General features: G+C 71.8%; 90 protein-coding genes and 1 pseudogene. 34 read left to right on the forward strand and 57 right to left on the reverse strand.

All coding sequences use genetic code 11. The annotated features are described in order from the left end of the window. Positions 1-231: 231 nt before the first annotated feature. Positions 232-1,917: a ribonuclease J gene (locus tag PV682_RS32435; RefSeq protein ID WP_319735335.1), complete on the reverse strand. Its 1,686-nt coding sequence runs from the start codon at positions 1,915-1,917 to the stop codon at positions 232-234. A gap of 149 nt (positions 1,918-2,066) precedes the next feature. Continuing rightward, entirely contained in the window at positions 2,067-2,966 is a 900-nt protein-coding gene (gene dapA / locus PV682_RS32440) for a 4-hydroxy-tetrahydrodipicolinate synthase (protein ID WP_319735336.1), read from the reverse strand. 274 nt (positions 2,967-3,240) lie between these two features. Between dapA and PV682_RS32445 the strand changes: the two genes are divergently transcribed. Continuing rightward, positions 3,241-3,780 carry a hypothetical protein gene (locus PV682_RS32445; protein ID WP_319735337.1) on the forward strand — a complete coding sequence of 180 codons (540 nt, stop codon included), beginning with the start codon at positions 3,241-3,243 and terminating at the stop codon, positions 3,778-3,780. 2 nt (positions 3,781-3,782) lie between these two features. Here PV682_RS32445 and PV682_RS32450 read toward each other — a convergent pair whose 3' ends face one another. The 5 genes from PV682_RS32450 to rpsO all read right to left on the reverse strand — a co-directional run bounded on the left by PV682_RS32450 (position 3,783) and on the right by rpsO (position 9,185). Further along, positions 3,783-4,223 (reverse strand): tetratricopeptide repeat protein, encoded by a 441-nt coding sequence (locus PV682_RS32450; RefSeq protein ID WP_319735338.1) that lies wholly within the window; start codon positions 4,221-4,223, stop codon positions 3,783-3,785. A 1-nt stretch (position 4,224) separates the two neighbouring features. Beyond that, a complete protein-coding gene (gene dapB, locus PV682_RS32455; protein ID WP_319735339.1) occupies positions 4,225-4,977 on the reverse strand; it encodes a 4-hydroxy-tetrahydrodipicolinate reductase in 753 nt (250 codons plus the stop codon). 26 nt (positions 4,978-5,003) lie between these two features. Next, a complete protein-coding gene (locus tag PV682_RS32460; protein WP_319735340.1) occupies positions 5,004-6,383 on the reverse strand; it encodes a M16 family metallopeptidase in 1,380 nt (459 codons plus the stop codon). After that, complete coding sequence (locus tag PV682_RS32465) at positions 6,380-8,596, reverse strand: polyribonucleotide nucleotidyltransferase (RefSeq protein WP_319735341.1); 2,217 nt, start codon at positions 8,594-8,596, stop codon at positions 6,380-6,382. The genes PV682_RS32460 and PV682_RS32465 overlap by 4 nt, the downstream gene beginning before the upstream one ends. 298 nt (positions 8,597-8,894) lie before the next feature. After that, the gene (gene rpsO, locus PV682_RS32470) at positions 8,895-9,185 is read right to left on the reverse strand and encodes a 30S ribosomal protein S15 (protein WP_187746869.1); all 291 of its coding nucleotides are present in this window, start codon (positions 9,183-9,185) and stop codon (positions 8,895-8,897) included. A 269-nt stretch (positions 9,186-9,454) separates the two neighbouring features. Between rpsO and PV682_RS32475 the strand changes: the two genes are divergently transcribed. After that, positions 9,455-9,754, forward strand: coding sequence for a DUF397 domain-containing protein (locus tag PV682_RS32475; protein ID WP_010358600.1), 300 nt, complete (start codon positions 9,455-9,457; stop codon positions 9,752-9,754). Between the two features lie 57 nt (positions 9,755-9,811). Here PV682_RS32475 and eccD read toward each other — a convergent pair whose 3' ends face one another. After that, positions 9,812-11,299, reverse strand: a complete 1,488-nt coding sequence (eccD, locus tag PV682_RS32480) for a type VII secretion integral membrane protein EccD (RefSeq protein ID WP_319735342.1) — start codon at positions 11,297-11,299, stop codon at positions 9,812-9,814. A gap of 273 nt (positions 11,300-11,572) precedes the next feature. Between eccD and eccCa the strand changes: the two genes are divergently transcribed. Then, positions 11,573-15,544, forward strand: coding sequence for a type VII secretion protein EccCa (gene eccCa / locus PV682_RS32485; RefSeq protein WP_319735343.1), 3,972 nt, complete (start codon positions 11,573-11,575; stop codon positions 15,542-15,544). Between the two features lie 185 nt (positions 15,545-15,729). Here eccCa and PV682_RS32490 read toward each other — a convergent pair whose 3' ends face one another. From PV682_RS32490 to eccB, 9 genes are all read right to left on the reverse strand, one after another. Further along, positions 15,730-16,029, reverse strand: coding sequence for a WXG100 family type VII secretion target (locus PV682_RS32490; RefSeq protein WP_319735344.1), 300 nt, complete (start codon positions 16,027-16,029; stop codon positions 15,730-15,732). 35 nt (positions 16,030-16,064) lie between these two features. Then, complete coding sequence (locus PV682_RS32495) at positions 16,065-16,403, reverse strand: WXG100 family type VII secretion target (RefSeq protein ID WP_055725095.1); 339 nt, start codon at positions 16,401-16,403, stop codon at positions 16,065-16,067. 228 nt (positions 16,404-16,631) lie between these two features. Then, a complete protein-coding gene (locus tag PV682_RS32500) occupies positions 16,632-17,162 on the reverse strand; it encodes a hypothetical protein (RefSeq protein WP_319735345.1) in 531 nt (176 codons plus the stop codon). After that, positions 17,159-17,623: a hypothetical protein gene (locus PV682_RS32505; RefSeq protein WP_319735346.1), complete on the reverse strand. Its 465-nt coding sequence runs from the start codon at positions 17,621-17,623 to the stop codon at positions 17,159-17,161. The genes PV682_RS32500 and PV682_RS32505 overlap by 4 nt, the downstream gene beginning before the upstream one ends. A 58-nt stretch (positions 17,624-17,681) precedes the next feature. After that, positions 17,682-18,977 (reverse strand): WXG100 family type VII secretion target, encoded by a 1,296-nt coding sequence (locus tag PV682_RS32510; RefSeq protein WP_319735347.1) that lies wholly within the window; start codon positions 18,975-18,977, stop codon positions 17,682-17,684. Then, positions 18,977-19,273 carry a DUF6317 family protein gene (locus PV682_RS32515; RefSeq protein WP_319735348.1) on the reverse strand — a complete coding sequence of 99 codons (297 nt, stop codon included), beginning with the start codon at positions 19,271-19,273 and terminating at the stop codon, positions 18,977-18,979. Before PV682_RS32515 ends, PV682_RS32510 begins: the two co-directional genes overlap by 1 nt. Next, on the reverse strand, positions 19,273-19,701 hold the full coding sequence (locus PV682_RS32520) for an SAV_915 family protein (protein WP_319735349.1): 429 nt from the start codon (positions 19,699-19,701) through the stop codon (positions 19,273-19,275). The genes PV682_RS32515 and PV682_RS32520 overlap by 1 nt, the downstream gene beginning before the upstream one ends. A 167-nt stretch (positions 19,702-19,868) precedes the next feature. Next, the gene (mycP, locus tag PV682_RS32525; RefSeq protein WP_319735350.1) at positions 19,869-21,101 is read right to left on the reverse strand and encodes a type VII secretion-associated serine protease mycosin; all 1,233 of its coding nucleotides are present in this window, start codon (positions 21,099-21,101) and stop codon (positions 19,869-19,871) included. Positions 21,102-21,106: 5 nt separating this feature from the next. Next, positions 21,107-22,624, reverse strand: a complete 1,518-nt coding sequence (gene eccB, locus PV682_RS32530; protein WP_319735351.1) for a type VII secretion protein EccB — start codon at positions 22,622-22,624, stop codon at positions 21,107-21,109. 215 nt (positions 22,625-22,839) lie between these two features. Here eccB and eccE point away from each other — a divergent pair, with 215 nt between their 5' ends. From eccE to PV682_RS32545, 4 genes and pseudogenes are all read left to right on the forward strand, one after another. Then, positions 22,840-24,102: a type VII secretion protein EccE gene (gene eccE / locus PV682_RS32535; protein WP_319735352.1), complete on the forward strand. Its 1,263-nt coding sequence runs from the start codon at positions 22,840-22,842 to the stop codon at positions 24,100-24,102. Beyond that, positions 24,099-24,833, forward strand: coding sequence for a hypothetical protein (locus PV682_RS32540; RefSeq protein WP_109364546.1), 735 nt, complete (start codon positions 24,099-24,101; stop codon positions 24,831-24,833). Before eccE ends, PV682_RS32540 begins: the two co-directional genes overlap by 4 nt. Before the next feature lie 474 nt (positions 24,834-25,307). After that, positions 25,308-25,388 (forward strand): annotated as a pseudogene (locus tag PV682_RS44420) (hypothetical protein); the annotation flags it as partial. 1,266 nt (positions 25,389-26,654) lie between these two features. Continuing rightward, on the forward strand, positions 26,655-29,117 hold the full coding sequence (locus tag PV682_RS32545; RefSeq protein WP_319735353.1) for an AAA family ATPase: 2,463 nt from the start codon (positions 26,655-26,657) through the stop codon (positions 29,115-29,117). 51 nt (positions 29,118-29,168) lie between these two features. Here PV682_RS32545 and PV682_RS32550 read toward each other — a convergent pair whose 3' ends face one another. From PV682_RS32550 to rimP, 9 genes are all read right to left on the reverse strand, one after another. Continuing rightward, complete coding sequence (locus PV682_RS32550) at positions 29,169-30,122, reverse strand: bifunctional riboflavin kinase/FAD synthetase (protein WP_319735354.1); 954 nt, start codon at positions 30,120-30,122, stop codon at positions 29,169-29,171. Positions 30,123-30,240: 118 nt separating this feature from the next. Next, the gene (locus tag PV682_RS32555; protein ID WP_319735355.1) at positions 30,241-34,914 is read right to left on the reverse strand and encodes a hypothetical protein; all 4,674 of its coding nucleotides are present in this window, start codon (positions 34,912-34,914) and stop codon (positions 30,241-30,243) included. A gap of 258 nt (positions 34,915-35,172) precedes the next feature. Beyond that, complete coding sequence (truB, locus tag PV682_RS32560) at positions 35,173-36,078, reverse strand: tRNA pseudouridine(55) synthase TruB (RefSeq protein ID WP_319735356.1); 906 nt, start codon at positions 36,076-36,078, stop codon at positions 35,173-35,175. Next, entirely contained in the window at positions 36,075-36,521 is a 447-nt protein-coding gene (gene rbfA, locus PV682_RS32565) for a 30S ribosome-binding factor RbfA (protein WP_319735357.1), read from the reverse strand. The genes truB and rbfA overlap by 4 nt, the downstream gene beginning before the upstream one ends. 38 nt (positions 36,522-36,559) lie before the next feature. Continuing rightward, positions 36,560-36,853: a DUF503 domain-containing protein gene (locus PV682_RS32570; RefSeq protein WP_055719360.1), complete on the reverse strand. Its 294-nt coding sequence runs from the start codon at positions 36,851-36,853 to the stop codon at positions 36,560-36,562. Positions 36,854-36,985: 132 nt separating this feature from the next. After that, positions 36,986-40,093 (reverse strand): translation initiation factor IF-2, encoded by a 3,108-nt coding sequence (gene infB / locus PV682_RS32575; protein WP_319735358.1) that lies wholly within the window; start codon positions 40,091-40,093, stop codon positions 36,986-36,988. 147 nt (positions 40,094-40,240) lie between these two features. Beyond that, on the reverse strand, positions 40,241-40,537 hold the full coding sequence (locus PV682_RS32580) for a YlxR family protein (RefSeq protein WP_319735359.1): 297 nt from the start codon (positions 40,535-40,537) through the stop codon (positions 40,241-40,243). A gap of 100 nt (positions 40,538-40,637) precedes the next feature. Beyond that, the gene (gene nusA, locus PV682_RS32585) at positions 40,638-41,636 is read right to left on the reverse strand and encodes a transcription termination factor NusA (protein WP_055724484.1); all 999 of its coding nucleotides are present in this window, start codon (positions 41,634-41,636) and stop codon (positions 40,638-40,640) included. Between the two features lie 2 nt (positions 41,637-41,638). After that, positions 41,639-42,157 carry a ribosome maturation factor RimP gene (gene rimP, locus PV682_RS32590; protein WP_319735360.1) on the reverse strand — a complete coding sequence of 173 codons (519 nt, stop codon included), beginning with the start codon at positions 42,155-42,157 and terminating at the stop codon, positions 41,639-41,641. A 214-nt stretch (positions 42,158-42,371) separates the two neighbouring features. On the opposite strand from rimP, the gene PV682_RS32595 reads away from it, so the two are divergent. From PV682_RS32595 to PV682_RS32605, 3 genes are read left to right on the forward strand one after another with little or no spacing between them, the layout of a single operon-like run. Then, the gene (locus PV682_RS32595; RefSeq protein WP_319735361.1) at positions 42,372-42,896 is read left to right on the forward strand and encodes a hypothetical protein; all 525 of its coding nucleotides are present in this window, start codon (positions 42,372-42,374) and stop codon (positions 42,894-42,896) included. Beyond that, positions 42,893-43,396 carry a DUF4439 domain-containing protein gene (locus tag PV682_RS32600; protein WP_319735362.1) on the forward strand — a complete coding sequence of 168 codons (504 nt, stop codon included), beginning with the start codon at positions 42,893-42,895 and terminating at the stop codon, positions 43,394-43,396. Before PV682_RS32595 ends, PV682_RS32600 begins: the two co-directional genes overlap by 4 nt. A gap of 54 nt (positions 43,397-43,450) precedes the next feature. Beyond that, positions 43,451-44,347 (forward strand): aminoglycoside phosphotransferase family protein, encoded by an 897-nt coding sequence (locus PV682_RS32605; RefSeq protein ID WP_319735363.1) that lies wholly within the window; start codon positions 43,451-43,453, stop codon positions 44,345-44,347. 81 nt (positions 44,348-44,428) lie between these two features. Here PV682_RS32605 and PV682_RS32610 read toward each other — a convergent pair whose 3' ends face one another. The 6 genes from PV682_RS32610 to dxr all read right to left on the reverse strand — a co-directional run bounded on the left by PV682_RS32610 (position 44,429) and on the right by dxr (position 52,020). Continuing rightward, positions 44,429-46,129, reverse strand: coding sequence for a proline--tRNA ligase (locus PV682_RS32610; protein ID WP_319735364.1), 1,701 nt, complete (start codon positions 46,127-46,129; stop codon positions 44,429-44,431). Between the two features lie 41 nt (positions 46,130-46,170). After that, positions 46,171-46,737, reverse strand: a complete 567-nt coding sequence (locus PV682_RS32615) for a GNAT family N-acetyltransferase (RefSeq protein WP_109364597.1) — start codon at positions 46,735-46,737, stop codon at positions 46,171-46,173. A 60-nt stretch (positions 46,738-46,797) separates the two neighbouring features. Further along, positions 46,798-47,646 (reverse strand): GNAT family N-acetyltransferase, encoded by an 849-nt coding sequence (locus PV682_RS32620; RefSeq protein WP_319735365.1) that lies wholly within the window; start codon positions 47,644-47,646, stop codon positions 46,798-46,800. 488 nt (positions 47,647-48,134) lie between these two features. Further along, the gene (ispG, locus tag PV682_RS32625) at positions 48,135-49,292 is read right to left on the reverse strand and encodes a flavodoxin-dependent (E)-4-hydroxy-3-methylbut-2-enyl-diphosphate synthase (protein WP_319735366.1); all 1,158 of its coding nucleotides are present in this window, start codon (positions 49,290-49,292) and stop codon (positions 48,135-48,137) included. Between the two features lie 170 nt (positions 49,293-49,462). Continuing rightward, a complete protein-coding gene (locus PV682_RS32630; RefSeq protein ID WP_319735367.1) occupies positions 49,463-50,767 on the reverse strand; it encodes a M50 family metallopeptidase in 1,305 nt (434 codons plus the stop codon). Further along, entirely contained in the window at positions 50,764-52,020 is a 1,257-nt protein-coding gene (dxr, locus tag PV682_RS32635) for a 1-deoxy-D-xylulose-5-phosphate reductoisomerase (protein ID WP_319735368.1), read from the reverse strand. Before dxr ends, PV682_RS32630 begins: the two co-directional genes overlap by 4 nt. Positions 52,021-52,160: 140 nt before the next feature. On the opposite strand from dxr, the gene PV682_RS32640 reads away from it, so the two are divergent. Continuing rightward, on the forward strand, positions 52,161-52,613 hold the full coding sequence (locus tag PV682_RS32640) for a lamin tail domain-containing protein (protein WP_319735369.1): 453 nt from the start codon (positions 52,161-52,163) through the stop codon (positions 52,611-52,613). A 65-nt stretch (positions 52,614-52,678) separates the two neighbouring features. Here the strand turns inward: PV682_RS32640 and PV682_RS32645 are convergent, their stop codons facing one another. Next, entirely contained in the window at positions 52,679-54,631 is a 1,953-nt protein-coding gene (locus tag PV682_RS32645; RefSeq protein ID WP_319735370.1) for an acyl-CoA dehydrogenase family protein, read from the reverse strand. A gap of 252 nt (positions 54,632-54,883) precedes the next feature. Between PV682_RS32645 and PV682_RS32650 the strand changes: the two genes are divergently transcribed. Further along, a complete protein-coding gene (locus tag PV682_RS32650; protein WP_319735371.1) occupies positions 54,884-55,891 on the forward strand; it encodes a LacI family DNA-binding transcriptional regulator in 1,008 nt (335 codons plus the stop codon). Between the two features lie 99 nt (positions 55,892-55,990). After that, the gene (locus tag PV682_RS32655; protein WP_319735372.1) at positions 55,991-58,036 is read left to right on the forward strand and encodes a glycoside hydrolase family 31 protein; all 2,046 of its coding nucleotides are present in this window, start codon (positions 55,991-55,993) and stop codon (positions 58,034-58,036) included. 59 nt (positions 58,037-58,095) lie between these two features. Here the strand turns inward: PV682_RS32655 and PV682_RS32660 are convergent, their stop codons facing one another. The 8 genes from PV682_RS32660 to PV682_RS32695 form a co-directional block, all read right to left on the reverse strand. Continuing rightward, positions 58,096-58,725 (reverse strand): chorismate mutase, encoded by a 630-nt coding sequence (locus PV682_RS32660; protein ID WP_319735373.1) that lies wholly within the window; start codon positions 58,723-58,725, stop codon positions 58,096-58,098. Positions 58,726-58,759: 34 nt separating this feature from the next. Then, positions 58,760-59,473, reverse strand: coding sequence for a glycoside hydrolase family 12 protein (locus PV682_RS32665; protein ID WP_319735374.1), 714 nt, complete (start codon positions 59,471-59,473; stop codon positions 58,760-58,762). A 47-nt stretch (positions 59,474-59,520) separates the two neighbouring features. Then, a complete protein-coding gene (locus PV682_RS32670; protein ID WP_319735375.1) occupies positions 59,521-61,755 on the reverse strand; it encodes a glycosyl hydrolase family 95 catalytic domain-containing protein in 2,235 nt (744 codons plus the stop codon). Further along, the gene (locus PV682_RS32675) at positions 61,746-63,746 is read right to left on the reverse strand and encodes a beta-galactosidase (protein ID WP_319735376.1); all 2,001 of its coding nucleotides are present in this window, start codon (positions 63,744-63,746) and stop codon (positions 61,746-61,748) included. The genes PV682_RS32670 and PV682_RS32675 overlap by 10 nt, the downstream gene beginning before the upstream one ends. Beyond that, on the reverse strand, positions 63,743-65,923 hold the full coding sequence (locus tag PV682_RS32680) for a WD40/YVTN/BNR-like repeat-containing protein (protein WP_319735377.1): 2,181 nt from the start codon (positions 65,921-65,923) through the stop codon (positions 63,743-63,745). Before PV682_RS32680 ends, PV682_RS32675 begins: the two co-directional genes overlap by 4 nt. A gap of 352 nt (positions 65,924-66,275) precedes the next feature. Continuing rightward, positions 66,276-67,211 (reverse strand): carbohydrate ABC transporter permease, encoded by a 936-nt coding sequence (locus tag PV682_RS32685; protein WP_319735378.1) that lies wholly within the window; start codon positions 67,209-67,211, stop codon positions 66,276-66,278. Next, positions 67,208-68,263, reverse strand: coding sequence for an ABC transporter permease (locus tag PV682_RS32690; RefSeq protein WP_319735379.1), 1,056 nt, complete (start codon positions 68,261-68,263; stop codon positions 67,208-67,210). Before PV682_RS32690 ends, PV682_RS32685 begins: the two co-directional genes overlap by 4 nt. Before the next feature lie 21 nt (positions 68,264-68,284). Next, entirely contained in the window at positions 68,285-69,976 is a 1,692-nt protein-coding gene (locus PV682_RS32695; protein ID WP_319735380.1) for an extracellular solute-binding protein, read from the reverse strand. A 336-nt stretch (positions 69,977-70,312) separates the two neighbouring features. On the opposite strand from PV682_RS32695, the gene PV682_RS32700 reads away from it, so the two are divergent. Next, positions 70,313-73,180 carry a glycoside hydrolase family 3 C-terminal domain-containing protein gene (locus PV682_RS32700; protein ID WP_319735381.1) on the forward strand — a complete coding sequence of 956 codons (2,868 nt, stop codon included), beginning with the start codon at positions 70,313-70,315 and terminating at the stop codon, positions 73,178-73,180. On the opposite strand, the gene PV682_RS32705 is transcribed toward PV682_RS32700, so the two are convergent. From PV682_RS32705 to PV682_RS32720, 4 genes are all read right to left on the reverse strand, one after another. Continuing rightward, entirely contained in the window at positions 73,148-73,726 is a 579-nt protein-coding gene (locus PV682_RS32705; RefSeq protein WP_319735382.1) for a hypothetical protein, read from the reverse strand. The two genes, PV682_RS32700 and PV682_RS32705, sit on opposite strands and share 33 nt — an antisense overlap. A gap of 11 nt (positions 73,727-73,737) precedes the next feature. Next, positions 73,738-75,369, reverse strand: coding sequence for a transposase (locus PV682_RS32710; RefSeq protein ID WP_319735383.1), 1,632 nt, complete (start codon positions 75,367-75,369; stop codon positions 73,738-73,740). A gap of 261 nt (positions 75,370-75,630) precedes the next feature. Further along, on the reverse strand, positions 75,631-76,173 hold the full coding sequence (locus PV682_RS32715; RefSeq protein WP_319735384.1) for a GNAT family N-acetyltransferase: 543 nt from the start codon (positions 76,171-76,173) through the stop codon (positions 75,631-75,633). Continuing rightward, positions 76,174-77,166: a tetratricopeptide repeat protein gene (locus PV682_RS32720; RefSeq protein ID WP_319735385.1), complete on the reverse strand. Its 993-nt coding sequence runs from the start codon at positions 77,164-77,166 to the stop codon at positions 76,174-76,176. Between the two features lie 462 nt (positions 77,167-77,628). Between PV682_RS32720 and PV682_RS32725 the strand changes: the two genes are divergently transcribed. Genes PV682_RS32725 through PV682_RS32735 form a run of 3 tightly spaced genes read left to right on the forward strand, consistent with a single transcriptional unit; the run spans position 77,629 to position 81,088 of the window. Further along, a complete protein-coding gene (locus PV682_RS32725; protein WP_319735386.1) occupies positions 77,629-77,901 on the forward strand; it encodes a hypothetical protein in 273 nt (90 codons plus the stop codon). Continuing rightward, positions 77,898-79,079 carry a phosphotransferase family protein gene (locus PV682_RS32730; protein ID WP_319735387.1) on the forward strand — a complete coding sequence of 394 codons (1,182 nt, stop codon included), beginning with the start codon at positions 77,898-77,900 and terminating at the stop codon, positions 79,077-79,079. The genes PV682_RS32725 and PV682_RS32730 overlap by 4 nt, the downstream gene beginning before the upstream one ends. After that, the gene (locus tag PV682_RS32735) at positions 79,076-81,088 is read left to right on the forward strand and encodes a lactate/malate family dehydrogenase (protein WP_319735388.1); all 2,013 of its coding nucleotides are present in this window, start codon (positions 79,076-79,078) and stop codon (positions 81,086-81,088) included. The genes PV682_RS32730 and PV682_RS32735 overlap by 4 nt, the downstream gene beginning before the upstream one ends. Positions 81,089-81,222: 134 nt before the next feature. On the opposite strand, the gene PV682_RS32740 is transcribed toward PV682_RS32735, so the two are convergent. The 4 genes from PV682_RS32740 to gabT form a co-directional block, all read right to left on the reverse strand. Further along, positions 81,223-82,668 carry an aldehyde dehydrogenase family protein gene (locus tag PV682_RS32740; protein ID WP_319735389.1) on the reverse strand — a complete coding sequence of 482 codons (1,446 nt, stop codon included), beginning with the start codon at positions 82,666-82,668 and terminating at the stop codon, positions 81,223-81,225. A 72-nt stretch (positions 82,669-82,740) separates the two neighbouring features. Further along, the gene (locus PV682_RS32745) at positions 82,741-83,385 is read right to left on the reverse strand and encodes a phosphatase PAP2 family protein (RefSeq protein ID WP_319735390.1); all 645 of its coding nucleotides are present in this window, start codon (positions 83,383-83,385) and stop codon (positions 82,741-82,743) included. 80 nt (positions 83,386-83,465) lie between these two features. Next, positions 83,466-84,329: an alpha/beta fold hydrolase gene (locus PV682_RS32750; protein WP_319735391.1), complete on the reverse strand. Its 864-nt coding sequence runs from the start codon at positions 84,327-84,329 to the stop codon at positions 83,466-83,468. Positions 84,330-84,748: 419 nt separating this feature from the next. Further along, a complete protein-coding gene (gene gabT / locus PV682_RS32755; RefSeq protein WP_319735393.1) occupies positions 84,749-86,083 on the reverse strand; it encodes a 4-aminobutyrate--2-oxoglutarate transaminase in 1,335 nt (444 codons plus the stop codon). A 277-nt stretch (positions 86,084-86,360) separates the two neighbouring features. On the opposite strand from gabT, the gene PV682_RS32760 reads away from it, so the two are divergent. From PV682_RS32760 to PV682_RS32805, 10 genes are all read left to right on the forward strand, one after another. Beyond that, complete coding sequence (locus tag PV682_RS32760; protein WP_319735394.1) at positions 86,361-88,919, forward strand: type IV secretory system conjugative DNA transfer family protein; 2,559 nt, start codon at positions 86,361-86,363, stop codon at positions 88,917-88,919. A gap of 71 nt (positions 88,920-88,990) precedes the next feature. After that, positions 88,991-89,839: an alpha/beta fold hydrolase gene (locus PV682_RS32765; RefSeq protein WP_319735395.1), complete on the forward strand. Its 849-nt coding sequence runs from the start codon at positions 88,991-88,993 to the stop codon at positions 89,837-89,839. Position 89,840: 1 nt separating this feature from the next. Beyond that, entirely contained in the window at positions 89,841-91,088 is a 1,248-nt protein-coding gene (locus PV682_RS32770) for a cytochrome P450 family protein (protein ID WP_319735396.1), read from the forward strand. Between the two features lie 53 nt (positions 91,089-91,141). Further along, complete coding sequence (locus tag PV682_RS32775; RefSeq protein ID WP_319735397.1) at positions 91,142-91,792, forward strand: hypothetical protein; 651 nt, start codon at positions 91,142-91,144, stop codon at positions 91,790-91,792. 102 nt (positions 91,793-91,894) lie between these two features. Further along, positions 91,895-92,341: a ferritin family protein gene (locus PV682_RS32780; protein WP_319735398.1), complete on the forward strand. Its 447-nt coding sequence runs from the start codon at positions 91,895-91,897 to the stop codon at positions 92,339-92,341. A 29-nt stretch (positions 92,342-92,370) separates the two neighbouring features. Further along, a complete protein-coding gene (locus tag PV682_RS32785; RefSeq protein ID WP_109364355.1) occupies positions 92,371-92,640 on the forward strand; it encodes an acyl carrier protein in 270 nt (89 codons plus the stop codon). Beyond that, entirely contained in the window at positions 92,637-94,268 is a 1,632-nt protein-coding gene (locus tag PV682_RS32790) for an AMP-binding protein (RefSeq protein ID WP_319735399.1), read from the forward strand. Before PV682_RS32785 ends, PV682_RS32790 begins: the two co-directional genes overlap by 4 nt. Then, positions 94,265-95,125: an SAM-dependent methyltransferase gene (locus PV682_RS32795; protein ID WP_319735400.1), complete on the forward strand. Its 861-nt coding sequence runs from the start codon at positions 94,265-94,267 to the stop codon at positions 95,123-95,125. Before PV682_RS32790 ends, PV682_RS32795 begins: the two co-directional genes overlap by 4 nt. 13 nt (positions 95,126-95,138) lie before the next feature. Then, the gene (locus tag PV682_RS32800; RefSeq protein WP_319735402.1) at positions 95,139-96,227 is read left to right on the forward strand and encodes a cytochrome P450 family protein; all 1,089 of its coding nucleotides are present in this window, start codon (positions 95,139-95,141) and stop codon (positions 96,225-96,227) included. Between the two features lie 80 nt (positions 96,228-96,307). Further along, on the forward strand, positions 96,308-97,903 hold the full coding sequence (locus PV682_RS32805; RefSeq protein ID WP_319735403.1) for a PucR family transcriptional regulator: 1,596 nt from the start codon (positions 96,308-96,310) through the stop codon (positions 97,901-97,903). 126 nt (positions 97,904-98,029) lie between these two features. Here the strand turns inward: PV682_RS32805 and PV682_RS32810 are convergent, their stop codons facing one another. From PV682_RS32810 to PV682_RS32835, 6 genes are all read right to left on the reverse strand, one after another. Beyond that, complete coding sequence (locus tag PV682_RS32810) at positions 98,030-98,482, reverse strand: bifunctional DNA primase/polymerase (protein ID WP_050369349.1); 453 nt, start codon at positions 98,480-98,482, stop codon at positions 98,030-98,032. A gap of 301 nt (positions 98,483-98,783) precedes the next feature. Beyond that, entirely contained in the window at positions 98,784-99,575 is a 792-nt protein-coding gene (locus tag PV682_RS32815; RefSeq protein ID WP_319735404.1) for an ABC transporter permease, read from the reverse strand. Next, entirely contained in the window at positions 99,576-100,508 is a 933-nt protein-coding gene (locus PV682_RS32820) for an ABC transporter permease (protein WP_319735405.1), read from the reverse strand. Next, the gene (locus tag PV682_RS32825) at positions 100,508-101,668 is read right to left on the reverse strand and encodes an ABC transporter ATP-binding protein (protein WP_319735421.1); all 1,161 of its coding nucleotides are present in this window, start codon (positions 101,666-101,668) and stop codon (positions 100,508-100,510) included. The genes PV682_RS32820 and PV682_RS32825 overlap by 1 nt, the downstream gene beginning before the upstream one ends. A 5-nt stretch (positions 101,669-101,673) precedes the next feature. Then, the gene (locus PV682_RS32830) at positions 101,674-102,924 is read right to left on the reverse strand and encodes a polyamine ABC transporter substrate-binding protein (protein WP_319735406.1); all 1,251 of its coding nucleotides are present in this window, start codon (positions 102,922-102,924) and stop codon (positions 101,674-101,676) included. 36 nt (positions 102,925-102,960) lie between these two features. Then, the gene (locus PV682_RS32835; protein ID WP_319735407.1) at positions 102,961-104,481 is read right to left on the reverse strand and encodes a gamma-aminobutyraldehyde dehydrogenase; all 1,521 of its coding nucleotides are present in this window, start codon (positions 104,479-104,481) and stop codon (positions 102,961-102,963) included. 241 nt (positions 104,482-104,722) lie between these two features. Between PV682_RS32835 and PV682_RS32840 the strand changes: the two genes are divergently transcribed. Next, the gene (locus PV682_RS32840) at positions 104,723-105,280 is read left to right on the forward strand and encodes an NADAR family protein (protein ID WP_319735408.1); all 558 of its coding nucleotides are present in this window, start codon (positions 104,723-104,725) and stop codon (positions 105,278-105,280) included. A gap of 632 nt (positions 105,281-105,912) precedes the next feature. On the opposite strand, the gene PV682_RS32845 is transcribed toward PV682_RS32840, so the two are convergent. Continuing rightward, positions 105,913-107,343, reverse strand: a complete 1,431-nt coding sequence (locus PV682_RS32845) for a DUF4190 domain-containing protein (protein WP_319735409.1) — start codon at positions 107,341-107,343, stop codon at positions 105,913-105,915. A 302-nt stretch (positions 107,344-107,645) separates the two neighbouring features. Here PV682_RS32845 and PV682_RS32850 point away from each other — a divergent pair, with 302 nt between their 5' ends. Further along, on the forward strand, positions 107,646-108,698 hold the full coding sequence (locus PV682_RS32850) for an adenosine deaminase (protein WP_319735410.1): 1,053 nt from the start codon (positions 107,646-107,648) through the stop codon (positions 108,696-108,698). Between the two features lie 304 nt (positions 108,699-109,002). Further along, positions 109,003-109,689 carry a glycerophosphodiester phosphodiesterase gene (locus PV682_RS32855; RefSeq protein ID WP_319735411.1) on the forward strand — a complete coding sequence of 229 codons (687 nt, stop codon included), beginning with the start codon at positions 109,003-109,005 and terminating at the stop codon, positions 109,687-109,689. Between the two features lie 36 nt (positions 109,690-109,725). Here PV682_RS32855 and PV682_RS32860 read toward each other — a convergent pair whose 3' ends face one another. Continuing rightward, on the reverse strand, positions 109,726-111,399 hold the full coding sequence (locus PV682_RS32860) for an RNA polymerase sigma factor (protein ID WP_319735422.1): 1,674 nt from the start codon (positions 111,397-111,399) through the stop codon (positions 109,726-109,728). A gap of 386 nt (positions 111,400-111,785) precedes the next feature. Between PV682_RS32860 and PV682_RS32865 the strand changes: the two genes are divergently transcribed. From PV682_RS32865 to PV682_RS32880, 4 genes are all read left to right on the forward strand, one after another. Continuing rightward, positions 111,786-112,727, forward strand: coding sequence for a hypothetical protein (locus PV682_RS32865; protein WP_319735412.1), 942 nt, complete (start codon positions 111,786-111,788; stop codon positions 112,725-112,727). Positions 112,728-112,901: 174 nt separating this feature from the next. After that, positions 112,902-113,600 (forward strand): LAETG motif-containing sortase-dependent surface protein, encoded by a 699-nt coding sequence (locus PV682_RS32870; protein WP_319735413.1) that lies wholly within the window; start codon positions 112,902-112,904, stop codon positions 113,598-113,600. Positions 113,601-114,058: 458 nt separating this feature from the next. Beyond that, the gene (locus PV682_RS32875; RefSeq protein WP_319735414.1) at positions 114,059-114,238 is read left to right on the forward strand and encodes a hypothetical protein; all 180 of its coding nucleotides are present in this window, start codon (positions 114,059-114,061) and stop codon (positions 114,236-114,238) included. 1 nt (position 114,239) lies between these two features. Continuing rightward, positions 114,240-115,184: a macro domain-containing protein gene (locus PV682_RS32880; RefSeq protein ID WP_319735415.1), complete on the forward strand. Its 945-nt coding sequence runs from the start codon at positions 114,240-114,242 to the stop codon at positions 115,182-115,184. Positions 115,185-115,343: the final 159 nt, after the last annotated feature.

A 115,343-nucleotide genomic window follows, 5' to 3' on the forward strand; every position in this document is an offset into this window, starting at 1 on the left:
GACTCTATCAGATCCTTTTCCCGATCCGATTTCCTCGGTGCTTTCCAGTTCCCCGCTTTTGTTTCGCGGTTTCCTTTCCGGCGGCTCCGACTTTATCAGAAGTTCTGAGCCGGATTTCCCACCCCCTCGGGACCCAGTCGGGTTCCCTGCGAGGCGGAGTCGTAAACGTACTGGAGCGGGGCGCCTCGATGCAAATCGAGGCGCCCCGCTCCCAGTTGGCTCTGCCGGAGGTCAGACCTCGACCACGACCGGCAGGATCATCGGCCTGCGCCGATACGTGTCGGAGACCCACTTGCCCAGCGTCCGCCGGATGAGCTGCTGGAGCTGGTGGGGTTCGACGACGCCGTCCTGGGCCGACCGCTCCAGGACCTCGTTGATCTTCGGGAGCACCCCGTCGAACGCCGAGTCGTCGATACCGGAGCCACGGGCCTGGATGTGCGGGCCCGCGGTGATCTTGCCGGTGGAGGAGTCGACGACCACGAAGACCGAGATGATGCCCTCGTCGCCGAGGATCTTGCGGTCCTTCAGCGCCGGTTCGCCCACTCCGCCGACGGAGAGGCCGTCGACGTACACGTATCCCGCCTGGACCTTGCCGGAGATCTTGGCCTTGCCCTCGATGAGGTCGACGGCGACGCCGTCCTCGGCGATGACGATGCGGTCGTGGGGGACGCCGGTCATGGCGCCCAGTTCCGCGTTGGCGCGCAGGTGGCGCCATTCGCCGTGGACCGGCATCAGGTTCTTCGGGCGGCAGATGTTGTAGAAGTACAGCAGCTCGCCGGCCGAGGCGTGGCCCGAGACGTGGACCTTGGCGTTGCCCTTGTGGACGACGTTGGCGCCCCAGCGGGTGAGGCCGTTGATCACGCGGTAGACCGCGTTCTCGTTGCCGGGGATGAGGGACGAGGCCAGGATGACCGTGTCGCCGTCGACGATGCGGATCTGGTGGTCGCGGTTGGCCATCCGGGAGAGGGCGGCCATGGGTTCGCCCTGGGAGCCCGTGCAGACCAGGACCACCTGGTGGTCCGGCAGGTCGTCGAGGGTCTTGACGTCGACGACCAGGCCCGGCGGGACCTTCAGGTAGCCGAGGTCGCGGGCGATGCCCATGTTGCGGACCATCGAGCGGCCGACGAAGGCGACCCGGCGGCCGTACTCGTGGGCCGCGTCCAGGATCTGCTGGATGCGGTGGACGTGGCTGGCGAAGCTCGCCACGATGATCCGCTTGCTCGCGTTCGCGAAGACCTGCCGCAGGACGTTGGAGATGTCCTTCTCGGGCGGGACGAACCCCGGGACCTCGGCGTTCGTCGAGTCGGCGAGGAGCAGGTCGATGCCCTCCTCGCTGAGCCGGGCGAAGGCGTGCAGGTCGGTGAGGCGGCCGTCCAGCGGGAGCTGGTCCATCTTGAAGTCGCCGGTGTGGACGACCATGCCCGCCGGGGTGCGGATGGCGACGGCCAGCGCGTCCGGGATGGAGTGGTTGACGGCGACGAACTCGCAGTCGAAGGGGCCGATGCGTTCGCGGTTCCCCTCGGCCACCTCAAGGGTGTACGGGCGGATGCGGTGCTCCTGGAGCTTGGCCTCGATGAGCGCGAGGGTCAGCTTGGAGCCGATCAGGGGGATGTCCGGCTTCTCCCGCAGGAGGAAGGGGACACCGCCGATGTGGTCCTCGTGGCCATGTGTCAGGACGATGCCCTCGATGTCGTCGAGGCGGTCCCTGATGGACGAGAAGTCCGGCAGGATCAGGTCGATCCCGGGCTGCTCCTCCTCGGGGAAGAGCACTCCGCAGTCGACGATCAGCAGTCGGCCGCCGTACTCGAAGACGGTCATGTTCCGGCCGATCTCGCCGAGACCGCCGAGCGGGGTGACCCGCAGGCCGCCCTTCGCGAGCGGCGGGGGTGAGCCCAGTTCGGGATGCGGATGACTCAAAAGACTCTCCTCACCACGACACGCCACGTGCCAGGGGCACGTGGCGCGTGTGACGTTCGTGCTTACGCAGTTGTCGGTGATGACGGCGGGCTCTCGTGGCCCGTTCCGTTTCCTGTTCGGTTATGGGGATTCAGTTGTGAAGTCTGTTGTCAGAGCTGTACCCCGCCCGCGGCGAGATCGAGCTTGAGCTGCGCGATCTCTTCGGCGGAGCACTCGACCATGGGCGAGCGCAGCGGTCCGGCGGGCAGGCCCTGGAGGGCGAGCGCGGCCTTGGTGGTCATGACGCCCTGGGTGCGGAAGACGCCGGTGAAGACGGGCAGGAGCCGGTGGTGGATCTCGGCCGCCTTCTGTACGTCGCCCGAGGTGTACGCGTCGGCCAGCGCGCGGAGTTCGGGGGTGACGAGGTGGCCGACGACGGAGACGAAGCCGACCGCTCCTACAGAGAGTAGGGGGAGGTTGAGCATGTCGTCGCCGGAGTACCAGGCGAGGCCGGAGCGGGCGATGGCCCAGCTCGCGGCGCCGAGGTCGCCCTTGGCGTCCTTGTTGGCGACGATCCGGGGGTGCTCGGCGAGTCTGACCAGGGTGTCCGTGGTGATCGGGACGCCGCTGCGGCCGGGGATGTCGTAGAGCATGACCGGCAGGCCGGTCGCGTCCGCCACGGTCGTGAAGTGGCGGTACAGGCCCTCCTGCGGGGGCTTGTTGTAGTACGGGGTGACGACGAGGAGGCCGTGGGCGCCGGTCTTCTCGGCGGCCCTGGCCAGTTCCGTGCTGTGGTGGGTGTCGTTGGTGCCGACGCCGGCGATGACGTGGGCGCGGTCTCCGACGGCCTCCAGGACGGCTCGTACCAGGTCCGATTTCTCCGTGTCCGACGTGGTCGGGGACTCGCCGGTGGTGCCGTTGACGACCAGGCCGTCGTTGCCGGCGTCCACCAGGTGGGCGGCGAGTCGCTGAGCGCCGTCGAGGTCGAGCGCGCCGTCAGCCGTGAACGGCGTGACCATGGCGGTGAGGACCCGCCCGAAGGGGGTCTGCGGAGTGGAGGTCGGAGCCATGGGTTACACGCTACTCGGTGTACATCGCGCGGTCTGCCCTCGGTCCGGGGAAAAGTCATGACAAAGGAGGAGCCCGGCACTGCCTGCTCGGGGGTTCAAGCAGTGCCGGGTCCGTTTGATCAGGCTAGATGAACTTCGCTAAATGCCGCAATACGGACACTTCGCTCGGCTGATCCGTACATCTGTGCCCGCGTGCACGCCGACCGCCCCAGGAAGCCCGCGTCGGATAGCCTCACCGGCACAGCCCCCTGTGCACAGCGAGTGAGGACCAGTCGTGCCCCTGCCCTTCCTGACGGCCGAGCGCACCTTCGAGACGGTCGAGGAGGCGTTGCCCTTCGTCGACCGGGAGCGGTGGCGGCGGCCCTACCGTCCAGGGCCCTGGCGGGTCGGGGTGGCGGCGGTGTCGCTACTCGTCGCGTCGTTCGTGCTGTTCGCGGCGGTGCTCATCGCGCTCACCGGGTCCCTGTCCGGGGCCCTCGGGGTGTTCGTCACCGCCGCGGTCGTCATCGCCGGTGCGCTGAGGTTGCTGCGGATGGGGGTGTGGGTGAGCGCGCGGGGGCTTCGGCACGTCGGGTTCTTCGTGACGCGGACCGTCGCGTGGAGTGACGTGAGCGGGGTCCGGACGGTGCAGCAGCCGGTGCGGTGGCTGGGGGTGCCGCGGACGGTGCAGGGGCAGGCGCTGGTGCTGTCGCGGCGCGGGGCCGAGGGCGTGGCTGTGTTGCTGACCAGCCACAACGCGGATTTCCTGGCCCGCGCGCAGGCGTTCGAGCGGGCTGCCGACACGGTGGAGGCGTGGGCCGCGGAGAACCGCTGACCTCACGCCCCGTCGTGCAGCGCTATCGCCCTCTGCATCGCCTTCCGCGCCCTCGGGGTGTCCCTCGCGTCGTGGTAGGCCACCGCCAGGCGGAACCAGCTCCGCCAGTCGTCCGGGGCCGCCTCCGTCTCCGCCTTGCGCTTCTCGAAGACCTCGTCCGCCGAGTCGCGGTCGATACGGCCGGACGGGGTGCGCTTGAGTTCGTCGACCGGGAGGCCGCCCTCCGCCTCCAGCTTCGCGGCCAGCGCGTTGGCCTTGCGGACGAACTGGGTGTTCTTCCACAGGAACCAGAGGCCGATGACCGGGAGGATCAGGACGGCGACGCCGAAGGTGACCGTCAGGAGGGTGCCGGCCTGGATGAGCATGACGCCACGGCTGCCGACCAGCGCGAAGTAGAAGAGCAGGACGGCGGCCGTGACGGTGTACGAGAGTTTGGCGCGCATGTCAGCCGAGGTCCAGGAAGTGCTCCAGGCCGAAGGTGATGCCGGGCGTCGACACCACGCGGCGGGCGCCCAGGAGGATGCCCGGCATGAAGCTGCTGTGGTGGAGGGAGTCGTGGCGGATCGTCAGGGTCTCCCCCTCGCCGCCGAGGAGGACCTCCTGGTGCGCGAGCAGGCCGCGCAGCCGGACCGAGTGGACGGGGACGCCGTCGACGTCGGCGCCGCGCGCGCCGTCCAGGGCCGTCACCGTCGCGTCGGGCGCCGGGGCCGTGCCGGCCTTCGCGCGGGCCTCGGCGATGAGCTGGGCGGTGCGGGCGGCGGTGCCGGAGGGGGCGTCGACCTTGTTCGGGTGGTGGAGTTCGACGACCTCGACCGACTCAAAGTACGGGGCCGCGAGCTGGGCGAACTTCATGGTGAGGACCGCGCCGATGGAGAAGTTCGGGGCGATCAGGACACCGGTCCGCGGGGACTGGTCGAGCCAGGTCTGCAGCTGTGCGAGGCGGTCGTCGGTCCAGCCCGTCGTACCGACGACGGCGTGGATGCCGTGCCGTACGCAGAAGTCGAGGTTGCCCATCACCGAGGCGGGGGTGGTGAGTTCGACGGCGACCTGGGCGCCGGTCTCGGCCAGGGTCTCCAGTCGGTCGCCACGGGCGAGGGTGGCCACCAGCTCCATGTCGTCGGCGGCCTCGACGGCCTTGACGGCCTCGGAGCCGATGCGGCCCTGGGAGCCGAGGACCGCCACGCGCAGCTTGCTCATGTTCTTGTTTCCTTCAGCCAGGAGGGTTATGCGACGGCGTCGTGCAGGCGGGCCGCCTGTTTGTCCTTCAGCGGGCCGATGACCGACAGCGACGGGCGCTGTCCCAGGATGTCGCGGGCGACCGCGCGGACGTCGTCCGGGGTGACCGACGCGATGCGGTTCAGCATGTCGTCGACGGACATCTGGTCGCCCCAGCACAGCTCGCTCTTGCCGATGCGGTTCATCAGCGCGCCGGTGTCCTCCAGACCGAGGACGGTGGAGCCGCGGAGCTGGCCGATGGCGCGGGTGATCTCGTCGTCCGTGAGGCCGTCGCGGGCGACCTGGTCGAGTTCGTCGCGGCAGATCTTCAGGACGTCGTGGACCTGCGAGGGCCGGCAGCCCGCGTACACGCCGAACAGGCCGCAGTCGGCGAACCCGGAGGTGTACGAGTAGACGCTGTACGCCAGCCCCCGCTTCTCGCGGACCTCCTGGAAGAGGCGCGAGGACATGCCGCCGCCGAGGGCCGTGTTGAGGACGCCGAGCGCCCAGCGGCGGTCGTCGGTGCGGGCCAGGCCCGGCATGCCGAGGACGACGTGCGCCTGCTCGGTCTTGCGGCCGGTCAGTTCGACGCGTCCGGCGGTGCGGATCACGCGCTTCCCGTCGCGCGGGTCGATCGGGGTGGCGTCCGGGTTCTTGAGGGCGCCCGCCTTCTCGAAGGCCGCGCGGACCTGGCGTACGACGTCGTCGTGGTCGATGTTGCCTGCCGCGGCGACGACCAGGTGGGTGGGGTCGTAGTGCTTCTTGTAGAAGCGGCGGACGCGGTCGGCGGTGAGGGCGTTGACCGTGTCGACCGTGCCGAGGACGGGGCGGCCGAGGGGGGTGTCGCCGAACATCGTGTGGGCGAAGAGGTCGTGGACGCAGTCGCCGGGGTCGTCCTCGGTCATCGCGATCTCTTCGAGGATGGCGCCGCGTTCGACGTCGACGTCCTCCTCACGGATCAGGGAGCCGGTCAGCATGTCGCAGACGACGTCGATGGCGAGGGGGAGGTCGGTGTCGAGGACGCGCGCGTAGTAGCACGTGTACTCCTTGGCGGTGAACGCGTTCATCTCGCCGCCGACCGCGTCGAGCGCGGCGGAGATGTCGAGCGCGCTGCGCCGGGCCGTCCCCTTGAAGAGGAGGTGCTCCAGGTAGTGCGTGGCGCCGTTCAGGGACGGGGTCTCGTCACGGGAGCCGACGTGCGCCCAGATGCCGAAGGTCGCGGAGCGGACGGAGGGGAGGGTCTCGGTGACGATGCGCAGGCCGCCCGGGAGGGTGGTCTTGCGGACCGTGCCGATGCCGTTCTCCCCGGTGATCAGGGTTTGGGTACGGGCGACGGCCCGCGCCTTCGAGGAGGCGCGGGCCGTCGTCGCTGAACTGCTCGACGTCACTTGTCGGTGTCGTCCTTCTTGTCATCGGCGTCTTCGCCCTCGACCACGGGGATCAGGGAGAGCTTGCCGCGGGAGTCGATCTCGGCGATCTCGACCTGGACCTTGGCGCCGACGCCGAGGACGTCCTCGACGTTCTCCACGCGCTTGCCGCCGGCGAGCTTGCGGATCTGCGAGATGTGCAGCAGGCCGTCCTTGCCGGGGAGCAGGGAGACGAACGCGCCGAAGGTGGTCGTCTTGACGACCGTGCCCAGGTAGCGCTCGCCGACCTCCGGCATGGTCGGGTTGGCGATCGAGTTGATCGTGGTGCGGGCGGCCTCGGCGGCCGGGCCGTCGGCGGCGCCGATGTAGATGGTGCCGTCGTCCTCGATGGTGATCTCGGCGCCGGTGTCCTCCTGGATCTGGTTGATCATCTTGCCCTTCGGGCCGATGACCTCGCCGATCTTGTCCACGGGGATCTTGACGGTGATGATCCGCGGGGCGTTGGGGGACATCTCGTCCGGCGTGTCGATCGCTTCCATCATCACGTCGAGGATGTGGAGGCGGGCGTCACGGGCCTGCTTGAGGGCGGCGGCCAGGACGGAGGCGGGGATGCCGTCGAGCTTCGTGTCGAGCTGGAGGGCCGTCACGAACTCCTTGGTGCCGGCGACCTTGAAGTCCATGTCGCCGAAGGCGTCCTCCGCACCGAGGATGTCGGTGAGGGTGACGTAGTGCGTCTCGCCGTCGATGTCCTGGGAGATGAGGCCCATGGCGATGCCGGCGACCGGGGCCTTGAGGGGCACACCGGCGTTCAGCAGGGACATCGTGGAGGCGCAGACCGAGCCCATGGACGTCGAGCCGTTGGAGCTGAGCGCCTCGGAGACCTGGCGGATCGCGTAGGGGAACTCCTCGCGGGTCGGCAGGACCGGGACGAGGGCGCGCTCGGCGAGGGCGCCGTGGCCGATCTCGCGGCGCTTGGGGGAGCCGACGCGGCCGGTCTCGCCGGTGGAGTACGGCGGGAAGTTGTAGTTGTGCATGTAGCGCTTGCGGGTCACCGGGGAGAGGGTGTCCAGCTGCTGCTCCATGCGGAGCATGTTGAGGGTGGTGACGCCCAGGATCTGGGTCTCGCCACGCTCGAAGACGGCGGAGCCGTGCACGCGCGGGATGGCCTCGACCTCGGCCGCGAGCGTACGGATGTCGGTCAGGCCACGGCCGTCGATGCGCTTCTTGTCCTTGATCACGCGCTCGCGCACGAGCTGCTTGGTCAGGGAGCGGTAGGCGGCGGAGATCTCCTTCTCGCGGCCCTCGAACTGCGGGAGCAGCTTCTCGGCGGCGAGGCCCTTGACGCGGTCCAGCTCGGCCTCGCGCTCCTGCTTGCCGGCGATGGTGAGCGCGGCGGCGAGCTCGGAGCGGACGGCGGCGGAGAGCGCCTCCAGGACGTCGTCCTGGTAGTCCAGGAAGATCGGGAACTCGCCGGTCGGCTTGGCGGCCTTGGCGGCGAGGTCGGCCTGGGCCTTGCACAGGACCTTGATGAACGGCTTCGAGGCTTCGAGGCCGGCCGCGACGACCTCCTCGGTGGGGGCCTCGACACCGCCCTTGACCAGCTGGATGGTCTTCTCGGTGGCCTCGGCCTCGACCATCATGATCGCGACGTCGCCGTCCTCCAGGGTGCGGCCCGCGACGACCATGTCGAAGACGGCGTCCTCGAGCTCGGTGTGCGTCGGGAACGCGACCCACTGGCCGCGGATCAGCGCGACGCGGACGCCGCCGATCGGGCCGGAGAAGGGCAGGCCGGCCAGCTGCGTGGACGCGGAGGCGGCGTTGATCGCCACGACGTCGTACAGGTGGTCGGGGTTGAGGGCCATGATCGTCGCGACGACCTGGATCTCGTTGCGCAGGCCCTTCTTGAAGGAGGGGCGCAGCGGGCGGTCGATGAGGCGGCAGGTGAGGATCGCGTCCTCGGAGGGGCGGCCCTCGCGGCGGAAGAAGCTGCCGGGGATCTTGCCGGCGGCGTACATCCGCTCCTCGACGTCCACCGTGAGGGGGAAGAAGTCGAGCTGGTCCTTGGGGTTCTTGGAGGCGGTGGTGGCCGACAGCACCATCGTGTCGTCGTCCAGGTAGGCCACCGCGGAACCGGCGGCCTGCTTGGCGAGGCGGCCGGTCTCGAAGCGGATGGTGCGGGTGCCGAAGGCGCCGTTGTCGATGACGGCCTCGGCGTAGTGGGTCTCGTTCTCCACTAGCGTTTTCTCCATTTATCTCGTCTGTTTTGCGTCTTTTGTCCCCGGCTGTCCGTGTGACAGGGGGACGGGCGGAGAAGCGCGCCGTGCGGGCCGGTCTTCGATCGAAGCCTCCGGGTCGTGTACCCGGGGGCCACTACCGAGGACCGGCGGCGTCGGAGGTGCGCTTCTCCTCGTATGTGCTGCGTTGTGCTACCACACTACAAAGGGGTGGTGACACTCCGCACGTTTCCGTCTCTACGTACAGCAAAAGGAGCGGCTCCCGATGTTCACGGGAACCGCTCCCCAGTGCGTCGTCCTACTTCGCGCCGCCGGCCGCGCCGCGGCGGATGCCGAGGCGGTCGACCAGCGTACGGAAGCGCTGGATGTCCTTCTTCGCCAGGTACTGGAGAAGGCGGCGGCGCTGACCGACGAGGATCAGCAGGCCGCGGCGGGAGTGGTGGTCGTGCTTGTGGGTCTTGAGGTGCTCCGTCAGGTCGGAGATCCGACGGGAGAGCAGCGCGACCTGGACCTCGGGGGAGCCGGTGTCGCCCTCCTTGGTACCGAACTCGGAGATGATCTGCTTCTTCACTGCGGCGTCGAGCGACACGCTGTACTCCTCATGCTGTGTGGTGCCCGCGAGTGCCCCCGGTCGGAATCTCGGGGGAGCTTCGGTTACTCGCCTGGGCGGGTCCGCCGGGGGCACCCGGTGAGGGTGCGTGCACGCGACGGCCGAGCCAAGGCTACCAGGGTACGGGCCCGGCCCCCGCCGGATTTCCGTCGCGCGCGTGACCAGCGGGAACCTTCTACCAGGGGGATTCACCGCAAGTAGGGTGTCCGTGACGCCCGTTGGCACCGAAGGAAAGGACCCGAGCCGTCATGGCCGAGACCGAAGAGGAACGCAAGGCCCGCAAGGACCGGGAGCGGGACGAGTTGTACGCCCTCGACATCTCCGGCGTCGAGTGGCACAGCGCGCCGGGTACCGAGGAGCACGAGGAGCGCGTGGAGATCGCGTACCTGCCGGACGGCGCCGTCGCGATGCGGTCGTCCCTGGACCACGACACGGTGCTGCGGTACACGGAGGCCGAGTGGACGGCGTTCGTGCTGGGGGCCCGGGACGGGGAGTTCGACCTGGAGCCGACCGAGCGCAACGGCGGGCTGGCGGCGCAGGAGGGCTGACGCCGGACAGGGCGAGGGGGCCGGTGCGGACGTCGCACCGGCCCCCTCGCGTCGGTGTCAGCTCGTGAGGGACCGCACCGTCGCGTACACGTCGAACACCGCCAGCGCCAGCGGGATGAGCGTCAGCAGCACGAACGACTCGGCGATCTCCAGGAAGCGCCCCCAGAACGGGGTGAGGCCGCCCCGGGAGACCATGAGGCCGACCGTGGTGACGAGGGCGATCACGAGGCCGGTCGCGGCGACGAGCCAGATCGTGCGCAGGTCGTATCCGGAGAGGTCGCCGTCGCGGGCCTCCCTGATGATCGACACGGGCGGGTTCAGCGCGAGGCCGAGGCCGAGCAGGACGAGGGAGGCGAGGCCGGCGGCGACGACCGGGGCGACCTGCGCGGTGTAGCGGAAGAGGTGGGCGCGCATCAGCAGGGCGACGCCGGTGGCGAGGGCGAGGAGCTGGGCCCAGACGTTCGAGGAGAAGCCGAGGACGGCGGCGGCGCCGACGGCGACGACCGCGCAGCCGCCGACGAGGCCGACGAGGAGTTCGTGGCCGCGCCGGGCGCGGGCGGCGACGCGCTCGGCGTCGACGGGTTCCGGCGCCGGCGCCTCGGTCTCGTAGCGGCTGCGGGCGGCGCTGCTCGGGGCGTCGAAGCCGATCGGCAGGCGGGCGAAGCGCATGGAGAGGCCGGGCAGGAAGGCGAGGCCGACGACGGCGACGGGCGCGCACAGGGCGCCGATCTCGGCGGGCGTCCAGTCCTTGGCGAGGAGGGCCGCGAAGACGGCGAGCAGGCCGATGGCGGAGGCGAGGACGAAGGCGACGAAGGGGCCGTCGCCGCTGGGCGAGCAGAGGGTGAGGACGACGGCGGCGACCAGGACGGCCGCGCAGGCCAGCAGGAACTGGAGTTTACCGATGCCCTCGCCGCCGGTGAGCGGGAGGAGTCCGGAGCCGGCGACGCCGACGTTGGGCAGGGCGCCGAGGCCGAGCGCGATCGCGGAGGCGCGGTCGTCGTAGACGCGGGCGCGGACGCAGCCGAGGACGAGCAGGAGGAGCCCGGCGACGCCGGCGAGGATGCCGGGCAGGCCGTGCATGTCGTGGCGGGGGTCGCCGCTCCAGGCGACGAAGGCGAGCAGCGCGGACAGGACGCCGGCGCCGGCGAGTCCGGCGGCGCGGGTGAGGTCGCCGTCCCACAGGGTGCGTTCGCTGGTGACGGCGGCGGCGACGGCCTCGGAGACGTCGTCGAACACGGCCGGGGGCAGGGAGTCGGAGAAGGGGCGCAGGGTGAGCAGCTCGCCGTCGAGGAGGCGCTGGGCGGCGAAGGAGCGGGAGCTGTCGAGGACGGTGCCGTCGCGGCGGACGAGGTGGTAGCCGACGGGGGCGCCTTCGGCGGGGCTCTGCTGGGAGAGCCTGAGGACCTCGGGGTAGAGGTCGGCGACGGGGACGTCGTCGGGGAGGGCGACGTCGATGCGGCTGTCGGGGGCGACGATGGTGACGCGGCAGTAGCCGAGCCCCGTGCCCGTGCCGGCTCCTGTCGCGGCGGGTGCCGTGGTGCTCACCTGATGGTCCCCCTCGGTGACGATTGCGCGCCTGTGGTGTGAAGGTTCCGCGCCCTGTTTCGCGCGGTGGTGCGGAATGCGGTCGCACGTGTGCGTTCGCGCGGTCCACGGGGCCGTACGCCGCCCGGATCGCCGGGAACGCCCGGTTCATCCGGCCCGGCTCGTGTGTGCTCACGCGAACATCCGGCACCCTACCGCCCTGGCGTCACGGGCCGGGTCAGTAGGATCGCGCGGCGGCCCTTCGCAGGCCGGCCAGTGAATCTTGGGGGAGCAGTGAGCCACATCGTCGTACGGCGCCCGCCCCGGGTGCTGCCGTCCGAGGTGCCCACGCAGGAGGTCGTGCTTCAGCCGCCGCCGGAGCTGCCGCGCGGGCCGCAGGAGAGCGTGCTGATGCAGTTGCTGCCGACGCTCGGCATGGGCGGTTCGGTGGTCTTCTTCTTCACGAGCGGGCAGCCGTTCATGAGGATCATGGGCATGGTCATGATCGCCTCGACGATCGCGATGTCGGTCGCGATGGTGGTGCGCTTCAGACGCGGCTCGCAGGGGCAGCTCGCGGACCTGCGCCGCGACTACCTGGCCTACCTGGCGCAGACCCGGCGCGCGGCGCAGTCCACCGCGAAGGCGCAGCGGGACGCCCAGTACTTCCTGAACCCCTCCCCCGAGCAGCTGTGGGCGCTGGTCGCCGAGGGCAGCCGGGTGTGGGAGCGCCGCCCCGGTGACGAGGACTTCGCGCAGGTCCGCGTCGGGCTCGGCGCCCAGGGCCTGTCGACCGCGCTGGTCGCGCCCCAGACCGCGCCCGTCGAGCAGCTGGAGCCGCTGACCGCGGGCGCCCTCCAGCGGTTCATCGCCGTGCACAGCACGCTGGAGGACCTGCCGATGGCGGTGTCCCTGCGCGCCTTCTACCACGTGACGGTCAGCGGCGACCCGCGGTGTGTACGGGCCTCCGCGCGCGCGATGACCGGTTCGCTGGCCGCCCTGCACTCCCCCGAGGACCTGGTCCTCGTCGTCGCGGCGGGCCGCGAGGAGCTGGCGTCCTGGGAGTGGGCCAAGTGGCTCCCCCACACGCAGGCGCCCGGCGCGGTCGACGGCGCGGGCAGCCGCCGGCTCATCGGCACGGACGTCACCGAGCTGGAGGACCTGCTCGCCGCCCGCCTCACGGGCCGGCCGCGCTTCCACCCGAACGCGGCACCGCTGCCCGACCTGCCGCACCTGGTCGTCGTCCTCGACGGCGTCTCCCTGCCCCCGAACTCCGTGCTGGCCGGCCCCGAGGGGCTCCAGGGCGTGACGGTCGTCGAGGTCGTCGCCGGGGAGCTGACCGGGACCGGCGGCGAGCTCGACATCGTCGTACGGCCGGACTCGCTGCGGCTGGAGTCCGGGCCCGGCGGGCTGGTCTACGAGGGGACGCCCGACGCGCTGTCGCAGGAGTCGGCCGAGGCGCTCGCCCGGCAGCTCGCGCCGCTGCGGATGGCGTCCGGCGGGGACGACGACGAGCCGCTGCTCGCGAACCTGGAGTTCACCGACCTGCTGAACCTGGGCGACGCGGCGTCCGTCGACACCAAGCGGACCTGGCGGCCCCGCTCGCTCGCCGAGCGGCTGCGGGTGCCGATCGGGGTCGGCGAGGACGGGCGGCCCGTCATGCTCGACCTGAAGGAGGCCGCGCAGGAGGGCATGGGCCCGCACGGGCTGTGCGTCGGCGCCACCGGGTCCGGGAAGTCGGAGCTGCTGCGCACGCTCGTGCTCGGGCTCGCCGTCACGCACTCCTCGGAGACGCTGAACTTCGTCCTCGCCGACTTCAAGGGCGGCGCGACCTTCGCCGGGATGGCGCAGATGCCGCACGTCGCGGCCGTCATCACCAACCTCGCCGACGACCTCACGCTCGTCGACCGCATGCGGGACTCCATCAGCGGCGAGCTGAACCGGCGCCAGGAGATGCTGCGCGACGCGGGCAACTACGCCAACATCCACGACTACGAGAAGGCGCGGGCCGCCGGCGCGGCGCTCCAGCCGATCCCGACGCTCGTGCTGGTGATCGACGAGTTCAGCGAACTGCTCTCCGCGAAGCCGGACTTCATCGAGATGTTCGTGCAGATCGGGCGCATCGGCCGCTCGCTCGGCGTGCACCTGCTGCTGGCCTCGCAGCGCCTGGAGGAAGGGCGGCTGCGCGGGCTCGACACGTACCTGTCGTACCGGATCGGGCTGCGGACGTTCTCCGCCGCCGAGTCGCGGGCCGCGCTCGGGGTGCCCGACGCGTACGAGCTGCCGAACGTGCCCGGCTCCGGGTTCCTGAAGTTCGGCACCGACGAGATGCTGCGCTTCAAGGCCGCGTACGTGTCCGGGGTGTACCGGTCCGGGCCGCAGCGGGCCGCCGTCGCCGGGGGGCCGATGCTCGTGGACCGGCGGCCCGTGCTGTTCACCGCCGCCGAGGTGCCGGTCAGCTATGTGCAGGTGGCGCAGCGGCGGACCAGCGCCGAGCCCGAGGTGGACGACGCGCTCGCCGACACCGTGCTCGACGTGATCGTGCGGCGGCTCGAAGCGCAGGGGCCCGCCGCGCACCAGGTGTGGCTGCCCCCGCTGGACAGCCCGCCGTCGCTGGACTCGCTGCTGCCGGGGCTCACGGCCGTGCAGGGCCGGGGGCTGACCCAGCCGGGGTACGAGGGGGCCGGGCGGCTCGTCGTACCCGTCGGGCTCGTCGACAAACCCTTCGAGCAGCGGCGTGATCCGCTGTGGCTGGACTTCTCCGGGGCCGCCGGGCACATGCAGATCGTGGGCGGGCCGCAGTCCGGGAAGTCGACGCTGCTGCGCGCGATCATCTCCTCCTTCGCGCTCACCCACACCCCGCACGAAGTGCAGTTCTACGGCCTCGACTTCGGTGGCGGCGGCATGTCGGCCGTCGAGGGCCTGCCGCACGTCGGCGGCGTCGCCTCCCGGCTCGATCCCGAGCGGGTACGGCGTACGGTCGCCGAGGTGTACGGCGTGCTGACCCGGCGCGAGGAGTACTTCCGCTCCGCCGGGATCCCCTCCATCGCCGACTTCCGCACCCGGCGGGCGCGCGGGGACATCTCCGTCGCCGACCAGCCGTGGGGGGACGTGTTCCTCGTCATCGACGGGTGGGGGAGCTTCCGTACGGAGTACGAGGCGCTGGACGCCGTCGTGCTGGACATCGCGGCGCGCGGGCTCGGGTACGGCGTCCACGTCATCCTCACGGCGTCGCGGTCCATGGAGGTGCGGTCGTCGCTCAAGGACCACCTCATGAACCGGCTCGAACTGCGGCTCGGCGACACCATGGACTCCGAGCTGGACCGGAAGGTCGCCGCGAACGTGCCCACCGGGGTGCCGGGGCGGGGGCAGACGCCGGGCAAGCTGCACTTCATGGCCGCCGTGCCGCGCATCGACGGGCTCACCTCCGACACGGAACTCTCCGACGCGACACAGGCGCTGGCCACCGAGGTCACCCGGCACTGGGGGGCCTCCCCCGCGCCCGAGGTGCGGCTCCTGCCGCGCGAGTTCCCCGCGAAGGAGCTGCCTGCCGGGGACCGGTTCCCGCAGCGCGGGGTCGCCTTCGCGCTCGACGAGGACAACCTGGAGCCGGTCTTCGTCGACTTCGAGCAGGACCCCTTCTTCCTCGTCTTCGGGGAGAGCGAGTCCGGGAAGTCCAACCTGCTGCGGCTGCTCATCAAGCAGATCACCCAGCGGTACGCCGGGGACGAGTGCAAGCTGTTCGTCGTCGACAACCGGCGCTCCCTCCTCGACGTCACGCCCGCTTCCCACCTCGCCGAGTACATCCCCATGTCCAACAACATGGACCATCACATGGCCGCCCTCGCCGACCTGATGACCCGGCGGACGCCCACCGCGGACGTGACGGCTCAGCAGCTGCGGGACCGCAGCTGGTGGCGAGGGCCCACCGTATACGTCGTCATCGACGACTACGACCTCGTCTCGACGTCCAGCGGCAACCCGCTCGCCGGTCTGACGGAACTGCTGCCGTTCGCCCGTGACGTCGGGGTGCGGTTCATCATCGCCCGCTCCACCGCCGGCGCCGGGCGCGCCGCCTACGAACCCTTCATGCAGCGCATGAAGGAACTCGGCGCCCAGGGCATGGTGCTGGCGGGCGATCCCACGGAAGGCGACCTCCTCGCGGGCGTCCGGCCCCGGCCCATGCCGGCCGGGCGGGGCGTGTTCGTGTCCCGCCGGCGGGGGAAGCCGCTGGCTCAGGTGGGGTGGTTGCCGGAGGGGGCGTACTGAGGGGGTTGCTGGCTCGGGGGGCCCCGGTGTCGGACTCAGTTCGGCGCCGGGGCCGCTTTCTGCGCCGGGGCGCATTCTTGTCGGCGTGGTCGCCGTCGGCAGGGGGTGCCGCCGCTGGACGCACGAAGGGTGGGCACCTCCCGTGTGTGCCCACCCTTGTGTGCCGGAACTGGTCCGGGTGCCGCTTAGAAGTAGCTCGCTGCCTTCAGGTCGCTGCCGCGGTAGTCGCCGCTCGCGTCCGAGACCTTGTGGCCGATGCTCACCAGGGCGGCGTGGATGTTGGCCGCGTTGGTGTCCCACTCCTTCATCTTCTGGCCGAAGGCGTTCGCGGCCTCGCCCTCCCAGCCGGCGGCTGCGCGCAGGACGGCGGACTTGAGGGCGGTGAGGTCCTCCTCCAGCTTGGCCGCCTGGGCGCCCAGCTCGGTGGTGATCGCGTCGAGGCCGCCGTACTTGACCGCCATCTCGCCGTCGTGGACGTTAACCATGCCGGTTCCTCATCTCTCTTTCGGAGGGGGTGTGCTCAGTAGCTGCTGAGGGCGGACTTCGACGCGCCGTACTGGACGTCGATGCTCTGCACGGAGGCGTGGACCGCGTCGTCGGTCTTGCCGGAGAGCTTGCGCGTCTCGTTGATGTTCTCCAGGAACCAGGTGAGCAGGTCGCCGATGTTCTTGACGCCCTCGTTGATCTCGATCTGCTTCTTGTTGAAGGCGTTGGCGCCGATGCCGCGCCAGTTGGCCTCCATGGTGTCCAGGGTGCCCTGGAGACGGCTCAGCTGGCCGCGGATCGACTCGTACCGGTCGACCATTTCCTTCTCGAGCGCGATGACTTGCTGGTCATTGAGCTTCTGCCCAGCCACCATTGGCGGACTTCCCTTCGTGAACTGCCCTGAGGGCCTGGTGTATGACAGGTGCGTGAGAGTCCGAGGGTGTACCCGGGCACGGCGACCTCTCGGCAGGCATGGTGGCCTTCCCTCCCCGTTCCCCGTTCGCGGTCGCACCGGGCGCCGAACGGCATGTGGCCTGTGCGGCACACTCGACGCCCACTGTAGTCTTTGCGGTTTTCCCGGCCAACCGAACTTCGTGTTGCCTCAGTTACGAAGTTGTCGAGATGTGGCGTACGGCTCCGGGTGGCCCGCGTCCGCCATCCAGCGCCTCGCACCGACCTCGCTGGGGTACTCCCGGACCGTGAGCATCGCGACGGTCCAGCCGACGGCCAGTGCCGCGAGGGCCGGCATGACGGGGGCCGCGAGCACGGCGACGAAGCGGCCGAACAGGGCGAGGCCCGTGGCGCGGGTGGTCTCCGAGCGTTTGCGGGTGCGGGACTCCTGCGGGGTCGGCGGGTTCGCGAGGTCCCTGGCGACAGCGCGGCGCTGTACGCGCCAGCCCCACACGGCCGCCGGGACGGCGAGCGGCAGCTGAGCCCAGTCCCACGGCTCGCGGGCGGACGCCGGGAGGATCGTACGGAAACCCCGGTAGAGGCTGAAGGCCGCCAGGCACAGGAGGGCCAGGACGAGGAGGAAGAGGACGGCTGTGCCCAGACGGCGGAGCCAGTAGGGGATGCCCCGGTCGTGCCAGGTGGTGGCGAGGCCGGGGAGGGAAGGGACGGGGGGTGGTGTCATCGAGGGGCTCGGGCCTTGAGTCCGGCCGCTCGTTGTTCCTCCAGCCAGCGCCTTGCGCCGACCTCGCTGGGGTACTCGCGGACCGTGAGCCAGGCCGCGATCCAGCCGTCGTAGTACGCCAAGAAGGCCGGGGCGATCGGGGCGGCGAGGATGATGAGGCCGCCTCGGCCCGAGAGCGCGATGCGAGGGGCCCGGCGGTTGTGTGCACGCTTGACGGCCCAGGTCTCCTCCGGGGTGGGTGGGTCGAGGAGTGCCTCGCGGTGCTCTCGGCGTTGCCGGATCCAGCCCCGGACGAAGGCCACACAGGCGGCGGCGATCTGGACGCAATTGCAGACCAGGCGCGCAACCGGTGGCATCTCTTTGACGAATCCCCGGTAGAGCTCCACGGCGGCGAACGAAAGCATCCCCATGATCAGGAGCTGCCCGAGGGTCGTGCGGGTGCGGGACAACCAGTAGCGCACGCCGCGCCTGTACCAGGAGGTGCCCAGTTTCGGCAGAGCAGGTATGCCGGAGTGGATCTTAAAAGAGGCTTTCGACACCATGCCACACACTCTTTCCGGCCTTCACGGCATCGTCGCTGAGCCTCACGAAGTCGTCTCCCGTCTTCGCCAGGACATGTCCTGTTCCGACCAGGCTGCCGACGACGACACCGTGATCGTGGATGTCCTCGCTCCAGTGCTCGTGGACGGCATGGTCCAGGACGTTTGTCGCGAGGACCGTCGCTCCGACCCCGAGACCCGCCACCGCGACGGCGCCCTCAGCCGGAAGCGCGGCCACCGCCGCCACCCCGGCGGCCAGTCCCCCGAGCGCCACGCCCCCGTCCACGACAGCCGAATGCGCCCACGACCACCCTTCGTCGTGGTCGTCCTTCGCCTCCAGCGCCCCCACCGCCGCCGCGGCGGCGACGTCCAGGACCGGTACCTCCCGCAGGAACTCGGGGAGTTCGGCGATACCCCGGCCGACGCGGAGGGCGTCGGCCGCGTCGCCGAGTTTGAGGTTGAGGACGCGGTCGTAGGGGAGGGCGGTGCTGCCGCGGTCGGCTCGGGCGATGGCTTCTTCGAGGGAGTCGACCTTCATCATGGCGTCGCTGTAGGCGGTCTTCGCGGGGAAGTCCGCGGGGAGGGAGCGGCCCGCTCTCTGGAATGCCTTGCGTTCGGTCCGGAGGGTGTCCTTCGCCGCCTTCGCGTCGGCCTTGGCCTGGTCGATCTCCCCCTTGGCGGCCAGCCCCTTGGCGCGGGCGTCCTCCGCGTCGTAGGCGTACAGGCCGCGCAGGGAGTCGGCGATGGTGAGCTTGTCGGCGGCGCTCACGGGTTTCATGACCTCGGCGCACAGCGCGGTGAGCTGGTCCGCCGCGACCAGGCGGGCGTGTTGCGCGGTGTGTTCGATCTCCGTGCGGGCCGTGTTGTACTCCGACAGGGCGGAGAGAGCCTTCTGGTCGGCGGGGGACGGGGGGTTGGCCGTCACCATCTGCAAAGGGGTGCCCTTGGGGTCGGTTGCGACGCCCTGTTTCGCTGCTGTGTGCTGGGCGTTCTGGAGGGCGGTCTCGCAGGAGGAGAGTTGGTCGGCGAGGGTTTCGAGGATGCCGCCGACCGCTTCGACGAGGCCGCCGAACGCGCCTGCCGTGAGGGCGTCCTCGGACCAGGCGGCGCGGAACTTCTCGGCCGCCTCGCCCTTCCAGCCGGTGTCCTTGACGAGGGCTTCGACCTGGTCGGTCACGGGGGTGATCGCCGCTTCCAGGGACGGCTTCGCCGCTTTGTACGACGTGCCCATCGCCCGCAGGCCGCCGATGTCGCCGCCGATCCAGCTGTCGGACATCAGCTCTCGCCCTTCATGAGGTCCTCGAAGAGGCCGTGTACGTCGATGTCGTGGCGGTGGAAGGAGTCGCGGGCGTAGGCGACCTTGTCGCCGTGGTCGTCCATGCGGTCGGCGAAGAGGGTGTGGAGCGCGGAGATGAGGTGGGCGGCCTCGGAGATGGCGTGGTCGAGGCCGGGGTCGCCGCCGCTGACGACGGCGGGGGTGACCTGGCCGTGCAGGGCGCGGTAGTTGGTGGCCTCGGTGTGGAGGGTGGAGGCCATGGAGGTGAGGTCGCCGAGGACGACGTTGAAGTCCATCAGCGCACCGCCTGCGCGTACGCCGCGAGGTCGGCCGGTGTCCAGTTGCCGGCGCCGGGCGCGACCGTGGGGTCGAGGCGGACCGTCACTCCGTGTTCCCGCATGCCGGTCGCGAGGACCCCGAGGGACGTGGCGACCCAGGGCTGGGCCTCGCCGAGCGCGGCGGCGAGTTTCCGCGGGGTCGTGAAGGCGAGGGCGACCGCGCCGGCGCCGTCGGGGCGGCCGAACAGTTCGTAGACGATGTAGGGCACGTCGTCGGCGTACCGGGGATGCGCGGGGACGAACACGGGGGTGTGGTACGGCGGGAGGGGCGGGGCGGGGAGGTCGTAGTCCTGGAAGCACGAGCGGCGGGGCGCCGGGGGCTCGGGCTCGGGGCCGGCCGGGGCGTCCAGGTAGTCGAGAAGGCGTGACGTGTTCGCTGCCCCCACCACCGTCTCCTTCTGCGTGTGCGGCTGTTACGGCGCACTCACAGTAGCCAGCGGGGGATGGGGCGAATACGGACATGTCAGGTTCGCAGGGGTGAACACATACCCAGCTCATACGGCGGTTTGGGGACACCCCGGTCAGCGCTTGACCACCCCATGACCGGCCCTCCTCACGCCGTCCCCCGCACCCGCTCCCGGCGCCGGCGCGCGTCCCGTAGCGCCACCGCTCCCCCGCTGATCCCGGCGACGAGCACGGCCGCCCCGACGGCGATGTACGTCGCGAGGCGCGCGTCGCGTTCGGCCGGGGTCTCGCCGAGGTGGAACTTCGCCGGGGTCGGCGCCTCGGCCCGCGCGAGCCCCTGGTCGGGGTTGGGGGACTCGATGGGGCGGTCGTCCTCGGTGAGCGCGCGGACGGGGTCGACGACGCCCCAGCCGACGAGGCGGTCGTGCCCGGCGATGGTGCGTTCGGCCGTCTGCTCGATCTGGGCGACGACCTGGCGGGCCGTCCACGTGGGGTGCTTGGCCTTGATGAGCGCGGCGACGCCCGCGACGTACGGCGCGGAGAAGCTGGTGCCGTTGTCGGAGCAGTGGCCGCCCGCCGGGACCGTGGAGATCATGTCGACGCCGGGCGCGGCGACGCCCACGAAGTCGCCGGACTGGGAGAAGGCGGCGCGTTCGTTGTTGCGGTCGGAGGCGGCTACGGCGAGGACGCCGTCGTAGGAGGCGGGGTACGTCTTCTTGACGTTGCCGCCGGTGCCGTCGTTGCCCGCGGAGGCGACGACCACGACGCCGGCGTCGAGAGCCGCGTCGACCGCGCGCCGGAGGTCGTCGGACGGCTTCTTCGCGCCGGTCGTGTCCTGGGAGATGTTGATGACGTCGGCGCCCTTGCCGACGGCGTAGTCGATCGCCTCGGCCAGCGTGTCCGGCGTCCCGTGGCCCTCCGCGTCGTTCTGCTTGAGCGGGATGATCGTCGCCTCGGGGGCGAGGCCGACGAAGCCGGTGCCCTCGATCGGGCGGGCGGCGATGATGCCGGCGACCTTCGTGCCGTGGCCGACCGTGTCGGTGGTGCCGTTGGCGGCGCCCCAGTCGAGGGGTTTGCCGTCGTCGCCCTTCACGGCGGGCTTGAACGTTTGGCCGTCCTTCGCGTCCACAGCCCCCTTGAGCTGCGGGTTCTTCGTGTCCACGCCGGTGTCGATGACGGCGACCTTCACCCCCTTGCCCTTGGACTGGGACCACAGCTCGTCCAGCATGACGCGCTGGAGGGACCAGGGGCGGCCGGGGTACTTGCCGTTGGGGAAGGAGCACTGCTCGGAGTAGGGCGGTTCGGCGGCGGAGGCGGTGGGGGCGGCGAGGGACAGGAGCGTGAGGGCCGCGAGGAGTGCGGCCGGCGACGGCGTACGCATCGGCCTCACGACCCCTGCGGCTGGCGTGCCGCTGCCGTCGACAGGCGGGGCCCCGTCGGCAGGAACTCCGACCACGCGGCCGGGATCGGCGTCGGGTCGACGTCGGCGTACCCGAGGAGCGTCTGCGCCTGCTTGGCCTCCTGCGCCTGCTGTTTCAGCTTCTCCGGGGTGGTGCCGATCCCGGCGTCGTCGGTGGCGCTGTCGGAGTTGGACTGGAGGACGTAGCGCAGGCCGGTGTCGGTGACGAGGAAGACGGGGCCCGCCTTGGTCTCGGTGCCCTGGAACTGGCGGTAGAGCTGGCCGGAACCCGGCGTGACGTACGCGCTGGAGGAGCCGGTGGCGAGGCTCTCGGGGAAGTCGGTGCCCGCCCAGGTGCTGAGGGTGGTCGCGCCGGTGCCGGCGTCCACGGACCGCAGGACGTTGCACACGGTGCTGCGCGAACCGGCGTCGCCGGAGGGGTCGTTGACGGGCTGGGGCAGCTCGGTGGGCCAGGTGTTCTCGGCGCCGAACGGCTTGCCGGGGACGATGTCGCCGGGGCTCATCGGCTTGGCCTCGCCGGTCTGCCCGAGATCCTTCAACTCCTTGCTGAACAGCAGGAGTTGGGCGACGAAGGGCGAGATCGGCGCGACCCTGCCGGGCAGTACGACGTAGTACTGGTCCTTGTTGAGGTCGGCCGCCTTGAGGACCATCCCGACCCGGTTCGTCGCTTCGTCGAGGCCCCCGGGGGCGCCCGCCGGGTCACCGGCTCCGCTGATCGTCGGGAAGGCGATCCTGGTTCCCGTGTGGAGCGTGGTCAGCCACTCCTTGGACACCTTCTGCGCCTGCCGTCCGGAGCCGACGACCGCGCGCAGGAGGAGTTCGTCGGACTTGTCGATCCGGTACGCGCGCCCGCTCGCGTCGACGACGTACTGCTGTCCCTCGGGGTCCTGGACGTACAGGAGCTGGCCGCCGGTGAGCCTGCCCGCGCCCTCGGTGGCCTTCATGTCGCGGGACGCGAGGACGAGCGCCGCCCGCTGGATGGACTCGCCGCCCGCGCTGGGCCGTTCGCAGACCACCCAGCGCTTGGCCTTCTTCGCCTCGCCCTCGGAGGGCAGGCGGTCGGGGGCGTACGGGATGCCGATGGTGACGCCGTGCTTGATCCTGCCGCTGTCGAGGACGGACTCGGAGACGGTGACGAAGTCCTTCTGCCCGGCGTCGAGAAGCAGTTTCGCCGAGGCCATGTTGAGCACCGGGTGCAGCTGCTTCTGGCCGTCGGTCGTCAGGACGACGTACCGGGTGGTCGACTTGTCGGCGACGATCACCTTCGCGCCGGGTGTGTCCCACCCCTTCGGCGCGGTCGGCTTGAACATGCCCCACGCGCCGAACACGGCCATGACGACGACCCCGACGATCACCCCGGGAACCACCCCGCGCAGCGGTTTCGGAGCGCCCTCCTCCGAGCCGGGCGACGACTGCACGAACGCCGCGAGCATGCGGCGCTTCGCAAAGGTGTAGGCATTGAGCTCGTCACGCCGGGATGCCATCGGTGCCTGTCTCCCCCTAGGTCGCACGGAACGCTCCGCCGGGTTCGGCGGCCGTCGGACGGACGGCCGGACCGCGATGTCAGAGCGGCCCCCTACTATGCCTGGTATCCGCTGGGACGTGGGGCGCGGGTAGGTTGTCCGGGCACCTCAAGGGCGCGCAAGGGCCCGTGCGGTGCGGGAGAACCGGCGAGTTGTGAGGAGAACGGGGGGATGGAGTGAGGGCTTCCAGGACGCGGGGCAGCGCGCCCGCGGAGGCGAGCGCGCTGCGCCTCAAGTCGCGTTCGGGACAGGCCGGGGCATTCCGGTTGCAACGACTGGTCCTGCTGGAGACAGCCGCCGCCGCGCTGGTCGTCGGCTGGGCGATCGACCCGGTGGCGCTCGCGGCTGCGGGCGTCCTCGCCGTCTGCCTGGTCCTGGTCGCGTTCGTACGGCGCCGGGGGCGCACGCTGCCCGAGTGGGTGGCCACCGCCTGGGCGCTGCGTACGCGTCAGCGCAGGGCCGCGAGCACCCCGGTGCCGCCGGGTACGGAACCGGGTCTCGCCCCGGCCGTCGAGTGCGACCCGACGCTGCGGACGTACACGTACGCGGGCCGCGACCGCCGTCCCGTCGGCATCGTCGGCGACGGCACGTTCGTCACCGCCGTCCTCCAGGTCGAGGCCGACTCCACGGCCCTGCGCGTGGAGCGCGACCGCCATCCCCTGCCGCTGCGCCTGGTGTACGACGCCCTGGAGGTCGACGGCATCCGGCTGGAGTCCGCGCAGGTGGTCCTGCACACGCAGCCCGCGCCCGCGCTGCACCTGCCCCAGCAGTCGGTGGCCATCGCCAACTACGCGCCGCTCCAGGAGCAGACCGGCGCCCCCGCCGTCCGGATCACCTGGATCGCGCTGAAGCTGGACCCCGAGCTGTGCCCCGAGGCGGTCGCCGCGCGCGGGGGCGGGCTGACCGGCGCGCAGAAGTGCGTGGTCCGCGCCGCCGACCAGCTCGCGAGCCGCCTCACCGGCGCCGGGTTCCGCGCTTCCCTCCTCGACGAGGAGGAGCTGACCTCCGCGATCGCCACGTCCGCGCACGCGAACCCGCTGGTGACGGCGGAGGCGGGCCGTACGGAGACGCGCGAGCGGCGCACCGAGGAGTCCGGGCGCGGCTGGCGCTGCGACAACCGCCGCCATACGACGTACTGGGTACGGCGGTGGCCCGCGCTCGGCGGGAGCCGCGCGCCGTCGCTGCCGCAGCTCATCGCCCTCGTGACGGCCGTCCCGGCGCTCGCGACGACCTTCAGCGTCTGCCTCACGCGCGGGGAGCGGCAGAGTGTGTCGCTCGCCGGGTACCTGCGGGTCACCGGGCGCAGCGACGCGGAACTCGTCGCCGCGCGGCGGGCGTTGCAGGGCGCCGCGCGGCACACCGGGATGGGGCTCGTCCGGCTCGACCGGGAGCAGGTGCCGGGGATGCTTGCCACTATGCCGCTCGGAGGGGTTCGTTGAGCGCGACCGCTGTTTCCGCCGCCCGGGAGTTGCTGCGTACGGGGCTGGGGCTGATCGGGCCCCGGCACGCCCGGCACTCCGTCTCCGTCGAGCAGCTCGACGCGCTGTCGCTGCCCATCGGGGACGACGGGGTCGTCATCGGGGTCGATCCCGAGGGGCGGCCGTCCGTCCTCGGGCTCAATCGGCCCACGCCCTACGACGTGACGCTCATCGGGGGGCTGTGGACCGCGCAGGTCATCGCCCTGCGGGCCGCCGCGACCGGGGCTCGGGTCGCCGTCGAGACGGGGCGGCCCCAGGCGTGGATGCAGATGGTCCACGCGATGGGGGGCGGGCAGAACGGGCTCGCCGTGCACGATGTGGGGCGGGTGCCGCCGCAGGGTACGTCGCCCGGGACGCCGGTCCTCGTCGTGCGGGACTGCGGGATGCAGCCGCCTCGGGGGCGGGTGGCGTCCGGGCCCTGGCAGTCCGTGCTGACGCTGCTGCCGTATCTCAGTCCCGTCGCGCCTCGGCTGATCCGGCAGGCCCGGCTGGTGGGGGTGCAGCGGATCTCGCCGGACGAGGCGGGGGAGTTGAGCCGGGCGATGCCGTTGCCGGAGGCCGATCGGGAGGCGTTGCCCACGTTGCCCGACGGGGTGACGTTGTGGTGCGGGGACCGGGATCGGCAGTACGTGATGACGCAGCCTACGGAGGCGGAGATCGGGTTGTTGGGGATGCCTCGGCGGATGGACTGAGTTACGGATGGGCTGAGCTGAGGGGGCGTGCGGCTCGGGGGCATGCGGCTCGGGAGTGGTTTCGGTTTCGCACGACCTTCACGCCGGGGGTCCGGTCGGGGGCATCTCCCGGTATGGGGCGTTTTGTTCGGAGTGGGTGCGTGCCTGGTTGCCGGTTTCGCGTGGTGTGTGACGTGTCCGGTGGACGCTGAGAGGTGGACGGGCCTGCCGGGGTGGGGCTTGTGGTGATTAGGCTGGTACCGGGCGCTGCGCCGGGACTCGGGACCGGGGACGACAGGGCTCCTGGGGGGAACCGGCGGATGGGGCGGGTCACTGTTCTCGTCCTCGTCCTCGGGCGGCCCTCCGCTGATTCCGATCGGATCCCGGCGTCCCGTCGAACCCGGTCGGCTTCGACCACTTCGGACGACCAGAGACAACACGAAAACGGACGCCCCTGGTGCGGTATCAGGGCGTTCGGCCACCTCAGGAGGAACTGTGAGCAGCGATCGGGACGGGACGCGCGGGGGCTGGGCCACGCCCGGCGATGACCAGCCCGACGCGGATTCCGGGATCGACGTGACCGGTGAGTTCACGATCGACTACGCGCCGCCCGCCTGGTACACGCAGAACGCGGGGGCGGGGAGCGGGGGTTCCAGCGCGGGGGTTCCCGGCATGCCGGTGGCTCCGCCGGTTGCGCCGGTGGCTCCGCCGGTTGCGCCCGGGGTTCCTGGTGGGCCTGAGGGTGCTTACGGGGTTCCCCGTGTGCCGGGAGAGGGTGCTCACGGAGTTCCTGGTGGATCTGGGGAGGGTGCTTACGGGGTTCCTGGTGCGCCCGGGTTCGGGGGGGCCGGTGTGCCGGGGGGTGTGGGGCAGGTCGGGGTGAATCCCGGGCCCGTTGCTCCTGGGGTGCCTGCCGGTGGTGTGCCTCGGTTGCCCGAGGGGGGTGGGTTCGAGCTCCAGCCTCCGGTGGGGGGTGGGAACGGGGACCTGGACAGTCCCGCGACCATGCGGATCTCTTCGGCCGCCTTGAAGAGGGAGATCGCCGAGCGGGGGGAGGCGGCGCAGGCCGGGGACTCTGTGGGGGTTCACGAAGTCGGTGTGTCGGTGGGCGGGGCTGGTGCGGAAGGGGGCGACCCTGAGTCCTCCGCCGGTCAGGTGGCTTCCGGCGAGGGGGATCAGAGCATTCAGGGCCAGCGGGGGGCGCTCGACACCGAGGCCGGGGGCGGGGGTGCCGGGGTCTCGGCAGACGGTGAGGTCCGTGGTGAGGTGAACGGGGGCTCGGCCGGGAGTGCCGGTGACGCGGGCGGGGCCGGAAGCGTCGAGGCGGGTACGGATGGCGGTGCCGGGGGCGGGGACTCCGACTCCGGGTCCGGCGTTGCCGAGGCCGGGGCTCCGGGGGTCGTGACCGAGGCCGGTGCTTCCAGTGGCGGGGCCGGTGCTGGGGCCTCCGGCGCGGTGTCTGGGACTGGGGCTGGTGTCTCGGGTGCCGAGGGTGGTGCGGCTGAGGCCAGGGCTGGCGTCCCGGGGACCGGAGGCGGTACGCCGGGGACCCGGGCCGGTATCGCTGGTGCCGAAGGCAGTGCGGCCGGGGCTAGGGCCAGTGTCCCGGCTGCCGAAAGCAGTACGCCCGGGACCGGTATCGCGAGCACTGAAAGCAGCGCGCCCGGCGCCGGGGCTGGTGTCCCGGGTGCCGAAAGCGGTACGCCCGGTGGTGAAGGCGGTGCCGTCGGTGTCGACGCCCGTGCCGATGTCTCTGGTGCTGAACCCGGCGTCGGTGAGCCAAGTGTCGTACCCGGCGCCGACCTTCCTGGTTCCGCGTCCGGTGCCGGTGACCCAAGTGCCGTGCCTGGCGCTGACGCCCCCGCTGTTCAGACCGGCGCTCAAACCGGTGCCTCCGATGCACAGTCCTCCGGCAACGAGCCTCAGTCCCAGGACCCCGGTTCCGTTCACGGCTCGGAGGCCCTCTCGCCGGGTGCCGATGCCACCGACCCGCGCGCCGGCACCCCCGCGACCGACGCCGCCGAACCCGGCAACGCCGTCGCGGAGAGCACCGGCCCGGAAGACCCCGGTGCCGTCGACACGGACGTACCCGAGTCCGCCTCGGCGCCCACCGCTCCCGAGGCCGCTCCCGGCTCCCCGGACGGTTCCTGGCCGCTTCCGGCTCCGCAGCAGCCTCCCGTACCGCCTCTCCCCCCGTCGTACGAGCCCGCCGCCCCGGCCCCGGCCGCCCAGTGGCCCACCCAGCCACAGCCGCCCGCCGACGCGCAGGCCGCAGCCGCAGCCGCACAACCGCCGCAGCACCCGAAGCCGCCGCAGGCCGCGCCCTCCGCGCAGCCGCCGCAGGCTCCCCAGGGCACACCCCCGGGCTGGCCCCCGTCCCAACCGGGCCACGGCTTCCCGCAGCCCCCCGCGAACCAGGCCACTCCTCCGGCGGGCTACGGCTTCCCCCAGCCCCCGAACACGGCCCCGACCCCCGACGCCCAGCCCGGCCACGGCTTCCCGCAACCCCCTGCCGCCCCGGGCGCCTCCGCGAACCCGCAGCAGCCGATGCCCCCTGCCGGTCACGGCTTCCCGCAACCGCCCGCCGCCCCGGCGAACCCGGCGGCGCCTCCCGCCGGTTACGGCTTCCCGCAGCCCAACCCCGCCCAGCAGGGCACGCCCCCCACCCCGCCCGCGGGCTACGGCTTCCCGCAACCGGGCACTCCGGCGAGCGCGGCCCCGACGCCCCCGGCCCCGCCGGCCGGCTACGGGTTCCCCCAGCCGAACACCTCCGCGGACACAACCCCGACACCTCCCGCCCCGCCGGCCGGCTACGGCTTCCCGCAACCCGGCACTCCGGCGAGCGCCGCCCCGACCGCGCCCGCGGGCTACGGGTTCCCCCAGCCGAACACCCCCGCGGACACAACCCCGACACCTCCCGCCCCGCCGGCCGGCTACGGCTTCCCGCAACCCGGCACCCCCGCGGACGCCACCCCAGCCCCCCGGCCGAGCGCGGCCCCGACACCCCCCACCCCGCCCCCCGGCTACGGCTTCCCCCACCCCGGTGCCCCCGCCGCTCCCCCGCAGCCCCTCCCCCCGGCGCAGCCGGACGGCTCCGTGCCGCCCGCCGGGTACGGAGCCGGGAATCCGCAGACGCCTCCGGTCGACCCCCGTACGGGCATGGCCTGGCCGCAGCCCGTGCAGCATGATCACCGGCAGCCGGTGAATCCCGGTGCCGCGCCGCTCGGTTACACCGCTGCTGTCGAGCTGTCCTCGGACCGGCTGCTGAACAACAAGAAGCAGAAGGCGAAGAGCAGCAGGCCGGGTGCGGGTGGGTCGCGGTTCAAGCTGGGCGGGAAGAAGGAGGAGGCGGAGCGGCAGCGGAAGCTGGAGCTGATCCGTACGCCCGTGTTGTCGTGTTATCGGATCGCCGTCATCAGCCTCAAGGGCGGCGTGGGCAAGACGACCACGACGACCGCGCTGGGCGCGACCCTCGCGACGGAGCGGCAGGACAAGATCCTCGCGATCGACGCGAACCCGGACGCCGGGACGCTGGGCCGCAGGGTCCGGCGGGAGACCGGGGCGACGATCCGGGACCTCGTGCAGGCGATCCCGTACCTCAACTCGTACATGGACATCCGCCGCTTCACGTCGCAGGCGCCTTCGGGTCTGGAGATCATCGCGAACGACGTCGACCCGGCCGTGTCGACGACGTTCAACGACGAGGACTACCGCCGGGCCATAGACGTGCTGGGCAACCAGTACCCGATCATCCTGACCGACTCCGGCACGGGGCTGCTGTACAGCGCCATGCGCGGCGTCCTGGACCTCGCCGATCAGCTGATCATCATCTCGACGCCGTCGGTGGACGGCGCGTCCAGCGCGAGCACCACCCTGGACTGGCTCTCCGCGCACGGGTACGCCGACCTCGTCGCCCGTTCCCTCACGGTCATCTCCGGTGTCCGCGAGACCGGCAAGATGATCAAGGTGGAGGACATCGTCAGCCACTTCGAGACGCGGTGCCGGGGCGTCGTGGTGGTCCCGTTCGACGAACACCTCGCGGCGGGCGCCGAGGTGGACCTGGACATGATGCGTCCGAAGGTCCGCGAGGCGTACTTCCACCTGGCGTCGCTGGTGGCGGAGGACTTCGTACGCCACCAGCAGTCGCACGGTCTGTGGACGAGCGACGGCAACCCGCCCCCGGTGGCGGCACCCCCGATGCCGGGCCAGCAGATGCCGGGGCAGGGAATGCCGGGCCCGTACCCGGGTCAGCCGTACCCCGGCCAGCCCTACCCCCCGCAGCAGGGCTACCCGCCCCAGCAGTGACAGAAGGGCGGCCGGTGTCGGAGAACACCGGCCGCCCTCAGCTTCGTACGACTACTTCTCCTCCGCCGCCGCGACCAGTTCCCGGCACCTCTTCACATCCAGCGCCATCTGCTCCAGCAGCGCCTCAAGCGAGTCGAACTTCGCCTGCCCCCGGACGTACGCGAGGAAGTCGACGGCGACGTGCAGCCCGTACAGGTCGAGCCCCACCCGGTCGATCGCGTACGCCTCGACCGTCCGCGTCGTGCCGTCGAACTGCGGGTTGGTGCCGACGGAGATCGCCGCCGGCATGGCTTCGCCGTCCGCGTGCAGCCACCCCGCGTACACCCCGTCCGCCGGGACGGCGGTGTGCGGGAGCGTCTCGACGTTCGCCGTGGGGAACCCCAACTCCCGCCCCCGGCGCGCCCCGTGGACGACGACGCCCTCGACCCGGTGGGGCCGTCCGAGGATCTCGCCCGCGCCTTCGATGTCCCCCTCGGCGATGAGCCGCCGCGTCAGCGTGGACGAGAACGGCTGACCGCCGCCCGCCTCTCCGGCGACGAACAGATCGACGACCTCGACCTCGAAGTCGTACACGGCACCCTGCTCGACGAGGAACTCCACGTTCCCCGCGGCCTTGTGCCCGAACCGGAAGTTGGGGCCCTCGACGACGGCGCGGGCGTGCAGCTTGTCGACGAGGACCTTGACGACGAACTCGGCCGGCGAGAGCTTCGAGAACTCGGTGGTGAACGGCAGCACCAGCACCGCGTCGACACCGAGCGCGGCCATGAGGTCGGCGCGCCGGTGGTGGGGCGCGAGCAGCGGCGGGTGGCTCCCCGGCCGCACGACCTCACTGGGGTGCGGGTCGAACGTGACGACCACGGCCGGCACCCCCAGCTCCCGCGCCCGCTCCACCGCGTGCCGGACGATCAGCTGGTGGCCGCGGTGGACTCCGTCGTAGGAACCGATGGTGACGACGCTGCGCCCCCAGTCCTGGGGGATGTCCTCCAAGCCACGCCAGCGCTGCACTGTGACCGCTCCTCGAACCCGTGTCCGTACCGACTCATGGAATTACGCAACCCTAAGGGTGCCATGTCCGGCGCCGCCCGCTCTCATCGGCATCGGCGCTGTGACGGGGCGCACGTGGTCATCCGGGGACGCCCGCCCCCGCGAGGTTCTCGATCATGCGGCGCGCGCCGGGGCCGACGACCGTCGCCCACTCCTGCGGGGCCTCGCCGATCCACGCGGCGACCCGCGCGGCGAAGCCCGGCACGTGCCGGCCGAGGTCGACGAGGCCCCGGTCGAAGCGGGTCGCGCCGTCGGGGGTGCGGACGAGGAGGCGGCCCGCGCGGTGGACGAGGTCGCGGGAGCGGTGGTGGGCGGCGGCGTGCAGGAAGGACGTGAGGACGGCCGGGTCCTGCTCGTGGGTGAGGAGGAACTCGCGGAGTTCCGTCCGCAGGGATGAACCGTCCGGCGTCGCGAGGACGCCGGCGAGCGCGGACCTCACCTCCTGCGGGGACGCCGTCAGCAGCGCGGTGACCAGGGGGTGGAGTACGGGTCTGGCGGGCGGGCCCTGTCGCAGTCTCACGTCCACGTACGCGGCGACCGCGCGCGCCGTCTCCGGTCGGCGCTCCACCGTCTCCCGCACCATGATCGCGATGCGTCGGGCGAGGGGCTGGGCGGTGACCTCGGCGAGCGCGCGCAATGTCGTCGTCGGGTCCGTGTCGGGGCGGGCCAGGCGGGTGCGGAAGGCTTTCAGGACCGGTTCCGTGTGGGTCCTCAGCGCCGGGAGCAGGGCGGTGGGCGGGAGTTGGGGGTCGGCCGCCGTGAAGTGGGCCAGGGTCTGCGGGAGATGGGCCGTACGGATTCTCGGGTCCTGGACGAGGAGGCCCAGCGCGCCGCCCTGGAGCGGGAGTTCGGTCAGGAGTTCCTCCGCCGCGTACCTCAGGAGGTCGCGGTCCGCGTCCGTCGTCACGTGCGGGGCCGCTCGCAGGCCGTACGAGACGGCCGCGACCCTGCGGGCCGGGCGCGTGTCCCTCGCCCATCTGTCGACCGCCCGGCACACGGCCGACGGTTCGTCCTCCGCGAGGGCGCCGAGCAGTTCGTCCGCCCTGCGGTGGCCGCAGCCGACGAGGACTTCCGTGAGGTCGTCCAGCGCCCGGTGGCGGTACGCGTACAGCAGTGCCTGCGCCGCCGCCGCGACCGTCGCCTCCGGGGCGCCCGGGAGGGGGCGGTCGTCCTCGAACCACAGGGTGAGGTGGGGTTGCACGGCCCCCGCGTCCGCCGCGAGCAGGGTCGCGACCGCGTCCAGGTAGCGGGGCGCCGCGGTCTCCCCCGGGGGCGGGTCCGCTCGCAGGAGGTGGCGCAGGAGGGTGAAGAGAGGGGCCGGGGGGAGGTTCAGGGACGTCCAGAAGGACGGGAGGAACGTCGTGGGCCGGACCGTTCCACGCGCCACCACGTGGTCCGCCAGCGCGTGCAGGACGTCCAGGTACGGGGTCGCGTCCGGGAGCCTCAGGAGGGTCTCCGTGAGGAGGCGCGCGGGCCACCACGCGTCCGGGGTCTCGTCCAGCGCCCGCGTCAACTTCCGTAGGTGCGACGCCAGTTCCGCCGGGCCCTGTTGCCTCGCCACCAGCAGCAGGGACTGGACGACCGGGCCGATACGGTGGTGGGGCACCGGAACGAGGTGCGTGCCGCGGGGGCGGTGGGCCAGCGATCTCAGCGCCTCCTCCAGGTCCAGGTGCATGCCCTGGATCCAGTCCGCGAGTTCCTCGTGCGCGAAGCGGTAGCCCGTGCCGGCCGGGACGATCAGGCCCTCCGCCAGCACTGCCGAGGCCCACCCCGTCACTCCGCCCGGCCTGCCCGGTGCGTGTCCCCAGGGGAACACCTCCTCGAACGCGGTCCTGTCCAGCTCCCCTTGGCCCGGGCCGAGGCTTCTTCTCGCGGCCTCGTGGACCTGGCCGGAGACCCGTGCGGCCAGCCGCTTCACGGCGGTTCCCCGGAGGGTGTTGCCCGCTGCCAGCCGTACCGCGATACGCAGGCACATCAGGTCCAGGTACGCGGCGAAGACGTCCTCCCGCTCCGCGTTCGCCGGGGGCGGGACGTCGGGGAGGGCCGCGCGGATCTCCGAGAGCAGGCGGATGCTGAGAGGGTGGCGTACGGCGTCGGGGGCGAGGGCGAATGCGGGAACCCTGTAGCGGGCGCGGGCGATCTCGGCTTCACCTGCCGTGAACTCCCCCAACTCGACGCAGTCCGGCAGACCTCCTTCGCCCCCGCCGCCCCTACCCGTCCCATCCCCGGGGGCTACGCCCCCGGCCCCCCGCTCCGGCCCTGAAGGGGCCTTGTCCTCAATCGCCGGACGGGCTGGATGGTGGGGGCCTGTGGAGGGGGGTGGGGGGGTGTTGGGGGTGGGGATGACCGAGGTGGTGGGGATGGCCGAGGTCATGGGGGTGACCGAGGTGACCGAGGTGGTGGGGGTGGCCGAGGTCGTGGGGGGGACCGAGGTTGTCAGGGTGGCCGAGGTCATGAGGGTGGCCGAGGTCGTCGGAGTGGCCGCGGTTGTCGAAGTCTCGGCGGGGTTGGGGGCGCGGGCGTCAGGTGCCGGGTGGGAGGGGACGGTGCCGGGTGGGGTGGTCTCGGATGGTGGGTACGGTTGCCTCGGCTCGGCCGGGGTCGGGCGAGTGGCTTGGGTTTCGTCGGAGCGTTCCTCGGGGGTTGGGCTCGTTTCCGGGTGGGGGGAGCGGGTCGCTTGGACCGCCGGGTCGGGTGAAACAGCCGTCAGGTGTCCGGGGTGCGGGCCGTTCAGTTCACCGCCGGCGGGCACGCCGACTCCGGTGGTCGGGTCGCCGGGGGCCGGGCCGTTCGGTTGGCCGCCGCCAGCCACGCCTACCCCGACAGTCGGGCCCCCGACAGCCGCGCCATCCAGTTGACCGCCACCGGCCACGCCTGCCCCGGCGGTCACGGGTCCAGGGTGCGGGACGTCCCCCGGGTTCACCGCGTCGGCCCCGTGCCTCGTCGGCTCGGGCTCGCCGGTCTGCGGGGCCCCTGGGAGTGGGGCGGTGGCTTCGGGGTGGTGGGCCCGTGTCGGGGTGCCTCGGTCTCGGGGGGTCGGTGTTTCCGTGGTTGTCCTCGTGCCGTGCAGCATGTCCCTCGGGAAGCCCGCGCCCGCTGCCTCCCAGTACTCCGCGCGGCAGGCCACCACGAGGCGGGCGCCGGTTTCGCGGAGCCAGGTCACCGTGCCCGCCGTCCAGGCCGCGAGGCGGTGCGCCAGGACGGGGGGCATTTCCTCGGGGCCGTCCAGGAGGAGGAAGAGGGGGCGGCCGGCGGTGAGGGCGGTACGGGAGAGGTCCGCGGGGGTGACGGTCTCCGGGTCGGGGGGTGCCGTCGGGGCCTGCGAGGTGGTCACGATCCGCGCGGCCCTGCGCAACGCGCGCCCCGCCGCGTCCGCGAGGGACTCGTCCTCGTCCCTCAGGTCCGCTCCCCGCAGCCACAGGGTCGGCGCGGGCTCGGCCGCCCGGTACCGCCGCGCCGCCAACGCCGCGAGTTCTGTCGTACGCCCGCTCCCGGGCGGCCCGACCAACGCGAGCACGGAAGCGGCCCCACCGGTGAACGCGGCGAACTCCCGCACGGTGACCTCCCGTTCGACAGGCAGCACAATCCCGTTCCCCGAACCCCCCACCCACACCCCTGGCCCGCCCCCCCGAGCACCCCCCTCCCCCTCGAACCAACTCCCCCCTCCCCCACCAGCCCCGCCCTCACCGACAGGCCCACACGAACCAGCCTCGGCCGCACCCCCCTCACCGACACTGCCACCCCAGCCAGCCCCAGCCACCTCACCCCCACCAACCCGCCCACGCCAAGCCCCCCTTGCCGTCTCCCCCTCCCCAACCCCCGCCCAGGCGGGCCCAGCCGCCTCACCCCCACCAGGTCCAGCCACCTCACCCCCGTCAACACCCTCACCCCACGCAGCCCGGCCCCCCTCACCCCCGTCGGCACCATCCCCCCGAGCCACCCCCGCTGCCCCGCCCCATCCAGGCTCCTCGCCCTCCACTCCCCGCGAGGCCCCTCCGACGGTCTCCCCCGGCCACCCCCCGACGTACCCCGCCAGCGCCCCCGGAGGCCCGTCCGAGCCCACCGACGTCGCCGTCAGTTCCAGCACGCCGGCCAAGTTGAGGTCCGCCCCGTACGCGGGGACGGTCGCCGCGTTGCGTACCAGGAGGTGCGCCAGGGCGGGGCTGGTGGTCGCCGCTGCCCGGAGGGGGATCGCGAACCCCACGTCCCGGTGGTCGGACTGGAGCGCTGTGCCGAGGACCGCGACGACCGTTCCCGTGGCCGCGTCGAGGACGGGGCCGCCCGCGGCGCCGCCGCCGAGGCGGAGGGCGTCGCGGCCGGTGGTGCCGATCGCGAGTTCCAGGGTGTGGGGCAGGAGGTGGAAGCGGTCGGTGGCGGTGTAGGTCGCGGGGGTGGTGGAGAGGACGCGGGCCTCGCGCCAGCAGCCCGCGGCGAGGCGGACGTACGTACCCGTCGGCACTTCGGCGCGGGTCGTGACCGGCAGGGGGTCCGTGGCGAGGCCCTCCGTGTGGACGAGGGCCAGATCCAGTTCGGGGAGGAGGGTGACCGACTCGGACGTGACGATGCAGGTGCGGTCTCCGGCGCCGTGCAGGACGATCCGGGGGAGCCCGTCGACGGCCTCGTGGGCGGTGATGAGCGTGCCGTGGTGGTCCGCGAGGAAGCCGACCCCGCGGGGGCGCCCGGCGAGGTCCCGGATGCGGACGACGACGTCCGGGAGGGTGAGATCCGTACCGTCCCCGGAGGGAACCCCCATCCGTCTGCCTCCCCGCCGCGCGCCTGCCCTTCCTCGACGGTAGGGCGGCGTTGATCGGCGGGACAGATCGCGAGGCGAACGCGCCCCCTCGCACTCCCCCGGTTCACTCCGAGCGCCCACCCGGACGGGTGAACGGACACGCCGGAATGGACAACCCTGGAGGTGGGGGAACCGAGGGGGGTCCGTGGAGCGGCGCAGCACACCCCGTGCGCGCCGCTCCACAGGAAAGCGGCCGGAAAAACAGCCGGGGGAACCCCGTCAGCCGAAGACCGCCAGGCTCTTCGCCTTCCCCTTCTCCGACTCCACCAGCGCCAGGAACCGGCCCTCGGGGTCGAAGACCGCGACCGCGCCGGCGCCCGCGTACTCGTCGGGCATGTCCAGCCGGACCCCGTTCAGCAGGAGCCGCGCGCGCTTCGTGTCGACGTCCCAGCGGCGGAACGCGGCGGACGCGGCGTCCGCGACCGGCATGACCGTCAGCTCCTGCTGGAGCTGGTCGAGGGTGCGGGCGGAGTCCAGCTTGTAGGGGCCGACCCGGGTGCGCCGCAGCGCGGTGAGGTGGCCGCCGACACCGAGTCCTGCGCCGAGGTCGCGGGCGAGGGCGCGGATGTACGTACCGGAGGAGCAGACGACGGAGACGACGAGGTCGAGGACGGGGGTGCCGTCCTCGGCGACGGCCTCGCGGACGTCGTACACCTGGAAGGAGGAGATCTTCACCGGCCGGGCGGGGATCTCGAAGTCCTCGCCGTCGCGGGCCCGCTTGTACGAGCGGACGCCGTCGATCTTGATGGCGCTGACCTTGGAGGGCACCTGCATGATGTCGCCGGTGAGCTTGGCGACACCCGCGTCGACCTGCTCGCGCGTCACCGCCGACGCGTCGGCGGACGCCGTGATCTCGCCCTCCGCGTCGTCCGTGACCGTGGTCTGGCCGAGCCGGACCGTGCCGAGGTACTCCTTCTCGGTCAGCGCGAGGTGCCCGAGGAGCTTCGTGGCGCGCTCGACGCCGAGGACGAGGACACCCGTGGCCATCGGATCGAGCGTGCCGGCGTGGCCGACGCGGCGGGTGCGGGCGATGCCGCGCATCTTGGCGACCACGTCGTGGGAGGTGAAGCCCGACGGCTTGTCGACGATGACGAGGCCGTCGGGCGGGGTGGGCTTGCTGGTCATTCGGCGCTGTCGTCCGTCTCGTCGCCGGGCTTCTTGTACGGGTCGGCGCCGCCCGCGTAGTCCGCGCCGGCGGAGGCCTCGCGGACCTTCTCGTCGGACAGGCGCGCCTTGTCGAGGAGGTCCTCGATGGTGCGGGCGTTGTCGGGGAGGGCGTCCGCGACGAACGTCAGGGTCGGCGTGAACTTCACGCCGGCCGCGCGGCCCACCTCGGAGCGCAGGATGCCCTTGGCGCTCTCCAGTCCGGCCGCGGCCTCCGCCCGCTCCTCCTCACCGCCGTACACCGTGTAGAAGACGGTCGCCTCCCGCAGGTCGCCGGTGACCCGGGCGTCCGTGATGGTGACGTGCGTACCGAGCCTGGGGTCCTTGACCCCCCGCTGGAGCTTCTGGGCCACCACTTCTCGGATGAGGTCCGCCAGCCTCTTGGCGCGCGCGTTGTCGGCCACTGGTCCGTCTCCTTCGTCACTACTACTTGCAGCTTGCTTCAGTCTTCGTCGCCGTGGAGCCTGCGTCGAACCGAGAGCAGCTCCACCTCGGGCCGCGCGGCGACGAGGCGCTCGCAGCGGTCGAGTACATCGGTCAGGTGTTCCGTGTCCCCGGAGACCACCGCGAGCCCGATCTCGGCCCTGCGGTGGAGGTCCTGGTTGCCCGTCTCGGCCACGCTCACCGCGTACTTGCGCTGGAGCTCGGCCACGATCGGGCGGACGACGGAACGCTTCTCCTTCAGCGAGTGGACGTCGCCGAGGAGGAGGTCGAAGGACAGAGTCCCCACGTACATGTGCGTCCGGATGTCCCGCCGGTTCGGGGTACTGGCGCCGCGTTCGGGCACCGATACGGGAACCGTACACGCAACGGCCGGGGCCGATCGACGGAAATTTCTCTCCGCCGACCGGCCCCGATCGCGTGCAGATCAGACGCGCGGCTTCTCGCGCATCTCGTACGTCGCGATGACGTCGTCGATCTTGATGTCGTTGAAGTTGCCGAGGTTGATACCGCCCTCGAACCCTTCGCGGATCTCGGTGACGTCGTCCTTGAAGCGCCGCAGACCCTCGATGTTGAGGTTCTCCGCGATGACCTTGCCGTCGCGGACGAGGCGGGCCTTCGTGTTGCGCTTGACCTCGCCGGAGCGGATGAGGACACCGGCGATGTTGCCCAGCTTGGACGACTTGAAGACCTCGCGGATCTCCGCCGTACCGAGCTCGACCTCTTCGTACTCCGGCTTCAGCATGCCCTTCAGGGCCGCCTCGATCTCCTCGATCGCCTGGTAGATGACCGAGTAGTACCGGACGTCGACGCCTTCGCGCTCGGCCATCTGCGCCGCGCGGCCGGCCGCGCGGACGTTGAAGCCGATGACGATGGCGTCCGAGCCCATGGCCAGGTCGATGTCGGACTCCGTGACCGCACCGACGCCGCGGTGCAGGACCCGGATGTCGACCTCTTCGCCGACGTCGAGCTGGAGCAGGGAGGACTCCAGGGCCTCGACGGAACCAGAAGCGTCACCCTTGATGATGAGGTTGAGCTGCTGGATCTCGCCGGCCTTGAGCACCTTGTCCAGGTCTTCGAGGGAGACCCGGCGCACCCGCTTGGCGAACGCCGCGTTGCGCTCGCGAGCGGCGCGCTTCTCGGCGATCTGGCGGGCGGTGCGGTCCTCGTCGACGACGAGGAAGTTGTCGCCCGCGCCGGGGACGTTGGTGAGACCGAGCACCTGGACCGGGGTCGAGGGACCGGCTTCCGTCACGTTGTTGCCGTTGTCGTCGAGCATCGCCCGGACGCGGCCGTACGCGTCGCCGACGACCATCGTGTCGCCGACCCGCAGCGTGCCTCGCTGGACGAGGACCGTGGAGACGGCACCGCGACCGCGGTCGAGGCGCGACTCGATGGAGATGCCCTGCGCGTCCTGGTTCGGGTTGGCCCGCAGGTCGAGCGAGGCGTCGGCGGTGAGGACGACGGCCTCCAGCAGGGAGTCGATGTGCAGACCCTGCTTGGCGGAGATGTCGACGAACATGGTGTCGCCGCCGTACTCCTCGGCCACCAGACCGTACTCGGTGAGCTGGCCGCGCACCTTGGTCGGGTCGGCGCCCTCGACGTCGATCTTGTTGACCGCGACGACGATCGGGACGTCGGCCGCCTTGGCGTGGTTGAGCGCCTCGACCGTCTGCGGCATGACGCCGTCGTTGGCCGCGACGACCAGGATCGCGATGTCCGTCGACCGGGCACCACGGGCACGCATGGCGGTGAACGCCTCGTGACCCGGGGTGTCGATGAAGGTGATCGCGCGGTCCTCGCCGTTGACCTCGGTCGCGACCTGGTAGGCACCGATGTGCTGGGTGATGCCGCCGGCCTCGCCCGCAATGACGTTCGTCTTGCGGATCGCGTCGAGAAGACGCGTCTTGCCGTGGTCGACGTGACCCATGACGGTGACGACCGGCGGGCGGACCACCAGGTCCTCCTCGTCGCCCTCGTCCTCGCCGAACTCGATGTCGAACGAGCCGAGGAGCTCGCGGTCCTCCTCCTCCGGGCTGACGATCTGAACCGTGTAGTTCATCTCGCCGGCCAGGAGCTCCAGCGTCTCGTCGGAGACGGACTGGGTGGCGGTGACCATCTCGCCGAGGTTCATCATGACCGCGACGAGGGACGCCGGGTTGGCGTTGATCTTCTCCGCGAAGTCGGTGAGCGACGCGCCACGGGAGAGACGGATCGTCTCGCCGTTGCCGCGCGGCAGCATCACGCCGCCGACGCTCGGGGCCTGCATGGCCTCGTACTCCTGGCGCCGCTGCCGCTTCGACTTGCGGCCACGACGCGCGGGACCGCCGGGACGGCCGAAGGCGCCCTGCGTGCCACCACGGCCACCGGGACCGCCGGGACGGCCACCGAAGCCGGGACGACCGCCGCCGCCACCGCCACCGGGGCCACCGGGACGACCGGCGAAGCCGCCACCGCCACCGGCACCGCCACCGCCGCCGGGACGGGCGAAGCCGCCACCGCCACCGGGACGGCCGGCGAAGCCGCCGCCACCACCGGGACGACCGCCACCGCCACCGGGACGACCGGCGCCACCGGGACCACGGCCACCGGGGCCGCCACCGGGACGCGGGCCGGCAGCCGGACGCTGCGGCATCATGCCGGGGTTGGGACGCGGACCACCGGGACGCGGGCCACCGGCACCGGGACCCTGCGGACGCGGCATGCCGCCGGGCGTCGGACGGGGACCGCCCGGAGCCTGCGGACGGGGACCGCCGCCCTGCTGGGCACCGGGGCCCTGCGGACGGGGACCGGCGCCGGGAGCGCCACCGGGGCCGGGACGCGGACCCGCACCCTGCGGACGCGGGCCCTGCGGACGGGGGGCGCCCATGCCGGCGTTGCCACCGGACGTGAACGGGTTGTTGCCCGGACGGGGACCGGCCGGACGGGCGCCCGGACGAGCGCCGGGAGCGCCACCGGGGCGCGGACCACGGTCACCGGACGGACGCTGGCCGCGCTCGCCCTGGCCCTGCGGGGCCGGACGGGCACCGGGCTTGGGCGCCGGGCCGGGACGCGGACCGCCGGGGCGGGGCGCCTGCGCGGCGGGCGACTGCGGGGCCGGGGCCGACGGCGGAGCGGTGAACTCCGGGACGGCCGGGGCCGGACGCGGCGCGGGCTTGGGGCCCGGACGCGGACCCGCGGAAGGCGCCTGGGCCGCGGGGGCCGGCGCGGAGGGTGCCTGGGCGGCGGGCGCGGGGGTCACCGGCGCGGCCGGAGCCGCGGGTGCCTGCGCCGCCGGGGGCTTGGGGGCCGCCGGCTTCGGCGGACCGGGGCGTGCCGACGTCGCCGGGGAGGGCGCGCCGGGCTTGGGTGCAGCCTTGCGGGGGGCGGGCTTGCCGCCGCCCTGGAAGGCGTCCGTCAGCTTGCGGACGACGGGCGCTTCGATGGTCGAAGACGCCGAACGGACAAATTCACCGAGTTCCTGGAGCTTGGCCATGACGACCTTGCTCTCAACCCCGAACTCCTTGGCGAGTTCGTATACCCGGACCTTAGCCACTTCGCTCCTTTGAGGTCCGGGTTCAGTCCGGACCGTCGCTACTTCATGGGCGTACTCATCGCGTGCTCATCGAGTGCTCATCGCAATCTCGACCTACTTCCAACTCGCGGGGTACCTGGCCACGCGGACGGTCCGCGCGCCACTTCCTTACGGTGTCGCCTCATCGACGACGATCGCCTGCTCGACGTATCGGCGCAACGCCTTTGTGTCGAGCGCTCCCGGGGCTCGCAAGGCCCGTGTGAACGCCCGTCGGCGCACCGCCTGGTCGAGACAGACGGGGACGGGGTGCAGATACGCGCCCCGGCCGGGCAGCGTACCGCGAGGGTCGGGGACGCATTCGCCCCCGGCCGCCACGATGCGCAGCAGGTGTGTCTTGGCCGATCGCTCCCGGCACCCCACACAGGTGCGCTCAGGGCATGTTCGGGCGTGCGTCCGGCCAGACACCGTTAAGTCTACCTCCCCGCGGCGGCCTCACCCCTTTGGGTCAGGAGTCGAACACGTGCCGCGATATAACTGACGTGATCCAGCCGTTGACCGGCGTGATCTATTCCCCTGCCTGCGCGTCCTGCTGCTCGGTGTCCGGCCGGATGTCGATGCGCCAGCCGGTGAGCCGGGCGGCGAGGCGGGCGTTCTGGCCCTCCTTGCCGATCGCCAGCGACAGCTGGTAGTCCGGCACGGTCACCCGGGCGGAGCGGGCGGAGAGGTCGACGACCTCCACCTTCGACACCCGCGCGGGTGACAGGGCGTTGGCGACCATCTCCGCCGGGTCGTCCGACCAGTCGACGATGTCGATCTTCTCGCCGTTCAGCTCACCCATGACGTTGCGCACCCGGCCGCCCATCGGGCCGATGCAGGCGCCCTTGGCGTTCAGGCCGCTGCGGGTGGAGCGGACGGCGATCTTGGTGCGGTGGCCGGCCTCGCGGGCGATGGCGGCGATCTCGACCGAGCCGTCGGCGATCTCCGGGACCTCCAGGGCGAACAGCTTCTTCACCAGGTTGGGGTGGGTACGGGAGAGGGTGACCGAGGGTCCGCGCACGCCCTTGGCGACCCGGACGACGTACGAGCGCAGGCGCAGGCCGTGCGTGTACACCTCGCCGGGCACCTGCTCCTGCACCGGCAGCATGGCCTCCATCTTGCCGATGTCGACCAGCACGTTCTTCGGGTCGCGGCCCTGCTGGACGACACCGGTGACGATGTCGCCCTCGCGGCCGGCGTACTCGCCGAGCGTCGCGTCGTCCTCCGCGTCCCGCAGGCGCTGGAGGATCACCTGCTTCGCGGTGGTGGCGGCGATCCGGCCGAAGTCCGACGGGGTGTCGTCGAACTCGCGCGGCTCCTGACCCTCCTCCAGGTCCTCCGGGTCCTCCTTCGCCCACACGGTCACATGCCCGCTCTCGCGGTCGAGCTTCACGCGCGCGCGGCGGCGGCTTCCCTCGGTGCGGTGGTAGGCGATGAGGAGGGCCGACTCGATCGCCTCGACCAGCAGGTCGAAGGAGATCTCCTTCTCCCGCACCAAGCCCCGCAGGGCACTCATGTCGATGTCCACGGCTACGCCTCCTCTTCCTTCACGTTGTCATCTGCGTCTTTTGCGTCTTTGCGGTTGAACTCGACCTGGACGCGGGCCTTGTCGATCTCGGCGAAGGCGAGCCTGCGGGCGGTGGCCTTGCGGCCCTTCACGCCGGGCACCTCCAGATCGAGGCCCTCCTCGTCCACGGCGAGGATGCGGGCGGTGACCTCGCCGCCCTCGGTGAGCTGGAACCTCACCAGCCGGTCCAGCGCGCGCACGTAGTGCCGGTGCTCCTTCAGGAGCCGCTCGGCGCCGGGGGTGCCGACCTCCAGGTCGTAGGCCGCGTCGCCCATCGCGTTCGTCTCGTCGAGCTTCGCCGAGAGCGCGCGGCTGACGTCGGCGACGGCGTCCAGATCGGCGCCGGATTCCGCGTCCACGACGACCCTCAGCACTCTTTTGCGGCCCACGGTCTCCACCGCGATCTCTTCGAGGTCGAGCCCCTGCGCGGTGACGAGCGGTTCCAGGAGCTCTCGCAGCCTCTCGCTCTGGGTGGTGCTCATCCGGGTGACTCCTCGGCCGCGTGTGCTGTTGTGGGATGGTCGCGTGTCTGGTCAAAGGGTATCCGGTCGCGGAGGGTGTTGCCGTCCACGAGTGCCTCCGGCAGGGGGGCCGGGTGCGGGTGCGTCGCAGTACTTCGCGCCTGCGCGGGTACCGTGATCACCTGCTGTCTTCCCTCCCGTTCCCTGTCGTACGAGTCTGCCGAGGACGTCTGACGTGTCGTACTCCCCGTCGCGCCGAAGAACCCTACTTGCCACCGCGGTCCTCTTCGGCGCCGCCGGCTGCTCCTCCTCCAAGTCCGCCACCGAGGAGACCGCCTCCGGGGCGCCTTCCGCGTCCCAGCGGGTGCGGGCCCGGGCCGTCCAGGACAGCCGGGGGCTCGTGAAGCAGTACGACGCGGTGCTCGCCGCGCGGCCCGCGCTCTCGGGGCTGCTCGCGCCGCTGCGGGCGGAGGTCGTACGGCATGTGGGGGCGTTCGGGGGGACGCCGTCGCCGTCTGCGTCTCCCTCCGCGTCGGCGTCCGGGGCTCCTGCTGAGGCTTCTTCCGGGGGTGACGCCTCGCCCGCGCCTCCGGTCGACGACAAGTCCGCCCTCACCCAACTCGCCGCCACCGAGCGGGCGTTGGCCGATCGACGGGCGGCCGATCTGCTGACCGTGCCCGGAGAGCTGGCGCGGCTGCTCGCGTCCGTGGCTGCTGCCGGGGCCGTGCACGCGTACGTACTGACGGAGGGGGCCCGATGAGCACCGAACTGGACGCCCTCCAGGCCGCGCTGGCCGCCGAGCACGCGGCCGTGTACGGGTACGGGGTCGTCGGGGGCCAGGTCGGAGAGGCCCGGCGGGGTGAGGCGCGCGTCGCGTGGGACGCGCACCGGGCCCGGCGTGACGCGCTCGCGCGGGCCGTACGGGACCTCGGCGGCGAGCCGGTCGCCGCGAACGCCGGGTACGCGCTGCCGTTCCCCGTCGACGGGTCCTCCGCCGCCGTACGGCTCGCCGCGCGGCTGGAGGAGCGGATCGCCGGGGTCTACTCCGACCTGGTGCGGGCCACCTCCGGGGCGCGGCGGGGCGACGCGGCCGGGGCGCTGCGGGAGGCGTCGGTGCGGGCGGTGCGGTGGGGCGGCGGGAGCGTAGCCTTCCCTGGGCTCGCGGAGCGGGGCGGGACGGAGACGGGGCCGGGGGTCTCGGCAGGGGCTGGGGCCTCGGCGGATTCCGGTGCTTCGGCAGGGGTGGTGCCCTCGGGGTGAGTCCGGGCCTGGGTCCGTCGGGAATGTCAGCAGCACGAAGGGAACACCTCACGCATGCCGCACATCGAGCCGCCTCAGCGGTTGGTCCGGGCGCTCTCCGAGAGCGTGCCGGACGCTGCCGCCTGGCTGGAGGGGTTGCCCGGCCTCGTCGAGCGGGCCGTCGCCGCGTGCGGGGTGAGCGTCGAGCGGGTGCAGGTGCCCGGGGGGCGCAGCAGCCTCGTCGTCCTCGTGCGGCTCGCCGACGGCACTCCCGCTGTGCTGAAGGCCGCTCCCGAACGGTTCCGGCCCGCGGCGGAGCTGGCCGCGCTGGAGCACTGGGGCGGGCTCGGGGCCGTCCAGGTGCTGGGCGGCGGGGACGGGGTGCTGCTGCTGGAGCGGCTGCGGACCGACGTATCGGTGCGGACCCTGCCGGAGGCGAAGGCGGCGCTCGAAGCCGCGGGGGCGCTGCGGCGGCTGTGGGTCGAGCCGCCCGAGGGGTTCGCCTTCGAGACCGTCGCCGAGCGGACCGGGCGGCAGGCCGAGGCGATGCGGTCCGCGGGGCGCGGGGACGCCGCCGTGGGGTCGCTGGTGGACGCGGCGCTCGGGGTGCGGGAGGAGCTGGTGGGGTCCGGGGCCGAGGTGCGGTTGCTGCACGGGACGTTCCGGCAGAGCAAGGTGCTCGCCGGTGAGCGGTCGCCCTGGCTGGCGGTGGGGCCCGATCCGGTGGTGGGTGAGTGCGCGTTCGATCTGGCGCGGCTGGTGCGGGACCGGGTGGAGGACCTGGTGGGGTCGCCCTCGGGGGCCGCGGTCGCCCGGCGGCGGGTGAAGAAGCTGGCGGAGGTGCTGGAGGTGGACCAGGAGAGGCTGCGGGGGTGGGTGCTGTTCCGCGCGGTGGAGTCCGGGGTCCGGGCCATGCGGGTGGGGCGGACGGCGGATGCGGAGCTGCTGCTGGAGTTCGCCGGGTGGCTCTGAGGGCTCCGGCCGTGGCGACGTGCTGCTCACGCGCCACGGCCGGGAAACGGGGAAAGGCCCGGGTGAACCCCGCGGGTTTGCTCAGCCGACCAGGCGGGTGATCGCCTCGTCCACCGTCAGTTCCTCGCGCTCGCCGGTCCTGCGGTCCTTCAGCTCCAGGACACCTTCGGCGGCGCGGCGCCCGGCGACGAGGATCTTCGGCACCCCGATCAGCTCGGAGTCGGTGAACTTGACGCCCGGGGAGACGCCCGCGCGGTCGTCGACGAGGACGCGCAGCCCGGCGTCGCGGAGCTTCTCGGAGACCTCCAGGGCCAGTTCGGTCTGGAGGGCCTTGCCCGCGGCGACGACGTGGACGTCGGCCGGGGCGACCTCGGCGGGCCAGCACAGGCCCTTGTCGTCGGCGCTCTGCTCGGCGAGCGCGGCGACGGCGCGGGAGACGCCGATGCCGTACGAGCCCATGGTGACGCGGACCGGCTTGCCGTGCTGGCCGAGGACGTCGAGCTTGAGGGCGTCGGCGTACTTGCGGCCGAGCTGGAAGATGTGGCCGATCTCGATGGCTCGGTCCAGCTTGAGGCCGGTGCCGCAGGCGGGGCAGGGGTCGCCCTCCTGGACGACCACGACGTCGACGTACGCGTCGACCTCGAAGTCACGGCCCGCGACGACGTTCTTCGCGTGCGTCTGGTCCTTGTTGGCGCCGGTGATCCAGGCGGTGCCGGGGGCGACGCGCGGGTCGGCGATGTACGTGAGCTTCTCCTGCCGGCCCTGCGGACCGACGTAGCCGCGCACCAGGTCGGGGCGGCCGGTGAAGTCCTCGGCGGTGACCAGTTCGACCGTGGCCGGCGCGAAGTGGGCCTCGACCTTGCCGAGGTCGACCTCGCGGTCGCCGGGGACGCCGACGGCGACGATCTCGCCGTCCACCTTGACCAGCAGGTTCTTCAGGGTCGCGGAGGCGGGGACGCCGAGGGCGGCGGCCAGGGTCTCGATCGTCGGGGTGTCGGGGGTGGGGATCTCCTCCAGCGCGGGGGCGGTGGCCTCCTGCGGGACGAGGGCGAAGTTCACCGCTTCCGTGTTCGCCGCGAAGTCGCAGTTCGGGCAGTCCGCGAAGGTGTCCTCGCCGGCCTCGGCGGGGGCCAGGAACTCCTCCGACTTCGAGCCGCCCATCGCGCCGGCGGTGGCCGCGCAGATGCGGTAGTCGAGGCCGAGACGCGCGAACACCTTCTGGTACGCCTCGCGGTGCAGGGCGTACGACTTCGCCAGGCCCTCGTCCTCCGTGTCGAACGAGTAGGAGTCCTTCATCAGGAACTCGCGCCCGCGCAGGATGCCGGCCCGGGGGCGGGCCTCGTCACGGTACTTGTGCTGGATCTGGTAGAGGATGACGGGCAGGTCCTTGTACGACGACGCCTGGTCCTTCACCAGCAGGGTGAAGATCTCCTCGTGGGTGGGGCCGAGGAGGTAGTCGCCGCCCTTGCGGTCCTGGAGGCGGAACAGCTCCGCCCCGTACTCGTCCCAACGGCCCGTCGCCTCGTAGGGTTCCCGGGGCAGCAGGGCGGGGAGCAGGACCTCCTGCGCGCCGATCGCGTCCATCTCCTCGCGGACGATCCGCTCGACGTTCGCCAGGACCTTCTTGCCGAGCGGCAGCCAGGACCAGATGCCGGCGGCGGTACGGCGGACGTAGCCCGCGCGGACCAGGAGCTTGTGGCTGAGGACCTCGGCGTCGGCCGGGTCGTCGCGCAGTGTTTTCGCCATCAGCTGGGACATGCGCTGGACCGGTGCGTTCGCCATGGTTCTCGTACTCCTGCCGGATAAAGGTGATGGCTAGGAGATTAACCGTCGGCCCTCTGTGGTCGGAAATCCGTCGGCCGCCGCAGCAGCGGCAGGGGTGCGCCCATCACGGCGTACGGGCGCGGGGCGCTCGGGAAGAGGACCCGGCGGGCCAGGTCGTGGTAGCCGAGCGAGCGGTACAGGGCCCGCGCGGGGCTGTCCATGTCGATCGCCGAGAGGATCGAGCGGGGCTGCGGGACGTCGTCCGTGATCGCCGTGATCAGGGCCCGGCCCGCGCCCCGGTTCTGGTACGCCGGGTGCACGTGCAGTTCCGTGATCACGAACGAGTCGTCCAGCCAGTGCGCGTTGCCGAGCGCCCTCAGGTACGGCTCGACGACCGTGGACCACCAGTGCGACCTGTCGTTCGGCATGCCGTACACGAACCCCGCGAGGCGTCCTTCGGACGTGGTGACGCCGAGGGCGCGGGCGCCCGGGTTCGTCATGTGGCGCAGGACGATCTGCCGTCTGACCGCCACTTCGTCGGGGGCCAGGCCGAATGCGATGGCCTGGACCGACAGTGCCTCGTCCACGCGGGCGGAGAGGTCCAGGGGGCCGATCACCAGGTCCATGCGGGGAGCCTACAGGGGGGTCACCGGTGGGTGCGGGGCGCGGGTTCCGTGCGGAGCGTCCTAGAACAGCACGCTCATGAACGCGCCGACCTCCTGGAAGCCGACTCTTCTGTACGTCCTTCGCGCGGGCGTGTTGTAGTCGTTGACGTACAGGCTCACCACCGGGGCGACGTCCGCGAGGGCGTAGCGCAGGACCGCGGCCATGCCGGGGGCGGCGAGGCCCCGGCCCCGGTACTCCGGGGCCACCCACACGCCCTGGATCTGGCACGCCTCCCGTGTCGCCGCGCCGATCTCCGCCTTGAACACGACCCGGCCCCGGTCGTCGAGCCGCGCGAAGGAGCGGCCCGTGCCGACCAGTTCGGCGACCCTCGCCTGGTAGAGGAGGCCGCCGTCGCCCGCGAGCGGGGAGACGCCGACCTCCTCCGTGAACATCGCCACGCACGCCGGCAGGATCGTTTCCATCTCGTCCTTGCGGATGCGGCGGACGTACGGGTCGGGGGTGATGTCCGCCGGCATACGGTCCGTGACCATCAGGGGCTGCTGGGACCGTACTTCCCGTGCCGGGCCCCAGTGGGGTTCGAGCAGGCGCCACAGGGCCGCGGTCGGCTCCGCCGGTCCGACGATGGAGGAACAGCGCCGGCCCGCCCTTCTGGCCCGGTCCGCGAAGGCCCGTACGGCTCGGGGGGTGGCGCAGATCGGTACGAGGTTGGCGCCCGCGTAGCACAGGGACGTCAGCATCCCGCCCTCGTACCAGCCCCACATCTCGCCGCCCAGCCGCCACGGGTCCAGCCCGGCGACCTGCACCCTCGACGTCACGAACGCGTTCGCGACCGGCTCCTTGCCGAGGATGGCGAGAGCCGCGTTCAGGTCGCTCGGTTCGAGGACCCGGGAGGTGGTGTGGGTCAGCACGGGGTGGGGCCTCACGGTGGGGGTCAGATTTCCGCACTGTACCTGCGGAAGCCGGGCCGCGCCTCTCCCTGCCGGGGGCTGGGCCGATGCTCGGTGTCGCCGGGTTCGTGAATGCGGCCGGGGTCGGGGCCCCCGCCCTGTCCTCAAACGCCGGACGGGCTTGATCGCAGGAGGGGGTGCCACTGTGGGTCGTCCGGCGGGTGCGGGTCGTGGGTGGCTGATCGCGCAGTTCCCCGCGCCCCTGAAGGATGTGGTGGCCGCGCATTGTCAAGTGCGACTGGTAGAGCCCGCGCGGCGTCAGCCGTGCGGGCTCTACCAGCCACAGCGAATCCGCACCTGCCAGCGGGCACCAGCCACCGTCTTTTTAGGGGCGCGGGGAACTGCGCGATCAGCCACATCGGACCCGCACCCGCCCTCCGTCCTGTCGGGGTCCAAGGGGCGGAGCCCCTTGAGGATGGGAAGGGTAGGGGCGGCGGGGGCGAGGAAAGTCAGCCTGCTACCGAGACGGAGGGTTCGCCGGAGGGGATGCCCTCGTCCTGCATTTTTTCCGCGAGCTTCATGGCTTCCTCGATCAGCGTCTCTACGATCTTCGACTCCGGGACGGTCTTGATGACCTCGCCCTTGACGAAGATCTGGCCCTTGCCGTTGCCGGAGGCGACGCCGAGGTCGGCCTCGCGGGCCTCGCCGGGCCCGTTCACGACGCAGCCCATGACGGCGACGCGGAGGGGGACCTCCATGCCGGTGAGGCCGGCGGTGACTTCCTCGGCGAGTTTGTAGACGTCGACCTGGGCGCGCCCGCAGGACGGGCAGGAGACGATCTCCAGGCCGCGCTGCTTGAGGTTGAGGGATTCGAGGATCTGGTTGCCGACCTTGACCTCTTCGACGGGGGGAGCACTCAAGGACACCCGGATCGTGTCGCCGATGCCCTGGGAGAGGAGCGCGCCGAAGGCGACGGCGGACTTGATGGTGCCCTGGAAGGCCGGGCCCGCCTCGGTGACCCCGAGGTGGAGGGGGTACTCGCACTGCGCGGCCAGCTGCCGGTACGCCTCGATCATGACGACGGGGTCGTTGTGCTTGACGGAGATCTTGATGTCCCGGAAGTCGTGCTCCTCGAACAGCGACGCCTCCCAGAGCGCGGACTCGACGAGCGCCTCGGGCGTGGCCTTGCCGTACTTCTGGAGGAGCCGCCGGTCCAGGGAGCCCGCGTTGACGCCGATCCGGATGGGCGTCCCGTGGTCGTTCGCGGCCTTGGCGATCTCCCGCACCTTGTCGTCGAACTGCTTGATGTTGCCGGGGTTGACGCGCACGGCGGCGCACCCGGCCTCGATCGCGGCGAAGACGTACTTGGGCTGGAAGTGGATGTCGGCGATGACGGGGATCTGCGACTTGCGCGCGATGGTGGCGAGCGCGTCCGCGTCGTCCTGCGTCGGGCAGGCGACGCGGACGATCTGGCACCCGGACGCGGTGAGCTCGGCGATCTGCTGGAGCGTGGCCCCGATGTCGGACGTACGCGTCGTGGTCATGGACTGCACGGACACCGGCGCGTCCCCGCCCACCGCGACCGACCCGACCTGGATCTGCCTGCTCTTGCGCCGCTCGGCGACCTTGGTCGGAACGGACGGCATGCCGAGAGAAATCGCAGTCATCTGCTGTGCAACCCCATGTCGTGGATCAAGACCGGTCCCGTGAGCGCGCGGGCCACCGGGGTCCGAGATTACGACACCGGACCCCCGGCGGGCACATTTCCCTTGTCAAACCCGCTGGAGGGAGGACGGCCGGACACCTGGGGTGCCCGGCCGTCGTGAACGGCGGGTGGCTACGAGATTTTCACCGGGTTCACGACGTCCGCGATGAGGACGAGGATCGTGAAGCAGATGAACACCCCGGCGACGACGTAGGCGAGGGGCATGAGCTTGGCGACGTCGAAGGGGCCGGGGTCGGGCCTGCGCAGGAGTTTCGCGAGGCCCCGGCGCAGGGACTCCCAGAGCGCGCCCGCGATGTGCCCGCCGTCGAGGGGCAGCAGCGGGAGCATGTTGAAGAGGAACAGGGAGAGGTTGAAGCCGGCGACCAGCATGAGGGCCATGGCGAGCTGCTGGGACGCGGGGATGTCGAGGGTGAAGATCTCGCCGCCGACCCGGGCCGCGCCGACGACGCCCATCGGGGAGTCGGCTTCGCGCTTGCCCCCGTCGAAGGCGGCGTCCCACAGCGCGGGGATCTTGCCGGGCAGGGCGACGATGGAGTCGGCGGCCTCGCCGACGCGGTCGGTCATCCAGGTGACGGAGTCGCCGAAGTCCTGCTGGACGATGCCGGTGGCGGCGCTGAAGCCGAGGAACCCGGCCTTGACGTACTGGCCGGGGACGATCTGCCCGCTGGAGTCCTTCTTGGCGACCTGGTTCTCGGCGATCTTCGCCTGGAGGGTGACCTCCTTGCCGTCGCGCTGGACGACGATCGGGACGGTCTTGTCGGCGCTGGCGCGGATGAGGTCGGAGAGGGAGTCCCACTTCTCGGTCCTCACGCCGTCGAAGGAGACGATCTTGTCCCCGGCCTTGAGGCCCGCGGCGGCGGCCGGTGAGGGCGCGTCTCCGGTCTTGCAGGTGTCGCGGTTCTCGCTCTGGTTGATGACGCACTGGGAGACGGAGCTGACCGTGGTGGTCTGCTGGGAGATCCCGAAGCCCATGAGGACGGTGAGGAAGAGGACGACGGCGAGGATCAGGTTCTGCACGGGACCCGCGGCCATGATGATGACGCGCTTCCAGGGCTTGCGCGTGTACATCATCCGCGTCTCGTCGCCCGGCTGGATCTCCTCCATGGAGGCCGAGCGGGCGTCCTCGATCATCGTGCGCCACGGGGACGTGGAGCGCGTGGAGATCCTGCCGTCCTCGCCGGGCGGGAACATGCCGATCATGCGGATGTAGCCGCCCATGGGGATGGCCTTGACGCCGTACTCGGTCTCGCCCTTCTTGCGGGAGAAGACGGTGGGCCCGAAGCCGACCATGAACTGCGGCACCCGGATGCCGAAGAGCTTGGCGAACGTGAAGTGCCCCAGCTCGTGCCACGCGATCGAGAAGAGCAGCCCGAGCACGAAGACGACTATGCCGAGGATCATCATCAGAGCGGTCATGCGCGCGCCTCCGCGGTCGCCGTCAGTTCCCGGGCCCGGGCTCGCGCCCAGGCGTCTGCTTCGAGGACGTCCGACACGCTGAGCGAAGTTCCCGCCACGCTGTGTCCACCGTGTTCTTCCACCACACGGGTGACGGTCTCCATGATCCCGTTGAACGGCAGCGCGCCCCGGCGGAACGCCTCCACGCTCTCCTCGTTGGCGGCATTGAACACCGCCGGAGCCGTTCCCGCGAGCTCGCCCACGTGCCGGGCGAGGTTCACCGAGGGGAACGCCTCGTTGTCCAGGGGGAAGAACTCCCAGGTGGAAGCCTTGCTCCAGTCGAAGGCGGGCGCCGCGTCGGGGACGCGGTGCGGCCAGCCGAGCCCGATGGCGATCGGCCCGCGCATGTCGGGGGGCGTTGCCTGGGCCATCGTCGATCCGTCCGTGAACTCAACCATCGAGTGGACATACGACTGGGGATGCACGACCACCTCAATGCGGTCGAAGGGAATGTCGTAGAGGAGGTGCGCCTCGATGACTTCCAGCCCCTTGTTGACCAGGGTCGCCGAGTTGATCGTGATGACCGGGCCCATCGCCCAGGTGGGGTGCGCGAGCGCCTCCTCGACCGTGACGTCCGCGAGCTGCTCCTTCGTACGGCCCCGGAAGGGACCACCGGACGCGGTGACGACGAGCTTGCGGACGTCCGCGCGGGTGCCGGAGGCGAGCGCCTGGAAGAGGGCCGCGTGCTCGGAGTCGACGGGGATGATCTGACCGGGTTTCGCCAGCGCCTTCACCAGGGGGCCACCGACGATCAGCGACTCCTTGTTGGCGAGCGCGAGGGTGCGGCCCGCCTCCAGGGCGGCCAGCGTCGGGGCGAGGCCGATCGCGCCGGTGATGCCGTTCAGGACGGTGTGGCAGGCGGAGGCGGCGACCTGCGTGGCCGCGTCCGGCCCCGCGAGGATCTCCGGGAGCGGCTCGCCGGCGCCGTACACGTGCGCGAGGGCCTCGCGCAGCGCCGGGACGGCGTCCTCGCGGGCGACCGCGACGGTCCTCACCCGCAGCCGGTGCGCCTGCTCGGCGAGCAGGGCGACGCGGGCGCCGTTCGCGGACAGGGCGGTGACCCGGAAGCGGTCCGGGTGGCGCAGGACGAGGTCGATGGCCTGCGTGCCGATCGAGCCGGTGGAGCCGAGGATCACCACGTCCTTGGGCCCGTCGCCCGCGACGGGGGCGAAGACCAGGTGGGGGTCGGCGAGTGGGGCTGGACTGTCGGTCATTCCCCCATTGTTGCCGCATCCACTGTGCGGACGGACCGCCACACCTCCACGGCGTGATTCATATGACCGTTTATGAGTTTCTGGTGAAGATCGTGTGATAGGACTGCTCTCGCATACGACATCCAGGGGGGATCTCTTCCATGCGCGTGAAGCACCTTTGTGCTGCCCTCGGCGGCGCCGCACTGCTCTTCGGCACCGCCCTCTCGACCCCGGCCCAGGCGGCCACCGGCGGCGTCGAGCTCTACCACATCTGGTTCGACAGCCCCGGCAAGGACACCCGCACCAACGCGAGCCTCAACGCGGAGTGGGTCCAGATCAAGAACACCGGCAAGAAGGCCGTCAACGTGAAGGGGTGGGTCCTCAAGGACGCCTCCAACCACAAGTACGTCTTCAAGAACATCACCGTCGGCGCCGGCAGGACCGTCAAGGTCCACACCGGCTCCGGCAGGGACACCGCGACGGACACGTTCCAGAACCGCAAGGCGTACGTCTGGAACAACGACGGCGACACCGCGACCTTGACCAGGGCGAACGGGTCGAAGGTGGACACGTGCTCGTGGACGAGGAAGACGAAGGACCACAAGTGGTGCTGAGGTTCTGAGAATTGGGGCACGGCGGGAACGCCGTGCCCCTTTTCCGGTTTTTCCGGCTTCCGGGGCTAACGGATCGGCCGGTGCACGTTCTCCTTCACCGAGGGGCCCGGTGTCGCGTCGGCGATCCACGGGCCCTCGCCGGAGGGGTCGACGATGCCCGACTCCAGCCACTCGTACGCGCCGCCGAGGACGCCCTTGACCACCTTGCGGTCGACGTCGTCCGTGTTGGACCACAAGCGGGTGAACAGCTCGTCCACGCGCACGCGGGCCTGCCGGCAGAACGCGTCGGCCAACTGGTAGGCCTCGCGGCCGTGTTGGTCCTGGGCACGGAGGTGTTCCGCGCGGACGCACGCCGCGCTCATCGCGAACAGCTCCGCGCCGATGTCGACGATCCGGGCCAGGAAGCCCTGCTTGGTCTCCAGGCGCCCCTGCCAGCGGGACATCGCGTAGAACGTGGAGCGTGCGAGCTTGCGGGAGTGGCGTTCGACGTACCGGAGGTGCCAGGAGAGGTCCATGCCGTTCTTGAAATCGTCGTAGGACGTGGGGAGCTGGCCGGGGCCGACGACGAGTTTCGGGAGCCAGCGGGCGTAGAAGGCACCGGCCTGGGCGCCCGCTTTCGCCTTGTCGCCGAGGGACTTGCCGGGGTCGATGAGGTCGCCCGCGACGGAGAGGTGCGCGTCGACGGCCTCGCGGGCGATGAGGAGGTGCATGATCTCGGTGGAGCCCTCGAAGATGCGGTTGATGCGCAGGTCGCGGACCAACTGCTCGGCGGGGACCGCCCGTTCGCCCCGCGCCTTGAGCGACTCGGCGGTCTCGAACCCGCGCCCGCCCCGGATCTGCACCAGCTCGTCGGCGATGAGGCACCCCATCTCGGAGCCGTACAGCTTCGCGAGGGCCGCCTCGATGCGGATGTCGTTGCGGTCCTCGTCGGCCATCTGCGAGGAGAGGTCGACGACGGCCTCCAGCGCGAAGGTCGTCGCGGCGATGAAGCTGATCTTCGAGCCGACGGCTTCGTGCAACGCGACGGGTTTGCCCCACTGTTCACGCGCCCCGGACCACTCGCGGGCGATCTTCAGCGCCCACTTCCCGGCCCCGACGCACATCGCGGGGAGCGAGAGCCGCCCGGTGTTGAGGGTGGTGAGCGCGATCTTCAGCCCGGCCCCCTCGGGCCCGATCCGGTTCGCGGCCGGCACCCGTACCCGGTGGAAGCGGGTGACGCCGTTCTCCAGGCCCCGCAGCCCCATGAACGCGTTGCGGTGCTCGACGGTGATCCCCTCGGAGTCCGCCTCGACGACGAACGCGGTGATCCCGCCCGGGTGCCCCTCGGACACGGGCACCCGGGCCATGACGACCAGCAGATCGGCGACGACCCCGTTGGTGGTCCACAGCTTGACCCCGTCGAGGACGTAGTCGTCCCCGTCGGGCACGGCGGTGGTCGCGAGCCGGGCGGGATCGGACCCGACGTCCGGCTCGGTGAGCAGGAACGCGCTGATCGCGGTCGTCGCGCAGCGCGGCAGGAACGCGTCCTTCTGCTCCTGCGTGCCGAAGATCTTCAGCGGCTGCGGCACGCCGATCGACTGGTGCGCGGACAGCAGCGCGCCGAGCGCCGGGTTGGCCGAACCGACCAGCGCCAGCGCCTTGTTGTAGTAGACCTGGGTGAGTCCGAGGCCGCCGTAGCGCGTATCGATCTTCATGCCGAGCGCGCCGAGGTCCTTGAGCCCGTTGATCGTCTCGTCGGGGATGCGCGCCTCGCGTTCGATGCGGGCGGAGTCGACCTTGGTCTCGCAGAAGTCGCGCAGCGCCGCGAGGAACTCCTCGCCGCGGCGGGCGTCGGCGTCGGGCGGGACGGGGTGCGGGTGGATCAGGTCGAGGCGGAAGCGGCCGAGGAAGAGTTCCTTGGCGAAGCTGGGTTTGCGCCAGTCCTGCTCACGGGCGGCCTCGGCGACCTGCCGGGCCTCGCGCTCGGAGACGGACGGCTTGCCCTGTGTTCCGGACTGCTCTGCGTGTGGTGCGGACATGAGGATCACCTCGCCGCGGATCGGGGTGTTCGGGACGTCTGGTTACCGATCGGTTCTACTGGATCGTTTACCCGATTACGGCGGCTTGGACCAGCCCTCGCGCACCCGGCCGCCCCGTTCCGGAGTGATTATCGAAGCGCTTCGACAACCTATGGACACCCACCCCCACTGAAGCTACTGTCGAACCACCCACTCACCCGCCCTGTTCGCAACGCGCACTGTCGAAGCGCTTCACAAAGCTTGGAGAGCTGGATGGTCACCCTCGCCGAGGTCGCCCAGCACGCCGGAGTCTCGGCGAGCACGGTGAGCTATGTCCTCAGTGGCAAGCGGTCCATCTCGACGACCACGCGGCAACGGGTCGAGCAGAGCATCCGGGAGCTGGGGTACCACCCGAACGCGGGCGCGCGGGCGCTGGCGAGCAGCCGCTCGAACATCATCGCGCTGATGATTCCGCTGCGCACCGACATGTACATGCCGGTGATGATGGAGATCTCCATCGCGGTGGCGACGGCCGCGCGCGGCTACGGCTACGACATCCTGCTGCTGACCGGCCAGGAGGGGCCGGACGCGGTGCGCAGGGTGACGGGCAGCGGGCTGGCCGACGGGATGATCCTGATGGACGTCGAACTCGACGACGAGCGGCTGCCGTTGCTCCGCTCGACCGACCGCCCCTCGGTGCTGATCGGCCTCCCCGCCGACACGTCCGGACTGACCTGCGTCGACCTCGACTGGAGCGCGACGGGCGCGCTGTGCGTCGAGCACCTCGCGGGTCTCGGGCACCGGGACGTCGCCGTGATCGGCGAGGCGCCGGGGGTGTACGAGCGGCACACCGGGTTCGCGGTCCGCACGCTGGACGGACTGCGGTCGCGCGCACGGGAGTTGGGGGTGCGCGCGCTGCACCGGCCGTGCGAGGGCGGGTACGACGCGCTGGGCGCGACGCTGGCGCGGGTCTTCGACGAGCGCCCGGCGACGACGGGGTTCGTCGTGCAGAACGAGTCCGCGGTGGAGCCGCTGCTCTCGCTGCTGCGCCAGCAGGGGCGGGCGGTGCCCGAGGACGTGTCGGTGGTCGCGATCTGCCCGGACCAGGTGGCGACGCAGGCGCCGGTGCGGCTCACGTCGGTGGCGATCCCGGCGGCCGAGATGGGGCGGCGGGCGATGGAGCAGCTCGTCGCGAAGCTGGAGGGGCAAGGCGGCGCCGAAGTGGCGCTGATCGCCCCCGAGTTGACGGTCCGGGCGAGCACGGGCCCGGGCGGCAACTGACAGACGCAGTACCTGACAGACGGTCACTTCTCTTTGTGGGGCGCCCTGTTGGTCCGGGGCGCCTTCGGTTCCGCACGCCTCCCCTCAGGAGCACGCCTCATGACTCTGCCTGCCGAAACCCCGACCCAGCCCAAGGTCAGTCTGGCCCAGTCCTCCCCCACCGTCGGGACGTTCCGTGAGCGGGGCGGCGCGCTGGAGTGGAGCGGGCGCCAGGAGACCCTCCGTATCGAGCCGTGGGGGCCGGACGCGGTCCGGGTGCGGTCCAGGCTCGGCGGGCCGGTCCTGGCCGACCTGCCGGGCGCGCTGCTCGACACTCCCCCGGCGACCGAGTCGGTCGTCAAACTCGCCGAGGGCGTGGGCCTGTTGACGGTCGGCGCGCTGACCGTCGAGGTGAGCGCCGAGGGCCTGGTCCGGTTCCTGGCGACGGACTCCGGGGAGGAGATCCTCGCCGAGGAGCGCGCCCACTTCTGGTGGCCGGGCTCGCGCCTCTACACGGCCGTGGGCAACGGCTACCACCGGCTGGAGCAGCGGTTCGCGGCCTACGACGACGAGAAGCTGTACGGGCTCGGGCAGCACCAGCACGGGAAGTTCGACCAGAAGGGGCTGGTCCTCGACCTGGTGCAGCGCAACGCCGAGGTCAACATCCCGGTGCTGACGTCGAGCCGGGGCTACACGCTGCTGTGGAACAACCCGGCGATCGGGCGCGTGGAGCTGGCGCACAACGGGACGCGGTGGGTCGCGGACTCGGCGCGGCAGATCGACTACTGGATCACCGCGGGCGGTCCGGCCGACGGCCAGCGCCGCTACAGCGCGGTGACCGGGCGTACGCCGATGCTGCCCGCGTGGGCGGCAGGGTTCTGGCAGTGCAAGCTGCGCTACCGCACGCAGGACGAACTCATGGCCGTGGCGCGGGAGTACAAGCGCCGGGGGCTGCCGCTGGCGGCGATCGTGTGCGACTTCTTCCACTGGACGCACCTCGGCGAGTGGAGGTTCGACCCCGCCGAGTGGCCGGACCCGGCCGGGATGGTGCGTGAACTCGCCGAGATGGGCACCAAGTTGGTGGTGAGCGTGTGGCCGTCGGTGTCGCCGCTCTCGGAGAACCACCAACTCATGGAGCAGCGCGGCTACTTCATCGGCACGCAGTACGGTCCGATGGCGCACGCGGACTGGCCGGACAAGGGCGTCGCCTCGACCGTACAGGTCGCCTTCTACGACGCGACGAACCCCGAGGCGCGGGACTTCGTGTGGTCGCGGATCCGCGACAACTACCTCGCCCCGTACGGGATCACGGCGTTCTGGCTGGACGCCTGCGAGCCGGAGCTGAAGCCGGGGTTCTCGGAGAACCTGCGCTACTGGGCGGGCCCGGGACTTGAGGTCGGCAACCTGTATCCGCTGGAGAACGCGCGGGCGTTCGCGGAGGGGCTCGGCGCGGAGGGCGAGGAGGTCATCACCCTCAACCGCTCGGCGTGGGCCGGGAGTCAGCGGTACGGGGCCGCGCTGTGGTCCGGCGACATCGGCACCGACTTCCCGACCCTGCGCCGCCAGATCGCCGCCGGGCTCAACACGGCGCTGTCCGGCATCCCCTGGTGGAACACGGACATCGGCGGCTTCCACGGCGGCGACCCGGACGACCCGGCGTACCGCGAGGTCATGATCCGCTGGTTCCAGTTCGGGGCGCTGTCGCCGCTGATGCGGCTGCACGGGTTCCGCGACCCGGGGATGCCGCTGGGGCCCGAGATGACCGGCGGGCCCAACGAGGTCTGGTCGTACGGGGATACGGCGGCCACGATCATGGCCGAGTACGTGCGGCTGCGGGAGCGGCTGCGGCCGTACGTCCTGAAGGTCATGCGCGAGGCCCACGAGGAGGGGCTGCCGCCGATGCGTCCGCTGTTCCTGGAGTTCCCCGGGGACCAGGCGAGTTGGGGTGTCGACGACGCGTACCTGTTCGGCCGGGACCTGCTGGTCGCGCCGGTGCTGACGGCCGGGGCGACGGTCCGTACGGCGTATCTGCCGGCGGGCGCGCGGTGGACGGACGCGTGGACCGGGGAGTCGTACGAGGGGGGCGCCACGGTGACCGTCGAGGCGCCGCTGGAGCGGATTCCGCTGTTCCTGCGGGACGGGGCGGAGTTGCCGATCGTCGAGTGAGCGGGTGTGCGTGAGGCCGGTCCCCGGGGTGCGGGGGCCGGCCTCACGGTCGTGTCAGGTCAGCTCTCGCAGACCGACGGCAGTGCGCGGATCAGGGCCTTCGTGTGCAGGCGGTCCAGGTGGCGTTCGTGGCGGACCTGGGCGGCGCCGAAGTACAGCTCCGGGTAGCAGGCGAAGGTGCCGCGGTCGGCGGTGGTCGCGGCGAGGGCCTTGACCAGCTCCGTGTTGATGCGGTTGATCTCGACACGGACGACGCCGAGGTCGGGGCGGCTGGTGGGCGCCTCGTCGGGGTGGTCGGTCCAGCGCTGGAACAGGCCGCGCTGGACGAGCTTGTTCGCCTCGATCTGGTCGCGGAAGACCTTGCGGACGGCGTCGGGGTCGGCGCCGAGCTGCTCGGCCTGCGCGGCGACGGCGTCGAGGACCTGCTGTTCGCGGGCCGGGTCGTCGATGGGGCTGCTGGTGCCGAACTTGGCGGCGGCGACCAGGTCGGCGGTGGCGAGGCGCTGGGCGGCGAGGTCCGCGACGGAGTGCAGCGTGTAGGTGTCGGCGGTGGTGGACGCCGTCGTGGTGGCCGCGTGCGCGGCGGGCGCCTGGGGGGCCGCGACCGCGGTTCCGGTCGCCCCGAGGGCGACGGCCGCGGCCACGGCGAGCGTGGTCAGGGCGCGGCGTGTGGGGGTGGTGTTGTGCATATCCCCATCAAACCCCGCCCGGACCACGGTTTGGTCAACTGCTGCTGACGGTCAGGTTGTTTGTCGTAAAGTTCAGGCCACCGGAGGAGCTGGTGATCTCGTACCCGAACTGCACGTCGCCGATGGTCTCGTTGCCGAACCAGCCCTTGGTGTCCTTGATCCACTTCAGGATCGGGAGGATCTGCACGGACCCGGAGGACGAGTTCGAGGTGCGGATGAACGAGAAGACCTCGTTCGCGCCGTTGGTGCCCTTGTAGACGGTCCAGGTGTGGCCGCCGAGCGTCGCGGTGCCCTGCGAGGTGCCGAGCGGCCCGACCGCCCCGGTCTTGTTGACCCAGAGCATCACTTCGTACGCGTTGTTCTTGAGCCAGATGTCGTACGACGTGTTGTACGCGCCGGACGACGGGACCGAGACGTTGTAGCTGCTGTTCAGCGAACCGAGCGAGGTGATCGTCTTGTTGATCACCTTCTTCTGGTTCGGGTAGGACTTGATGCCGCCGGTGTTGGGGTGGTTGGCGTTGACGCCCCAGTTGGTGCCGGAGTTGGCCCAGATGCACTGGCTTCCGGCGCCCGAACCCCAGATGTTGTTGTACAGCGTGTAGCCGTTGAGGTTCGTGTTGCCCCACTGGTCGCAGGTGTTCCAGACGGCCGCCGAGGCGGGGGCGGAGGCGAGTCCGACGGTGGCGCCGAGCGCCAGTGCGGGGGCGAGCAGGACCTTCACGGTCCTGGCGAGCGTGCGGGTTGCCATGGTGTCCCTTCCATGGGTGGGGGGAAATGCCTGGTGTTGCAGGGGAGTTACCACGTCCCCAGGGTGAGGACGTGGTCTTCTCCGGCGACGAGGCCGAGCGGCCTCGCGCCGGTGGAAGTCCGCAGCTCTACACGGAGCGTGCGTGTGGGGTGGACGACGGCCCTGGCGCCTGCCGCGTCCCAGGCGAGGTCGACGCGCGCGCCGAACCTCGTGCGGATTCCCAGGAGTCGGCCTTGGGCGAGCGCGGGGACCTTCGTGGGGAGGAGGACCAGCCGGTCGGGGGTCGACTGGATCAGCGCCTCGATCAGGACGGCGGGGAGGGTGTGGGCCGCGTCCGCGTTGTAGACGTGGCGGTGGGGGTAGTGGGCGCTCATCAGGGACGCGTGGAAGAAGTCGCCGTCCAGGACGGCGGCCAGGGCCTGTCCGACGCGGGCGCCGTCCCTCAGCCTCGCGGCGATCAGGGCGTGGTGGAGGTGCCCGTGGGCCGAGTCGTTCTCGGCGCCCCGGAGTCGGAGGGCGCGGTGGGCGGCTTCGGCGAGAGCGGGGGTGTCGTAGGGGGTGATCTCGTCGAGGGGCCAGACCGCGTAGAGGTGGCTCAAGTGGCGGTGGTCGTAGGTGTCCTGGAGGCCGGGCCAGGCCCATTCGGCGAGGGCGCCGTCGGAGTTGACGCGGTGGGGTGGGAGGCGGTGGGCGAGGGCGGTCCAGCGGGCAGCTTGTTCTTTTTGGTCGGCGTGGTACTCGGCTGCGGTGAGCAGGGCGTGGCGGGCCGCCGAGAGGTCCATCGCCGCGTTGACCGCTCCCCAACTCGCGTTCGCCGGGCGGTTTTCGGGTGAGTACGAGGGGACGAGGGCGAGTTGGCCCTCCGGGGTTTCGCCGGTCCCGGCTCGCGGGTCCGTCCGGGTCAGGAAGTCCTCGTAGAACTCGGCGAGTTCGGCGAGCAGCGCGGCTGTACGGGGGTCTCGGGCGCCCTCGGTGTCGTCGTGGTCGGTGAGGGGCTTGAGGAGCCAGTCCGCGCCGGACGTCCAGAGGTGGAGGGGGTATGCGCGGCTGAAGTGGAAGGAGTGACCGGACTCGCCGTCGGTGTGGGCGGGGGTGACGATGCCCCGGGCGCCGAAGACGGACCGGGCGTTGGCGCGCCAGTCGTCGAGCTGGGCCTCGATCAACCGGCGCAGTGCCTGGGTGACTTCGGGGAGGGCGGCCGAAGCGGCCGACGAGGTCTGGAGGTTGAGGTTGGCGTCGAGGGTGAAGGCGCCGGACCAGGCGGTGTCCCAGTCGCCGGTCCACAGGCCGGTGAGGCGGGGCGGGAGGAGGCCGGCGGCGGAGAGGAGGTGGTAGCGGCCGGCGGCGAAGAGGCGTTCCAGGAGGGCGGGGCTGTCCGGGGTCTTGAGCAACTCCGAGCCGGGGAGGGCGCGCTGGGCGGGGTCGGCGTGGAGGTCGAGGGTGACGCGCTGGTAGGCGTCGCGGTGGAGGGGGAGGTGGCGGGCGCGGAGGGCGGGGAGGTCGGCTGGGTGCGGCAGGGCGGGGTCGGCGGGGTGCCGCTGCTCGCGGGTGTCGTACCGGTGCACCCGGGTGAGGAGGAGGACGGACTCGGCGTCCTCGACCCGGACGCCGGTCGTGGTGAGGGAGGTCGTGCCGCCGGTGACGACGATCCGGGTGAGGCCGGTGTACGCCTTGGTGCTGTCGGGGTAGCGGGCGCGCAGGGCGAGGAGGGCGCCGTCGGGGGTGAGGGAGACGGTGTGGGAGACGGCCAGGTCGTCCGGGGCGCCCGGGAGTTGATGGTCGAGGGAGATGTCCGCCGTGAGTGCGGGAGCCGTGACGTGCTGGACGATCACGTCGTCGGCGCGGGAGACGAAGACGCGGCTCGTCCAGTCCGCGTCGGCCGCGCTCGCCTCGCCGGTCGTGAAGTCGAGGGCGCGGCGGTAGCGGTGGGTCGGGGTGACCCGGTCCCGCCGGATGCGGGTCTGGAAGGCGGGGTGGAAGGGCTGGACCCACTGGAGGGGGCGGTGGTCGGTGAAGTCCTCGGCCGCCGTGAGGTCTCCGGCGAGCAACCTGTCCTGGATCCCGGCGAGTCGGGAAGCCAGTTCAGGGGCTCGGGCGGCTTCGGAGCCGTTCGGGCGGACGAGGGTGTGATGGGTGACGATCACCCGGTCGTCGCCGGGGTCGCCGTACACGAGGGCGCCGTGGTGGCCGTTGCCGCTGAGGTAGCCGTCCTCCCAGCGGTCGGCCAGGGCGGGTTCCCAGGTGCCGTGGACGGGTCCGGTGACATCGGCTCTCAAGGGCATGGCTTGAGCACCGCCGCTCCGTGCCGGGCGAGGGTGAGTTCGCCCGTCGTGGTGGTGCCGGTCAGCACGTCCTCGTGGTCTGGGGGGACTTGGACGGTGATGGTGTCGCGGTTGTGGTTGAGGAGGAACAGCAGCTCGCCCCGGCGTACCGCCTCGACGCCGTCCGGGAGGCCGTCGAGGACCGGGCGAGCGCCCGCTTCGGCGGCGATACGGGCGAGGAGGGCGCGCAGGGCGGGCGGTTCGGGGAGGGTGGAGACGTACCAGGCGCGGTCGCGGTGCAGGATCGCCGGGAGGCCGTCCAGCTCGCCGCCCTTGTACGGGATGTGGTCGGTGCCGGGCTCGGGTTCCAGCTCCTCCGACCAGAGGGTTCCCCGGAAGCCCTCGCACTCGACGGTCTCGTCCGCGTCGAGGGGCCACCATTCGTGCAGGGTGCGGATGCCGAACAGTTCACGCAGGCGCGCGTCCATTCCGCCGGGGCGGATGCGGTCGTCCTCGTCCGCGGCTCCGGTGAAGAAGCCGCAGACGAGGGTGCCGCCGCCGCGAACGTACGCGAGGAGGTTGTCGATCGCGGCGTCGGTGAGGAGGTAGAGCTGGGGCGCTACCACCAGCTTGTAGGCGGACAGGTCGTGTTCGGGGTGGGCGAAGTCGGTGGTGAGGTGCTCTTCCCAGAGGGCGCGGTGCCAGGCACGCAGGACCTCGGGGAGGTCGACGCGGGCGGAGGGGCGGGCGTCCTGGGCTCCGGCCCACCAGGAGTGCCAGTCGTGCAGGACGGCCACGTCGGCCTGCTGAGGTTCCGTCAGGTGCGGTGCTATGGCCGGGAGTTCAGCGCCGAGCTGCTTGACCTCGGCGAACGTACGGCCCTGCTCCCCCGCGTGGCTGACCATCCCGGAGTGGAACTTCTCGGCGCCCTGGCGGGACTGGCGCCACTGGAAGTAGCAGACCGCGTCGGCGCCCCGGGCCACCGACTGGAGGGACCAGAGGCGGTTGAGGCCACGGGGCTTGGGGTGGTTCACGCCGCGCCAGTTGACCGGGCCCGCCGCCTGTTCCATCAGCATCCAGGGGCCGTTGGCCTGGGAGCGGGTCAAGTCCTGGACGAGGGCGGCCTGTTGGGCGCCGAGGGGGTCGCGCGGGTCCGGGTAGAGGTCGACCGAGACGACGTCCTCCTCCCGCGACCACCGCCACGCGTCCTGGCCGATCCACAGGGGCATGAAGTTCGTCGTCACCGGGATGTGCGGGGTGTGCCGCCGGACGATGTCCCGTTCGGCGAGGTAGCACTCCAGGAGGGCGTCCGAGGTGAAGCGCCTGAAGTCCAGTACCTGGGCGGGGTTCTTGAGGTAGTGCGGGGTGCGCGGGGGGAGGATGCCGTCCCAGGTGTCGTAGCCCTGGCTCCAGAACGCCGTTCCCCAGGCGGAGTTGAGGGCGTCGAGCGTGCCGTACCGGTCGCGGAGCCAGCGCCTGAAGGCGGCGGCTGCCTCGTCGCCATAGTCGAACGTGCAGTACTCGTTGTTGATGTGCCACATCGTCAGCGCCGGGTGGGCCGCGTAGCGGGCGGCCAGGTCCTCGGTGATCGCCGCCGCGTAGTGGCGGTAGGTGGCGCTGGAGTGGGAGAAGTGCTGGCGTCCGCCCCACCATTCGGTGCGGCCGTCCTCCGTGACGGGGAGGGTGTCGGGGTGGAGGCGGCCGAGCCAGGGCGGGGGCGAAGAGGTGGGGGTGGCGAGGACGACGCCGATGCCGTTCTCGTGCATCAGGTCCATCAGGGTGTCCAGCCACGCGAAGTTCCGTTCGCCCGGCTGGGGTTCGAGGGTGGACCAGGAGAAGACGCCCAGGGTCACGGAGTTGACGCCGGCGTCCCGCATGAGGCGGACGTCCTCGTGCCAGGTCTCCTCGGGCCACTGTTCGGGGTTGTAGTCGCCGCCGAAGAGGATGCGGCCACGGGTGGCGTCGGCGAGGGTGGGCCTCGGGGCGGGGGCGGGCCTGCGGGGTGCGGTCATCGGGCCGGCTCCCCGTGCTGGATGCCCCGGCCGTTGGTGCCGAGGTAGACGCGGCCGTACACCCTCGGGTCGCCGGTGATCACCGCGCCGGTCCAGCCCCACTGGTGCCGGTCGTCGTTGACGCGGACCCAGGTCCTGGCCTCGTCGTCCGAGCGGTGGACGGCCGTGCCGGTCCCGACCGAACCGACCAGGTAGATCGCCGGGTAGGAGGCGCCCGGTGCGGCCTTGCCGAAGCCGAGGGTGTGCGAGGCCGAGCAGGTCGCGGTCTTCGTGAAGGTGACGCCCCCGTCGGTCGACCGGAAGAGGCCGCCGGTCTTGGTGCTCAGCCACAGGTCGCCGGACCGGCCCGGGGCCGCGACCAGCTGGAACTGGATGTCGCCGGAGGGCAGACCGGTCGCGCGGGCGGTGAAGGAGAGGCCGCTGTCAGTGCTGGCGAATACGGTTCCGGTAGTGAAGTCGAACGCGTAGAACCGCGTCGGATCGGCCGGGTCGGCGACCGGTCGGGCGCCCTTCGGGAAGGAGGGGATCTCGGACCAGGTCGTGCCGTTGTCCGCCGAGCGGTAGGTGGGGTACGTGGTGCCGTCCCAGTGGACGAAGCTCCACAGCAGCACGCTCCCGTCGGCGCCCGCCGCGATCGGCCCCGGGGCGTCCTTGGCGATCGCGGGCTGAGCGGCGAAGGGGTTCCAACTGCGCCCGCCGTCCAGGGAGTACGCGCCGTTGCCGTGGTCGCCCCAGCCGCTGCGGACCACGTACGCGGGCCTGGCCGCGGCCTGCGACAGCCCGGTCGACGAGCCGAACACGGGGTTCGAGGCCATCCCGCGCGACGGGGACTCCGTCAGCCGCTCGTGGTACATGACGCCGATGTCGCCGAGGCCGCTCAGCAGGTGCGCCTCCCCGACCGGGGGCGAGATCAGCTGGACCACCGCCGTCTCCTCCAGCCCCCTGATCTCCGGGGCCCAGTGCCGCAGGTCCCGGGTGCCGTACAGGGTGGCGCCGGTGCCGTACACCACGTGCCGGGAGTCGTACGGGTCGATCGCCAGCGCCTGGATCCACCAGCCGAACTTCGGTTCCTGGCCGCCCCACTTGAGGAAGGGAGTCTCCGACACGTCGAACTCGGCGGTCTCCTTGAGGGACGTCCAGGTGGTGCCGCCGTCCGTCGTGCGGTACAGGGTGTCCACCGCCGACCAGCGGTTGTTCGTCGAGACGACCACCGTGCCCGGGCGGCGGGCGTCCACGGCGACGCCGCCGTAACCGAACGTGTCCGTCGTGCCGTTCGGCTTCGCCGGGGTGATCTCCGTCCAGGTGTCCGTCGCCGTCGAGAGCTTGTGGACGCTGCCGTCCGACTGGCCGTTCGGGCCGGGGGCGTTCGCGTACGTCACGTACAGGGCGCGGGTGTGAGGGTCGTACGCGGCTCGGATCGGGACCTTGGCGGCGGTGCCGGTCGGCTGGGCCGGGGCCGGGGTCCACTCCGTGCCGTTCCTCGTGCGGTACAGGGTGGGGGTGGTGCCGTCGCCGTCTCCCCACGCCGCGTACACGGTGCGGCCCGCCGCCACGAGGAACGTGATGCCCTGGCCTGTCGGGCTGGGGGTGCGGGGGAAGAGGGCCGGCGTCCAACTCGCGCCCCTGTCCGTCGACTTGAGCAAGCCGTCGTGGCGGGTGCCCAGCCACAGGGTGTCGCTGTCGCGCGGGTCCACCAGGAGGCGTTCGCCCGCGCCTCTGCCGTCCTCGTTCGCGCCGAGCTTCACCGTGAGGTCGGTGCGGGTCCAGGTGGTGCCCCGGTCCTCCGACCTCAGGATCGCGCCGTTGCCCGACCAGGGCTGGGTGTACGTGCCCAGCGCCAGGTAGAGCCTGTTCCTGTGTGCCGGGTCGATCGCTATCGCCTCCACGCCGAGGAGGTTCCAGTCGTCCCAGCCGAGGTGGTCCGTCAGGGGGGTCCAGCGGGCGGTTCTGTCGTCCCAGCGGTAGGCGCCGCCGATGTCCGTCCTGGCGTAGGCGAGGCCCCTGACGGAGGGGTGGAACAGGACGCCGGTGACGAAGCCTGTGCCGCCGATGACGACGTTGCGCCAGCGGTAGGGGGTGGTGGGGCGGGGGGTTGCCTGGGCCTGCGGGAGGGGGAGGGTGGTGAGGGCCGCGGCGGCTGCGGTTCCGGCGAGGAGGGTGCGGCGGGTGGGGTGCATGGGGGTACCTCCGGGGACGGGTGGGTGCGGGTGGGGGGTACCGCTGGGGGTTGGGTGCGGGTCGGTGGGGGCTGGGGTGGGGGCGTTTCGCTCACCCGCGCTGGCGGGGTGCCGCTGCGCCCACCCGTGCCGCCCCTAGCGGCACGACTGCCCGCAGCTGGGTGAGCGGGGTGGGGTGGGTGTGGGTTCGTTGTGGCTGGGCGTGCCCGCGTGGCGGTAGCCGCGTATCGGATGCGGCCCCGCGCTTCTGAGGGACGGACAGTTGTGCGCCCTCTCGCCAACTCCGGTGCTGTTCAGGCGACGTGACCGCGCGACCGGCCACAAGCGACCCGCACCCGGCAGCGCCCCCTGTTCACCCCTTCACCGCCCCCGTCAGCATCCCCTTCTTGAAGTGCTTCTGGACGAAGGGGGAGAGGACGGCGACCGGTAGCAACGCCATGACCATCACGGCCATCTGGACCGCGAGCCCCGACAACTCGCCTGTGCGGATGGCCTGGCTGAGGCCTACCGGGGCCTCTTGTTTCTGGACGAGTTGGATCATGACGTTCTGGAGGGGCATCATGTTCTGGTCGTTGAGGTAGAGGGACGCGTTGAACCAGGCGCTCCAGTAACCCACCGCGTAGAACAGGGTGATGACGGCGAGGACCGCCCGGGACAGCGGGATGACGATCTGCCGCAGGATGCGGAAGTCCCCGGCGCCGTCGATGCGCGCGCTGTCGATCAGCTCCTGCGAGATGCCCATGAAGAACCCGCGCAGGACGAGGATGTTGAAGACGCTGATGGCGCTCGGCAGGATCAGCGCGAGGTAGGTGTCGGTGAGGCCGAGGGACTGGACCAGGAGGTACGTGGGGATGAGCCCGGCGCTGAAGAACATGGTGGCCAGCAGCAGCATCAACATCCACCGGTGGCCGAGGGACCCGGTGCGTGAGAGCCCGTACGCGCACAGGACGGACACGGTCATCGAGAACAACGTACCGACGACGGTGATGAGGACGCTGATGACGGCGGCCCGGGTGACCTGCCCGCCGCTGAGCAGCTCGCGGTACGCGACGAACGTGATCCCCTTGGGGATCATGACGAGCCCGCCGGCCTTGTCGATGGTCTCCCGCGAGGAGAGGCTCGTGACGATGATGATCCACAGCGGGAAGAGGATGGAGAGGCAGGCGAGGGCGAGGACGATCCCCTTCCCCGCGAGCCCCGCCTTCGTGGGCTCCTCCTCCCAGACGGGCCGCGGCGGGGCGGCCCAGGGCCCGGGTTTCTGGACGGACTTGTCGAGCACGGCGCTCATTTCTTGTACACCCCCTGCTCGCCCATGAGATGGGCCACCTTGTTCGCGACGAGGACGAGGCCGAGACTGACGACGCCCTTGATGAGCCCGGCGGCTGCCGCGTACCCGAAGTCCTGGTTGCGGACGCCGTTCCACCAGACGAAGGTGTCGAGGACTTCGGCGGCACCTGGTCCGACGGCATCGCGTTGCAGCAGGATCTGTTCGAACCCGACGGTGAGGGCGTCACCGACGCGCAGGACCAGCAGCAGGGCGATGACGGGCCGTAGCGCGGGCAGCGTGACGTGCCAGATGCGCCGCCACCGCCCGGCCCCGTCCATCGCGGCGGCCTCGTACAGGTCGTGGTTGACGGAGGCGAGGGCCGCGAGGAAGACGATGATGCCCCAGCCGGCGTCCTTCCAGACGCTCTCGGCGGTGACGAGGAACTTGAAGGTGCCGGGGTCGGACATGATGTTGAGCCCGTCGTACCCGTGTTCGCGCAGGAGCTGCGACAACAGCCCGGCGCCGCCGAAGAGTTGCTGGAAGACGGCGATGACGAGGACCCATGAGAAGAAGTGCGGCAGGTAGAGGATCGCCTGCGCGAAGGCCCGGATCCGGGGCCGTACGACGCTGTTGATGAGCAGCGCGAGCAGGATCGGGATCGGGAAGTAGAGGATGAGCTGGAGGAAGAAGAGGACCAGCGTGTTGACGACGGAGTCCCAGAACGCCGAGTCCTCGAAGAGGCGTTGGAAGTTCTCCAGCCCGACCCAGGGGCTGTGCAGGATGGAGACGACGCCGTTGGAGCTGGCGTAGGGGTCGTAGTCCTGGAAGGCGACCACGTTGCCGAGGATCGGTACGTAGTTGAAGAGCAGGACCAGCAGCACGGCCGGCAGGGTCATGAGGATGAGCACGCGGTCGCGCCGGAAGCGCAGCCGTACGCTCAGTTTCCCCGCCTCCCTTTTCCCCTTCGGGCGTTTCTTCCTGGGGGAGTTGGCGGTGTCGCCGGTCGCCGCCGTACTCCGCTTCCCCGTCTCGTCGGCCTCGGTCTCGCTCCGGGGCACCGTGCTGTGGGACACGGCCGTCCTCCTCGCCTCGGGTCAGCTCGCCGCCGTGCCGTTGTCGTCGAGCAGCTTCTGGTACCAGTCGCGCAGCCCGTCGCCGCCCTTCTTGCGCCAGTCGCTGACCCACGCCTGCATGTCGCTGATCTTCTTGCGCCCGCGCACGATGTCGTCCTCCAGCTGCTCCATGTCGTTGGAGAGGTTGGTGAACCGGGCGGGTTCGGTGATCTGGAGCCCGTAGAAGGTCGACTTCTTGGTGAGCGCTCCCATCCGCTGCTGCCATTCGACGGCGGCGCGGCCGATGTCGGGGAAGTCGGGGCGGGCGATGGTCGCGGCGGGGCTCGCGAGCGCGAGGTTGCTGGCGAGGTCGATGTTGCCCTGGTCGGTCCGGACGGGGACGCCGTCCTTGATGGTGAAGTGGGTGCCTTCGACGCCGTACTGGGTGAGCATGTACTCCTTCGTCCCGTACGGCGCGGCGGTCACGTTGGCGACGGCGAGCGCGTCGCGGACGACCGCCTCGGAGGCGCCGCGGTTGATGAAGGCGAAGATGTTGGCGGGCTGGGTGGCCCAGAGCTGCGGGGGGCCGTCGCCGTTGCCGAAGATGTCCATGCCCCAGATCTTGAAGTCGGGGTTGTGGGTCTGCTGGACGGCCTGCTGGCCCCACCAGCTGGACATGTCGTTGTTGTAGATGAGGAACTCGCCGGCCGCGAACTTGGTGCTGGGGTCGACGGCCTGGCTCTTGCCGAGCCGCGCGTCGGGGTGGACGACACCGGCGGCGAACAGCTTCCTCGTCCACTCCAGGGCTTCGAGGTACTCCTCGGTCTCGACGCGGTAGATCAGCTTGCCGTCGACCTGGTTCCAGCCGAGCGCCTTCTCGCCGCCGGAGAGCACCCCGAACGCGTTGAACGCGGTCCACTTCATGTCGCCGCAGGCCCACCGCTTGGCCCTGGCGTTGGTGATCTCCTTCGCCAGCGCCATGAACTCGTCGGCGGAGGTGGGGACTTTGTACCCCTCCTTGTCGAAGATGTCCTTGCGGTAGAAGGGCACGATGTTGCCGACGTACGACGCCGGCATCGGCAGGCCGCGCAGTTTGCCGCCGAAGATGCAGCGCCGCCAGGCGTCGGTGGGGATCGCCGCGAGGTTCGGGAACTCCTTGACCGCGTCGCCGGACAGGTAGGGCCCGAGGTCGGCGAACTTGCCGATGATGGCGCTGGGTATCCGGCCGCCCATGTTCCAGCCGGGGACGACGACCACGTCCGGTACGTCGCTGGAGGCGAGGACCGCGCCGAGCTTCTGGTCGTAGGTGTTGCCGTCCTGGTTCTGCCAGGTGAGGTCGACGCCGATCAGGTCGCTCATGGCCTTGTAGTAGGCGTTGTCGCTCTTGGGCGGGGAGCCCCACAGCGGCGCCATGACGGTGAGCTTGCCGCCCTTGCCGAGCTTCTTCGGCACCGACGTCTTGAGGGCCGCGAGGTCGACCTTGCCGACGAACCCGACCGCGGAGCCGTTCTTCGACGGGATGTCGGGCTTCACCACGTTGCTGGCGACGTAGGCCGGGAGGATCCCCTTGGCGTTCTTGCCCGAGGTGGTGCCGTCGCGCGAGCCGCTGTCGGAGCCGCCGCAGGCGCTCAGCAGGGGCATCCCGCCCGCGACCGCGGCGGTGGCGACCGCCGTGGAGGCGAGGAAGCTTCTCCGGCTGGGACCGGAGGAGGCGGAAGCGGCGTTCGGCGTCATTGCGTCAACCCTTCATGGCGCACCAGGACACCCGGCGGTGGCTCGTCGGCTGCGGTGTCCTCGGTGGAACTGGCTGAGCCGAAGCAGACGTCCGACCAATGCCGTGCGACTCCTGACGGACTCTTAGTCGAAGCGCTTCGATGTTGCTGTGAGGTTAAGTGAAGCCCTGGGGGCGCACAAGGGTCGCTTCCAATATTCCTTTGACAGGAGAGATCGGAGCTTCCCGTATGCGCCACTTGAAATAACCGTGCGGTCCCTTGACACCCGCACCGCCGCCCGCCGAGCATCGAAGCGCTTCGAAAGAGCCGCTCCGGTCCACCGCAAAGGGAACTTCACGTGACCGCTTCCCCGTCCTCCACGCCGCCCTTCCGCGATGCGCGCCTGCCGTTCGCGAAGCGCATCGACGACCTGCTGTCCCGTCTGACGCTCCAGGAGAAGGTGGCGTTCCTGCACCAGTACGTCCCGGCCGTCGAGCGGCTCGGCATCGCCGCGTTCCGCACCGGGCAGGAGGGTCTGCACGGCGTCGCCTGGATGGGTCCGGCGACGGTCTTCCCGCAGGCGGTAGGGCTCGGCGCGACCTGGAACCCGGAGCTGGTGCGCCGGGTGGGCGCTGCGGTCGCCGAGGAGACGCGGGCGATGAGCGCGCGCGACGACCGGGTGGGCCTCAACGTGTGGGCGCCGGTGGTGAATCTGCTGCGCCACCCGCTGTGGGGCCGCAACGAGGAGGGCTACTCGGAGGACCCCCGGCTGACGTCGGCGATCGCCACCGCGTACACGTACGGCCTGCGCGGCGACCACCCCGTGTACTGGCGCACGGCGCCGGTCCTCAAGCACTGGCTGGCCCACAACAACGAGACGCGGCGCGACACTTCGTCGTCCTCGGTCCGCCCGCGCGTGCTGCGCGAGTACGACCTGCCGGCCTTCCGCGCCACGGTCGAGGCGGGCGCTGTGGCCGGGGTGATGCCCGCGTACAACCTGGTCAACGGCCGCCCCAACCACGTATCGCCTTATCTGAACGACCACTTGCGCACCTGGACGGACGCCGAGCTGTTCGTCTGCTCGGACGCCAGCGCGCCTTCCAACCTGGTCGAGCCGGAGCACTACTTCGACACGTACGAGGAGTCGACGGCGGCGGCGGTCCTCGCGGGCGTGGACAGCTTCACCGACCACGGCACGGACCCGTCGAAGACCGTCGAGCGCGTCAACGGGGCGCTGGAGCAGGGCCTGTTGACGGAGAAGGACATCGACGCGGCGGTACGGCGCCAGCTCTCCGTCCGGTTCCGGCTCGGCGAGTTCGACCCGGACCTGGACCCGTACGCCTCCGGCGCCGCCTTCGACACCCCGGAGCACCGGGCGCTCGCGCAGGAGGCCGCCGAGCAGGCGATCGTCCTGCTGCGCAACGACGGCATGCTGCCGCTGGCCCCCGACGCGCGCATCGCGGTCGTCGGGCTGCTCGCCGACGAGTGCAAACTCGACTGGTACAGCGGGACGCTGATCCACCGGTCGACTCCGCTGGAGGGGCTGTACGAGCGGTTCGGGGCGGACCGGGTGCAGTTCGTGGAGGGCGTGGACCGGGTGCTGCTGAAGACGTCGACGGGGTCGTACCTGACCGTCCCCGCGACCGAGTCGGACGACGAAGTGCGGGGCGCGGAGGGGGCGTTGGACCCGGCGCTGCTCAAGGGGCGTACGGACATCCCGCCGTTGACGGTGTCCCCGGACGGCGGCACCGAACTCGCCCTCGCCGACTGGGGGAACGGTGTCCTCACCCTGCGCGCGCCCGACGGGCGGTACCTGTCCGTCGCCGAGGACGGGTATCTGCGGGCGTCCGCCGATCAGCCCGGGGGGTGGGTCGTACAGGAGACGTTCCGCCTCGAACCCTGCGAAACGGGCCACGAAGAGGGCCACGAAAAGGGCCACGGGAAAGGCCACCTCCTCCGTCATCTCGGCACAGGTCTGCTCGTCCGAGTCGCCGCCGACGGGGTGAAGGTTGCCGCCGAGGATCCGGAGATCTTCGAGCTGGTGACGGTGGAGCGCGGCGCGGACGCGGTGGCCCGGGTCTGCGCCGACGCGGATGTCACGCTGGTGATCGCGGGCAACGACCCGCACATCAACGGCCGTGAGACGGAGGACCGTTCGACCCTCGACCTCCCTCCGCACCAGGCCGGCCTGCTCACCGCCGCGCGCACCGCGAACCCGCGTACGATCCTGGTCCTCACCTCGTCCTACCCGTACGCCCTCGAACCCGGCCCGCTCCCCGCGGTGCTCTGGACGGCCCACGGCGGGCAGGCGGCCGGCACGGCCCTCGCCCGGGTCCTCGCCGGCGACGTCTCCCCCGCCGGGCGGCTCCCCCAGACCTGGTACGAATCCGACGCGGACCTCCCCGACCTCCTCGACTACGACGTCATCGGCAGCCGCCAGACGTACCTCTACTTCGAGGGCAGGCCGCTGTACCCCTTCGGGCACGGACTGTCCTACGCGTCCTTCTCCTACGGCGACTTGAAGGTGACGCCGACGGACACGGCCGTCCAGGTGTCCTTCTCGGTCACCAACACCGGCGCCGTCACCGCCGACGAGGTCCCCCAGCTGTACACCCGCGCCATGGACCCGTCGGTCACGCGCCCCCGGCGCGAACTCCTGGCCCACACCCGCATCACCCTCCAGCCGGGGGCCCGCCACTCGGTCTCCTTCGAAGTCCCCCTGTCCGCCTTCGCGTTCTGGGACGTCGCCCGGGGCTCCTGGCGTCTCGACCCCGGCGAGTACGACATCCTCGTCGGCACGTCCAGCGAGGACATCCGCCTGCGTACGCCCCTGACCCTCACCGGCGAGCCCGCCGCCCCCCGCCCCGTCCTCCGACTCGGCCTCTCCGCCGCCGACTTCGACGAGCACAGCGGCGCGGAGATCGTGGACCGCACGAAGCGGGCGGGGGACTCGGTGACGCCGGGCGCCTCGGGGGTGGCCCAACTGGTCTACCGGGCCTGCGACTTCGGTCCAGGTGCGACCCAGGTGACGGCGGAGGTGGCGGGCGAGGGAGAACTGACCCTGGAGGCGGGCGGCGCCCAGACCGTCCTGCGCCTCTCCTCCCCCACCGAATCCCCGTACACCTACACCCTGTTGGACGCTCCCCTCGCCCTCACCGGCGTCCACGACGTCCACGTGAGGCTGCGCGGGCCGCTACGGGTGGCGCATCTGGGGTTCTCCGTCTGAGTACTCGATGTACTCGATGTACTCGGCGAGGTCGTCGAGCCGGCTGTCGTCGGCGCGTTCCCGGACGTCGTTCAGGAGCCAGTCGAGGAGTTCCGGGGTCGCGTGGTACTCGTCGTGGAAGCCCATGTGCAGGTCGGTGACCTGGTACTCGAAGAGGACGTCGTGGACGAAGTCGGCGAGGTGGGCGTCGGCGGCCGGGGTGCGGGTGGCGGTCCAGGCGTCCAGCCAGGGCCGCAGTTCGCCGGTGGCGGCCGTGACGAGCGCGAGGACCTTCCGGGGCCTGGCGGCGCCGGGGTGCGTCGCCAGGGTGGCCCGCCACCAGGCCGCCCACACCTCCCGCACCGCCGCCACCAGCGGCGGGTCCCATCCCGTCCACAACGCCTCCAGCAGCCGGGTCGCGATCAACTCCTCGTCGGTGTGCAGCCGTCCCGTGACAACTCCCCTGAGAATCCTCGGCGTCAGCCGCCGGTAGAGCCGGGGAAAGTCGTCCCAGTGCTCCGGCACCTCCGAGGCCACCGCCGACCTGAGTTCCTGCTGGGGGGACATGGCAACCGTTCCTATTCAGTGAGCAGGAGTGGGTCTTGGACCCAAACTTGATCACTGCGGACATCCCGAACGGTGTTGGGTGTCCTGGTCGCCCGCGTACGTGCCGCGTCCGGGGGCACGCATCGTGTGCGTGGTCCGGGAACGCGGGGGCGGGGTTCCTCGTCGCGCCCGGGAGTCTCCGGTCGGGCCTGGACGGTCCGATGCCCGCGACGATCACTCTGTTCGTCACGGGGCGGTGCCGTCCGACGCCGGACCGGAAATCCCTGGGCGCGTCGCCCGATCGCGATGCTCGCGGCATCGTGACGGGTCGTCCTGCGGGTTTTCGTGGTGAGGGGTTTCTGCCAGTGCTGCGCGCCCCACATCGAGGTGTACGCCGGATCGACAGCGATGATCGCGATGCCGGTCCGGTCGGCCATCGACGTCAGCCGGGCGCGGAGCTTCCCGGTCGGCATACCGGAGACGAGCTGCTTGAAGCGTTTCTTGCGACCGTGCTTCTCGCGGGTCTTCTCCGCCGTGAAGTCGAGGTCTTCGACGGCGATGGCCTTGACGCCGCAGGTCTTCGCCCAGTTCAGCAGCCGGGACAGGGCGTGGCGGACCTGCGCGTCACGATGATCAGCCCACCCGCCGAGGTCGTAGAAGAAACGGCGGGGCTGCCCGACCGGGTTGCCGTGGGGGTCGAGGCGCCAGGCGGCGAGGTGGTCGGCGTTGGTGTCCACCCCGATCACCCCCTCGGCGAGGGCTGCCGCCAGGGGGACGGTGCGGGTGACGGGGAAGGTCCAGGCGGCGGTCAGGTACCAGCGCCCGCGCGTGGTGTCGTGGTGGATGCGGTAGGCGACGGCCCGGTTCGCCTCGACGCGGTCGGCCCACTCGGTCCCCCGGTGCGAGAAGGACACCCGCGCGGCCAGAACGTACCGGCCGTGCCCGCTGTTGGCGTGCGCGGCGAGAGGCGCGGGGAGCTTGATGCTCACCTCGCCGTCCGGGGCGACACGGATCGTCTCGTTGCCATAGCGCTTGCCGGACTCACCATCGGCCTGGAGGAACCAGCGCCCGGCCTCCCACCGTTCTCGCCACTGGGTCTCGGTGAGCCGGGCCTCTTCGAGGTGGTGGCGGGTGGTGAGCAGACGCCTGCCGCCCCGCACCACATGGACGACACCGGCCTCACGGTCGGCACACACAGCGGTCAGCCGGTCTTGCAGGACGTGCAGACGGCGGGCCTTGCGGAACCGCTCCCCTCGCGAGCGATAGCCGCCCGGTGCCCGTTTGGTGCCCTTCTCTCCGAGGGGCAGTGACAGCCGGTGCTTGATCGTACGGATGCCGGCTTCGAGGGACTGGACGTGGGCAGCCTGTCCGCGCCGGGCCAGCGCCCACTGATCATGCGTGGCCTTCGTGATCGACCCCGCCCAGCGGGACGACGACAACGGCGTCAGCTCCCGCTTGCGGACCGCCCACGTCTCGGCCGAATGCCCCAGCCCGTCAGCACACCGCACCTTGAGATCCCGGGACGCGAGCGAGCCCAGATGCGCACCCACCAGCCTCAGCACCTCCTCATCCTCCGGCGTCAGGCCCTTCAGACGGGTACGTACCGCCACACCGGTAGGGCCGGGCACCACGAACGGAGCCGCCACCTCCCGCAACCCACCCATCCCGACCACCCTCCCCTCCGGAACCGAAGACCTTCCCCATCACCCCCAACGACCACCACCGGGAAAGGTCACGCGTTCGATGAAAGAAACTTTGTTCCCTCGCGCGTGAAGCACTCGCCAGGGCTTGGACACACCCCTGTGCGCCAGAACACACTCCCGTGCTGTTACACCGCAGCAGTCCACAACCTCTGAGTGACTCCGTCCGGGTGGCCGGCGAAGATTGCAGGCTGGCAACGGGGCCCGCTTCGGCGCCCGGCGAATTCACGTCTCTTCGCGGACCATGCAGTCGTACAGCGGCGAGCCCTCGAACGGGCGGGACACCCCGGCCTTCCGGTACCCCCATGCCTCGTACGCGGACCTCGCGGGAGCGGCCTCGGGTTCCGGGCGGACCGTGAGGGTGACTCTCTCGGCGTCCAGTTCTCGCAGCAGGCGGTGGTGCAACGCGGTGGCGATGCCTCGGCGCCGCCATGGCCGGCGTACGGCCAACTCGATGATGACAAAGGTGCGTCGGCCGTCCTCGCGGGTGAAGTCCGGTGGCAGGTCCGCGTTTTGGAGGTTCGTCCACCATCGGGTGTCCGGTGCGAGGTGGTAGCCGTAGGTGAAGCCGACGACCTCCGCTTCCTCGCGGGCCAGGACCAGGCGCATGCCGGGGCGCCGGGTCTGGACGTGGTAGTGCTCGGCGAACTCCGTTATGTCGTCCGGGCCTTCGCGGTACGGGGGTTCCTGGTAGATCTCCGTGTAGGCGGGGAGGAAAGCGGTCAGCTGCGCGTCCGCGTCGAGTGCGTCGTACCGCTCGTAGATCACTCAGGCAGCCCCTCTGGACTCGGTGTACTCGGTGAGACGGCCGACGGCGTCGCGGGTGGTGACGGAGTCGACGGTGCGCAGCAGGGTGGTGACTTCCTTGAGGCGTCGGGTGACTCGCCCTGACTCGACCTCCGCGAGGTGGTCCAGGCTCTCGACGGCGTACGCGGCGGCTTCGTCCGCTTGGCCTGCGTGGGCGAGGCTGCGGGCGAGGGTGAGGCGGTAGAGGGCGCGGTTGCGGCCGTATGCGCGGTCCTGGTGGTCCAGGGCTGCCCGCAGGAACTGCGCCGACGCCCGAGGTCTGCCCGCCTCGGCGTAGAACAGGCCGTGGGCGTAGTCGAGTTCGGCGTGCCCGTGAAAGGCGGCCCAGGCCGGGGAAGGGCGACCGCGTTCGCCTCGCTCGACGAGCCTCATCGAGTCGGCCAGTTTCTTCTTCGCGGTGGAGTGATCTCCCATGAGCGAGAGTGCGCGGGCCTCGCGAGACGCGAGAAGGGATTGCAGGACGAGGGCACCTCCCCGCGCAGCGCGGTCTTGGGCGGCACGGGCGAGATTCACTCCGTCGCGGGGGCGGCCCTCGTAGCTGGCCTGCATGCTCAGGGAGGCGAGGACCAGGATCGCCAGGTTGTTGTCACCGAGGACGGTCGCGGTCGTAAGGGCCTCACCCCAGTAACGGCGGGCCCGGCCCTGATCGCCCGCGTCGTAGTACAGCCAGCCGCAGTGTTCGGCGGCCTCCCCGGCGAGGAGTTGGAGCTGTCGGCCGATCGCGTCCGGGTAGTGGGCGGTGTTGATGATCCGCTCGACCCGTCTCAGATGCTTGCGTGCGAGTGATCGGACGTCGTCTCCGCCGTAGGCGTCGTCCAGCTGGTAGAGCGAGCGGAGGCCGTCGCGGAGTTCGACGACGTGGGTCGTACCGATGGTTCCGGGCCGCACGGACGACAGCGCACCGACTGCGGCGACAGCTCCGGCGGAGTCCTGGATGAACGTCCGACGCTTCACGCTCCCCATGCCTTCCTGTGCGAGGAAAGGTGTACCTCCCACAGTCGCACCCGGTGGCGGCCCGGGGAAACCCAGGTCCCTGGGGTCACACGCGAACATCGCGTGCAGCACCCGCCACGCCCGCGCTCGCGGCATCGGCGGACACGGCCCACGCCACCTCCGCGCCTGCCGGTCGGTCAACGTCACCGCTTCGCCCAGCAGATCAGCGGCTTCCTCGAAAGCCCGCAGAAAGTCCGCCGGTCTTCCCCAGCCCGCCGCGATGCAGGCGTGCTCGAAGAGTGTCGGTTCAGCCACGTCGTACCCCCAGCGTCACATCCGCGCACTGACCGTAGCCACATCCACGGCTGTGGAAGGTCCCCTTGCTTCAAAAGTCCGGCGAAAAGTCCGCTCGGAGGTCCGTCTCCCCCTGGGCGCACGGCGGTTGACTCGGTGGTGAGGGAGCCGAAGAGAGGAACCCCGCCCGTGAACAGCACGACCCGCCCGGCCCGCACCGGCATCAGGACTCACGGCAAAAACTTCCCCCGCGTACCGGAATCCGCCCGTGCCGCGCGGCGGTTCGCAAGGACCGCGCTCAACAGCCTCGCGCTCAGCGGCCTTTGCGACTCCGTGACTCTGATCGTCTCGGAACTCGTGGCCAACGCCGTGTGCCACGCGGAGGGTGACTCGATCCGCGTGACCGTCAGCCTCATCGGCGACCGGCGCGTACGGGTCGCCGTCGACCGGGAGGGCCGGTGAAGACGACCACGCTCGCTTCCTCACCGAACCCCCCTGGCATCGCGGACGTGTTCGTGTACGCAGCGACGCACATCCACGAGGCTGCTGGGGCGTTGTGGCCCGGGGAGCGCATCGTCCTGGAAAGCCACGTCCCCAGCGTCACCGGGTACGTACACCGCGTCCGCGTCGACGACCGTGCCCTGTACGCGAAGACGTCCTTCCTCGGCATGTCGCTCGTCTCCCTCCTGTGCGGCGCCGGCGGCCCTTGGCCCGTCGTCCGTCAGGCTCAACAGGCATACCAGGACCGGCCCGGCAGCCTGCCCGCACGCGAGGCGGCGCAACTGAGACTGCTTGCGGCGATGGCCGCCCCCAGGGTGTGCGCTCTCGCGGGCCTCAAGTCGGGTGTCGTCTTCACCGAGCCGGTGTCCGGACCGTCGTCGGGTGACCTGCTGCTCGCCCAACCGGACGACACATCGGGGCTGTTGTCCAGGGTGTTCGCCGAGTTGCACCCGATCCATCAGCCGGACACGGCCGGGCGCCTCGCTCCGGCCTGGGACATCGGAGAGCGCGGGATCGCCAGTACCTTTCTCCGGAAGTTCAACGGGCTGTCCGGGCAGGCGTACATCGCCCTCCTCGGCGCGGAACGCCGCGAGCACGGCGCGCGTGAAGAGGTTGTCGAACTGATCCACCGGTCCGTCGGCAGGCTGAGGCAGCTACACATGGCCCTGCCTCCGGCAACCGGCACGACACTCGTGTACGGCGACCTGAAGCCGGAACACGTGCTCTTCCCCGACGGCCCTGGCGAACGGCCGGTACTCCTCGACCCTGGACTCCTCAGGGCAGACGTCATGGTGGACCTGGCCAAGCTCATCAGCCGTACCGTCCTGTTCCTCGCGACCATCCGCCCCGGCCCTTCTGCCGCTCAGCGCATCGCCACCGGTCTCGACGACTTCGTGCGGCGCCAGGCGAAGGAGCACGCACGGTTACGACACGTCCTGACGCTCTGGCTGATGGACACCGTCAACATCGTCACGACCTACCTTTCGGAGCCGGCCGACCTGCCCCTGCCGTCTCCCGCCCTGGCACTCATCGAACGTGCGGTGCCGGTGTGCTCCTTGGTGGCGGACCTCGCGTCCGAGGCGACGCGGAACGACACATGGGAGCGTGCGTTGACCGGGGTTGTGGCGGTGGCCTCGTGAAGCCCACCGTCGGAGTGATCGGCTGTGGTGCTGTCGGCCAAGCAGTCGGCGCCGCCTTGGTCGTCCTCGGTTTCTGCGACCGGCTCCTCCTCGTCTCGCGCACCGCCGAACAGGCCGTCGCCCTCAGGGACGACCTCGACGACATGCGCGTGGCGTACGGCTCGCCGGTGCAACCGTACGCCGTGGAGATCGACGAGTTACGGCACTGTGCGGCCGTAGTGATCGCCGTCCGTGCCCAGTTCACGAACAGCCACAGCACGGACGTCCGGATGGGTGGCGCGGAGACGAACGCGCTCTTGATCAGTACGCTCGCCGCCCGACTACGCGGCTACACCGGCACCGTGCTGATGGTGACGAACCCCGTCGACCTCATGACCCGCCTGTTCGCCGACGTATCCGGCTGCTCTCGTGTCTTCGGCGTCGGCTCCGCGCTGGACACGGCCCGCTACCGGCTCACCGTCGCACGACTGCTCAGCGTCCCCGTCGGCGCCGTACACGGTCACGTCATCGGTGAGCACGGTGACGCCGCCGTCATCTGCGCCTCGTCGACGACCGTCAACGGAATGCCCGTTCCTGTCCCCCTCCAACAGGTACGTGACGAACTGGCCCGACGCCCGGGCCGGATCAGCGCCGGTATCGGTCGTACGCGGTACGGACCCGCAGGTGCGGTGGTGTCGTCGCTGCGTCTGCTCCTCGGTCTTGAGGACGGTACGACAGGACTCTCCGCTCCCTACGGCGACCTCCACCTCGGAATCCCGTTGCACTGCACCCAGGGGACACCCGTACCGTCCCCACCTCTCCTGGACCCCTCCGAAACACGCCAGTTGGAAGCCGCCCGGTCCAAACTCCGCGCCGCCTACAGCACGTTGTCCACCCCGAAGAAGGACCTCACCGTGACCACTCACTCCGTACGCCTCCAGGCCGCCGGCGCGGCAGTCACCGTCGCCTGTGCCGAACGGGCCGTCACCGACTGGGCAGTTCGCTACTTCGGCCCCTGGTGGGAGGCGGCGGAAGCAGCGGCCGGGACGCGTCCTCTCGTCATGGCCCGCGTGGACCGCGACGCCTACGCGGAAGCCGCCCTCGCAGTGACCCTGGCCCCGCACACCAGCACCACGTACGCGAAGGCCCTGACCCTGGTCGCGCGGGACGACACAGCGGCGGTCGTCCGAGCCGTCTCCCCCGGCGAAGGGCTCGCCTACCTCTCCGAGCCGGAGTCCACACGTCTGACCATCACCGGGTGCGATGCCGAACCCGTCGCCCTCGCCACCGCTCGCCTGGCCCGTGAGGTGATGCGTGGTGTTCTGCTGAGGGCGGGCTGGTCGGTGCTGCACGCCTCGGCTGTGACGGATCAAGTCGGGCGGACCGTGCTGGCGTTCGGGCACAAGGGCTCGGGCAAGACGACCACCGCCCTGGCCCTGGCGAGCCGACGCGGCTTCCAACTCCTCGCCAACGACCGCGTGTTCGTCCGCCCCGACAGCAACGGCCGTGTGGACATCCTGCCTTGGCCCTCGGCCGCGGCGATCGGGCTCGGACTGCTCGACGCGTTGGGGTGGTTCGACACCGCGCGGGATCGACTCAAGGACGGCGAGGCCCTGCACCCGACGCAGGACGCGCGCGTCACGGCCGCCCTGCTCGCCGGCCGTCGTGAACCCTTGTGGGAGGACGGCAAGGAGCTCAAGACCCAGATCTTCCCCGACCAGTTCGCGAGCTGGTTCGGCCTCTCGCTCGCGACCGGCGGCAAGGCCGGGGCCCTCGTCTTCCCGCGCGTCGTTCCCGGCGCCGCCCCAGCGCGCGACTTCACCGAACGGCACCTGACCGACGCGGACTTCATGAGCGGCGCGACCGAAGACCGCTACCCCGACATCTTCGCCCTCGCCCGCGTGGACGGCGGTGGCAGCGAGGAGGCCCGCCGCGAGGTGACCGACCTGCTGGCGCGCCTCCCCCACCACCCCGTCGTCCTCGGCCACGACCTCACGGAGAACGCCGGGCTGCTGGCCGGGCTCGTCTGAAGCCGGGTACAGAAGGGGCCCGGCACCGGAAGGCATCGGTGCCGGGCCTCTTCATGGGACGGCGGGTCAGCGCCTGGAAGGAGCTTAGGTGAAAATGGTTCCCATTAGCAAGACCCCTGCCGCACCCTGATTCCTCAGAGCGCCAGCCCCGTCAGGACCAGCACCCGCTCGTACGTGTAGTCGTCCATCGCGAACTTCACGCCCTCCCGGCCGACCCCGGACAGCTTCGCGCCGCCGTACGGCATCTGGTCGGCGCGGTAGGAGGGGACGTCGCCGATGATCACGCCGCCGACCTCCAGCGCCCGGTGCGCGCGGAACGCGGTCTGGACGTCGTGGGTGAAGACGCCCGCCTGAAGGCCGTACTTGGAGGAGTTGACGGCGGCGAAGGCGGCCTCCTCCCCCTCGACCTTCTGGATCGACAGCACCGGCCCGAAGACCTCCTCGCGCGCGAGGGTCGTGTCCGCCGGGACGTCCGCCAGGACCGTCGGCGCGTACGACGCGGCGTCGCGCTTGCCGCCCGTCAGGAGGGCGGCGCCCGCCGCGACCGCCTCGTCGACCCAGGACTCGACGCGCTTGGCGGCGTCCTCGCTGACCAGCGGGCCGACGTCGGTGGACGCGTCGGACGGGTCGCCCGTCACCTGCGCCTCGACCGCCGCGACGATGCGCGGGAGGAGCCGGTCGTACACGGCCACGTCGACGATGACCCGCTGGACGGAGATGCAGGACTGGCCGCCCTGGTAGTTGGAGAAGGTCGCGATGCGGGTCGCGGCCCAGTCGAGGTCCACGTCGGAGGACCAGTCCGCGAGGACGACCGCCGCGCCGTTGCCGCCCAGCTCCAGCGTGCAGTGCTTGCGCGGCACCGAGTCCATGATCGCGTAACCGACCTTCTCGGAGCCGGTGAAGGAGATGACGGGGAGGCGCTCGTCCTGGACGAGGGCGGGCATGCGGTCGTTGGCGACCGGGAGGATCGACCAGGAACCGGCGGGGAGGTCGGTCTCGGCGAGGAGGTCGCCGATGATCAGACCGGAGAGCGGGGTCGCGGGCGCGGGCTTGAGGATGATCGGCGCGCCCGCCGCGATGGCCGGGGCGACCTTGTGCGCGCACAGGTTCAGCGGGAAGTTGAAGGGCGCGATCCCGAGGACGACGCCCTTGGGGAACCGCCGGGTCAGCGCGAGCCGCCCCTGCCCGCCCGCGTCCGTGTCGAGCCGCTGCGCCTCGCCGCCGTTGAACCGGCGCGCCTCCTCGGCGGCGAACCGGAACACGGACACCGCGCGCCCGACCTCGCCGCGCGCCCACTTGACCGGCTTGCCGTTCTCGGCGGAGATCAGCTGGGCGACCTCCTCGGCGCGCTCGGCGAGCCGCTTGCTGACGTGGTCGAGCGCGGCGGCGCGCACGTGCGCCGGGGTCGCGGCGAACTCGCCCTGTACGGCGTACGCGGCGGCCACCGCCTCTTCGACCTGCGCGTCGGTCGGCACGCTCACCTTCCCGACGAGCCGCCCGTCCCAGGGGGACGTCACGTCGAAGGTGTCCTCGCCGGTGGCCTCGCGGCCGGCCAGCCAGAAGGCGTGGGTGGAAGTCATCGTCGGGAGCCCTTCCGGAAAGTCGACAGTCGCTGTCCACCGTAGGGCCGGGCGCCCGGTCGGGCGTTTGTCCTACGCGTCCGAGTGCACGGCGCCCACACTCCGCTTCGGCACACCGATCCGTACGACGACCAGCCGCAACGCCCCGAGCAGCACCGCCCCGAGGCACCAGCTGGCCAGCACGTCCAGCGGCCAGTGGTAGCCGCGCCGGACCAGCCCGTACGACACGGCCGCCACCAGCACGACCGCCACGCCGACCGCCGTACGCCGCGCCCGCCCCGCCGCGAGCCACGGCAGCAGCACCAGGACCGCGCCGCCGTACGCGATCATCGCCGTCGCCGTGTGCCCCGAGGGGAAGTAGCCGGTCGCCGGGGGTACGGCCGGGGTTCCCGGACGGTCGGTCCAGATCTTCAGCGGTACGACGATCAGCGGCACCAGCGCCATCGCCGCGAGGGCCGCCGCGGCGGGTCCCCACCACCGCGGTTCGCCCGCCCGGCGCCCCAGCCAGGCCACGTATCCCGCCACTACCAGCAGAACGGGCAACGCCACCTGGACGTTCCCGAGATCCGAAAGAAGTTCCCCGAACCGGTCGGGATGCCGCAGCCCCGAACTCAGCCGCTCGTCCCACCGCAGCAGCGGCCCGCCGACCGCGACCTGCCACGTGAACAGGGCCAGCAGGAGGGCGGGTACGGCGAGGAGACGTGCGCTGATCGGCATGGGGCCAGCCTCTCAGGAAGCCGCGCCCCTCAGGACCGGCCCCCGGAAAGCCGCGCCCGTCAGGACCGGCCCGCCGCCCCTCAGGCGCCCGTGTGTTCCAGGACCGCCTTCGCCAACGGCCCCCAGACCTCCGGCGGAAGCGCGTGCCCCATCCCGGGCACCTCCACCAGCCGCGCGCCCCCGACCACCTGCACGAGATGCCGGGCATGAGGCGGCGGGAACACGGGTTCGGCCGGTGCCTCGATCACCAGCGTCGGCACGGTGTTGCGCGCGAGCGCGTCCGTGCGGAGCATCCCGGCGCTGTCCGCGCGCCCGTGCGCGGTGTTCACCCGGTGGTGCCCGGTGTGCTCGATGATCGCCCCCTCCAGCGCGCGGTAGTGGGCGGGGTCGAACGGCAGCAGCGTCCCGTGCAGCGCGCGCCAGTGTTCGACGCGCCGGTCCAGCTCCTGGCCGAGCGTCAGGTCGTCCGGCACCGGCAGCGACCACAGCGCGAGGACGTCGGGATCGATGCCGGGCAGTTCCCCGCCCGCGTACGGCGTCTCGCTGAGCGCGCTCGTGCCCATGAGGGTCGCGCTGAGCAGCCGTTCGGGGTGGTCGGCGAGCAGGAGCTGCGTCAGCATCCCGCCGAGCGACAGCCCCACCACGTGCGCGCGCGAGACGCCGAACGCGTCCAGCACGGCGACGGCGTCCCGCGCGAGCGCGGTGATCGGGTACGGCCGCTCGTCGAACCCCCAGGTGGAGCGCCCGGTGTCGCGGTGGTCGTAGCGGATGACGCGGTGGCGGGCGGCGAGGAGGTCCACGAGGGGCTCGGGCCAGCCGAGGCCGGACGCCTGGGCGCCCATGACGAGCAGGAGCGGGGGCGCGTGCGGGTCGCCGCGCTCCTCGGCCCAGAGGCGGGTTCCGGGGGCGGCGTCCGTGGGGGCGATGTCGACGAAGCGTTCCATGGGATCTCCAGAATCAGATGACGAGACGAGACGTATCGTATCGCCACTCGCCCGAAAAAGAAGCCCCGATTCGGAGAACCGGGGCCCTGCAAGTGGTCCGCACCTCTGGAAGGAGGTCGGCCATCCCGGAACAGGGGGGGTGGTTCCGGGACGGCCGTCCGGATCGGGGTGCCGCCGCCCCGGGGGGTTTGGGGCGGGCGACGGTCCGATCGGTGAGGAGATCACCGGAACCAGTGGCTCCGGATGTGTGCGCGAGGCACGACCAGGACGAAGCTGGGGAGGCCCCGGCCCGGCACCGTCCACGGTCTCCCGTGAGCGGGTGTATCTCTCATCACGAACGAAACTACGGCAGCTCATGCCCCAAGAACAGGCCGACCCCGGAGCCGCCATCCTCCCCGCACACGTTCTTCACACGCCCGTCAGACGGCCGCGAGCGCGCCTTCGATGATGTCGAGGCCCTCACTGAGCAGGTCGTCACCGATGACCAGCGGGGGCAGGAACCTGAGGACGTTCCCGTACGTTCCACAGGTCAGGACCAGCAGCCCCTCCTGGTGGCAGGCCCGGGCGAGAGCCGCCGTGGCCTCCGGATTCGGCTCCTTGGTGGCCCGGTCCTTGACCAGCTCGATGGCGATCATCGCGCCCCGCCCGCGTACGTCGCCGATGACGTCGAACTTGTCGGCCATGGCGAGCAGCCGGGCCTTCATGGTCGCCTCGATCGCCTTCGCGCGGGCGTTGAGGTCGAGGGCCTTCATGGTCTCGATGGAGCCCAGCGCGCCCGCGCAGGCGACGGGGTTGCCGCCGTAGGTGCCGCCGAGCCCGCCCGCGTGGGCGGCGTCCATGATCTCGGCGCGCCCGGTGACGGCGGCGAGCGGCAGCCCGCCCGCGATGCCCTTCGCGGTGGTGATCAGGTCGGGGACGATGCCCTCGTCCTCGCAGGCGAACCACTGGCCGGTGCGGCAGAACCCGGACTGGATCTCGTCCGCGACGAAGACGATCCCGTTGTCGGCGGCGAACTTGCTCAGCGCCGGCAGGAAGCCCTTCGCGGGCTCGATGAACCCGCCCTCGCCGAGCACGGGTTCGATGATGATCGCGGCCACGTTGTCCGCGCCGACCTGCTTGGAGATCTGGTCGATGGCCTGCGCGGCGGCCTCGGGGCCCGCGTTCTCGGGGCCGGTGGGCCAGCGGTAGCCGTACGCGACGGGCACCCGGTACACCTCGGGCGCGAAGGGCCCGAAACCGTGCTTGTAGGGCATGTTCTTGGCCGTCAGGGCCATCGTGAGGTTGGTCCGGCCGTGGTAGCCGTGGTCGAAGACGACGACCGCCTGACGCTTCGTGTACGCCCGCGCGATCTTCACGGCGTTCTCGACGGCCTCGGCGCCCGAGTTGAACAGCGCGCTCTTCTTCGCGTGCTCACCCGGCGTCAGCTCCGCGAGCGCCTCCGCGACCTCGACGTACCCCTCGTACGGCGTGACCATGAAGCAGGTGTGCGTGAAGTCCGCGAGCTGCGCGCTCGCGCGCCGGACGACGGCCTCGGCGGACGCGCCGACGCTGGTCACCGCGATCCCGGAGCCGAAGTCGATCAGCCGGTTGCCGTCGACGTCCTCGACGATCCCGCCTCCCGCGCGCGCGGTGAACACCGGCAGCACCGAACCGACGCCCTGCGCGACGGCGGCCAGGCGGCGGGCCTGAAGCTCCTGCGACTTGGGGCCGGGGATCGCGGTGACGATCCGGCGCTCCTGCGGGAGGTCGGTCATGGGGGGGCTCCTAGGGGGTGCGAACCGGGTGATGCGTACGGGCGGGTTCCCGCGGGGGTGACGCGTACCCGCGTCCGTTTTCTCGCAGGTTAGGACGGGCGCGACAAGCTGGGCATGCTCCATGTGGGCGCCTTCCGGGCGACGCGTTGTCCGCCATGGACAGTGACGGCGTACGGCGGTGTCGCAGCGGTCTGGCGCGGGAGCGGTGAACTCCCTTTGCGGGCGCGTTAGATTGACGGCTGATGGTGTACGGAGCGGCTGGTCAGGGGGCAGGGCGATGAACAGCGACGGGACGCAGGACGCGCGCGGTACGCATGCGAGCCCTGTGCCGCGCCCGGCGGGCCCCCCGGAGAGCGCGGGAGGCCCGGGAGCCTCAGGAGTGCCTCCGAGGCCGACGCACGCGCCCGGCGCACCCGCGTACGACAAGCGGCCCAGCGCCCCCAGCCCCGTCGCCGAGTGGCTCGACACCCCCCGCCCCGAAGCCCGCCCCGGCATCTGGCGGTTCGGTTTCCGGCCGCCCAAGGACGCCTCGCGGGACAGCGAGCGCCTCTCCCCCGTCACCGTCGTCGGCCTGCTGATCCCCCTCGTCGTCGCGCTCGTCCTGTGGTCGCTGTGGCGGCGCGGTTCGTTCCCCTACCAGTTCACCGTGCTGCGCCTGTTCACGCCGGGCGACTGGTGGTGGGGCGGGACGATGGCCTCCGCGAAGACCACGGAGGGCGTGGAGGCGCGGAACGTGTACGACGGGCTGTTCTTCGCCGTCCTCATGTACACGATGGGCCGGCTGGGGAGCTGGCCGGACGCCGTACGGCACTTCATCGGGCGCCGTCCGCAGCCCGCGCGCGCGGTGTACGCGCTGATCGCGGCCCTGGTGGTGCTCAGCTTCGTGTTCCCGGACGCGTTCCCGCTGGTGAGCTGGGACTCGCTGCCGGTCGTGTCACCCCTGTTCTCGCTGACCGTGCTGATCTCCGGCGGCTACGGCCTGATCACCTCGGCGCTTTTCACGGACTCGCTGTACGCGGTGGTCACCGCCCTGGTGGTGTGGCCGTTCGCGAAGGTCGGGGGCTGGTGGCCGTACGCGAAGGAGTTGCTGGCCGCGCGCAGGGGTTCCGTGGCGCCTGAGGTCGTCGTCGAGCGCCCGCGCGCGCAGTGGCCCGCGCTGCGGGACGCCGGGCAGAGCGAGGTGGCCGACCTGCTGAGCGGGGAGGTCGCGGCGGGGCGGATGAACGACGTCGACTGCGCGCGCGTGGAGCACGCGTTCGCCCTCGCGCGCGCGGGCGCCTCGCTGGGGACGTTCCGGGAGACGGTGCTGCGGCAGGGGGGCGCGGCCTGGACGCATCCCTCGGGCGCGCGCGATCTGCCGCGCCGCAGCGCGGTGCACGACCTGCTCGCCGGGCAGGTGCGGATCGGGCGGTGGGTGTCCGCCGAGCGGGCGCCGGTGCCCTACCGGGACGCGGGGGCCGCGCTCGGCGCGGACGTGCTGGGGACCTCGCTGCTGGCGGTCGGTCCGTCGGGTTCGGGGAAGACGCGCACGCTGATCGAGCCGGTGACCGAATCGCTGGCCCTGCGCGCGCTCACGGGCGCGTGCGCGGTCGTCGCGGTGTCCTCCGCGGGCGCGCCGCTGGGCTCCGACGACCACTTCGACGTCGTCGTCCGCATCGGCGACCCGGCCTCCGTCCACGACCTCGACCCGTACGCCGGCTGCGACGACCCCGACGAGGCCGCCGCGATCCTCTCCGAGGCCCTCGTGGGCGACCTGGCCACCCCCCAGGCCGCGACGGCGCTCGCCCAGCTCCTGGGCCCCTACCGGGCCGCTCACGGCCGTTTCCCGGCCCTCCCGGTCCTGCGCGAGCTCCTGGAGAGCCCCGAGGCCCTGGCGTCCCTGCGCGACGCCCTCGCGGGGAACGAGGTCATGCGCCGCGAACTGGACGCCCGCATCCGCCAGACCGGGACCCCGGGAGACGCGGGACGCGCGCTGGCGGACCGGCTGGCGCTGCTGAGCAGGCCGGTGTTCGCGGAGTTCCTGGGAGGCAGCGGGGACACGCACGGGCATGGCGACGAGGCCGGGCCGCACACCACCCCCGGCGCCCACCCGCGCGGGGACGACGGCCGCACCCCTGACGTGTACCGCGCGGGAAGCGCCCCGCAGTACGCCGACACGCACACCACCCCCGCCCCCCACCGCCCCTTCTCCCTGCGCGCCCTCGCCGACCACCCCCTCCGCGTCCGTATCGACCTCCCCGCGCGCGGGCACGAGGAGGCCGGGCGGATCCTCACCCGCCTGGTGCTCGCGCAGTTCAACGCGGTCGTGCGGGAGGACCGGCGCGCGCACTTCGCGTGCCTCGTGCTGGACGACGCGACCGGGACGGTCACCGCGGAGTCGGTGCGGCACATCCAGCGCCTGCGGTCGCGCGACGCGGGCGTGGTGCTGGCGCTGCGGAGCGTCGGTGACGTCCCGGAGGCCCTGCACGGGCCGCTGTACGGTGCCGTGGGGTGCCGGATGGCGTACGCGGGTGTCACGACGTGGGACGGCAACCGGTTCGCCCAGACGTGGGGCACGGAGTGGGTCGAGACGACGGAGGTCGCCAAGCACACGGTCTTCGCCGACCAGCCGATGACCCGCGCGATCCACGCCCTGCGCAAACTCGTCACCGGCAAGGCGGTCACCACGGACGCGGTGACCGTCCGGCAGGTCGAGCGGGAGCGCTGGTCGGCGTCGCAACTCGCGCACGAGGTGCCGCCGGGCCACGCGGTGCTGTCCCTGACGAGCGTGACCGGCGAGCACGCGCCGCCGATGCTGGTGGACCTGCGACGGAGCCAAGTCGCTGTCCAATACTGATCGTTGACACACGATCACCGACAGGGTTACCGTTTTGTTATCAGCCCTGTCGGAGCGAAGAAGGGTTTTTCATGGAAAAGCTCTTCACCCTCTCCTCCGACAATTGCCGTTACGCGTACGTCCGGCTGGGCAGCCCCGGAAAAATCCCACCCCTGTTACTTCTGTCGCATTTCCGCGCCGACCTCGGCCTGTGGGACCCGGCCCTGTTGAAAAGGCTCGCGGCGGACCGTGAGGTGATCGTCGCGGACAACCGGGGCATCGGCCTCTCCGGCGGAACGACCCCGAACACGGTCGCGGCCATGGCGGACGGAATCGCCGCGTTCGCGGATTCGCTGGGCCTGACCGGGATCGACGTACTCGGCTTCTCCCTCGGCGGCTACGTCGCCCAGGCCCTGGCGTGCGCCCGCCCGGACCTCGTGCGCCGCCTGATCCTCGCCGGCACCTCCCCGCGCGGCTCGGGCGAGGATCTCGCCGCGCAGGGGCGGGTCCGCTCGATCATCACGAAGGACCAGGTCAGCCCCAAGGATCTGGTCCACCTGTTCTTCCCGCCGACTCCGGAGGGCCGCGCGCGGGGCGTCGCGTACGTCCGCCGGGCGGGCCCGAGCGCGGGTGTCGCCGAGCCCTCCTGGCGGGCCCAGCTGGAAGCGGCGGCGGCCTGGGGAGCACCCGACCCGTCGGCCGTCCGGGACCTCGCGTCGATCACCCAGCCGGCCTTCGTCGCCCACGGCGAAGGGGACATCATGGTCGCCGCCGGGAAAGGCGCCGTTCTCGCGGAACACCTGCCGCATTCCACGCTGAAGATCTATCCCGGCACCGGGCACGGATTCCTTTTCCACGCGTACGAAGAATTCGGCGCCGACGTGGCGCGCTTCTCGGCGGCGGAAGAATCCCGGCTCGTCGCGCTTCCCCAGGAGGGGTGAAGTGGATTCGACGGAATGCCCGTTCGCACTGGACGTGGACGGTTCGGATCAGCACGCGGAGAACGCGCGCCTGAGGGCGGCGGGCAGAGCCGTACCGGTCCGGCTCCCCGGCGATGTGCGGGCGTGGGCGATTCCGCACCACGACGACCTGCGCCGGGTGCTGACGGACCCCCGGTTCGCCAAGGGGATGGCGCACTGGGGTGCGGCGGAGCGCGGCGAGGTGCCGGACGGCTGGCCGCTGATCGGCTTCGTCTCGACCGACAGCGTCATCAACGCGCACGGCGCCGACCACCGGCGGCTGCGCGGGCTGGTCGACCAGGCGCTGACCCCGGCCCGGGTGGAGGCCATGCGCCCGGGCGTGGAGCGGCTCGTGGACACGCTCCTCGACCGGCTCGCCGCGCGGCCCGCGGACCGGCCGGTGGACTTCCGCAAGGCGTTCGCCTACCCGATCCCGACCGCCGTCATCTCGGACCTGCTGGGCGTCCCGCGGCCCAAGCGGCGGCTGCTGCACGTGCTGACCGGGATGCAGACCCGGACGACCAACACCCCCGAACAGGTCCTGGAGACCGACGCGCGGATCGAGGCGCTGCTGCGGGAGATCGTGGCGGAGCGCCGCGACTCCCCCGGGGACGACCTGATCAGCGCGCTGCTGACGGCGCGCAGGGCGGGGGACGACCGGCTCAGCGACAGCGAGCTGCACGGCATGATCCTGCTGATGTTCTTCGCGGGCCACCAGAGCGTCATCAACGTCCTCGTCAACGCCTGCCACGCCCTGCTCACCCACCCCGAGCAGCTCGCCGCCGCCCGCGCCGGGGAGGTGCCGTGGAGCGCGGTGGTCGAGGAGACGATGCGCTGGAACGGCGCGGTGAACCAGTTCCCGATGCGCTACCCGGTCGAGGACGTCGTCGTGGGCGGGGAGACGATCCGCCGGGGCGAGGCCGTCCTCGCGTCGTTCGGTTCGGCGGGCCGCGACCCCGAGCACCACGGGGCGGACGCGGACCGGTTCGACGTCCGCCGCAGGCAGGCCGGTCACCTCGGCTTCGGGCACGGCCCGCACTTCTGCGTCGGCGTCCACCTGGCGCGCCTCCAGCTGGAAACGGCGCTGGCCGGGTTCTTCACCCGCTTCCCCGGGGTCCGACCGGCGCCGCCGGGCACCTGGACGGTGCGGCCCGTGCCGTCGTTCGTCAGCAACAGCATCGAGGAGCTGCCCCTGCTCCTCGGCCCGGCCGCGAGCACCGGGGCGCGCTGACGCGGCCGGACCGCCAGAGCCGACGCGGCAGCCCACCAGAGAGGACGCTCCTCGTGACCACGCCCAGAATCGCCCTGCTGGCCCCCACCACCGCCGCCCGCCCCGCCGAGGAACTCACCGTCCCCGCCTTCGGCGACGTCGCCGTGGACCGCCCGGCGCACGCCGACTGGCGGCGCTACCTGCACGAGTTCGACCCGTCGTCCGACCTCGCGGCGGTGTGGATCGACGCGGACGCCGAGCCGCTGCCCTCCGTGCGGGCCCTGCGCGCGCACGCGCGGTTCGACCGGACCCGCGTGTACGTCGTCGAGCCCGGTACGGCGGGCCCGGTGCCCGGCTGGGCGGAGGCGCTGGACGTCGAGGACATCGTGCGGCCTTCGGAGGTGGCGCCCGGCGGGCTGACCGCCTCGGTCGAACTGGCCCTGCGGGCGCACCGCGCGCTGATGGCGGACGACCTGTACACCGACTACTACCTCGACATGACGTTCAACCGGATCTTCGACTGGTTCGAGACGACCCGCTGGGACTGGACCGAGGTGGACCTGGACCGCATCGACCGCGGCCTGCTGGACGAGCGGACGGTGGACTTCCTCACCGAGGCGGCGGTCATCGAGTTCGGCACCCTGCCCGGCGCCCACAACTTCCTGCGCGAGTGGCAGGGCGAGGCGAGCTTCTCGTCCTGGGCGCTCCAGTGGGGCGCGGAGTAGTCCCGGCACTCGCTGGTCCAGGCCCGCTACCTGGACCGGATCGGCGTCAAGCTCCGTTCGAAGCACGCGCTGTACAAGCGCGAGCCGTACCCGCAGGGCGACGTGCGCTCGGCGACGCTCATGATGAACGTCATCTCGGAGTCGCGCGCCTCCGCCCTGTACAAGGCGCTGGCGGCGCACGCGCCGGAGCCGGTGATCCGGAAGATCTGGCGCCTGCTGGCCCGCGACGAGGCCCGGCACTGCCGGGCGTTCTCGGTGTTCCTGCGGGAGCTGTGCGACGGCGACCCGGCCGCCCGGACCGCCGCCCTGAGCATGGCCTACATCTGGCTGGCGGACCGGCGCGGCGGCGTCAAGCATCCGGCGGGCCTGTTCTACCCGCACTCCACGTCCTCGGCCGGCATCCGCCGCATCGAGACGATCCAGCACGACTCGGTGGACTCGGCGGACGCCAAGGTGATGTCGATCGTCCGGCTCCTCGCGGACGACGACTCGCTGGAGACCCCGCGCGACATCAAGGCCAAGCTCCGCGCCCTGCCCCGCCGACCCTGACCACGTCACAGAACAGGACCCCCCACGCCATGTCACCGCTGCGTGTCACCGACATCGAACACACCGTCAGCCGCATCGTCGCCGAGCAGTTGCGCGTCCCCGTCGAGGAGGTGGACGTGGCCGCCGACCTGCGCTCCCTGCCCCGCTTCGACTCGATCCACGCGCTCCAGATCGTGCTGGAGATCGAGCAGCACTACGGCATCGAGGTGGAGGACCACATCGTCTTCGAGACGAGCACCGTACGGGAGTTCGTGGCGGCGGTCTCCGGGCTGATCACGGACGCGGAGCCCATGCCGTGACCCTGTTCGCTGCGCTCGGCGAGGTCGCCGGGCGGCGGTCCGGGCGGGGCCTGCACGTGCTGCGCCGGGGCCGGGACGGCGAGTTCCTGCCGTACACGGACCTCTTCGCCGAGGCGGGGCGGGTGGCGGCGGGGCTGCTGTCGCGCGGGGTGGAGCCCGGCGAGCGGGTCGCGCTGGTCCTGCCGACGTCGGTGGACTTCGCGCGCGCGTTCTTCGGCGTCCGCGCGGCGGGCGCGGTCGCGGTGCCGCTGCCGGGTCCGGTGCCCTTCGGGTCGTCCGAGGCGTACGTACGGCGTACGGCGGCGGCCCTGCGCCGCTCGCGCGTGCGTACGGTGCTGGCGGCGCCGGGGCTGCTGCCGGAGCTCGGTGCGGAGATCGGCGTACTGCCGGTGGCGGAGGTGGCCGAGCCGGGGACGGCGTACGTCGCGCGGACCGCGTCGGACCCGGCGGTGGTCCAGTACACGTCGGGCACCGGCAGCGAGCCCCGGGGGGTCGTGCTGAGCCACGGGAACGTGGCCGCCGGGGTCGCCGCCATCGCCCACGGCACCCGGCTCACCCCGTCCGACGTCGGCTGCGCCTGGCTGCCGCTCTTCCACGACATGGGGCTGATCGGCTCGTTCCTGACGCCGCTGCTGCACGACGTCTCCATCCATCTGCTGACGCCCGAGGACTACCTGCGCGACCCCAACGGGTGGATCGCGGCCATGGGGCGGCTGGGCGCCACGTTCACGATGGCCCCGGACTCCGGCTACCGGTACGTCCTGCGGCGCGGCGTACGGCCGTCGGACGGGCTCGACCTGTCCCGCTGGCGGATCGCGGTGAACGGCGCCGAGCCGGTCGACCGGCGCCTCCAGGACGCCTTCACCGGGCGCTTCGCCGCCGCCGGACTCGCGAAGGACGTGTTCCTGCCGGCCTACGGGCTGGCGGAGGCGACCCTGGCGGTCACCCTCCCCCCGGTCGGCCGCCCGGCGAAGGTGCTGCGCGCCGACCGGGACGAGCTCCACCGGGGCCGGTACGTGCCGGTGCCGCCCGGCGCCGGGCCGTACCGCGAACTGGTCGGTGTGGGAACGCCGGTGCTGGGTACGGAGATCCGGCTCACCGCGGCGGACGGCGCGCCCGCCGAGGACGGCACGGTCGGGGCCGTCGAGGTCAGGGGGGCGTCCGTCACCGCCACCGGGTACGACCGGGCCCCGCAGGAGAGCCGTCGCCTGCTGCTGCCGGGCGGCTGGGTGGCGACCGGCGACCTGGGGCTGCGGCACGACGGCGAGCTGTACGTCGTGGGCCGCACGAAGGAGGTGATCATCGTGTTCGGCGCGAACCACTGGGCGAGCGACATCGAGGCCGTCGTACGCGACACGCCCGGGATCTCGGTCCACGGCGTGTTGGCCGAGCAGATCCGCACCGACGAGGGCGGCAGGCTCGGGCTCGTCGTCGAGACGACGCGGCGGGACGCTGCGAGCCGCCGGGACGCGACGGGCCGTATCCGCGCGCGCGTGATGGCCGAGTTGGGTATTACGCCGGACGAGATCGTGTTCGTGCGCCGGGGCTCCATCGCCCGTACGTCGAGCGGCAAGGCGATACGCCGCCCCGCGTCCCTGGAGAAACGCACTCTGGGGGTCACCTCGTGACGCGCGGCGGCGCCTACCTGCTCGGGCACTCCGAGAGCGAGCGGCGGCGGCTCGCGCTTCAGGACGCGGCGGTCTCGCCGTTCACCGAGCGGGCCCTGCGCGCGGCCGGGGTGCGGCCGGGGGCGAGCGTCCTGGACATCGGCTCGGGCCCTGGCGACGTCGCCCTGCTGGCGGCCCGTCTGGTCGGGCCGACCGGGCGCGTCGTGGGGGTCGAGCGCGACCCCGGGAGCGTCCGCGACGCCCGCGCCCGCGCGCGGGAGGCGGGTCTGGCGGGCTCGGTGCGGTACGAGGCCGCGGACCTCGGCGACTTCACGTGGCCGGAGACGTTCGACGTCCTGGTCGGCCGGTACATCCTCATGTACCTGCCCGATCCCGCGTCGGTGCTGCGCCGGCTGGCCTCCCTGCTGAAGCCGGGCGGCGTCGTCGTCCTGCACGAGATGGACTTCACGAACACGTCGCCGTCCGAGCCGCCGCTGCCGGAGTGGGACCGGTACTACGCGCTGTGGCCCGCCCCCTTCCGGGCGGCGGGCGCCGTCCCCGACTTCGGGCCCCGCCTCACCCGGACGTTCCTCGACGCCGGTCTCCCGGGCCCGGAGGTGATCACCTGGACGCCGGTGGCGGGCCCCGGCGGGTCGGCGGTCCTCGACTGGCTCAGCACCACCTGCCGCGAGATCGAGTGGCCGATGCGCGCGGCCGGGGTCCCGGTGCCGGACGGCATCCGCTTCGACGACGGCCTGCCGCGGCGCCTCAAGGACCTCGTCCGGTCGGGCGGGGTCCGGATCAGCGGGCCGACGCAGTACGCGGCCCACGTACGGCTGACGCCCGACGTGCCCGGGGCGTCCGGCCCGAGCAGCTGAGGAGCCCGCCACCATGCCCGGCGTCTTCGACCCTCGCGGGATCGGCCCCCTGCCGCCCTTCCTCGCCGCAACGCCGTGCGGGGCCGTCGCGCGGGTGCGGATGCCCACCGGCGACCCCATGTGGCTGGTCACCGACCACGCCGTGGGGCGTGCCGCGCTCGCCGACCCGCGCCTCAGCAGGGCCGCCGCCGCCCGCCCCGACGCCCCGAAGTGGGGGTCCGTCGACCTCTCGCCCAACTCGGTCATGAGCCTGGACGGCGCCGACCACGCCCGGCTGCGCCGGATCGCCGCAGGGGCGTTCACCGGGCCCCGGGTCGCCGCGCGGGGGCCGGTGGTCGAGGAGGCCGCCGACAGCCTGCTGGACCGGATGGAGGCGGCGGGTCCTGGCGCCGACCTGATCGGCGGGTACGCGTCGCCGCTGCCGATGGTCGCGCTGGGCGCCCTGCTCGGCGTACCCGTCGCGGACCGGCCGCTGTTCGAGGGCGCGGTGCGGGCCCTGTTCGGGATGACGCCTCAGGGGGTGCGCGGCAGGGGCCGCCACGTCCTGACGCTCGCCAGGTACATGTCCGCGCTGCTCGCCGCGAAGAGCGCGGCGCCCGGACCGGACCTGCTGAGCGCGCTGGTGCGGGCCGAGGAGGCGGGGGAGGTCTCCCGCGCCGAGTCGGTGAACCTCGGGCTGGCGCTGCTCATGGCCGGGTACGAGACGACCGCGCACCAGCTGGGCCTGGCGGTGCTCGACCTGCTCACCGGGGGCGGCTCGTGGGAGGAGTCGCTGCGCAGGTCGCCGTCGACGCCCCTGAGCTTCCCCCGGGTGGCCGTCGAGGACCTCGTCCTGGGCGGGACGGCGGTACGGCGCGGGGAGGCCGTCGTCGGCTCGCTGCTGCACTGCAACCAGGACGCCCGCCACGCCCCGCACCTCACGTTCGGGCACGGCCCCCACCGCTGCCTGGGCGCCCCGCTGGTCGTCCTCCAGCTGAGGACCGCCCTGGCCCGCCTGCGACACCGCTTCCCCGCCCTGCGCCTGTCGCCCCGGCAGGACGCCGTGGTGTGGCACGAGGGCCTGGCGACGCGCGGCCTGTCCCGGCTGCTCGTCGAGTGGTGACCGCGCCTCCAGGGGCCGCGCGGCCGGGTCGCTGAGGCACAATCGGCACTGCTCCCGACCTCCTCGCGTCTGAAGGCACCATGCCCCCCACCCTCGCCTCCCTCGTCCACCACTCCGCGCTGAAGCTCGTCGTGCGCGCGGGCGAGGACAAGCTCGGCGTGCCGGTGCGGTGGACGCATGTGAGCGAGCTGCCGGACCCGGTGGAGTACATGGAGGGCGGGGAGCTGCTGCTGATCACGGCGCTGAAGCTGGACGCCGAGGACCCGGCGGCGATGCGCCGGTACGTACGGCGGCTGGTGGAGGCGGGTGTGGTGGGGCTGGGGTTCGCGGTGGGCGTCAACTACGAGGACGTCCCGCAGGCGCTCGTGGAGGCGGCCCGCGCGGAGGGGCTGCCACTGCTCGAAGTGCCGCGCAGGACGCCGTTCATCGCGATCAGCAAGGCGGTCTCCGCGGCGATCGCGGCGGACCAGTACCGCGCGGTGACGGACGGCTTCGCGGCCCAGCGCGAGCTGACGCGCCAGGCCCTCACCCCGGGCCCCGAGGGCCTGCTGACGGCGCTGGCGGCCCACGTGGACGGCTGGGCGGCCCTGTACGACGCGTCGGGCGCGGTCGTCGCGGCGGCCCCGGAGTGGGCGTGGCGCAGGGCGGCCCGCCTCACGGTGGACGTCGCGCGCCTGCGCGAGCGCCCCGCCCCGGTGTCCTCGGTGATCGACGGCGAGGACCGGGTGGAGCTGCACTCCCTGGGCACCGGCCGCCGCCCGCGCGCGGCGCTCGCCGTCGGCACGGCCACCGCCCCGGGCACGGCCGAGCGGTACGCCGTCCACTCGGCGATCGCCCTGCTCACCCTGACGACGGAACGCTCCCGTTCCCTGCGCGCGGCCGAGCAGCGCATCGGCGCTGCGGTCCTGCGGATGCTCCTGGCGGGCGAACCGGACCACGCGCGCGCGGTGGCGGGCGATCTGTACGCCGGCCTGCTGGACGCGCCGTTCCGGGTGATCGTCGCGGAACCGGGCCCCGGCGCGCGCGTGCCGGCCGCAGCATCGTCGTCCCGCGCACGCGCGGCGGACGACGAGGGGCCGCTGGCGGAGTTCGCGGAGGCCCTGGAGTCGGTGGCGGCCCGCGTGGCCGAGCCGGTCCTCGCCGTCCCGAAGGGCGGGCGGCTCGTGGTCGTCGCGGTGGACGGCGGCGGGGTGCTCGTGGAGACGGTGGAGTACGCGGCGGAGGTGGAGGCGGACCGGTCGCCGGAGGGCCACGACCTGGTGATCGGCCTGTCGGGTCCGGCGGGGCCCAGTACGGCCGCGGTGGGCCACAAGCAGGCCGAGCAGGCCCTCTCGGTCGCCAGGCGCCGGGGCAGGGCCTTCGTGGAGCACGACCAGCTGGCGTCCGGCTCGGTGCTGCCGCTCCTCGCGGACGACGCCGTGCGGGCGTTCTCGGACGGTCTCCTGCGGGCGCTGCACGAGCACGACGCGACGGGCCGGGGGGACCTGGTCGCCTCGCTGCGCGCGTGGCTCTCCCGGCACGGCCAGTGGGACGCAGCCGCCGCCGATCTCGGAGTGCACCGGCACACGCTGCGCTACCGGATGCGCCGCGTGGAGGAGATCCTGGGCCGCTCCCTGGACGACCCGGACGTGCGGATGGAGCTGTGGCTGGCGCTCAAGGCGACGGCCGGCTCGTAGGGGTACGACCGTCGCAGGGGTACGGCCGTGTCGGCCGCACGGGCGGCCGACGTCCGTGTTCACGCGCGGGCACCCTCCCCGGAATGGGGGACGCGGAGGTGTGCTCGCGGACCGGTCAGCCCGTGATCACCCGTCCTCCCCCGCCGCGAGCCCGGCGGCGGCCTCGTGCATGGCGAGTTCGAGGAGCGCGGGGTCGTTCAGCGTGCCGGTGCCGTCCGGTGGCACGAGCCAGCGGACGGCGCCGGTGGAGCGGCCCGGGTACGGGACGACGATCCAGGTGCCGTTCCCCGCGCTGCGGATCCCGGTGCCGAGCCAGCGCGCGGCCGTGCCCGGCGGCACGAAGAAGCCCATGCGGTTGTCGCCGAAGTCGACCAGCACCGGGCCGGGCCGGTCGAGGATGCGGGTGAGGATGTCGAGGGTCGGACGGCCGAGTTCGCCCGGCAGGATCAGCACGTCCCAGGCGCGCCCGGCGGGCAGCAGCGCGACCCCGAGGGGGTTGCGCTCCCACTCCCACCGGCAGGCGTCCGGGTCGGGTGCGACGGATGCCAGCCATTCGACCGCAGTCTTGGCCCCAGTCATCGAGATGACCTCCCTTTCTGTCGTGTTCCGTCGTCGACGCGGTGGCGTCACGAGGAAGAGAGGGAGGTTTCCCGGTGAGCATTACGCGAGTTCGGGGACCTGTCCGGAGTGAACCGGATCACACACCGCCGTCCGCTCCCGCGCGCGCCGGTGAGCACGACCCCGGCCTGTTCGGCGCGCTTGCTGGCGGGAGGGCCGGGTGCGGCCCCGCCGGGTCCGGTGCCGTACGCCACGCGCGCGGGAGGGGCCGTACCGCAGTCGGCGCAGAAGCGGCGACTGCGCTACCCGGATCGCGTGGACGTCAAACCCGGTGCCTGCTACGGCGTCTGCCGACGGCCATGGAGACCAGCACGAGGAGGACGGCGACGAGGAACATCGCCGTGCCGATGACGTTGATCTGGACGGGCGTTCCGCGCTGTGCGGAACCCCAGACGAACATGGGGAACGTGACGGTCGAACCGGCGTTGAAATTGGTGATGATGAAATCGTCGAAGGAGAGCGCGAAGGCGAGCATCGCGCCCGCCGCGATTCCGGGGGCGGCAATGGGGAGGGTGACGCGCAGGAATGTCTGCACCGGTCCGGCGTAGAGGTCGCGGGCGGCTTCTTCGAGGCGCGGGTCCATCGACATGACGCGTGCTTTGACGGCCGTCACGACGAAACTCAGGCAGAACATGACGTGGGCGATGAGAATCGTCCAGAAGCCGAGCTGGGCGCCCATGTTGAGGAACAGGGTGAGCAGTGAGGCCGCCATGACGACCTCCGGCATCGCCATGGGCAGGAAGATCAGCGAGTTGACGGCGCCCCGTGCGCGGAACCGGTAGCGGACCAGCGCGAAGGCGATCAGCGTGCCGAGGACCGTCGCCCCGAGGGTCGCCCAGAACGCGATCTGGAGGCTCGTGGAGAGCGATCCGCACATTCCGGCGACACCGCACGGGTCTTTCCACGCGTCGAGGGAGAAGCTCTGCCACTCGTAATTGAAACGGCCTCTGGGTCTGTTGAAGGAGAAGACCGTGACGACGACATTCGGCAGCAGCAGATAGGCCAGGGTGCACAATCCGGCGATGACGACGAGATGACGTTTGAGCCAGGACATCTAGACGAGGTCCTCCGTCCCGGAACGGCGGATGTAGAACGTGACCATGAAAAGGATCGCGGCCATGAGGAGGAAACTCAGCGCGGCGGCCGTCGGATAGTCCAGGACGCGCAGGAACTGCGTCTGGATGACGTTCCCGATCATGCGGGTGTCGGTCGAGCCGAGGAGTTCGGCGTTGACGTAGTCGCCGGACGCCGGGATGAACGTCAGCAGCGTCCCGGAGACCACCCCCGGCATCGACAGGGGGAAGGTGACCTTCCAGAACGTCGTCCACGGGCGCGCGTACAGGTCCCCGGCGGCCTCGTGGAGGCGGCCGTCGATGCGCTCCAGGGACGTGTAGAGCGGCAGGATCATGAACGGCAGGAAGTTGTACGTCAGCCCGCACACGACCGCGAGAGGCGTCGCGAGGACGCGGTCACCGGCCGTCCAGCCGAGCCAGCCGGTGACGTCCAGGACGTGCAGGGTGTCGAGGGCGCCGACGACGGGGCCGCCGTCCGCGAGGATCGTCTTCCAGGCGAGCGTGCGGATCAGGAAGCTGGTGAAGAACGGGGCGATCACCAGGATCATGACCAGGTTGCGCCAGCGGCCCGCGCGGAACGCGATCAGGTAGGCCAGCGGGTAGCCGAGGACCAGGCACAGGACGGTCGCGGCGGCGGCGTACAGGACCGAGCGCAGGAACTGCGGCCAGTACTCCTGGAGGGCGTCCCAGTAGGTCGCGACGTGCCAGGTGACCTTGTAGCCCTCCTCCAGGGAGCCCGTCTGCACGGAGGTCGACGCCTGGTAGATCATCGGCAGCGCGAAGAACACGAGCAGCCAGAGGATGCCGGGCAGCAGCAGCCAGTACGGCGTCCAGCGGCCTTTTCTGCGCACGCGCGCGGGAGCCTCGGTTTCGGGCTCGGGGGCGGGTGCCGGTTCGGTGAGGGTGGCCGCCATCAGACGACCGTCTCTTCCTCGGTGCCCGCGGAGCCCACTGTCCCAGCGAGCGGGGACTGGGAGGCGTCGAGGCCGAAGGTGTGCGCCGGGGTCCAGTGCAGGACGACTTCGGCGCCGGGTGTCAGGCGCTCGTCCCGGTCGACGTTCTGGACGTACACCGCGAACTCGGGGCAGACGGCCGTACGGATCACGTACTGCGTCGACACGCCGATGAAGCTGGCGTCGGCGATCGTCCCGCGCAGCCGGTTGCGGCCCTGCGGGACGGTCGACGCCTCGTGCGCGTGCGCGAGGGCGACCTTCTCGGGGCGGACGCCGACGAGGAGCCGGCCGCCGGGCGTGGCCGGGGCCGGGCAGCGGGACGCGGGCAGGACGAGGCGCCCGTCCTCGGCCTTGAGGACGATGTCGTCGCCGTTCTTGGTGTCGACCTCGGCCTCGATGAGGTTGGAGGTGCCGAGGAAGTTCGCGACGAACGTCGTGCGCGGGTTCTCGTACAGGTCGGCCGGGGAGCCGAGCTGCTCGACGCGGCCCGCGTTCATCACGGCGACCGTGTCGGCCATCGTCATGGCCTCCTCCTGGTCGTGCGTGACGTGCACGAAGGTGATGCCGACCTCGGTCTGGATGCGCTTGAGCTCCAGTTGCATCTGGCGGCGCAGTTTCAGGTCGAGGGCGCCGAGGGGTTCGTCGAGGAGGAGCACCTTGGGGTGGTTGATGAGGGCGCGGGCGACGGCGACGCGCTGCTGCTGGCCGCCGGAGAGCTGGTGGGGCCGTTTACGGGCCTGCTCGCCTAGCTGGACGAGTTCCAGCATGTCGTCGACCATTTTCTTCACGCTCTTGATCCCGCGCCGTCTGAGGCCGAATGCGACGTTCTCGTAGATGTCGAGGTGCGGGAAGAGGGCGTACGACTGGAAGACCGTGTTCACGGGCCGCTTGTGGGGCGGCAGGCGGGTGACGTCCTGGTCGCCGAGGCGGACGGTGCCGCTGGTCGGCTCCTCCAGGCCCGCGATCATCCGGAGGGTCGTCGTCTTGCCGCAGCCGGACGCCCCGAGGAGCGCGAAGAACGAGCCCTGCGGGACGGTCAGGTCGAGCGGGTGCACGGCGGTGAACGCGCCGTACGTCTTGCCTATGCCGGTCAGGCGGACGTCGCCGCTGTTGTCTGTCATCGTCGTCACGCCCCAGTGAGCTTCGCGAACTTCGCTTCGAATGCGGTCTCCTCGCTCGCGCTCAGCGAGCGGAAGGAGTGCGACTTGGCCTGCATCGCCTTGTCCGGGATGATCAGCGGATTGTCCGCCGCGTCCGGGTCGATCTTCGCCAGCGCGTCCTTGACCCCGTCCACCGGGCAGACGTAGTTGATGTACGCGGCGAGCTGGGCGGCCGGTCCGGGCTCGTAGTAGTAGTCGATGAGCCGTTCGGCGTTCGTCTTGTGGCGCGCCTTGTTGGGGATCAGCAGGTTGTCGCTGGACGTCATGTAGCCGCTGTCGGGGATGACGAAATCGACGTCCGGGCTGTCCGCCTTCAGCTGGACGACGTCACCCGCCCACGCGATGCACGCGGCCAGGTCGCCCTTGGTGAGGTCGGCGGTGTAGTCGTTGCCGGTGAAGCGGCGGATCTGGCCGTTGTCGACGCCCCTCTGGAGGCGCGCGATGGCCGCGTCGTAGTCGTCCGCCGTGAACCTCGCCGGGTCCTTGCCCATGTCCAGCAGGGTCATGCCGACGCTGTCGCGCATCTCCGTGAGGAAGCCGACCTTGCCCTTCAGCTTGCGGTTGTCGAGGAGGTCGGACACCGACGTCACCTCGACCCCGTCGAGCGCCTTCTTGTTGAACGCGATGACCGCCGAGATGCCCTGCCAGGGGTACGAGTACGCCCGTCCCGGGTCCCAGTCGGGCGTGCGGAACTGCGCGGACAGGTTGGCGAAGGCGTGCGGCAGGTGGGACGCGTCCAGTTTCTGGACCCACCCCAGGCGGATCAGGCGCGCGGCGAGCCAGTCGGTGAGGACGATCAGGTCGCGGCCGGTGTCCTGGCCCGCGGCGAGCTGCGGCTTGATCTTGCCGAAGAACTCGCTGTTGTCGTTGATGTCCTCCGTGTACCGGACGGATATCCCGGTGCGCTTGGTGAACGCGTCGAGCGTGGGGTGCCGTTTCCCGCTGTCGTCGACGTCCATGTACTCGGTCCAGTTGGAGAAGGTGACGGTCTTCTCCTTCGCCGAGCGGTCGTCGGCGGACGTGCCGCCCTCGGTCTTCCCGGCGGCCGGGATGCCGCAGGCGCTCAGCGTCCCGAGACCGGCCAGGCCCAGCGCGCCGCCCGTCGAGGCGCGCAGCAGCGAGCGCCGGGTCAGCGCGGCCCGGCCGCTGCGCAGGCTGCGCCTCATGGCCGCGAGCTGGGCCGGTGACAGGCGGTCGTCGGGCTCGTACTGCTCCATGCGCGTGCTGCCCCTTCCGGACGGACGACGGTCGACTCAGCGGCTTTCCGGGCCACCTGTGAACACCGTGCGGTGCCAGGGTTTGCGGGCCGCCGCCGTGTTGTCGAACATGACGTGCTTGATCTGGGTGTACTCCTCGAACGAGTACGGTGACATGTCCTTGCCGTAGCCCGACTGCCGGTACCCCCCGTGGGGCATCTCGCTGACGATCGGGATGTGGTCGTTGACCCACACGCACCCCGCGCGCAGCTCCCTGGTGGCCCTGTTCGCCCGGAACACGTCCCGGGTCCACACGGACGCCGCGAGACCGTACGGGGTGTCGTTCGCGAGCCCGATGCCCTCGTCGTCGCCGTCGAAGGGCAGGGCCACCAGGACGGGGCCGAAGATCTCGGACCGGACGATCTCGCTGTCCTGCGGGGCGTCCGCGATCAGGGTGGGGAGATAGTACGCGCCGTCCCTGTCCTTCGGGCAGGCCCCTCCGGTGACCACCCGCGCGTACGCACGCGCGCGGTCGACGAAACCCGCGACCCGGTCCCGGTGCGCGCGCGTGATGAGCGGGCCGAGGTCCGTGCCGTCCGCGAAGGGGTCCCCGAGCCGGACACTCTCCATCAGCGCCGCCGTCCGCTCCACGAACGCGTCGTAGAGCGGCCTCTGTACGTACGCGCGCGTGGCCGCCGTGCAGTCCTGGCCGGCGTTGATCAGCGCGCCCGCGACGGCGCCGTTGGCCGCGGCCTCCAGGTCGGCGTCGTCGTGCACGACGAACGGGGCCTTTCCGCCGAGCTCCAGGTGGACCCGCTTGACCGTCTCCGACGCGACCCGCGCGATGTGCTTCCCCACGGCCGTCGAGCCCGTGAACGACGTCATCGCGACGTCCGGGTGCGCCACGAGGTGCTCCCCCGCCTCGGCTCCCGTGCCGCTGACGACGTTCACCACGCCGTCCGGGATGCCCGCGTCCGTCGCCGCCCGCGCGAACATCAGCGCCGTCAGGGGCGTCAGCTCCGAGGGCTTCAGCACGATCGTGTTGCCCGCCGCGATCGCCGGGAGGATCTTCCACGCGGCCATCTGGAGGGGGTAGTTCCAGGGCGCGATCGAGCCGACCACGCCGATCGGCTCCCTGCGCACGTACGACGTGTGGTCCGCCGAGTACTCCCCCGCCGACTGGCCCTGCAAGTGGCGGGCCGCGCCCGCGAAGTACGCCGTGTTGTCGATCGTGCCGGGCACGTCGAACTCCCGCGTCAGCCGCAGGGGTTTGCCGCACTGGAGCGACTCCGCCCGCGCGAGGTGCTCCGCACGGTCCGCCAGGGTCTCCGCGAGGCGGTGCAGCGCGTCCGACCGCTCCGCGGGAGTGGCACCGGCCCAGGCGGGGAACGCGGCCCGCGCCGCGGCCACCGCCGCGTCGACGTCCTGCGCCGAGGCCGGGGTGTAGGTCAGGACGGGGGTGTTCGTCGCCGGGTCGGTGATCGTGTGGGTCGTGGAGGAGGTGCCTGGGGTGAGGCGGCCTGCGATGTACTGGGCACCCTGGGAGAAACGTTCCAGCTCGGGTGAGGTGTCTCGCATGCCGTGTTCCTCCGTCTTCGCCCCTGTCTCGGTGTTCGACTCGGGGGCGTAGCTCTGGTCGGATTTGAGTGCCGATCCTGACAGAGGTGTGGTGTACCAACAAGTGATTCCGTTGTTGCCTTTTGGTTACGCGACGGAATCTGTCGAGGGGGTGGGTGGGGGTGGGGGAAAACGGGGGTGGGTTGTCGGTGGTGGCTGCGATGCTTCGGGTACGGAGGTCGAGGGGGTTGATGTGGAGGGCATGGGTGTGGAGAAGATCGATTCTCGGGAGGCGCTCGTGCGGGCCCTCCGGGCGGGGGGCAAGGTCAAGTACCTGCACTTCTGGGGGCACCGGCCGAGTTCCGACGGGCGGGTCGGGGCCGGGTGCCTCAGCCAGTGGTGGGAGTCGCCGTTCACCGTCGACGGGGTGCGCTACCCGACCGCCGAGCACTGGATGATGGCCGAGAAGGCCCGCCTCTTCGGTGACACGGAGGCCGAGGCCGCCGTCCTCGCCGCCGGACACCCGTCCGTCGCGAAGAACGCCGGGCGGCTTGTCCGGGGGTTCGACGAGGGCGTGTGGGTGCGCGAGCGGTTCCGGATCGTCGTCGAGGGGAGCGTGCACAAGTTCCGGAGCGATCCGGGCTTGCGGGATTTCCTGGTCGGCACGGGGGAGCGGGTGCTGGTGGAGGCGAGTCCCCTGGACCGGGTCTGGGGGATCGGTCTTGCGGCTCGGGATGCGGGGGCGGGGGATCCTGAGCGGTGGCGGGGGTTGAATCTGCTGGGGTTCGCGTTGATGGAGGCTCGGGGGAGGGTGGGGTGAGGGGGCTGCTGGGGTGGGGCTCGTTTGCCGTGAGGGCGTCGTACGTCTTGGTGGTGGGGCAGGGGGCCTTCTTCAGGGCGGCGCGCGCGTCGGGGGTTTGTCCCCCGCACCTGTCCTCGACGCGGGCCGGTTTCTTCCTGGTGGCGCGTGCAGGTGCTTTCCGGTTACGGCTCCGCACCTCGGTGCCCGGGGGTCGTGAAGTTGCCGGGCTGCCTGCCGGTCGGGCGCGTACGGGTCTTGTGGCTACGCATCCACGCCTTGGTGCCCGGGCTCGCGGAGCCGGTGAAGCGCCGAGGCGTCAACTCGCCGGGCGCCGGGCTCGCCGGGTCGACTGCCAGTCGCGCACGTGCCGTCAATCCACGCATCAACGCCCAAGGCTCGCAGAGCCCGTGAAGCACCGGGCCGTCAACTTGGCGGGCGATCGGCCGCCTGCTCCCGCGCGCGTGTCTTCCGGCTACGAATCCGCACCTCGGCACCCGAAGCCAACGGAGTCGCCGGAGCGCCGGCTTGCCCGGCCGCCCGGACGCCGGTCACCTGGCTCCTTGGTCGCCCGGCGTGTTCATGGGAGGCGTTCGGAGGTCTGTCCCGGGGAGCGTTCGTCTCGGGGCGTGGGCGGGGCTTCGCCGGTCTCATCAGGTCGTGATGACCACTACCGCCAAGCCCGCCGACAGCAAGGTCCCCGCGACTCCGCAGATGATCCCCGCCAGCGCGTGGCCGCCGTTCGTCGCCTCGCCCCTGGCCGCTTTGCGGCGGCCGAGGATGCCGAGCACAACGCCCAGGATGCCGAGCACGAACGCCACCGGCCAGAGGCAGAACCCCAGGGCCGCGAGGATGCCGGTGATCATGGCGGAGGTGCCCAGGCCGTTGCTCGGGGGTGTGCCGGGCCAGCCGTAGTAGGGCGGGGCGGGGAAGCCGCCGGGGTTGGGGACGCCGGGAGTGTGCACTCCCGGGGCGGGCATTCCGGGACCTGGTGTTCCGACGCCCGGCATGCCGGGGGCCTGGGGGCCGGGAAACGGTCCGCCGCCCGGCGCCGGTGGGGTGGCGTAGGGCGCGGGGTAGGCGTAGGCGGCCGGGTAGCCGTAGGGGGTCGGGCCTGGGCCGTCCGGGGCTATGGGGGGTGGGGGGACGTGACCGGTGGGGGGTTGAAGGGTGGGTGGCGCGAAGGCGTTGGGGGGTGCGTAGGGGCCGGGGGGTTGAGCGAAGGGCGGGGTGTCGGCGGGCGGAACGTTTGCGGGCGGGGCGTTGTTCGGCGGAGCCGCGAACGGGTCGGGCCACGGCTGAGGAGTTGGGGCCAGGGCCGGGGAGGAGGTGACCGTCCGGTGGTCGTGCGGGGAAAGGGCCGGGGGCTGGTCGGCGGGCGGGGGCGTCTTGTCGTAGGCGGGGGTTGCGGGAGCGTCGTACGCGGGCGCTGCGGCACCGTCCTTCGCCGGGGGCGTGTAGCCGTCGTGCGCGGGGAGCACGGAGCCGTCGTAGGCGGGCGCTGCGGCACCGCCGTCCGCCGGAGGTACGGAGCTGTCGTCCGTAGAAGCCTCGGACCCTCCGTACGCGGGCGCGGCGGCACCGCCGTTCGCCGAGGGCGCGGAACCGTCGTACGCGGAAGCTGCGGCGTCATCGTTCGCCGGGCCGGCAGCGGCGTACGCGGGGGTCCCGGGGCCGTCGTGGATCGTGGGTGTCGGTGAAGGCTTCGGCTCCGGTGTTGTCGCGCACCGTTCCTCCACCGCCGGCGGTGGGCCGAGGGGGACGCCCGAGCCGAATGTGCCCTCGGCGGGTGGCGCCCAGGGGGTGGACGGGGGTGTCGTGCTGTCCGGTATCGCGGTACCCGGCGGGGGTGTCACCGTGTCCGGCGTACCGCTGGCGAGCGGAGGCGTCGCCGCGTCCGGCCTCGCGGCCTGCTCCTCCGCCGCACCCGCCGAAGCTCGCGTGCCCTCCGCCGGAGGCGCCCACGGGCCGGGCGCCGGAACTCTGTCCTGAACCCCGTCGCCCTCGGGAACCGCCTCGACGGGCCACCCGTCCACGGAACCGGCGTCGCGCGGCCCGCCGGAACGCGCCCCGCCGTCGGTCACCGCGGCTCCGGGCACCCCGCCCCCGACAGCCGCATCCCCTTCAGACACCGCTCCACCGCCCGCGCGCCCCTCGGTCGCCCCCGGCCCGGACGCTCCCGCGCCCCTCCCCCAACCCTCCGGGGAGGCCTCGTCCTCCCGTCCGTCCCGCGTGTTCTCCGTCATGGCGCCGGCCCCCTCTTTCCCGTCCCGCCCATGCTAAATCCCCCCTCCTTCCGCACAGTCCCCGCCTAGGATGATCGGGAACCGATCAGCCGATCACCCGCGCCCGGGGTCTCCCCGGAGGCGCTGTCCCGGAGGGACTCATGAGCAACGCCGTACCCGCATCCCCCGACCTGCGCGCGTTCATCGCCGGTCTGCCCAAGGCCGAACTCCATGTTCACCATGTGGGCTCCGCGTCGCCCAGGATCGTCGCGGAGCTGGCGGCCCGGCACCCGGACGCGAAGGTGCCGACGGACCCCGAGGCGCTCGCCGACTACTTCACCTTCACGGACTTCGCGCACTTCGTGGAGGTGTACCTGTCGGTCGTGGACGTCATCCGCACCCCGGAGGACGTCCGCCTGCTGACCTACGAGGTCGCACGGGAGCTGGCCCGCCAGCAGGTGCGGTACGCCGAGCTGACGATCACCCCCTTCTCCTCGACCCGGCGCGGCATCGACGCGAAGGCGTTCATGGACGCGATCGAGGACGCGCGCAAGGCCGCGGAGAAGGAACTCGGCACCGTCCTGCGCTGGTGCTTCGACATTCCGGGCGAGGCGGGGCTGGAGTCGGCGGAGGAGACCGTCCGGCTCGCGACGGACGACCGGCTGCGCCCCGAGGGCCTCGTGTCCTTCGGCCTCGGGGGGCCGGAGATCGGGGTGCCCCGGCCGCAGTTCAAGCCGTACTTCGACCGCGCTATCGCCGCGGGCCTGCGCTCGGTGCCGCACGCGGGGGAGACGACGGGACCGGGCACGGTCTGGGACGCCCTGACCTACCTACGTGCTGAACGCATCGGCCACGGCACGAGTTCCGCCCAGGACGAGAAACTCCTCGCCCACCTCGCCGCCGAGCGGATCCCGCTGGAGGTCTGCCCGACCTCGAACATCGCCACGCGCGCGGTCGCGCACCTCGACGAGCACCCGATCAAGGAGTTCGTCCGCGCGGGCGTGCTGGTCACGGTCAACTCGGACGACCCGCCGATGTTCAGCACCGACCTCAACAACGAGTACGCCGTCGCCGCCCGCCTCCTCGACCTCGACGAGCGCGGCATCGCCGGCATCGCGAAGAACGCGGTCGAGGCGTCGTTCCTCGACGAGGCGGGGAAGACGCGGATCAAGGACGAGATCGACACGTACACGGCGCAGTGGCTGGCACCGTGAGCGGGCGGGCGGCGTGAGCGGGCGGGCGGCGTGAGCGGGCGGCGCCGTGAGTCGCTGACGCCGTGAGTCGCTGACGCCGTGAGTCGCTGACGCCGTGAGCGCTCACGTGAACGTTGCCGGGAACGGTGCCGGGAACGCTCACGTGAGCGTTGCCGTGAGCGCTCTCGTGACCGTGCCCGTGAACGTTGCCGTGAGCGTGCCCGTGAGCGCTCACGGCCCCACCACCCCACCCGCCCCAAAGCCCTCCGCCCGCCCCCGCGAGCCCCGCGTGCCGTGAGGCTTCGGCTCCCGTGACAATGGCCGTATGCAGACCCTGACGGCCGTGGCCCACCGCGGCGACCCCTACCGGTTCCGGGAGAACACCCTCGACTCGCTGCGTTCCGCGCTGTCGCGTGGCGCGGACGCGGTCGAGATCGATGTGCGGCTGACCAGGGACGGCGTTCCGGTCCTGCTGCACGACGAGACGCTGGGCCGGCTCTGGGAGGTCGACCGGCCGCTGGGGTCGCTGTCGGCAGCGGAGGTGCGGGGCATGACGGAGGGCGGCGTGCCGACGCTGGTGGAGGCGCTCGCCGCGACGGAGGGCGCCCGGGTGATGGTCGACCTGCCGGGGACGCGGGACGTGCGGGTCGCGCGGCGGGTCGTGGACGCGGTCCGCGAGGCCGGTGCCGCCGACCGCGTCTACTACTGCGCGGACGCCCGGGCGATGCTCGCGGTGCGCGGCGCCGACCCGTCCGCCGAGATCGCCCTCACGCACACGTCCCTCGCGCCGATCCGCCCGGCTCTCCTCGCCGCGATCCGCCCCCGCTGGCTCAACTACCGTTTCTCACTGGTCGATCGCCCTCTCGCCGAACGCGTCCACCGGGACGGCCACCTCCTGTCGGCCTGGACCCCCGACACGGCCCGCTCCCTGCGCCGCCTGATCGACCTGGGGGTCGACTCGATCACCACCAACAGGATCGACCTGCTGCACGGGTTGAGAGGCGGGGAGTAGCAAGTCGCGGCCGGGGACGGCGACTTGGGCGGACGTTCACAGGGCGGACCACTGAGGGACCGTCGCCGGGTCAACCGGCGTGGTTCGTGTGGCGTATTGGGGGACGGGGGTGTCGTCGGACCCGGTGTCGCGGACCATGCCGTAGCGGATGGCGCCCTGCGGCGGCCCGTACCGGAGGTCCTTCTCGATCTCCTCGCGGGCGGCGGGGAAGACGATGATGCCGTAGTCGGCGCCGCGTTCGTTGACGGTGAGGGTGACGGAGCCGTCGAGGTAGAAGTACTCGTTCTGCCACATCTGTTGGGTGCCGGCGGGGAGGACGGCGTAGCCGATGGCGGGGCCGCCCATGCCGGTCGCGTAGCCGTCGGGGGCGCCTGCCAGCGGGTCGTCCATGCGGCGTCCGCCGGCCGAGGCGACGTGGAACAGCTTGCCCTTCAGACCGGTCCAACTGGGCATGACCAGTGCGCCCGGACGGGACCTGGGCGAGATCTGCCAGCGCACGAGAACGTACCCCTGGCCGGTCAAGTCCACGTGGTCGCCCCGGTGTTGCATGACCGCCTTGGCGCCACCGCTGCTCGTGACGCCGGACGCGGGGCGCCGAGGAAGGCTCCCCGGTGGGGTGTCGGGGTCGGGCGCGGTGTCGACGGCGTCCACGACGCTGCCGTACACCGCCGTCTCCTCCGTCGGGGTGGCGCTCGGACTCGGGGACGGGGAAGGGGAGTTGAGGGGGGCCGGGGTGGGGGTCGTCCCGGCGGTGGGGATCACGACGGCATGTTTCGGGGGGTCGTCCGGGGTCTGGACGACGACGTACGCGCCGCCCGCCACCAGGGTCGCGCCCGCGGTCATCGCGACGGCCGGTTTGGTGAGCGCTCCCACGACCTTCGCGGACCAGCCGACTCCGGTCGCCGCGGCGGCCGTTTTGCCGCCGAGGGCGAGGGAGAGGGTGAAGCCGACCGGGACGGGGACGAGGGCGATGCCGACGAGGAGGCGTTCGGCGGGGACGACGGGTTCGCGGGTGTCGCCGCAGTAGGCGCAGCCCCGGATGTGCCGGGCGAGGCGTTTGCGCCAGACGGAGTCGGGGCGGCCGTGCCAACGGGCGGTCAGATCACGGAGGTTGGGGCAGGCGCCGTCGAGGGCGCGGACGATTCCCCTGGAGACCTCCAGGCGTTCCTTCACGCGCTGGACCCGTACGGCCGCGTGCTGGCGGCTGATGCCCAGCGCCGCGGCGAGTTCGCGCCGGGTGAGGTCGCCGGAGACCTCCAGCCACCACAGGGACAGGAGTTGGCGGTCCTCCGGGTCCAACCAGGGGACGGCCTCGGCGACTTCCTTGCGCTGTCCCTCCAACTGGAGCCTGAGGACGGTCAGTTCGGCGAAGTCCGCGCTGTCGTGCGGGTCGTTCTCGTCGAGGCGCTGGGGCGGGGTGCGGCGGCGGGCCCGGTCGCGGATCTGGCGCATGGCTATCGCGACGAGCCAGGAGCGGAAGCTGTCCGGATCGCGCAGCGCGCCGAGGTTGCCGACAGCCCTGAGCATCGTCTCCTGCACGACGTCGTCGACGTCCGCGTGTCCGTTCAGCGCCCTGCCGACGATGTTGTAGACGAGCGGCAGCCAGACCTGGACCAGTTCGTCCAGCGCCCGCCGGTCACCGGCCTGCGCGGCGGCGATCACACCGGCCCAGTCACCACCGGCACGCCGGGCTCGGCCGTCCGCTTCCATTCTCATACCAGCACCTTTTCAGCCGGGGGCGGGCCGTTGGCAATGTCGGGGATCACAGGAGGGGACGGGGCGAGGGAGGCGGGGATAACACTTTTCGGGCGGGAGGCGTCCTGTCCTACCGACCCCCAGGCGTCAACCCCTGGGACATCGTGGGGTGTTGGCGCGGCCGGAGTCCGGATTCCCTCACCCCGGCCGGCGGCCGGCGCTCGGCCTCTCTCCCGGGCGTGAACGCGGCAGCTCAGCGGATCGTCAAGGCGGCAGTGCGGTGACCGCGAGGCCCCGTCCGGTGGACCACCCGGCTTTCCCTATACCCCACCGGGGTATAGGGTGGGAGCCCCGTACCCCCCTGGGGTATATCACCGGAGAGGCAGAACAGGGAGCCCGCCATGAACCCCCTCCAGAAGATCAGCGCTTTCGGTGCCGCGCTCACCGTGTCGTTCGGGGCCGCGTACGGGGTGGGCGCGGTGGTCGGCCCGTTCGACTCCGGCACGGACTCGGAGAGCTCGGCTCACCAGAGCGACTCGCACCAGAGCGACTCGCACCAGAGCGACTCGCACGAGAGCGGCTCCCACGAGGGCGGCGGCTCCGCGGAGTCCGGCGGCCGGAGCACCCCCCTCGTACCCGCCGGGCTCCAGGTCAGCGAGGGCGGGTACACGCTGGACCTGGAGAGCGGGGCGCTGGCGGCGGACAGGGCCGGGGTGATCAGGTTCGCCGTACGGGGGACGGACGGCAGGCCGGTCACGTCGTACCAGGTCGAGCACGAGAAGGAGCTGCACCTGATCGTGGCCTCGCGGGACCTGACCGAGTACCGGCACCTGCACCCGACCCGGGCGGCGGACGGGACGTGGAGCACGCCGGTGAGGCTGACCGAGCCGGGCAGCTACCGGGTGTTCGCGGACTTCACGCCGGGCGGGGGGAAGGAGAACCTCACGCTGGGGTCGGATCTGACGGTCGCCGGGGCGTACGCGGCGGAGCGGGTGCCGGCGCAGGTGAACAGGGTGACCGTCGACGGGTACACCGTCGCGCTGGACGGGGAACTCGCCGCCGGGAAGGGGAGCGAGCTGCGGTTCACGGTCAGCAAGGAGGGGAAGCCGGTGAGGCTGGAGCCGTACCTCGGGGCGAACGGGCATCTCGTCGCGCTGCGGGCCGGGGACCTCGCGTACCTGCATGTGCATCCGCACGACGACGAGGACGGCGCGGCTCAGGTGAGGTTCACGGCGGACGTGCCGAGCACGGGTACGTACCGGCTGTTCCTGGACTTCAAGGCCGACGGGAAGGTGCGCACGGCGGCATTCACCGCGGGTACGGACCAGCACTCCCACGGATGAGTGCGGATGACCGCGGCATGGCCGTCTTGACCGGTGTTTGAGAGGGTGACGAGTCGTCCATGGGAAGCCGTTGAACCCCTCCTGACCTGCGATGACAGTAGATTGACAGGGGATTCGGCTGACTTGTAGGACGTGGGGGTCAGGCTCTTCCACAGGTCTTTCCTAAGGACGATCGTGTCCCTTCCTCCCCGTGTCCGCGTGCTGCGCGCGACACGTCTCATAGGCGTTCCGGCCGCTGCGGCGGCCCTCTGTCTGGCCGTCGCGGGCAGCGCGTCGGCGTGCGACATCCGTGACTTCTCCGCGTCGGCCGAGTGCGGCGCGGACGGCCACGGCTTCATCCGCGTCACCGACGTGGACCCGACCGGCACCTCGGCCACCGTCTCGGTGCAGGTCAAGCTCTCGATGCCGGACGACCAGTACCGCGACATCGGCAGCAGGACGATCGAGCACTCCTCCGCGCAGGGCACCAGCGTCGACATCCCGGTCGACTGGACGCCGGACTGGACGTACCGGGTCCACGTCAAGGCGGGCGGGTTCGTCGACGAGGACATCACGCCGGCGCTGGTGACCCCGTCGAAGGCGTGCCCCGCGTGGTACCCGGCGCCGAGCCCGACCCCGTCGGCCCCGGACTCGCCCTCGCCGTCTCCCTCGTCCTCCTCCTCGACGGCGACCTCGCCGTCCCCGGAGCCCTCCGGCTCCGCCCCGGCCGCCCCCGCGGGCAACGCCGCCACACCGGCGGGCGGTTCCACCCACCTCGCCGAGACCGGTGCGAGCGACTACACCGCTCCGGCCGCCGGGATCGCCGTGGGCATGATCGTCGTCGGCGCGGGCACGGTGTTCGCGCTGCGCCGCCGCAAGGCCTCCGGCAACTGAGGCGTCCCCGCACCCGGAAGGCCCGCGGCTCCTTGATCCCAAGGAGCCGCGGGCCTTCCGTGCGTCTCCGGTCCATTTTTGACCAGCAGCGGTCCGAAGCGGACCGGGACATTCCCCTTCCGGCCCCCTACGTTGGAACGGAGCCCTGACCCCAGGGCCGGCACGCGGTACGGGAACGAGGAAGCGACGGCGATGGTTCAGGGCACCCTCCGAGACACCTTCCACCGCCGGCTCGACGAGTCCGACGCGGTGCTCGTCGGCGCGGGCGCCGGGCCGAGCGCGGCGGCCGGTACGACTACGGCGACGCCGACCGGGTCCGGGACCCGGGCGAGCGACTGGCAAAATGGCTGAGCCAATTCCAAGTGGCTGAGTGGCTGAGTGGCTGAGCCACTCGACCACCGACCGCACCACCACACCACCCCCGCCGACCACCCGCCCGGCGCCGACCAACTGGCCAAGTGGCTCAGCCACTCAGCCACTGCCCCGGCGTCATCCGCCACCCCCAGGAGAACCTCGTGCGACACACCCCCGGCGCCCGCCCGGTCCGTATCGACCCGCACCACCCCGAGGTCCCCGCCGCCCTCGGCGGAAGAGCCCTGTCGGTCCCGGTGCGGGCGGACGACTTCCTGGTGCCCTGAGATGCCGGACTTCCCCCTGACCCCGCCGACGTTCCTCACCCCGCGCAGGGGCCCCCGGGTCCTCCCCCTCGCCGAGTACCGCACGGACGTCGCCCTGGACACCCCGTTCCACCCCACCGCACCCCCCGCCCCGGCGGACCGGCTCGACGAGCACGTCCGCAACGCACTGCGCCTCATGAACGGCGACCCGGCGACGGCCCGCCTCGGCCTGGTCCCCGGCTCGCTCCCGGAGTTGCACGACCCCGCGACCGCACGCCAGGTCCTGCGCGCCCTGCTGACGGTGCGCGACCCCGGCCCCCTCCCCGAGGGCACGGACCGCGAACTGGACGCGCTGCTGGGCGGCGAACGCGGGCTCCGCCCGACGACCGCACCGGCCGGACTCCCCACGGCCCCCACCCCCGACGGCCGTACGTCCCTGTGGCGCGGCGACATCACCACCCTCGCCGCCGACGCCATCGTGAACGCCGCGAACAGCGGCCTCCTCGGCTGCTTCCGCCCCCTGCACCCCTGCATCGACAACGCGATCCACTCGGCGGCGGGCCCGCGTCTGCGGGACGACTGCAAGACGGTGTACGACGCGCAGGGCGCCCCCGAACCGACGGGGGTCGCGAAGGTCACCCGGGGTTACCACCTCCCCGCGCGCTACGTGCTGCACACGGTCGGCCCGGTCGTCCAGGGCCGCCCGGCGCAGGGCGACGCGGACGCGCTGGCCTCGTCGTACCGCGCCTGCCTGGACCTCGCGGCCGAGCTGGACGACGTCCGCACGGTCGGCCTGTGCGCGATCAGCACCGGCGTCTTCGGCTACCCGAAGGAGGAGGCGGCCCCGGTGGCGGTCCGTACGGTCACGGAGTGGCTGGCCGAACACCCCGGCCGGTTCGACCGGGTGGTGTTCACGGTGTTCGGCGAGGACGACGAGACCGCGTACCGCCGGGCGCTGCGGCACTGAACCCCACCCGACGAGGACCGGACGCCGACGTCAGGGAACCCGTCGGCCCACGCCCGGGGGCCCACCATGACGGCCGGGCTCGACACGACCGTACGACTATCACCCCGTACGACCACACCGAGCCCGGCCCACGCCACCCATCGACCAGCCCCCGCACAC

Source organism: Streptomyces niveiscabiei (genome assembly GCF_033794345.1).
Classification (GTDB): Bacteria; Actinomycetota; Actinomycetes; order Streptomycetales; family Streptomycetaceae; genus Streptomyces; species Streptomyces niveiscabiei.

Bases quoted from the DNA above. Each gene is read 5' to 3' on its own strand.
- PV682_RS32685 (WP_319735378.1), bottom strand. From the start codon at position 67,211: ATGAGCGCCGTGCTCGACAAGTCCGTCCAGAAACCCGGGCCCTGGGCC.
- PV682_RS32830 (WP_319735406.1), bottom strand. From the start codon at position 102,924: ATGGAGCAGTACGAGCCCGACGACCGCCTGTCACCGGCCCAGCTCGCG.
- PV682_RS32785 (WP_109364355.1), top strand. From the start codon at position 92,371: ATGTCACCGCTGCGTGTCACCGACATCGAACACACCGTCAGCCGCATC.
- PV682_RS32835 (WP_319735407.1), bottom strand. From the start codon at position 104,481: ATGCGAGACACCTCACCCGAGCTGGAACGTTTCTCCCAGGGTGCCCAG.
- PV682_RS32630 (WP_319735367.1), bottom strand. From the start codon at position 50,767: ATGACCGCTCTGATGATGATCCTCGGCATAGTCGTCTTCGTGCTCGGG.
- PV682_RS32680 (WP_319735377.1), bottom strand. From the start codon at position 65,923: ATGCACCCCACCCGCCGCACCCTCCTCGCCGGAACCGCAGCCGCCGCG.
- dxr (WP_319735368.1), bottom strand. From the start codon at position 52,020: ATGACCGACAGTCCAGCCCCACTCGCCGACCCCCACCTGGTCTTCGCC.
- PV682_RS32850 (WP_319735410.1), top strand. From the start codon at position 107,646: ATGAGCAACGCCGTACCCGCATCCCCCGACCTGCGCGCGTTCATCGCC.
- PV682_RS32650 (WP_319735371.1), top strand. From the start codon at position 54,884: ATGGTCACCCTCGCCGAGGTCGCCCAGCACGCCGGAGTCTCGGCGAGC.
- PV682_RS32805 (WP_319735403.1), top strand. From the start codon at position 96,308: ATGCCCCCCACCCTCGCCTCCCTCGTCCACCACTCCGCGCTGAAGCTC.
- PV682_RS32645 (WP_319735370.1), bottom strand. From the start codon at position 54,631: ATGTCCGCACCACACGCAGAGCAGTCCGGAACACAGGGCAAGCCGTCC.
- PV682_RS32760 (WP_319735394.1), top strand. From the start codon at position 86,361: ATGAACAGCGACGGGACGCAGGACGCGCGCGGTACGCATGCGAGCCCT.
- PV682_RS32745 (WP_319735390.1), bottom strand. From the start codon at position 83,385: ATGCCGATCAGCGCACGTCTCCTCGCCGTACCCGCCCTCCTGCTGGCC.
- PV682_RS32765 (WP_319735395.1), top strand. From the start codon at position 88,991: ATGGAAAAGCTCTTCACCCTCTCCTCCGACAATTGCCGTTACGCGTAC.
- PV682_RS32675 (WP_319735376.1), bottom strand. From the start codon at position 63,746: ATGACCGCACCCCGCAGGCCCGCCCCCGCCCCGAGGCCCACCCTCGCC.
- PV682_RS32600 (WP_319735362.1), top strand. From the start codon at position 42,893: ATGAGCACCGAACTGGACGCCCTCCAGGCCGCGCTGGCCGCCGAGCAC.
- PV682_RS32655 (WP_319735372.1), top strand. From the start codon at position 55,991: ATGACTCTGCCTGCCGAAACCCCGACCCAGCCCAAGGTCAGTCTGGCC.
- PV682_RS32810 (WP_050369349.1), bottom strand. From the start codon at position 98,482: ATGACTGGGGCCAAGACTGCGGTCGAATGGCTGGCATCCGTCGCACCC.
- PV682_RS32475 (WP_010358600.1), top strand. From the start codon at position 9,455: ATGGCCGAGACCGAAGAGGAACGCAAGGCCCGCAAGGACCGGGAGCGG.
- PV682_RS32865 (WP_319735412.1), top strand. From the start codon at position 111,786: ATGAACCCCCTCCAGAAGATCAGCGCTTTCGGTGCCGCGCTCACCGTG.
- PV682_RS32815 (WP_319735404.1), bottom strand. From the start codon at position 99,575: ATGTCCTGGCTCAAACGTCATCTCGTCGTCATCGCCGGATTGTGCACC.
- PV682_RS32710 (WP_319735383.1), bottom strand. From the start codon at position 75,369: ATGGGTGGGTTGCGGGAGGTGGCGGCTCCGTTCGTGGTGCCCGGCCCT.
- PV682_RS32570 (WP_055719360.1), bottom strand. From the start codon at position 36,853: ATGTACGTGGGGACTCTGTCCTTCGACCTCCTCCTCGGCGACGTCCAC.
- PV682_RS32840 (WP_319735408.1), top strand. From the start codon at position 104,723: ATGGGTGTGGAGAAGATCGATTCTCGGGAGGCGCTCGTGCGGGCCCTC.
- PV682_RS32660 (WP_319735373.1), bottom strand. From the start codon at position 58,725: ATGCACAACACCACCCCCACACGCCGCGCCCTGACCACGCTCGCCGTG.
- PV682_RS32500 (WP_319735345.1), bottom strand. From the start codon at position 17,162: ATGACACCACCCCCCGTCCCTTCCCTCCCCGGCCTCGCCACCACCTGG.
- PV682_RS32490 (WP_319735344.1), bottom strand. From the start codon at position 16,029: ATGGTTAACGTCCACGACGGCGAGATGGCGGTCAAGTACGGCGGCCTC.
- PV682_RS32510 (WP_319735347.1), bottom strand. From the start codon at position 18,977: ATGTCCGACAGCTGGATCGGCGGCGACATCGGCGGCCTGCGGGCGATG.
- PV682_RS32670 (WP_319735375.1), bottom strand. From the start codon at position 61,755: ATGCCCTTGAGAGCCGATGTCACCGGACCCGTCCACGGCACCTGGGAA.
- PV682_RS32610 (WP_319735364.1), bottom strand. From the start codon at position 46,129: ATGGCGAACGCACCGGTCCAGCGCATGTCCCAGCTGATGGCGAAAACA.
- PV682_RS32855 (WP_319735411.1), top strand. From the start codon at position 109,003: ATGCAGACCCTGACGGCCGTGGCCCACCGCGGCGACCCCTACCGGTTC.
- ispG (WP_319735366.1), bottom strand. From the start codon at position 49,292: ATGACTGCGATTTCTCTCGGCATGCCGTCCGTTCCGACCAAGGTCGCC.
- PV682_RS32860 (WP_319735422.1), bottom strand. From the start codon at position 111,399: ATGGAAGCGGACGGCCGAGCCCGGCGTGCCGGTGGTGACTGGGCCGGT.
- PV682_RS32605 (WP_319735363.1), top strand. From the start codon at position 43,451: ATGCCGCACATCGAGCCGCCTCAGCGGTTGGTCCGGGCGCTCTCCGAG.
- PV682_RS32615 (WP_109364597.1), bottom strand. From the start codon at position 46,737: ATGGACCTGGTGATCGGCCCCCTGGACCTCTCCGCCCGCGTGGACGAG.
- PV682_RS32515 (WP_319735348.1), bottom strand. From the start codon at position 19,273: ATGGACTTCAACGTCGTCCTCGGCGACCTCACCTCCATGGCCTCCACC.
- truB (WP_319735356.1), bottom strand. From the start codon at position 36,078: ATGACCAGCAAGCCCACCCCGCCCGACGGCCTCGTCATCGTCGACAAG.
- PV682_RS32495 (WP_055725095.1), bottom strand. From the start codon at position 16,403: ATGGTGGCTGGGCAGAAGCTCAATGACCAGCAAGTCATCGCGCTCGAG.
- PV682_RS32695 (WP_319735380.1), bottom strand. From the start codon at position 69,976: ATGACGCCGAACGCCGCTTCCGCCTCCTCCGGTCCCAGCCGGAGAAGC.
- PV682_RS32825 (WP_319735421.1), bottom strand. From the start codon at position 101,668: ATGACAGACAACAGCGGCGACGTCCGCCTGACCGGCATAGGCAAGACG.
- PV682_RS32450 (WP_319735338.1), bottom strand. From the start codon at position 4,223: ATGCGCGCCAAACTCTCGTACACCGTCACGGCCGCCGTCCTGCTCTTC.
- PV682_RS32820 (WP_319735405.1), bottom strand. From the start codon at position 100,508: ATGGCGGCCACCCTCACCGAACCGGCACCCGCCCCCGAGCCCGAAACC.
- mycP (WP_319735350.1), bottom strand. From the start codon at position 21,101: ATGCGTACGCCGTCGCCGGCCGCACTCCTCGCGGCCCTCACGCTCCTG.
- PV682_RS32750 (WP_319735391.1), bottom strand. From the start codon at position 84,329: ATGGAACGCTTCGTCGACATCGCCCCCACGGACGCCGCCCCCGGAACC.
- PV682_RS32705 (WP_319735382.1), bottom strand. From the start codon at position 73,726: ATGTCCCCCCAGCAGGAACTCAGGTCGGCGGTGGCCTCGGAGGTGCCG.
- PV682_RS32640 (WP_319735369.1), top strand. From the start codon at position 52,161: ATGCGCGTGAAGCACCTTTGTGCTGCCCTCGGCGGCGCCGCACTGCTC.
- PV682_RS32800 (WP_319735402.1), top strand. From the start codon at position 95,139: ATGCCCGGCGTCTTCGACCCTCGCGGGATCGGCCCCCTGCCGCCCTTC.
- PV682_RS32555 (WP_319735355.1), bottom strand. From the start codon at position 34,914: ATGGGGGTTCCCTCCGGGGACGGTACGGATCTCACCCTCCCGGACGTC.
- dapB (WP_319735339.1), bottom strand. From the start codon at position 4,977: ATGAGCAAGCTGCGCGTGGCGGTCCTCGGCTCCCAGGGCCGCATCGGC.
- rimP (WP_319735360.1), bottom strand. From the start codon at position 42,157: ATGAGCACCACCCAGAGCGAGAGGCTGCGAGAGCTCCTGGAACCGCTC.
- PV682_RS32880 (WP_319735415.1), top strand. From the start codon at position 114,240: ATGCCGGACTTCCCCCTGACCCCGCCGACGTTCCTCACCCCGCGCAGG.
- PV682_RS32740 (WP_319735389.1), bottom strand. From the start codon at position 82,668: ATGACTTCCACCCACGCCTTCTGGCTGGCCGGCCGCGAGGCCACCGGC.
- gabT (WP_319735393.1), bottom strand. From the start codon at position 86,083: ATGACCGACCTCCCGCAGGAGCGCCGGATCGTCACCGCGATCCCCGGC.
- eccB (WP_319735351.1), bottom strand. From the start codon at position 22,624: ATGGCATCCCGGCGTGACGAGCTCAATGCCTACACCTTTGCGAAGCGC.
- dapA (WP_319735336.1), bottom strand. From the start codon at position 2,966: ATGGCTCCGACCTCCACTCCGCAGACCCCCTTCGGGCGGGTCCTCACC.
- PV682_RS32665 (WP_319735374.1), bottom strand. From the start codon at position 59,473: ATGGCAACCCGCACGCTCGCCAGGACCGTGAAGGTCCTGCTCGCCCCC.